At 29.0% G+C, this 115,343-nt stretch carries 92 protein-coding genes and 1 tRNA gene (2 of these 93 only partly in view); 74 read left to right on the top strand and 19 right to left on the bottom strand.

Translation table 4 applies throughout. From position 1 onward, the window contains the following. The 51 genes from ELUMI_RS03500 to aspS form a co-directional block, all read left to right on the top strand. Positions 1–422 carry the final stretch of a BspA family leucine-rich repeat surface protein gene (locus tag ELUMI_RS03500; protein WP_100618546.1) on the top strand. The gene continues 2,797 nt to the left of window position 1, outside the view, so the window shows 422 of its 3,219 coding nt (coding positions 2,798–3,219); its start codon lies beyond the left edge, outside the window; it ends in the stop codon at positions 420–422. Positions 423–618: 196 nt separating this feature from the next. Continuing rightward, the gene (locus ELUMI_RS03495; protein WP_025734786.1) at positions 619–2,763 is read left to right on the top strand and encodes an ATP-dependent Clp protease ATP-binding subunit; all 2,145 of its coding nucleotides are present in this window, start codon (positions 619–621) and stop codon (positions 2,761–2,763) included. A 48-nt stretch (positions 2,764–2,811) separates the two neighbouring features. Then, complete coding sequence (hrcA, locus tag ELUMI_RS03490; RefSeq protein ID WP_025734787.1) at positions 2,812–3,840, top strand: heat-inducible transcriptional repressor HrcA; 1,029 nt, start codon at positions 2,812–2,814, stop codon at positions 3,838–3,840. Continuing rightward, positions 3,833–4,438, top strand: a complete 606-nt coding sequence (locus ELUMI_RS03485) for a nucleotide exchange factor GrpE (protein ID WP_025734788.1) — start codon at positions 3,833–3,835, stop codon at positions 4,436–4,438. Before hrcA ends, ELUMI_RS03485 begins: the two co-directional genes overlap by 8 nt. 19 nt (positions 4,439–4,457) lie before the next feature. Further along, on the top strand, positions 4,458–6,263 hold the full coding sequence (dnaK, locus tag ELUMI_RS03480) for a molecular chaperone DnaK (RefSeq protein WP_025734789.1): 1,806 nt from the start codon (positions 4,458–4,460) through the stop codon (positions 6,261–6,263). A 44-nt stretch (positions 6,264–6,307) separates the two neighbouring features. Continuing rightward, positions 6,308–7,426, top strand: coding sequence for a molecular chaperone DnaJ (gene dnaJ / locus ELUMI_RS03475; RefSeq protein WP_025734790.1), 1,119 nt, complete (start codon positions 6,308–6,310; stop codon positions 7,424–7,426). A 101-nt stretch (positions 7,427–7,527) separates the two neighbouring features. Next, on the top strand, positions 7,528–8,991 hold the full coding sequence (locus tag ELUMI_RS03470; RefSeq protein ID WP_025734791.1) for an NCS2 family permease: 1,464 nt from the start codon (positions 7,528–7,530) through the stop codon (positions 8,989–8,991). A 34-nt stretch (positions 8,992–9,025) separates the two neighbouring features. Beyond that, entirely contained in the window at positions 9,026–10,183 is a 1,158-nt protein-coding gene (mnmA, locus tag ELUMI_RS03465; RefSeq protein ID WP_275667564.1) for a tRNA 2-thiouridine(34) synthase MnmA, read from the top strand. Between the two features lie 39 nt (positions 10,184–10,222). Next, entirely contained in the window at positions 10,223–10,852 is a 630-nt protein-coding gene (locus tag ELUMI_RS03460) for a hypothetical protein (RefSeq protein ID WP_025734793.1), read from the top strand. A gap of 419 nt (positions 10,853–11,271) precedes the next feature. Then, on the top strand, positions 11,272–12,228 hold the full coding sequence (locus ELUMI_RS03455) for a DHH family phosphoesterase (protein ID WP_025734794.1): 957 nt from the start codon (positions 11,272–11,274) through the stop codon (positions 12,226–12,228). After that, positions 12,218–13,657 carry an MFS transporter gene (locus tag ELUMI_RS03450; protein WP_025734795.1) on the top strand — a complete coding sequence of 480 codons (1,440 nt, stop codon included), beginning with the start codon at positions 12,218–12,220 and terminating at the stop codon, positions 13,655–13,657. The genes ELUMI_RS03455 and ELUMI_RS03450 overlap by 11 nt, the downstream gene beginning before the upstream one ends. A 297-nt stretch (positions 13,658–13,954) precedes the next feature. Next, positions 13,955–14,686, top strand: coding sequence for a glycerophosphodiester phosphodiesterase (locus tag ELUMI_RS03445; protein ID WP_035019125.1), 732 nt, complete (start codon positions 13,955–13,957; stop codon positions 14,684–14,686). After that, positions 14,677–16,155 carry an MFS transporter gene (locus tag ELUMI_RS03440; RefSeq protein ID WP_025734797.1) on the top strand — a complete coding sequence of 493 codons (1,479 nt, stop codon included), beginning with the start codon at positions 14,677–14,679 and terminating at the stop codon, positions 16,153–16,155. Before ELUMI_RS03445 ends, ELUMI_RS03440 begins: the two co-directional genes overlap by 10 nt. A 29-nt stretch (positions 16,156–16,184) precedes the next feature. Beyond that, positions 16,185–17,657 (top strand): MFS transporter, encoded by a 1,473-nt coding sequence (locus tag ELUMI_RS03435; protein WP_025734798.1) that lies wholly within the window; start codon positions 16,185–16,187, stop codon positions 17,655–17,657. A 569-nt stretch (positions 17,658–18,226) separates the two neighbouring features. Next, positions 18,227–19,918, top strand: coding sequence for a lipoprotein (locus ELUMI_RS03430; protein WP_025734158.1), 1,692 nt, complete (start codon positions 18,227–18,229; stop codon positions 19,916–19,918). A gap of 33 nt (positions 19,919–19,951) precedes the next feature. Then, a complete protein-coding gene (locus ELUMI_RS03425; protein WP_198514012.1) occupies positions 19,952–21,757 on the top strand; it encodes an ABC-2 transporter permease in 1,806 nt (601 codons plus the stop codon). Between the two features lie 44 nt (positions 21,758–21,801). Next, positions 21,802–24,351, top strand: coding sequence for a lipoprotein (locus ELUMI_RS03420; RefSeq protein WP_025734160.1), 2,550 nt, complete (start codon positions 21,802–21,804; stop codon positions 24,349–24,351). Positions 24,352–24,457: 106 nt separating this feature from the next. Beyond that, a complete protein-coding gene (locus tag ELUMI_RS03415) occupies positions 24,458–26,077 on the top strand; it encodes an ABC transporter ATP-binding protein (RefSeq protein WP_025734161.1) in 1,620 nt (539 codons plus the stop codon). Between the two features lie 99 nt (positions 26,078–26,176). Beyond that, positions 26,177–27,553 (top strand): hypothetical protein, encoded by a 1,377-nt coding sequence (locus ELUMI_RS03410; protein WP_025734162.1) that lies wholly within the window; start codon positions 26,177–26,179, stop codon positions 27,551–27,553. A 173-nt stretch (positions 27,554–27,726) separates the two neighbouring features. After that, entirely contained in the window at positions 27,727–29,760 is a 2,034-nt protein-coding gene (locus ELUMI_RS03405) for a lipoprotein (protein ID WP_025734163.1), read from the top strand. A gap of 23 nt (positions 29,761–29,783) precedes the next feature. Then, positions 29,784–29,969, top strand: a complete 186-nt coding sequence (locus ELUMI_RS03400) for a hypothetical protein (RefSeq protein WP_025734164.1) — start codon at positions 29,784–29,786, stop codon at positions 29,967–29,969. 28 nt (positions 29,970–29,997) lie between these two features. Next, entirely contained in the window at positions 29,998–31,674 is a 1,677-nt protein-coding gene (locus tag ELUMI_RS03395; RefSeq protein WP_025734165.1) for a lipoprotein, read from the top strand. Between the two features lie 512 nt (positions 31,675–32,186). Next, positions 32,187–32,651 carry a hypothetical protein gene (locus tag ELUMI_RS03390; RefSeq protein WP_025734166.1) on the top strand — a complete coding sequence of 155 codons (465 nt, stop codon included), beginning with the start codon at positions 32,187–32,189 and terminating at the stop codon, positions 32,649–32,651. A gap of 86 nt (positions 32,652–32,737) precedes the next feature. Next, entirely contained in the window at positions 32,738–34,858 is a 2,121-nt protein-coding gene (locus ELUMI_RS03385; RefSeq protein ID WP_025734167.1) for a DUF2779 domain-containing protein, read from the top strand. Continuing rightward, the gene (fmt, locus tag ELUMI_RS03380) at positions 34,845–35,846 is read left to right on the top strand and encodes a methionyl-tRNA formyltransferase (protein ID WP_025734168.1); all 1,002 of its coding nucleotides are present in this window, start codon (positions 34,845–34,847) and stop codon (positions 35,844–35,846) included. Before ELUMI_RS03385 ends, fmt begins: the two co-directional genes overlap by 14 nt. Before the next feature lie 190 nt (positions 35,847–36,036). Continuing rightward, positions 36,037–36,696 (top strand): ECF transporter S component family protein, encoded by a 660-nt coding sequence (locus tag ELUMI_RS03375; protein ID WP_051449460.1) that lies wholly within the window; start codon positions 36,037–36,039, stop codon positions 36,694–36,696. Positions 36,697–37,047: 351 nt separating this feature from the next. Then, a complete protein-coding gene (locus ELUMI_RS03370; RefSeq protein WP_025734170.1) occupies positions 37,048–37,692 on the top strand; it encodes an ECF transporter S component family protein in 645 nt (214 codons plus the stop codon). 173 nt (positions 37,693–37,865) lie between these two features. Further along, a complete protein-coding gene (gene efp / locus ELUMI_RS03365) occupies positions 37,866–38,423 on the top strand; it encodes an elongation factor P (RefSeq protein WP_025734171.1) in 558 nt (185 codons plus the stop codon). Positions 38,424–38,431: 8 nt separating this feature from the next. Beyond that, a complete protein-coding gene (locus ELUMI_RS03360) occupies positions 38,432–38,731 on the top strand; it encodes an MMB_0454 family protein (protein WP_025734172.1) in 300 nt (99 codons plus the stop codon). Positions 38,732–38,745: 14 nt separating this feature from the next. Then, entirely contained in the window at positions 38,746–40,032 is a 1,287-nt protein-coding gene (gene tig, locus ELUMI_RS03355) for a trigger factor (protein WP_025734173.1), read from the top strand. An 83-nt stretch (positions 40,033–40,115) separates the two neighbouring features. After that, on the top strand, positions 40,116–42,449 hold the full coding sequence (gene lon, locus ELUMI_RS03350; protein WP_025734174.1) for an endopeptidase La: 2,334 nt from the start codon (positions 40,116–40,118) through the stop codon (positions 42,447–42,449). 51 nt (positions 42,450–42,500) lie between these two features. Further along, complete coding sequence (locus ELUMI_RS03345) at positions 42,501–43,736, top strand: replication-associated recombination protein A (RefSeq protein ID WP_025734175.1); 1,236 nt, start codon at positions 42,501–42,503, stop codon at positions 43,734–43,736. Positions 43,737–43,845: 109 nt separating this feature from the next. After that, positions 43,846–46,611: an MOLPALP family lipoprotein gene (locus ELUMI_RS03340; protein ID WP_025734176.1), complete on the top strand. Its 2,766-nt coding sequence runs from the start codon at positions 43,846–43,848 to the stop codon at positions 46,609–46,611. A 22-nt stretch (positions 46,612–46,633) separates the two neighbouring features. Beyond that, on the top strand, positions 46,634–52,063 hold the full coding sequence (locus ELUMI_RS03335; protein WP_157843910.1) for an ABC transporter permease: 5,430 nt from the start codon (positions 46,634–46,636) through the stop codon (positions 52,061–52,063). A gap of 57 nt (positions 52,064–52,120) precedes the next feature. Then, complete coding sequence (locus tag ELUMI_RS03330; protein WP_025734178.1) at positions 52,121–52,672, top strand: DJ-1 family glyoxalase III; 552 nt, start codon at positions 52,121–52,123, stop codon at positions 52,670–52,672. Positions 52,673–52,700: 28 nt separating this feature from the next. After that, a complete protein-coding gene (locus tag ELUMI_RS03325; protein WP_025734179.1) occupies positions 52,701–54,491 on the top strand; it encodes a cysteine peptidase family C39 domain-containing protein in 1,791 nt (596 codons plus the stop codon). Between the two features lie 35 nt (positions 54,492–54,526). Beyond that, a complete protein-coding gene (ybeY, locus tag ELUMI_RS03320; RefSeq protein ID WP_025734180.1) occupies positions 54,527–55,036 on the top strand; it encodes an rRNA maturation RNase YbeY in 510 nt (169 codons plus the stop codon). After that, positions 55,026–55,931 (top strand): GTPase Era, encoded by a 906-nt coding sequence (gene era / locus ELUMI_RS03315; RefSeq protein WP_025734181.1) that lies wholly within the window; start codon positions 55,026–55,028, stop codon positions 55,929–55,931. The genes ybeY and era overlap by 11 nt, the downstream gene beginning before the upstream one ends. Before the next feature lie 8 nt (positions 55,932–55,939). Next, positions 55,940–56,707 (top strand): DNA repair protein RecO, encoded by a 768-nt coding sequence (gene recO, locus ELUMI_RS03310; protein ID WP_025734182.1) that lies wholly within the window; start codon positions 55,940–55,942, stop codon positions 56,705–56,707. 109 nt (positions 56,708–56,816) lie between these two features. Continuing rightward, entirely contained in the window at positions 56,817–58,181 is a 1,365-nt protein-coding gene (locus tag ELUMI_RS03305; RefSeq protein WP_025734183.1) for a glycine--tRNA ligase, read from the top strand. A gap of 10 nt (positions 58,182–58,191) precedes the next feature. Further along, positions 58,192–60,027, top strand: coding sequence for a DNA primase (dnaG, locus tag ELUMI_RS03300; protein WP_025734184.1), 1,836 nt, complete (start codon positions 58,192–58,194; stop codon positions 60,025–60,027). Positions 60,028–60,029: 2 nt separating this feature from the next. Continuing rightward, positions 60,030–61,475: a sigma-70 family RNA polymerase sigma factor gene (locus tag ELUMI_RS03295; RefSeq protein WP_025734185.1), complete on the top strand. Its 1,446-nt coding sequence runs from the start codon at positions 60,030–60,032 to the stop codon at positions 61,473–61,475. 1 nt (position 61,476) lies between these two features. Further along, positions 61,477–62,148, top strand: a complete 672-nt coding sequence (locus ELUMI_RS03290; RefSeq protein ID WP_025734186.1) for a tRNA (adenine(22)-N(1))-methyltransferase — start codon at positions 61,477–61,479, stop codon at positions 62,146–62,148. After that, positions 62,139–62,924, top strand: coding sequence for a Nif3-like dinuclear metal center hexameric protein (locus ELUMI_RS03285; RefSeq protein WP_025734187.1), 786 nt, complete (start codon positions 62,139–62,141; stop codon positions 62,922–62,924). Before ELUMI_RS03290 ends, ELUMI_RS03285 begins: the two co-directional genes overlap by 10 nt. Positions 62,925–62,933: 9 nt before the next feature. Beyond that, complete coding sequence (locus tag ELUMI_RS03280) at positions 62,934–64,292, top strand: DEAD/DEAH box helicase (RefSeq protein WP_025734188.1); 1,359 nt, start codon at positions 62,934–62,936, stop codon at positions 64,290–64,292. Between the two features lie 20 nt (positions 64,293–64,312). Then, complete coding sequence (locus ELUMI_RS03275) at positions 64,313–65,872, top strand: YitT family ABC transporter (protein WP_025734189.1); 1,560 nt, start codon at positions 64,313–64,315, stop codon at positions 65,870–65,872. A gap of 68 nt (positions 65,873–65,940) precedes the next feature. Continuing rightward, positions 65,941–69,732 carry a protein translocase SecDF, variant type gene (locus ELUMI_RS03270; protein WP_025734190.1) on the top strand — a complete coding sequence of 1,264 codons (3,792 nt, stop codon included), beginning with the start codon at positions 65,941–65,943 and terminating at the stop codon, positions 69,730–69,732. Between the two features lie 8 nt (positions 69,733–69,740). Continuing rightward, positions 69,741–70,256: an adenine phosphoribosyltransferase gene (locus ELUMI_RS03265; protein WP_232695334.1), complete on the top strand. Its 516-nt coding sequence runs from the start codon at positions 69,741–69,743 to the stop codon at positions 70,254–70,256. Positions 70,257–70,323: 67 nt separating this feature from the next. Next, positions 70,324–72,600 (top strand): RelA/SpoT family protein, encoded by a 2,277-nt coding sequence (locus tag ELUMI_RS03260; protein ID WP_051449461.1) that lies wholly within the window; start codon positions 70,324–70,326, stop codon positions 72,598–72,600. A gap of 88 nt (positions 72,601–72,688) precedes the next feature. Next, complete coding sequence (gene hisS, locus ELUMI_RS03255) at positions 72,689–73,948, top strand: histidine--tRNA ligase (protein WP_025734193.1); 1,260 nt, start codon at positions 72,689–72,691, stop codon at positions 73,946–73,948. Then, a complete protein-coding gene (gene aspS / locus ELUMI_RS03250) occupies positions 73,948–75,681 on the top strand; it encodes an aspartate--tRNA ligase (RefSeq protein WP_025734194.1) in 1,734 nt (577 codons plus the stop codon). The genes hisS and aspS overlap by 1 nt, the downstream gene beginning before the upstream one ends. Before the next feature lie 143 nt (positions 75,682–75,824). Here the strand turns inward: aspS and ELUMI_RS03245 are convergent, their stop codons facing one another. Both ELUMI_RS03245 and ELUMI_RS03240 read right to left on the bottom strand, forming a co-directional pair. Then, positions 75,825–76,769 (bottom strand): Pr6Pr family membrane protein, encoded by a 945-nt coding sequence (locus ELUMI_RS03245; protein ID WP_025734195.1) that lies wholly within the window; start codon positions 76,767–76,769, stop codon positions 75,825–75,827. 19 nt (positions 76,770–76,788) lie between these two features. Next, positions 76,789–77,496, bottom strand: coding sequence for a hypothetical protein (locus tag ELUMI_RS03240; RefSeq protein ID WP_025734196.1), 708 nt, complete (start codon positions 77,494–77,496; stop codon positions 76,789–76,791). Between the two features lie 83 nt (positions 77,497–77,579). Between ELUMI_RS03240 and ELUMI_RS03235 the strand changes: the two genes are divergently transcribed. The 9 genes from ELUMI_RS03235 (at position 77,580) to ruvB (ending at position 86,014) form a co-directional block, all read left to right on the top strand. Next, positions 77,580–78,260 (top strand): hypothetical protein, encoded by a 681-nt coding sequence (locus ELUMI_RS03235; RefSeq protein ID WP_025734197.1) that lies wholly within the window; start codon positions 77,580–77,582, stop codon positions 78,258–78,260. A gap of 5 nt (positions 78,261–78,265) precedes the next feature. Then, positions 78,266–78,904, top strand: a complete 639-nt coding sequence (locus tag ELUMI_RS03230) for a hypothetical protein (RefSeq protein WP_025734198.1) — start codon at positions 78,266–78,268, stop codon at positions 78,902–78,904. Then, on the top strand, positions 78,897–79,451 hold the full coding sequence (locus ELUMI_RS03225) for a DUF2721 domain-containing protein (RefSeq protein ID WP_025734199.1): 555 nt from the start codon (positions 78,897–78,899) through the stop codon (positions 79,449–79,451). The genes ELUMI_RS03230 and ELUMI_RS03225 overlap by 8 nt, the downstream gene beginning before the upstream one ends. A 9-nt stretch (positions 79,452–79,460) precedes the next feature. Continuing rightward, a complete protein-coding gene (gene yihA, locus ELUMI_RS03220; protein ID WP_025734200.1) occupies positions 79,461–80,054 on the top strand; it encodes a ribosome biogenesis GTP-binding protein YihA/YsxC in 594 nt (197 codons plus the stop codon). Positions 80,055–80,056: 2 nt separating this feature from the next. Next, a complete protein-coding gene (locus ELUMI_RS03215; RefSeq protein WP_025734201.1) occupies positions 80,057–82,945 on the top strand; it encodes a cation-translocating P-type ATPase in 2,889 nt (962 codons plus the stop codon). A gap of 78 nt (positions 82,946–83,023) precedes the next feature. Then, positions 83,024–84,232: a hypothetical protein gene (locus tag ELUMI_RS03210; RefSeq protein ID WP_025734202.1), complete on the top strand. Its 1,209-nt coding sequence runs from the start codon at positions 83,024–83,026 to the stop codon at positions 84,230–84,232. A 57-nt stretch (positions 84,233–84,289) separates the two neighbouring features. Further along, positions 84,290–84,454 carry a 30S ribosomal protein S21 gene (rpsU, locus tag ELUMI_RS03205; RefSeq protein ID WP_025734203.1) on the top strand — a complete coding sequence of 55 codons (165 nt, stop codon included), beginning with the start codon at positions 84,290–84,292 and terminating at the stop codon, positions 84,452–84,454. A 65-nt stretch (positions 84,455–84,519) separates the two neighbouring features. Then, on the top strand, positions 84,520–85,086 hold the full coding sequence (ruvA, locus tag ELUMI_RS03200; RefSeq protein WP_025734204.1) for a Holliday junction branch migration protein RuvA: 567 nt from the start codon (positions 84,520–84,522) through the stop codon (positions 85,084–85,086). Beyond that, positions 85,073–86,014, top strand: coding sequence for a Holliday junction branch migration DNA helicase RuvB (gene ruvB, locus ELUMI_RS03195; RefSeq protein WP_025734205.1), 942 nt, complete (start codon positions 85,073–85,075; stop codon positions 86,012–86,014). Before ruvA ends, ruvB begins: the two co-directional genes overlap by 14 nt. A gap of 1 nt (position 86,015) precedes the next feature. Here ruvB and ELUMI_RS03190 read toward each other — a convergent pair whose 3' ends face one another. Then, entirely contained in the window at positions 86,016–86,747 is a 732-nt protein-coding gene (locus tag ELUMI_RS03190) for a hypothetical protein (RefSeq protein ID WP_025734206.1), read from the bottom strand. An 82-nt stretch (positions 86,748–86,829) separates the two neighbouring features. On the opposite strand from ELUMI_RS03190, the gene ELUMI_RS03185 reads away from it, so the two are divergent. From ELUMI_RS03185 to ELUMI_RS03165, 5 genes are all read left to right on the top strand, one after another. Further along, positions 86,830–87,744, top strand: coding sequence for a hypothetical protein (locus ELUMI_RS03185; protein ID WP_035018764.1), 915 nt, complete (start codon positions 86,830–86,832; stop codon positions 87,742–87,744). A gap of 10 nt (positions 87,745–87,754) precedes the next feature. Further along, complete coding sequence (locus tag ELUMI_RS03180) at positions 87,755–88,855, top strand: GTPase (RefSeq protein WP_025734207.1); 1,101 nt, start codon at positions 87,755–87,757, stop codon at positions 88,853–88,855. A 231-nt stretch (positions 88,856–89,086) separates the two neighbouring features. Further along, positions 89,087–89,332 (top strand): DUF896 domain-containing protein, encoded by a 246-nt coding sequence (locus tag ELUMI_RS03175; protein WP_084040319.1) that lies wholly within the window; start codon positions 89,087–89,089, stop codon positions 89,330–89,332. Next, positions 89,322–91,307 (top strand): transketolase, encoded by a 1,986-nt coding sequence (gene tkt / locus ELUMI_RS03170; RefSeq protein ID WP_025734209.1) that lies wholly within the window; start codon positions 89,322–89,324, stop codon positions 91,305–91,307. Before ELUMI_RS03175 ends, tkt begins: the two co-directional genes overlap by 11 nt. A gap of 3 nt (positions 91,308–91,310) precedes the next feature. Further along, entirely contained in the window at positions 91,311–91,565 is a 255-nt protein-coding gene (locus tag ELUMI_RS03165) for a YneF family protein (RefSeq protein ID WP_035018765.1), read from the top strand. A 14-nt stretch (positions 91,566–91,579) separates the two neighbouring features. Here the strand turns inward: ELUMI_RS03165 and plsY are convergent, their stop codons facing one another. Next, positions 91,580–92,419, bottom strand: coding sequence for a glycerol-3-phosphate 1-O-acyltransferase PlsY (gene plsY / locus ELUMI_RS03160; RefSeq protein ID WP_345938790.1), 840 nt, complete (start codon positions 92,417–92,419; stop codon positions 91,580–91,582). Between the two features lie 105 nt (positions 92,420–92,524). On the opposite strand from plsY, the gene ELUMI_RS03155 reads away from it, so the two are divergent. After that, positions 92,525–92,794, top strand: coding sequence for a hypothetical protein (locus tag ELUMI_RS03155; protein WP_025734212.1), 270 nt, complete (start codon positions 92,525–92,527; stop codon positions 92,792–92,794). 22 nt (positions 92,795–92,816) lie between these two features. Here ELUMI_RS03155 and ELUMI_RS03150 read toward each other — a convergent pair whose 3' ends face one another. Genes ELUMI_RS03150 through ELUMI_RS03135 form a run of 4 tightly spaced genes read right to left on the bottom strand, consistent with a single transcriptional unit; the run spans position 92,817 to position 97,810 of the window. Continuing rightward, positions 92,817–93,236 carry a PTS mannitol transporter subunit IIA gene (locus ELUMI_RS03150; protein ID WP_025734213.1) on the bottom strand — a complete coding sequence of 140 codons (420 nt, stop codon included), beginning with the start codon at positions 93,234–93,236 and terminating at the stop codon, positions 92,817–92,819. Positions 93,237–93,254: 18 nt separating this feature from the next. Continuing rightward, positions 93,255–94,382, bottom strand: a complete 1,128-nt coding sequence (locus ELUMI_RS03145; RefSeq protein WP_025734214.1) for a mannitol dehydrogenase family protein — start codon at positions 94,380–94,382, stop codon at positions 93,255–93,257. Between the two features lie 25 nt (positions 94,383–94,407). Then, the gene (locus ELUMI_RS03140; protein ID WP_025734215.1) at positions 94,408–96,258 is read right to left on the bottom strand and encodes a PTS sugar transporter subunit IIA; all 1,851 of its coding nucleotides are present in this window, start codon (positions 96,256–96,258) and stop codon (positions 94,408–94,410) included. Next, complete coding sequence (locus tag ELUMI_RS03135; RefSeq protein ID WP_025734216.1) at positions 96,236–97,810, bottom strand: PTS mannitol transporter subunit IIBC; 1,575 nt, start codon at positions 97,808–97,810, stop codon at positions 96,236–96,238. Before ELUMI_RS03135 ends, ELUMI_RS03140 begins: the two co-directional genes overlap by 23 nt. Before the next feature lie 265 nt (positions 97,811–98,075). Here ELUMI_RS03135 and ELUMI_RS03130 point away from each other — a divergent pair. The 7 genes from ELUMI_RS03130 to dinB all read left to right on the top strand — a co-directional run bounded on the left by ELUMI_RS03130 (position 98,076) and on the right by dinB (position 103,086). Beyond that, a tRNA-Lys gene (locus ELUMI_RS03130) sits at positions 98,076–98,151 on the top strand. A 56-nt stretch (positions 98,152–98,207) separates the two neighbouring features. Next, a complete protein-coding gene (locus tag ELUMI_RS03125; RefSeq protein WP_025734217.1) occupies positions 98,208–99,056 on the top strand; it encodes a riboflavin kinase in 849 nt (282 codons plus the stop codon). Continuing rightward, entirely contained in the window at positions 99,056–99,940 is an 885-nt protein-coding gene (locus ELUMI_RS03120) for a deoxyribonuclease IV (protein ID WP_025734218.1), read from the top strand. Before ELUMI_RS03125 ends, ELUMI_RS03120 begins: the two co-directional genes overlap by 1 nt. A gap of 48 nt (positions 99,941–99,988) precedes the next feature. Beyond that, the gene (locus ELUMI_RS03115) at positions 99,989–100,402 is read left to right on the top strand and encodes a transcription antitermination factor NusB (protein WP_025734219.1); all 414 of its coding nucleotides are present in this window, start codon (positions 99,989–99,991) and stop codon (positions 100,400–100,402) included. Positions 100,403–100,406: 4 nt separating this feature from the next. After that, positions 100,407–101,621: an exodeoxyribonuclease VII large subunit gene (gene xseA / locus ELUMI_RS03110; RefSeq protein ID WP_025734220.1), complete on the top strand. Its 1,215-nt coding sequence runs from the start codon at positions 100,407–100,409 to the stop codon at positions 101,619–101,621. Further along, the gene (locus ELUMI_RS03105; RefSeq protein ID WP_051449462.1) at positions 101,621–101,833 is read left to right on the top strand and encodes an exodeoxyribonuclease VII small subunit; all 213 of its coding nucleotides are present in this window, start codon (positions 101,621–101,623) and stop codon (positions 101,831–101,833) included. The genes xseA and ELUMI_RS03105 overlap by 1 nt, the downstream gene beginning before the upstream one ends. 14 nt (positions 101,834–101,847) lie before the next feature. After that, positions 101,848–103,086 carry a DNA polymerase IV gene (gene dinB / locus ELUMI_RS03100; protein ID WP_025734222.1) on the top strand — a complete coding sequence of 413 codons (1,239 nt, stop codon included), beginning with the start codon at positions 101,848–101,850 and terminating at the stop codon, positions 103,084–103,086. Here the strand turns inward: dinB and coaE are convergent. The 4 genes from coaE to holA form a co-directional block, all read right to left on the bottom strand. Then, a complete protein-coding gene (gene coaE, locus ELUMI_RS03095) occupies positions 103,083–103,652 on the bottom strand; it encodes a dephospho-CoA kinase (RefSeq protein WP_025734223.1) in 570 nt (189 codons plus the stop codon). The genes dinB and coaE overlap by 4 nt on opposite strands. Position 103,653: 1 nt before the next feature. Next, complete coding sequence (locus ELUMI_RS03090; protein ID WP_025734224.1) at positions 103,654–103,932, bottom strand: hypothetical protein; 279 nt, start codon at positions 103,930–103,932, stop codon at positions 103,654–103,656. A 78-nt stretch (positions 103,933–104,010) separates the two neighbouring features. After that, positions 104,011–105,510, bottom strand: coding sequence for a hypothetical protein (locus tag ELUMI_RS03085; protein WP_025734225.1), 1,500 nt, complete (start codon positions 105,508–105,510; stop codon positions 104,011–104,013). Then, positions 105,504–106,493: a DNA polymerase III subunit delta gene (gene holA / locus ELUMI_RS03080; protein ID WP_084040323.1), complete on the bottom strand. Its 990-nt coding sequence runs from the start codon at positions 106,491–106,493 to the stop codon at positions 105,504–105,506. The genes ELUMI_RS03085 and holA overlap by 7 nt, the downstream gene beginning before the upstream one ends. A gap of 131 nt (positions 106,494–106,624) precedes the next feature. Here holA and rpsT point away from each other — a divergent pair, with 131 nt between their 5' ends. After that, positions 106,625–106,870 (top strand): 30S ribosomal protein S20, encoded by a 246-nt coding sequence (gene rpsT / locus ELUMI_RS03075; protein WP_025734227.1) that lies wholly within the window; start codon positions 106,625–106,627, stop codon positions 106,868–106,870. Between the two features lie 44 nt (positions 106,871–106,914). Here rpsT and ELUMI_RS03070 read toward each other — a convergent pair whose 3' ends face one another. From ELUMI_RS03070 to recD2, 7 genes are all read right to left on the bottom strand, one after another. Then, complete coding sequence (locus tag ELUMI_RS03070) at positions 106,915–108,759, bottom strand: ComEC/Rec2 family competence protein (RefSeq protein ID WP_156921417.1); 1,845 nt, start codon at positions 108,757–108,759, stop codon at positions 106,915–106,917. 196 nt (positions 108,760–108,955) lie between these two features. Continuing rightward, positions 108,956–109,084 (bottom strand): hypothetical protein, encoded by a 129-nt coding sequence (locus tag ELUMI_RS04630; RefSeq protein ID WP_275667561.1) that lies wholly within the window; start codon positions 109,082–109,084, stop codon positions 108,956–108,958. 39 nt (positions 109,085–109,123) lie between these two features. Further along, positions 109,124–111,760 carry a valine--tRNA ligase gene (locus ELUMI_RS03065; protein ID WP_025734229.1) on the bottom strand — a complete coding sequence of 879 codons (2,637 nt, stop codon included), beginning with the start codon at positions 111,758–111,760 and terminating at the stop codon, positions 109,124–109,126. A gap of 138 nt (positions 111,761–111,898) precedes the next feature. Further along, positions 111,899–112,855: an L-lactate dehydrogenase gene (locus ELUMI_RS03060; protein WP_025734230.1), complete on the bottom strand. Its 957-nt coding sequence runs from the start codon at positions 112,853–112,855 to the stop codon at positions 111,899–111,901. A gap of 82 nt (positions 112,856–112,937) precedes the next feature. After that, a complete protein-coding gene (locus ELUMI_RS03055) occupies positions 112,938–113,567 on the bottom strand; it encodes a hypothetical protein (protein ID WP_025734231.1) in 630 nt (209 codons plus the stop codon). Beyond that, the gene (gene nagA / locus ELUMI_RS03050; RefSeq protein ID WP_025734232.1) at positions 113,557–114,696 is read right to left on the bottom strand and encodes an N-acetylglucosamine-6-phosphate deacetylase; all 1,140 of its coding nucleotides are present in this window, start codon (positions 114,694–114,696) and stop codon (positions 113,557–113,559) included. Before nagA ends, ELUMI_RS03055 begins: the two co-directional genes overlap by 11 nt. A 34-nt stretch (positions 114,697–114,730) precedes the next feature. Continuing rightward, positions 114,731–115,343 carry the 3' portion of an SF1B family DNA helicase RecD2 gene (gene recD2 / locus ELUMI_RS03045; RefSeq protein WP_025734233.1) on the bottom strand. Its footprint extends 1,595 nt past the window's final position, so only the last 613 of its 2,208 coding nucleotides appear in the window; its start codon lies beyond the right edge, outside the window; the stop codon is at positions 114,731–114,733.

The following is a 115,343-nucleotide window of genomic DNA, read 5'->3' as shown; positions in this document are numbered from 1 at the left end:
TTAATGCTGATATTACCAACTGGAACACTTCAAAAGTCACAAATATGTCTAGTATGTTTAAAGGTACAAATTCATTTAATAAAGACATAAATACTGTTGGTGATGTTTGAAACGTTTCAAAAGTAACTGATATGAAAGAAATGTTTAAAGATGCATCAGCATTTGATGGTGATATTTCAAATTGAAACACTTCTAAAGTAACAACAATGGAGGGGATGTTTGAAGCAGCAGCAATATTTAATAGAAATATTTCAGGGTGAGATACTCTAAATGTGAAAAATATGACTAGTATGTTTAGATATGCAAAAGCATTTAATCAAGATTTAAAAAGCTGAAATGTAGATAATGTTTATGATTGTTATAACTTTTCATTTGAATCAGGTTTAACAGAAGAAAATTTACCTAATTTTCCAGAATGATAGTGTGACAAAAAAACCGTTGCTGATTAGTAAGTCACTGGTATTGATCTAATTTTTACTAAAATCCAAAATGGATTTTAGTTTTTTTCTTTTAAATTATAACGGTAATAATTAAATTTATTTTTTAGCACTCACCTATTCACATTGCTAAAACATATGCTATAATTTTTGTAATTATAAATTCAATGTGGAGGTTTATATGGATATTCAAGAAAAAGGTAAAGTCACTGACGCGTTAGCCAAATACACAAGAGATTTAACAAAAGATGCCAAAGATGGCAAAATTGATCCCGTGATTGGGCGTGAAGAAGAAATTATGCGTGTGGTGCGAATTTTAAGTCGTAAAACCAAAAATAATCCTGTTTTAATTGGAGAACCTGGAGTTGGTAAAACCGCGGTTATTGAAGGATTGGCTCAACGAATTGTTAAAGGTGATGTGCCATCTGTTTTACGAAATAAAAGAATTTTAGAACTTGATATGGGAAGTTTAATGGCCGGGGCGATGTATCTTGGTGATTATGAAAGTCGTATTAAAGGAGTTGTGAATGAAATTAAACAATCAAATGGAGAAATTATTTTATTCATTGATGAATTACATTTAATTGTTGGAGCTGGTAAAACTGGTCAATCTGGAGGGATGGATGTTTCTAATTTATTGAAACCTTCACTTGCTCGCGGTGAATTAAAAGCAATTGGAGCCACCACTTTAAATGAATATCGTCAATACATTGAAAAGGATGCAGCTTTAGAAAGACGTTTTCAAAAAGTTTTAGTCGCGGAACCAACTTTAGAACAAACAATTTCGATTTTACGTGGTTTAAAAGAACGTTTTGAAAACTATCATGGAGTAAGAATTCACGACAATGCGCTTGTCGCTGCCGCTGATTTATCAAATCGTTATATTTCTGACCGTTTTTTACCAGATAAAGCGATTGATTTGGTCGATGAAGCAGCTGCTGGAATTAAAACAGAACTGGCTTCCATCCCTGAAGGATTAGACCAAATCAATCGTAAAGTTATGCAATTAGAAATTGAGCGTTCAGCGCTTTCTAAAGAAAAAGATAGTAAATCTCAAGACCGTTTAATTGAAGCTGAAACTGAATTAAAATCCTTGCAAGTTAAACAATCTGCTTTAAACCAACAATGAGAATCAGAAAAAAAGGTTTTAGAAAGAATTAATGGTTTTAAAAACACGATTGAACAATTAAAAAAAGAATTAGAAATCACACAAACTGAAGGTAATTATAAACGTGCTGGAGAGATTCAATATTCATTACTCCCAACACTTGAAAAACAATTATTAGAAACTGAAATGAATTCTAAAGATTCGTTATTAACAGAAGAAGTAACTGAAGAAGAAATTGCAAGTATTGTCGCTCGTTGAACTAACATTCCGGTTGACAAATTGATTGAATCAGAAAAAGCTAAACTCTTAACTTTACCCGAAACTTTAAAAGAACAAGTTAAAGGTCAAGATGAAGCAATTCAAGCAGTTTGTGAAGCGATTATGCGTAGTCGTGCAGGGATTAAAGATCCGAATAAACCAATTGGAAGTTTCTTATTTTTAGGCCCAACTGGGGTTGGAAAAACTGAAGTGGCCAAATCTTTGGCTGAAGCGATGTTTAACTCAGTGAAAAAAATGATTCGCATTGATATGAGTGAATACATGGAAAAACATTCAGTTTCTAAATTGATTGGTTCACCTCCTGGATATGTCGGATATGAAGAGGGTGGAAGATTAACTGAAGCTGTTAGAAGAAATCCATATTCAATTATTTTATTTGATGAAATCGAAAAAGCTCACCCAGATGTTTTCAATGTTTTATTACAAGTTTTAGATGATGGAAGAATCACAGATTCTTTAGGTAAAACAATTGATTTTAAAAATACAATTATAATTATGACTTCAAACATTGCCAGTGAATATATGTTAAACGCTGAAAATCCCAATGAGATTAGTCAACAAATGTTAACTGCTGAATTACAAAAACATTTCCGACCAGAATTTTTAAACAGAATTGACAATATTGTCACATTCAACGCTTTGTCAAAAGATGTCATTGTTGAAATCATTGATAAATTATTGAATGAATTGGCAAAACGTTTAGAAAAAACGCATTCTTGATACATTTCATTTTCAGATAATGCGAAAAAAGACATTTTAGAAAATGGTTATGATCTAAAATTTGGAGCACGACCAATTAAACGTTATATTGAAAAAAATTTAGAAACATTGTTAGCTAAAGAAATTATTAGTGGGCATTTACAAGAAGATAAAAAATACTTAATTGATGTTGAAGAAAAAGGTCATTATGTTCTTAAAAATTCAGCAGCTTTAAATTAGCAATATAATCATTTAAGTGCTAAAATATGAAATGGGAGTCGTGATTTAATGTTAACAGATAGACAAGAATTGATTTTAAAAGTGATTGTTCAAGAATTTATTAAGACTGTTCAACCAGTTGGTTCGAAAACCATTTTAGATCTTTTACACATTAAAATTTCTAGTGCAACAATCAGAAACGAATCAGCATTTTTAGAAGAAAAAGGTTACTTAGAAAAACAACACACATCTTCTGGACGTGTGCCATCAACTCAAGGTTATCGCTATTATGTTGATTTCTTGATGAATAAAACAAGCAACGAAGAACTCAAACACCAATTAGAAAAATTAATTAATTTACGAAACAATAATATCGAAGATGTGCTTGATCAAGCCACAAATATTATTAGTGAAATGACCAAATTAACAGCCATCATTTCAACCAAAGAAACTAAAAATGATGTGTTATTAAAAAAGATTGATTTAATTCCATTATCCGATGAAAATGCTTCAGTGATTTTCGTTTTATCAAATGGAATGGTTCAAAAAAAAGTTTTTAATTTAAGAAATATTTCTTTGTCTGACTTGTCAATTTCCATCGAACTTTTTTCAGATAACTTAGTTAATGAAAAAATTTCTGACATTGATAAAATCACACAAAAATTAAAAAGTGAATTAAAAATTAGCGTTCAAAATTATGAGTTTATTTTTCAATCATTTTTAGGTGCAATTTTACAAGGTGGTCAAGAAACCAAAGAAATGCATGGATTGAAATATATGCTTGAAAATCCAGAATTTAATAATACTGAAAAATTAAAATCTGTGATTCAAATTATGGAAAAAATGTCCCCTTTTGATTGATATAATGTCCATTATGGTTCGAATCAATCAATCCATAAAATTGTGACAAGCATCGGAGAAGATGGTGACAACAATCTTGATGATATAGCGATGCTGGGAGCAGAATTTGAAATGAATGGGAAATCAACAGCCATTACATTAGTTGGTCCTAAACGTATGAATTATGATCAAGCAATGCAATTAGTGGAATGACTAATTCAACTCGTTGATAAAAAACAAAAGGAGAAGTATGAGTAAAGACAAACACGACAAAAAAGAATCAAAATCTGAAAAAGATGAATTTCAAATCACATTAGATTTTTTAGGAACCCAAGATCCTGAAATTCATATTAATTATAAAAAAATTGTTGAAGATAAAGTTCAAATTTTAGAAGCTGAAATCGAAGCGTTAAAAATACAACTAACAACTCAAAAACAAGAAGCAGAAGAAGAAAATTTGAAGAACATTGCTAAAATCCAAACGATGGCCAGACGCCATTCTGAAGAAATTTCATCAATGCGCAAATATGGTGGAACCAAACTGGCAGAAGACATTTTAAGACCAATTGATTTATTTAAAAAAGTTTTAAATTCGCCAGTGTCAAGTGATGAAATTAAAAATTATTTCATTGGTTTTGAAATGGTGATTAAACAAATGGAACATGCTTTAGAAGAAAACGGCATCCAACAAATTCAAGTGAATATTGGTGACCAATTTGATCCATTGATTCACAATGGTAACGAAACAGTTGAATCTGAAGAATTTAAAACAGGGCAAATTGTTGCGGTAATATCAAATGGTTATAAATTATATGAACGCGTGATTATGCACGCATTAGTCAAAGTGGCAAAATAAGAAAAAGAGGTACAAAAATATGGCAAAAGAAAGAATAATAGGAATCGATTTAGGAACAACAAATTCAGTTGTTTCTGTTATGGAAGGTGGACAACCAATCGTGTTGGAAAACCCAGAAGGACAACGCACAACTCCATCAGTTGTTGCTTTCAAAAACAGCGACATCATTGTTGGGGGAGCTGCCAAACGTCAAGCAGTTACTAACCCAAATGTGGTAAGTTCTGTGAAACGTAAAATTGGAACAACTGAAAAATTACACGTGAATAACAAAGATTACACACCAGAACAAATTTCTGCAGAAATTTTAAGATATATGAAAAAATATGCAGAAGATAAATTAGGAGAAACAATTACTAAAGCAGTTATTACTGTTCCGGCATATTTCAATGATGCACAACGTAAAGCAACAAAAGATGCTGGAATTATTGCTGGTTTAAATGTTGAACGTATTATCAATGAACCAACAGCTGCGGCTTTAGCATATGGTTTAGACAAACAAGACAAAGAACATAAAGTTTTAGTTTATGACCTTGGAGGGGGAACATTTGACGTCTCAATTCTAGAATTAGCGGATGGAACTTTTGAAGTACTTTCAACAAGTGGAGATAACCACCTTGGTGGAGACGATTTCGACCATGTGGTAACTGACTGATTAATTGAACAATTGAAAAAAGAGCAAGGTGTTGATTTATCAAAAGATAAAATGGCTTTACAAAGATTAAAAGAAGAATCAGAAAAAATTAAAATTAATTTATCTTCACAATTAGAAACAGAAGTGAATTTACCATTTATTGCAATGAATGAAAATGGACCAGTTTCTTATTCAACAACCCTAACAAGATCAGCTTTTGAAAAAATGACAAGTGGTCTTGTTGAAAGAACTCGCAAACCTGTTGAAGATGCTTTAAAAGCAGCAAAACTTGCCCCAAGTGATATTGAAGAAATTTTACTGGTTGGGGGATCAACACGTATCCCAGCGATCCAAGCCTTAGTTAAAAGCTTATTGAAAAAAGAACCAAACCGTTCAATCAATCCTGATGAAGTAGTAGCCATGGGAGCGGCGATCCAAGCTGGAGTATTAGCTGGAGATGTGACTGATGTTTTATTATTAGATGTGACTCCATTATCACTTGGAATCGAAACAATGGGTGGAGTATTTACCAAATTAATCGAAAGAAATACAACTATCCCAACTGAAAAATCACAAATTTTTTCCACAGCTGCTGATAATCAACCAGCTGTTGATATCAACATCTTACAAGGTGAAAGACCAATGGCTGGTGATAACAAATCATTGGGTCAATTCCAATTAACAGGAATTAAACCAGCCCCAAAAGGACAACCACAAATCGAAGTTACTTTCAAAATTGATGTCAACGGAATTGTGAGTGTCACTGCCAAAGATAAAGACACAAATGAGACTAAATCAATTACAATTTCAAATTCAGGATCATTAACAGATGATGAAATTGAAAGAATGGTGCAAGAAGCAAAAGACAATGCTCAAGCAGATGACGTAAAACGCAAAAATATCGAACTAAAAAATAAAGCTGAAAGTTATATCAATGTTTTAGAAACTAGTTTAAAAGATGCTGGAGATAAAATTAGTCCAGAACAAAAAACTCAATCTGAAACAATGATTAATGAAATTCGTGAATTATTAGCAAAAGAGGATTGAGCAACTCTGGAAACTAAAATGCAAGAATTAGAACAAGCAATGGCAATGGCAGCTGAAATGGCGCAACAACAAAGTGAAGCTAAACCAGCAGAAGAACCAAAAAATGAATCAAATGATTCAAATGATTCAAAAGACGATAAAAAATAAAAAAAGTACTAACGCCTAGTTAGTCTTTTTATAGAAAGGGAGACATGGCTAAAAGAGATTATTATGAAGTTTTAGGTGTTTCAAAAACTGCAACTGATCAAGAAATCAAAAAAGCATATCGGACATTGGCAAAAAAATATCACCCAGATATGAATAAACAAGCCAATGCTGAAGATAAATTTAAAGAAGTCAATGAAGCTGCTGAAATCCTTTTAGATAAGGAAAAACGTCAACGTTATGATCAATTTGGTCATGCCGGAGTTGAAGGTCAAACTGGTGGTTTTGGTGGCTTTGGCAATTTTGATGATTTCTTCTCAAACATGTTTGGTGGGGGTCAAAGTTTTTCTGGATTCAGTTCATTTTTTGGTCAAGATCAACATCAATCAAATCAAAGACAACGTCCAAGACGTGGTGAAGATGTCGTAATTGATGTTGGTTTAAATTACAAAGAATTAATTTTTGGAGTTGATAAAATTGTTAGTTTAAATTTATTAACTCAATGTCAAAAATGTCATGGACATGGAAGTGAAAACCCCAAAGATGTGCACACATGCAAGCGTTGTAAAGGGCAAGGAACTGTTGTGACTTTACAACATATGGGACCTTTATCTTTCCAATCACAACAAGTTTGTCCAGATTGTCATGGAGCTGGGAAAATTATTACTAATAAATGTAAAGAATGTCGTGGGGGTGGTTATTATCACGCCAAAACTGAAGTGCATTTACCAATTCCTAAAGGTTTAAGACCAGGTCAACAATTAAAACTTGAAGGCGAAGGTCATTGATCATCAAATCAAGGACCGCGTGGAAATATTTATGTCAACGTTAAATTAAAAGAATCGCATCAATTCAAAATTTCTGGTGCATCAGATTTAATCATGGAATACAACTTAAGTTATTTAGATGCGATTTTAGGAAATGAAATCATTGTCAAAACCTATGATGGTGAACTTAAAATTAAAGTGCCGAAAGGAATTTCAACTGATGAATATATCACCATTAAAGACAAAGGATTATTTAAAGATCCTTATTCACACAAACGTGGGGATTTAAAATTATGAATCAAAATTGCAGTCCCAACAAGTGTTGATAAATTCACCAAACAAAAGCTTGAAGAGATTGAAAAAGACTCGCACTTCACAGTTAAAAATATTTTAGATTAAAAAAATCAACAAAATAGGTTAAAATATATTGGTCTGTTCAAATATTTGAACTAGATTTTTAAGGAAACTTAAAAATCTTTTTTTTTGGAAGGAAAAAGATTATGCAAAAAAATAACGTTTTAAACGATAAAGATCAATTTCAATGATCACAAAACAAAACAGTTTATCGAATTCAAAAATATTTTCAATTCGATAAATTTAACACAACTTTAAAAAAGGAACTGCTTGGTGGTTTAACAACCTTTTTAGCCCTTGTTTACATCTTGAGTGTGAATAAAGGAATTTTAGAACTTTCCCCATCAATCAATGATTCAGAACAACACATGAATGGTTTTGGTATCTTTTTTGCCACAGCCATTACTTCGATTGTGGCCACCTTATTAATGGGATTATGAGCCAATGTCCCAATTGTCATGTCTCCGGGAATGGGGATGAACACTTTGTTTACATACACTTTGGCCCAACAAGCCAAATTAGGTTTTGAAGGAGCGATGATTGCTGTTTTATTAGCATCAATTTTCTTCTTTTTAGTGACAGTCACTCCGATGCGACAAATGATTTTACAAGGAATTCCTAAATCCCTATCAGTGATTTTTGCTGTGGCGATTGCCTTTTTCATTGCTTACGTTGGACTTGAACAAATGGGTTGATTTGCAATTGAAAAAACTTCTGGTTTACCCGTCGCTTCCCTTTCAACTTTAAAAGAAAATTATTTATTTATTATTTTGGGAATGATAACCTTATGTTTAATGCTGTTCTTTCACTATAAAAAAATTAATGGGGGTGTTGCTTTATCAATTTTAATCGGATTTGTTCTTGCAATCATTTTAGCCAACACCCTTCCAAGTGAACAAATCACTAAAATTAGCTCAGCTAATTTTAGAAATGGTTTTGATTTTACTTATGATTTTGATGGATTTATTTGAAACATCGAATCTGGAATGAAGGCTTTTGCAAATCCCAAAATTTGATCAAATCCCGGATTATATGTTTGTGTTTTAGTTGTCATGCTGATGTCATTTTTTGATGATAGTGCTGCCCTATCAGCTTTATACATGCAACGTAACCAACATATCAAAACCCCAATGGAAGTGAGTCGACCAACAATGTTAATTGATGCTGGTTCTGGAATTTTAAATGGACTTGTCGGAGTTAGTTCGATGTCAATTATGGTTGAATCAAGTGCTGGAATTAGCCAAGGTGCTAAAACTGGAGTTGTTGCTTTAGTCAATGTTGCTTTATTTGGTGTAGCGATTGCGCTCTTCCCAATTTTTGCAACAATTCCAACAGTTGTGACTGGGGCTGCTTGTGTCTTTATTGGAATTTTAATGGTTTTACATATTTCAGAAATCGAATGAGATAAACCAGAATTTGCAGTCCCGGCCTTTCTTGGAATTTTATTTGCCATCACAACATTTACTATTGTAAATGGAGTAGCAGTAACCATTTTAGCTTATGCATTTGTGATGATCATCACAAATAAAGCTAAAAAAGTGCATATTTTAATTTGACCACTATGTTTATGCTTGATTGCTTACTTTGTTGCCTTTGCTTTCATTCAATAAAAATGTTAAAATAGGGATGCTTTAAGCACCCTTTTTACAAGTTAAAAAGAAAGATAAGAGAATGAAAAAAGAAAAAATAATCATTGGTTTAAGCGGTGGGGTGGATTCATCTGTGGCTGCGTTATTATTACAAGAACAAGGCTATGAAGTTGAAGCTTTATTTATGCGCAATTGAGATTCAATGGCCAACAATGATGTGCTTGGTAACGACAAAGAAACTGGAGAAGTTTGTACTCAAGAATTGGATTACAACGACGCTAAACAAGTTGCTGATAAACTGGGAATTAAATTACACCGAGTTGATTTCATCAAAGAATATTGAGAATATGTTTTTCAATATTTTATTGATGAATATCAAAAAGGCAGAACTCCCAATCCAGATATTCTATGCAATAAATATATTAAATTTGATAAATTTTTAAATTACGCTTTAACTAATTTAGGAGCTGACAAAATTGCGATGGGACATTATGCTGGAGTCAGATATAATGAACAAACTCAACAATTTGAAATGATTCGAGCTGTCGATCAAAACAAAGATCAAACATATTTTTTATCGCAATTGAATCAATTTCAATTAAGTAAAACATTATTTCCATTGCAAAATTTAACCAAACCAGAAATTAGAAAATTGGCCAAAACCCATGGTTTAATTACTGCTAATAAAAAAGATTCAACAGGAATTTGTTTTATTGGTGAACGTGAATTTACCAAATTTTTACAAAATTATATTCCCAATCAACCAGGTGATATTGTTGATATTCATACTCAAAAAGTTGTTGGAAAACACATTGGTGTGATGTATTACACCATTGGTCAACGCAAAGGTTTAAATCTTGGTGGAATGGCAGAACCATATTATGTGGCTAAAAAAGATATTGAGGAAAAAATCTTATATGTTGCTTCAGCAACTGATGAAAGTTTATTATTTGCCAAAAAATTAATTGTGAATGAAATTAATTGGATTTTAGATTTAGCAAAATATGTTGATGATCCAAACAATTTTGCATGTACTGCAAAATTTAGGTATCGCCAAACAGATACAAAAGTGAGATTAGTTAAAATTTCAGATAATTGTTATGAAGTTAGCTGCGATCAACCAGTTAAAGCAATAACCGAAGGCCAACAAGCAGTCTTTTACTTAGAAGATTTATGTTTGGGTGGCGGAATTATTGACAAAGTCTTTCAATAACAATTACAATAAGATATAGATGAAAAGAGGTGGTTTACAATGGATACAATGACAATAGTCCTTATGGTCGTTTTGGTTGGGGTAATCGGATTTGTAATTGTAACAACAATTACTGGTCGTAAAGCCTCTAAAAAAGAAAAAGAAAAACGTTATCAAGAAGTTCGTGAAAGAATTAAAAGTTACATTGCCAAAGAAGAAGGTCGTAAAAATTTACGTATTGAATTTGAAAAAGTTTATGCCCGCAAAGGTGCTGAATATAAATATCGTGATGTCTTCGATGTTGTGATTGAAATTATTGAACCTAAAACTAATAAAATTTTAGAAATTAGAGCATATGAAGTTGAAGGTTTAACAACTAAAATTGATAAGAAAAATTATAAAACTGATTGACAAGTTAATGGTGTTTTAGAATTAGAAGATACTAAAAAACGTATTGCAATTTCTGAGAAAAAAATTAAATTAACCAAAGAAGAAAAAAATCAATTAAAACGTGATGAAAAACTTCGTGGTAAAGAATTAAAAGAAAAAGAAAAACTTGAATATAAAAAAGTTAAAGCAGAAACTAAAGAAAACAAAACTAAAGAGCCCAAAACTTTATCAAGTGCAGATCGAATTAATAAACATTTACAAACTCAAAAATTTGTGCCAACACGTAAAAAAGCTGATTAAGATCAACTTACTTTACAGTTAAAGATAATTATTTAAAATTCCATTAAGATGGAATTTTTTGTTTTTTAAATCTATTTTTATAGAAAACTTATATACCAAAAAATTATTAATACTTTGAAAGATTTAATTTAATAAAATTTTCCAAGATATATATGATTAATGATAAAATATTATTGTGAGTTTTTTCTCTTTGTTAATTATAAAAAATAGTTAAAAAAGAGAAAGAATTTATGGAATTAATAATTAACTTTTTAATTCAATAAGAGAACAAAATATCAATAACCAATTTCAGACATAACTTTGAAATGCAAAGCGTTCAGTTTTTAATTTGGCCTAAAAGCATTTTTAATGAAATTAAAAATGCTGCTGTTTTATATTGCCCTTATTGAATAAAAAGAAATTAAGAGAAGAGAAAAAAGATGGAATTAATCAAAGAGATTTTTAATGAAATTAAAAAACATGAAAAAATAATCATTTTAAGACACAAACTACCAGATGGTGATGCATATGGTTTTCAATTTGGCTTAAAAAGAATTATTAATTTAAATTGACCAGATAAAATTGTTAAAATATCTGGTTTACCAAATCCAAGACTTGATTATGTTGGCACTGAATTTGATGAAATCAAGGATTCAGAATTTGCAGAAAGTTTAGTGATTGTTGGTGATACTGCCAATACAGCTAGAATTGATGACGAGCGATGAAGTCTTGGTAAAAAAGTGATCAAAATTGATCATCATCCAAACCGAGAACCGTTTGGGGATTTGATTTATGTGCGAGATGATTTTTGTGCAGCAAGCGAAATTTTAGCAGATATGATTAGAAGTGAAAATCTAAAAATTGATGCGGAAGCTGCTAAAATTATCTTCCATGGAATTGTGACTGATTCAGGAAGATTTTTAGTCCGTTTTCCCAAACCAAGAACCTTTGAATTAGCTGGATGATTATTACAACAAGGCTTTAATTTAGAAGCTCTTTATCATGATTTATATGAACGACCAATTGAAGAAGTAAGATTCACATCTTATGTTTATGACAATTTTAAAACTAGCCCAAATGGTGTTGCTCATATTTACTTGCCTAAAGAAAAATTAAAGGAATTTAACCTTTCAGCATTCAGAGCGGCTTATGATTATTCAACATTATTAGCAGATATTCAAAATGTACCAGTGTGAGTAATTTTTGCCCAACTTGAAGATGGCACTATTCGTGCTGAATTAAGATCATCTGGGGTGACTATTAATCATGTCGCTGAACAAAACGGTGGGGGTGGTCACAAAACATCTTGTGGCATTCAATTTAAAGATTTAACCATGATGGATGTGGTTATCGATCAATTAGATCAAACTTTAGCAAAGGAGAAAAATGGAAACTAAAGAAAAAAAGAAAAAATCCTTTGGCTTGTTTAACTTTTTAAATGTTAAACAAGACAGAGAAGAAATTACCAAAGATAATCTTTACGATTTTATTTTAAAAAAAGAATATAACAAAAACCAAAATATTGTTTTTTGATCTACATTTGTTGGTTATTTAGTTTTCTACTTTACAAGAAAACAATGAACAATGGTGGGAACTGAATTAATAAATAACGGAATTTTAGACAATAATTATTACGCAACAATCGGATTGGTGTTTTCAATATCATATGGGATTGCAAAATTCATATCATCACCATTATCTGATACAAAATCAAATAAATGACTGTTGTCATTAGGATTAATTGGGGCTGGTGTCTTAAACATTGCCTTTGGTTTCTCTTGAACTGGGGCCACAGCCACAAACATTATCACCGCTGTTGTGATGAGTTGTTTAATTCAAGTTGTGATTGGTTTTGTACATAGTTTAGGAGCAACACCTTCAATTCGTTTCTTTTACAATTGATTCAACAACAAACAAAGAAGAAATCGAATTATAACTTGAAATGTTGCGCATAACATTGGGAGTGCGCTATCAACATTTGTGATTTTAGGATCAAATGTCCTATTTTCAGAACTGCTACCTGCAGAACTTAAATATTTATCATTCTTTTTATTACCAAGTATTATTTCAATTGTGATCGGTATTTTCTTGTTATTTTTATTAAAAGATACACCAGAATCTGTGGGATTACCGCCAGTTAAAACTTATTACAATATGGAATTGATTGGAGTCAAAGACCAATCAAAAACCCAAATGGACGAAGAAAAAGGGAAACCATGAAGATACTTTTTTGTCAAATATGTGCTCTTAAATAAATATGTTTGACTGTTATTCTTTGTGAATTTATTTGTTTATACATTAAGAATGGGGCTAAGTGATTGAAGTTTACTTTACTTTAAACAAGAGTATAATTTCGATGTTAAAGCTCAAGGTAAATGAATTTACTCAATGTTCGACTGAGGAGGGTTAATTTTAACTTTAATTGTTGGATTATTAGCAAATAAACATTTAAAACGCTTTGCCCCAATCACCTCGGCAACAATTGGAATTTCAACATTTGCTTTAATTGGAATTTGAACTTTATCAGATGGTCAATCAGGCATATTATCTATTTTTATGTTCTTGGCTGGATTTATTTATATTCCGCAATGTTTCTTACCAATTATGGTTAGTGAATTTTCACATTATCGCGTTGTTTCAACGGCAAGTGGATTATTCGGAATGGCTGGATATATTGGTGATGCAATTATGTCCAAAGTGATCATTGGAATGGGATTGTATAATGCCCAAGCACGTTGAGATGCAATTTTCATCTTCTTAATTGTTTGTGGAAGTTTAGCTGTCTTATTACTGATTCCGATGTTTAACAAACGTCATACTCAATAACAAACTCAAAAAAATCCATTCAAAATGGATTTTTTTTATTTGCAACTTTAATTTAAAAAAATAAAAAAAGGAAGATTTTCCAATAAAAGAAGTAAAAATGATAAAATATTCCCATAAGGTTTAAAGAATTAAATCAAAAAATAAACCTTGTTAAAAACATTAACAAAAATAAAATAATGAATTAAAACAAAATTTTTACAAAACTGCAAAAATAGATTGTGAATATAAAAAATGGAAAACTCATTTTCACAATTTCATTGTTCATAATATCATAAATTTTAAAAGGAGGGACTTATTATGCTTGTAGCGCATAGAGGTTTTAGAAGTCCAAAGGGTGAAAATCGAATGGTTGATTTCATTCAAGCCTTAAAGATTTGTAAAGCTGTCGAATTTGATATTCGACTAACCAAAGATAAAAGAATTATCATTTTTCATGACCATCATTTAAGAAGAATTGGTCATGAAAATACAACAATTAGAAAGATAACTTATCAAGATCTTTGTAATTTGGAATTTTTTCAAAAAAACAAAGATTATCTTCCACCATTATTTATTGAAGATTTTATTGCTAAAATCAGTGATCAATACAAAATGATTAATGTCGAAGTTAAACCAGACCGGTATTCTGTTCAAGAATTCAAACAATTAAAAACGGCTTTAGATATTTTAAGAAGTACGACTAAAGCTGAAATTGTTGTTTCTTCATTTAGTGTCAATGTTTTAAAATGAATCACGACATTAGATGCTAAAAATTTCAAAAAGGGTTATCTTTTTGAAAAACCAAGTGAAATTAACTGGGATCTAATTAAAAAATTTGACTATGTTCATCCGTATGTTGGGACTGTTTTGCAAAAACGCAATCAAGTGCTTTTTGCCAAAATTAATTTACCAATGAATATTTGAACGTTTAAAGAAAATATAACTGTTGATAAAGTTAAAAAACTTTATGATTCAAAAATGATTCATGCTTATATTAGTGACAATCCCAATTTAAAAATTGAAGATAAGGAGTCAAAATCATGAAATTAAAAATTAATAAAATGTCCATCAAAAATATTTTCACAGGGATTAGAAATAATTTTCCATTAATTATTTTGGCGCTGGCTGATGTGGTTGTGATGGCGATTCCATTTTATATGGAAAACTTTATTCCCAATATTTATCAAAATCTTGGACTTAATGCCTCAGATTATTCACAAGCAGGGGCCACATATGGATTTGTAGCGATTCCTTCATATTTATTAGGTTCATATATTGGGGATAAATTCAAAAGCAAAACCTTAATTCTGGTGAGTTTAATTATCTCTTCAATTTTAGGAGTTTGATATGTGAGTTTACCAATTTCAGCTTCATATATTGCCAATGCCACTGTGACTGCTGTTCAATTAAATATTATTTTTGCTGGTTTTGCTTTTTCAACATGTGGTCTATTTTGAGGACCACTGTGAAAAGCTGTGAAAAATCATGGAACTGAACACCTTGAAGGTGAAATTCAAGAAAAACAAGTTGGTAAAAATAATGGTTACCAAGGAATGATGAACGGTTTAATTGGACTAACTCTAGCCTTATTGGGAACCTTGCTGTTACAACTTTCAACAAGTAAAATTATTCCCAATGTGATGATTAATGGAAATGCAATCAACTTAGGATTTTTCATCTTGGTGATCATTTATACATCCTTGATCATTGCATCTTGTGTCTTAGCACTTTTATATTTAAAAAATTCATCGCGTGATGAAGGAGAGGTTAATTTCTCAATTAAATCGATCATCACAGTTTTAAAAAATTGGCAAGTTTGACTTTTAGCCATTTTAGTTTTAGGTGTTTATATGTTACAAATGGGTTTAAGTTCATATGTTAACTATTTGTCAAACGTCTTTTTAATCCCAGCTCTAGCGGTCATGATCATTGGAATTTTCAGAACTTATGTCATGAGATTTATGATTGCTGGGTGATTTGGAAAAAGAGCAGATAAATCGGGAAATTATATTTTATGAATATGTATCGGATTATTTATTGGTGTCTTATTAATCTTATTGGGAGTTGTTTTGCCAGGGTTTAAAAATAATTTTAACCCCAATGATAATCCAATCACAGGCACAATCATTCAAGTTGTTGCTTGTACAAACTTAATTTTAATTGGAGCACTTACTTGAGCATTGGTGACTATTAGATGATCTCCAATTGGGGCTGAACTAAATGTGGAGAACCAAAATTATGCAACAGCTGTTAATATTATTTCAATTATTGCCTTTACCCCTGATGCTTTCTTCAAACAAATTAAATCAGCGATTGAAGCAACCCATCATACAACCCTTCCTGGTTCAACAACTCAAGTTGCTAACCAGTTAGGAAATCAATTAATTTTGACTGTCGCAATTGGGTTTGGTTTAGTTGGATGTATTTCTGGGATAACCCTTTATATTCTCTTGTATCGTAAATCTGATAAGTTTATTTTTAAGAAAAAAAATAAACAAATGCTTACTAAAAACAATTAGTTAAACAAATCCAAAAAGGAGGCAAACAAATGAATAAATTAAAAACAAGAAAAATTAATTTCAAAGATTTCATGGTGAATACAAAGAGTTATTTTCCATTAATCATCTTAGCGTTGGCTGATGTTGTGGTCCATGCTATTCCACTTTATATGGAAAACTTTATTCCAAACATTTATGCGAACCTTGGACTTAATGCATCTGAGTATTCACAAGCGGCTGCAACATATGGTTATGTTGTCATTCCAAGTTACTTACTAGGTTCTTATGTGGGTGACAAATTTAAAAGCAAAACTTTAATGGTGGCCGGTTTATTACTAACTTGCATATTGGGTGGGTGATATTTAAGTTTACCGATTTCATCTGCATATGGGGTCACTACAACAGCAACTGCTATTCAACTTAATGTGATTTTTGGAGGTTTTGCTTTTTCCATCGCTGTCCTATTTTGAGGGCCACTTTGAAAAGCTGTTAAAAACCACGGAACAGACCATTCGGAAGGCAAAGCGAAAGAACAACAAGTTGGTAAAAATAATGGTTATCAAGGAAAAGTTAATGGTCTAATTGGTCTAATTTTGGCTCTATTTGGAACTTTGTTGTTACAACTTTCACAAAATAGCATCTTACCTGATGTTGTGATTAATGGTAAAAATATTAATGCCGGATTCTTTATTTTGGTGGCCATTTATACAACATTAATTGTTGTTTCTTCAATCTTGGCTATTCTTTATATTAAAGAGGCTGAAAGCAAAGATCAGAACACGAGTTTTTCAATTAAATCCATTGTGACAATTTTAAAAAATTGACAAATTTGATTACTTGGAATTTTAGTTTTAGGTGTTTATATGTTACAAATGGGACTGAGTTCATATATTAATTATCTTTCTAACGTCTTTTTAATCCCGGCTCTGGCTGTCATGATTCTTGGAATTTTCCGAACTTATTTTATGAGATTTATGATTTCTGGTTGATTTGGCAAAAGAGCAGATAAATCTGGGAACTATATTTTATGGATTTGTATCGGGTTATTTATTGGTATTTTGTTGGTCTTAATTGGTGTCCTATTACCAGGTTTCAACAACAATTTTAATCCAAAAAATAATCCAACCATGGGGATTATTATTCAAGTTGTTGCCTGTTTAAATCTAATTTTAATGGGTGCAGTAACTTGAGCATTAGTCACAATTAGATGATCTCCAATTGGGGCTGAATTAAATGTTCAAAATGAAAATTATGCAACAGGTGTCAATATTATTTCGATTATTGCCTTTACACCAAACGCCTTTTTCAGACAAATAAAATCAGCAATTGAAGCTAATCATCATATGACTCTTCCTGGTTCAACAACCCAAGTTGCTGATCAATTAGGGAATCAATTAATTCTAACTGTGGCAATTGGATTTGGCTTGGTTGGATGCATTTCTGGGATAATTCTCTACATTCTTCTCTACCGAAAATCAGATAAACTTGTTTTTAGAAAAAAAGTAAAAATGATTAATCAATAATTTTTTTCAGCATTTAAAAATCGACTTTAATAGTCGATTTTTTTGACCAAAAAACAACTTTATTGAGGAATTTATCTAGTTAAAATATGTTAGAAAAATTAAATTTTTAATGATTATGACTAAATTAAATAGGATTGATTTTTTTGCCTTTTTATTGAAAAATAACAAGTTTTTACCCCTTTTTAGACCTTAAATGTTAAAAAAGTAGGTAAAAACTTGTTTTTTTTTTTTTTTGTTTCAATGAGAATAAGAGTTGTATTTCATATCTGGGTTTGGGTCTTATGAAGTGGAAAAATTTTAAAACTTTAAAAATAGTCATATTTTTTCTTTTTTAGTTATATAGATTAGAAAAATATCCAGTTTTTTAAAAAACTAAAACTTTAACTGTTCAAGATCGAAATCAGAAATTTAATCTAATTTATTAAATTGAATGATATTCGAAGATTTGAAAATAAATTCTAAAAAATAAATCAATGTAAGTATTGTTGCTATGAAAACAGACATAGAACAACAGCAAAATTGAATTCATAAAAACATAAATAATTTATTTTTTTATAGGGAAGGAAAAAATGAAAAAATTATTAGCCATTCTTAGTATTGTAGGTTTAACGACCACGATATCAACTAATGTTGTTGCTTGTACACAACCAACAGGGGTTGATATTGCAACTATTAATAAAACATTGTTTGCACTAGCTTCAAAATTTGGTGAGGAAAATAAAGCTTGAGAAAAAGAAAAATTAGAAAAATTAATTGTAGACCAAAAAATTGATATTGAAGGTGGAATTACAGTAGAAATTATAAGTATTCAAGAACCGGGTATAACAACAACGGGTAAACAAACCATCGCATTTAAAGGTAATGCCTCTAATAAGAATAATTTTATTTATTCTGGTAATACAACTATAGAATATGAGTTTGGAAATAACAAACCTCAAGAACCAAGAGAAATCACCCAGGCCAAAATAAAAGAAGCTGTTGATGGAGTAGTAAAACATCTAAAAGACACAGCATATAAAAACAAATCATTAGTAGAAACAAAGTTTGGTATTGGTGAAAATCGTCCTATGCCGGGCGCTGCTGGTGAGGGGCTTGGTTTTGGAAAAATTTCAGAATTCCAATTTCAAGATCAATCAATAATAAAGACTAATAGCAAAGCAGGAGAAAGAGAAGAAATAACTTTTTCTTTTAAGGCAACAATCGGATTGACAAGTGATGCATTTAAGTTTGCAAATGATGTTGATCCAAATAAGATTTATTCCTTTACTGGTGGTCGTGTTTGGAAACCTATCGAACTTACAAAAAACGACATTGATCAATTTAAAGAAGAATTAAAAACACAAAAATTAGAGTTTAATAATGCTGATGAATATCTTCGTGAAATAAAGAAAAGAATTACAAAAACTTCATTAGGACAAAAAGAGGCTATTAAATTTGATGAATTAGGAAATTGAGATCCTGGAGAATCAATTGGTCCATATAATAATTTACCCAATGATTCTAAATATTGAAGTTTGATATCAAAAATAATCATAAAGCCAAATGAATACATAGGTTATTCATTTAATAAAGATGTTAATAAGACTGTGAATTTACCAGTTAATTTACTTCAATTAGATAATTCTGCTGAACAATCACTTGAATGAAACATCTTTGAAAAAAGAATTGGTGATGATATGTTAGTACTTCCTCAATTCTTAAAGTTTGGAGAAAAATTAGATAATTCTAAATTTAAAACTATGCAAGGTCAATATTTACTTGATACAAAATTTACTAGTCCATGAATTATTCGAATACCAGAAGCTCAACCTCCTCTTGGTGAAGAAGATCCATGAGAAGAAGTTGGTGAACCTAAATATGATGAAAAACAACAATTTCAAAAGCAAATAAAGGAATTCATAAAACCTATTGATGACGAAAATTGAAATCCAAATGGATTAATGCGTTCAACAACAAAGTTCGGTTCTAAATGAGTCAATGATTTTAAAACCAACGATAAGGTCTTATTTTTTAAACAAGATAAAGAAGGATTAGCAGCGATTAAAAAGACATTAGAGTTATCAAATAAAACCAATACTCTAAAAGAATTGACCAAAATTAAAGATGTTATTAGTGTAATTAAAAAAGATACTTTTCCAGGTAGTCAACAATTTTATAATGCGATTTTACTTCAGAGACAAACTGATGATAAATATAAAATTTCATCAAAAGTGTTTTCGGTTAAATTAGTTAAGGTTCCACCGATTACAGAAGATGAATAATGATTTTGCACAACATGAAAGGATGTGAAAATAATGAAAAATAAAATTTCTAGAAACTTAATCGAAATGCCCAAGGATATAAATGTTGAAGAGAAATTGATCAAATTTAAACTTATACCATTTTTAAAATTGATCAAATTTAGTTTTAAGAGCATTATTAAAGAACTCTTGTTTTACATCCTTAATATTTCAACATTAATCGTGTCAATCATTATTGGTGTATTATTAGCTTTTACTAAAAGCGGTGCTCAACAAGTTGTGATATTTAACTTTTTTATCTTATTCTTTGTTTGCTGTTTAATGTTTGTCTTTATATTAAGAATGGTTCAATTCTTCTTTAACAAAAATTTTGAAGATAAAACAACTTATATTGTTTTAACTAATCAAGTTAGTCGAGTCAGATTCTTTCTAGCTCAATATATCCTTATTCTGCTTGTCATGATTGTCAATATTGTAGTAAGTTTTCTTGTTATTAATATGTTTTACGCATTTTGCACACTTTTTAAATATGACATGTTTATTTTAAGAATGACGGTTTGTTATTTGATATATTCAATAATTGCAATATTCTTTTTGACTAACTTCATTATGTGTTTAATTTTTATTTTTACTTTACAAACAACAACCATTATTTGCACGCTTTTATTAGCATTAACATTCATCGCAAATATTCCAATGTCGTTTGTTAAATTAAGTGAAAAAAGTTATACAGTCACATTTCAAAATGGTCAAATTCTTAAAGTTAATGATGTTTATGATGCTTATACGCTAAATGATAATATTGCCAAAGGCAATATTAAATATAAACATTTATCTAAATATGTTTATGATTCATTTATCGAATCTAAATTAAATTTAGATGACTTCAGCTCTAAAGATTCGATTGATTCACGAATTAAAATCTGATCAGGTTTAGGATTAATCAATCACAATCCCGTAGTTCTTAAAGAAACTAATGCCAAATTATTTGAAAAACCATTAAGAGATGAAACAGTTCCAAAAAGTTGAAAAAGAAATAACTTATTTAATATTCAATTGACTTTAAACAATACATTTATTTCTGAAAATGAATTGGATGAATTGATAAAAAATAATGAAGACGATAAAACCAAAAACATTTTGCTGGATTTAAGAAATTTCACCAAAGAAATAACCAATTATTTTTCAGATAATGTGCAATATGAAAAATATGATTTATTCAAAGATTTCTTCTTTTTAAAAGCAGGTATGACAAATAGTTATTTAGAAAATATCAAACCTGAAAATGAAAAAGAAAAAAAATATGCCTTAAAAAAAGAGGATGTTGAATCATTTTATAACTACACAATCAGAGGTAATCCGGGAGATGGATTTAAATTTAGTAACATTGATGATTTCATTAAACAAAAAATGAATTTTAAATTAATGTACATTGCCGGTATTTTAGAAAAATACTTTATTAAATATTCTAGCAACTATTTAATAATGTCAACAACTCCAGTCGCACATAATAAAGGTGACTGATCAGAATATGAAAAAGGTCGTAAAACCATGGAATATCTCTCATATTTTAATTTATACAATGGCCTATGAATGTTCTATACAAAAAACCTAGGTTTCTATTATGAAGACATTTGGTTCGCTCCAGCTTCAGATTCGAAAATATATTTAGAAAATCAAAAAAATATGTTTTTAGGATACCCCGAATATAATATCAAACTCGATTCAGAAGGAATAATCGCTAAAGACACAACAAATAATTATATGAAACCTTGATATTATCTTGCGATTTTATTAGGAATTAGTATATTGAGTTTCACAATTGCACTATTCAGATTTAGAAAATATGATTTCAAATAACCAATAAAAAAAATAAAAAAATAAAAAAGAAAAGGAATTTAAAAATGAAAAAATTATTAACATTACTAGGTGCAATTTCATTAGTTGCAGCCACTAGTGCCACAGTTGTTGCTTGTGGTGGTGATAAAGATAAAAAACCACCAGTAGCAGTCCCTGATGCAAAAGAAGAAACCAGAGCCTTGATTGAGAAATTAAAAAATGAAGTAGCATCTAAATGAAATGATGAAATTTCAAGGCCAATGACTTATAAAGCAGGTTTTTTTGCAGAAGAAGCCGTAGCTAACGAGTACTCTTTTTTCACCAAAAGAAATCTAAAAGAAGTTTATGATTTAAGTGCTTTGAATGCAAAAATTGTCGAAGCTAAAGCAATTGTAAAAGGTAACAAAACTCAAGTAGCATTTGATGCGCTACAAACAGCAATTGAAAAGGCCGAAGAACAATTGAGTAATCCAACTGGTGCTGAAGCAAATAAAAAGAAATTAGTGGAAGAAATTCAAAAATTTTATGATTCTCCTGATGAACCAAAAATTGCAACAAATATAGTTTCTGCAAAAGCAATAATTACAACATTTAGTGATCTTTCTAGTGAGCAAATTTCAACAAGATCTTCAAACTTAGAAGAATTAAAAATATCAATTACCACCGCAGAACAAGCTTTAAAAGTTGGTGTAAATAAACCACAAAGTGCTAAAAATATTTTGCAAGCAGCAATTGATAAAGCGATTGCAGTTGCAGAAGAAGCTTCAGCACAAGGAGCAAAAAAAATATTAGATCAAGCAGTAGTTGATTTTAACAATGTAAAAGATGAAGAAAATACATTTAATTTTTTCTCAATTTTAACTGAAGGTAATAATACAGCTTTTCGAAATAACATCGAAAATCTACTAGACCCAATTACAAAAATGAAAACATTAAAAAGTGCAATTAGTATGCAAACTTATCAAATAATACTTGGTAAGTTTCAAAATAATTGAATTGAAGATATTAAATTCGATTACCAAAATGCACAAATCCAATATGTAAATAATCCAACACTTAGAGCTGAAGAAAAATTTATAGCAAATATTACTTTAGATTACTCAAGTAAATATAAATATAATGATGCTGAAGATGCAGTTCAATCAGTAAACTTAAGTGGAAAAATTAGAATTATAATTTCTGATGACCAAGTCTTTATTGAAACTATTAATGATGTTCATAAAACTTTAGCCGGTAACTTAATGAAGAGTGGAAATCCTTTAGTGTGAATTGATCAAAATAGTTTAAAAAGTACCTATCCAGAAATAACAGATGCTGATATTATTGGTGGTAATAACAATAAATATAAAGCTGCATTAGCAAAATATTACAAGGATAAATTAAGTGCTGATCTTCCAAAAAAAATTGTTGAAGATTACTTTAGAAAAAGTGAAAGTCCAATTTTAAAAAATATTGAACCAATCGCCAACTCAATTAAACCAATTGGTGATAAGGACATGTTAGAAAAAAGTCGATTAGGGGCAATGAATTTAAAAACAATCAAAATGACTAAATTCTACAACCAACCAAACGGTCAAAACGGTGTCATTCAAGCTGGAGAACTAGAAAGACAACAAGTATATTTAGGTAATGTTGGTGTATCAACACCAGGACTTGGTGGATGAGCTGAAAAAACCTTAGTTGATGGAACTAAGGCACAAAATAAAACTTTATATAATGATTTAAAAAAGACATTTGAAAACAGTAAAAAATCATATACATCAAAATTTATAACAGAAGATTACAGCAAAGTTGTTAAAGATGCTAGTGGTGATACTAAAGAACCAGCAAATATGTCGGACCTACAAAAAACTATTGTTAAACATGAACAAGTGAAAATTCAAGGTATGAGTTTTATTACACCAAATGGGTATAAACAAGAATTAAATCCAATTTCAATCGACTTAGCTCTTGCAGTTGATAAAACTTCGATGAAAGAAGAAACAGTTGAGGGACATGCATTTGCAGCATACTACAAAGGTATTAAACATAATTTAGATGTATTTCATAGATTTTACGGAATCTCAAAAGCTGAGATTGACAATTTAACCCCTGAAAGACAAAAAGCTTTAGTGTTTAATATGACAGGAAAACCTCTTGATGAAAATGGTAAAGAAATTGAAGCTATAAAAAACTTTAACATTTGAGATTATTGAGCAAAAATCCCTGAAAAACAAAGTTTTTTAAACGGAAAACGTGAACCATTAGGAAAATCAATTTTTAATCAGGCTTTAAATTTACGAGTGAATTCTGCAGTAGAAAACGCTAAACAAATTTGAAACGAATATTTATTTAGCAAATTAATCGGATCTTCTGAATTTGATTTTCAATGAAAACAAACAAATCCACAAGGTTGAGACAATTTAAATACATATAAAATAGATGAAAAACCAAAAGATCTTAAACCTGGGCTTGTGTTAATGCCAGCAGCTGGGCCTCAATATAGACAATCCATTGAATTTACTATTAGAAATGACTTATTTAATATCAAAATTGGAGAAAGATTCAATAAAAATGATTGAGCTACATGCCACAATTCTGGAAATATGACATACACATTAATTGGAAAAAAATAGTTGTGTATTTAGCAAAATTATAAAAATTTAAGTGATAAAATTAGCTCTTTTAGATCAAAAGCCAAATTTTTATCAAAATTCATTTAATAGATAAGGAGGAATTAAAATGATAAGAAAAACAAACATCAAAGAAGTACAAGATTTAAATAAATATGAAATTGTCGTAAGGAATTTTCATAAAAAATTTAAAGACATTAATATTGGTCCTTTTTCATTTGAAATTGAGAAAGGTAAAATTAATGCAATTTTAGGTAGTAGTGGTTCGGGAAAAAGTGTTTTTATCAATTCATTATTAGGTGCTACTTTAAGTTATAAAGGAAATATTTATATTACAGGTAAAGATCGCAAAAAATTTAATTCGATTGAAATTAATTCTAAAATTGGGTTTTATACCCAAATGGATTTCTCCTTGTATCCTATTTCTGCATATGCCTTTTTAAGTAATATTTGCAACGTTATGGGAATTGATCAAAATCTTGCCAAAGATAGAATTGAATATTGATTAAAAAAATTTGATTTATGAACATCCAAAGATAAAGCTTTAAGAGATTTTTCATGAGGAATGAAAAATCGGATGAATCTAATTATATGTTTTATTAAAGAACCTGAAATTATGATTTTAGATGAACCAGGTTCCAACTTAGATTCAAATTGACGTAATAAAACTTATGACATTATGAACGAATTTATTGCCACAACTAATTGCACAATTATTTTAGTTGTTCATAACATTAATGAAGTTTATGACAATATTGACAACTTTATTATTTTAGAAAGAGGACAATTATTATTTGCTGGGACTAAAAAAGAATTAGGATTATACAAAAAAATCAAAGTCTATTTTGAACAAAATGTCGATTTAGAATTAGTTGAAAAAATTTTAAACGAAAATGATATTCTCACTTTTCAACCCAAACCAAATGAAGATAGCATTATTATCGGTTTAAAAAAACATCAAACTTTTAATGATTTAGGAATTTTAAATTCAGTGAATATTAAAGTCAAAACTGTCACTTCTCAACAAATTAATATTGACGAAATTCAAAAAGCCCTCAAAGATAAAGAACAACCACACATTCCTAAATATGCACCAATTTTCAAATTGGAAAACAATGCTGGTCAAGTGTATGTCGAAAATGTTCCATCAATTGATGATGTACAGCTGTCTGATGAATCAAAAGATATTAATTTAGAACAACAAGAAGAAAACCCAAATGAACAAATTCTAAATCAAATTTTTGATCAAGAAAACGATTTAGATTCATTAATAACTTTAGTTACTAATTTAAAAGAAAACGGATATTTTAACGACACTGATGAAGCCGATATTGACTCTATACTTTTACAACAAGAAAAAGAAAGTAATTTAGCAAAATTACAAGCAAAAGCAAAAGCGGAACTTGTACAAAAATTGCAATCTAAACCAAAAACGCAATCCCAACCAAAAACACAATCCAAACCAAAACAAAAATCGCAATCAAAAGTAGTTAATGCAAAAAAAGTTTCCAAAATTGACAAAGTTGTAGATACACCAAAGGTTTTACCAACTTCAAAGGTTCCAAAATTGCCAAAAGTCACAAAAGTTTCAACTGCTCAAAACATTTCTGAAATTAATGAAGCTCAAACTGCAACAATTAAATTAAATTGTAATGAAAATCAAATTCTTCAAAATCGAATTGATGAAATTAGAAATAGATTAAACAAAACTTCAAATAAACATAAATAACAATTTTGAATTGAATTACAAACAACAACAATACACAACTTTAGTTAATAAAAACACTAAAAAGAGTATATAAAACCCAAAATGAACAAGGAGATTCACATGAATTCACCAAAAGAATCAGAAAAAGAACCAAAACCCCAACCAAAAAATACAGACGATTTAAGTAAAATAGCAAATCTTTTTAACGATAAAATCAACAACTTAGAAAAAATGATCACTGAATTAGTTAAAAAACCTGAACATACTGTTCAAACTAATACAGATAATATTTCTAAAACATCATCTCAACCTTCAACTAATCCAAGTAAAGAAAAGTTTAAAGAACAAGTTTGAGAAAAGTTGAAAGAAAAATATTTGTTAGATTCCTCACTTAATTCCTTATCTGATAATGAGAAGGCATTAAAAGAATATCTTGATATCAACTTAAAACAACAACATAGTAATTTGTTAAAGGAACTAGATTTATTCAATTTAAAAGCTAAAGAAGCCAATGATGTATTAACCAAAAAACTTGAAAATGAATTAACAAATAATATCAAAAAAGCTTTTAGCACTTTTAAAGAAAGCTTACAAAAAGACATCGATAAAGAAATTAAAATTCATAACAAGGATATCAAAAAAACGATAGATCTATTAGAATCGCATTATTCTGCAACTCAAGAAAATATTGAAAAATTGAAAAGCGAAATATCTAATTCTATTAAAACTTCAGATTTAGAAGTATTTAAAAAAGAATTCTTAGATTCGATGAATTTAGAAGATCGATTTAAAAACATTAATTCAGAAATACAAGATGTTGAAGATGAAATTTTAAATTTGAATAATGACATTAAAACCTTGACTGAGGAAAATAATTCATTTGTACCAAAAGCAAAATTTAATGAATTTGAAAATGAATTTTCAAATTTACAAAATGAACTCGAAACTTTAAATCAACAAAACAATTCATTTGTCTCAAATACACAATTCGACGAATTTAAAAATGAAATTATTAAATCTACTAAAGAAGGTATCGAAAATCTAAATCAACAAACCGATCTATTTGTTTCAAATACACAATTCGACGAATTTAAAAACACCATTTCAAATTTACAAAATGAACTTAAAACTTTAAATCAACAAAATAATTTATTTGTATCAAATGAAAAATTCGATGAATTTAAAGACGAAATTATCAAATCTACTAAAGAAGATATTGAAACTAGTCGTTGATTATTAAATCAAGAAAAAACTCAAAATGAAGCTAAAATTCAAAAAGAATTAAGTAATTTAAAAGCAGAATTTTTAGAATATTTAGACATTATTTCTGCTTTAGATAAGAAAACTGAAAATTTAGTTTCTGATAAAAAATTAGAGGAAATGAAATCTAAATTAATCAGAGAAGTCAATAAGCGTAATGATCAACGTTATTTAAAAACGAATGATCTAGAAACTGTTTTAGATACTATATTTGATAAAAAAGATGAAATTTTATAATTAAAGAATTAATTATAAATAACCTTTTAATTTACAAAAATTATCAAAACGAATTATATAAATGCATTAAAAAAATAAAAAAGAAAGGAAAATTTAACAACTAAAACACATTAAGAAAAAAGCATTATTTTCTTATTTGTAAAATTTGCTTTAGGTGTTAAAAATTTAAAACAATGAAAAAATTATTAACATTACTAAGTACTGTCTCGTTAATTACAACTATTAGTGCAACGGTTATTTCTTGTGGTAGTGGAATTAAAAACCCAAACACTGGAGAAAAACCTAAACCAGATCAAGGAAAAGATGAAATCAATGCTTTAATTAAAAATTTTGAAAATGAAGTTACAAGTAAATGAATTCAGCAAGTTGCTTCGCCAATGAGTAATAAAGCCAATCTTGTAGATAGTGAAACTAACAACATTGACATTAATTTTTTCAGCCGTGAAAATTTAGAAAGAATTTATAACAAAGCATCACAATCTCCTTCATCAATAATTAATTTAGAACCAAGAAGTGATAACCCAACTAATGGGGGACACAAAACATTTTATGAAAAACATTTAGATGGTGTAGAACAACAAAGATTTGTAAAAAGTGTTGAAACTATTTTAAGCCCAATCAAGATGATGAGTGAAATGAAAAAATCAATTAGGCAACAAATGTATCAAGTATTAATTGGGTCATTGGGTAATGCATGAATTGAAGATATTAAATTTGACTATAAAAATGCCAAATTAAACTTTACAACACTTGATGGTGAAGAAACCAAAAATAAATTCTTAGCAAATATTGAATTAGATTATTCTGCTAAATATAGTTATCTTGATTATGAAAACCAAAAAGTAAATAAAGAATTAAAAACAAGAGTTTCAATCACTATTTCTGATGATGGGGTTATTATTGAAACTATTAAAAAAGTTCAAAAAAGTTTAGCTGCTGATTTAATGAAAGACGGTAGTGATTTAGTATGAATTGATAAAAACTCTTTAAATGGAGCTTCTGCTGAAGATATAGTTGGTGGAAAAACCAAAAAATATGAAACTGCATTAAACTCATACTATACAAAAAATTTAATTCAAAATCTTCAAAAAGAAATTAAAACAAAATATTTTGACAAATCTAATAATTCAATCCTAAAATCCACTCATATATCATTAAAAGATTCAAATGATGTAATTAGAAGTTTGTCAAACACCAGTCAAATAGGTTCATTGAAATTGAAAGATGTAAAACTGACAACTTTACAAGGAAGTGAAGCTGGCATCATTGATGCTAAAGAAATTGAAAGACAAAAACTATATTTAGGTACTACTACAACTATTACTAGCGATCCTTTATATGAGGATTTAAAAACTGCGTTTAAAACGCAAAAGAATGCATATTTGGATAAGTTTGACCAAGAGTATGATGAAGTTATTAAACATGCATCAATTGAAACTGAAAATTCAAATAATTTTCATATCAAACCAACAATTGCAAATCATGAATTAGTTACATTTAAAGGAATTCAATTTCACCTATCTAATGGTTATAGTCAAAACTTGAATGATATTAATATTGACATAGCAGTTTCTGTTGATAAAAAATCAACACATGAAAATGATGTTAATGGTCAAATTTTTAAAGCATATCATAATGGTGCTAAAAAAAGTTTAGATGTTTTCCACCGCTTCTATGGAATTAAACCAACTGATATTGATGAGCTAAATTCAACTTCTATTATGGGTCAAAAAGGATTATTGTTCTATATGACGGGTAAACCACTTGATGAAAAAGGTCAAGAAATTGACAAAAATTTCAACATTTGAAATTACTGAAAAAATTTACCATCAGATAAAACTTTCATTAAAGATAAACCCAATTCTAAACTTATTACAGATGGTTTAAATTTAAACATTGATGATGGTAATGGTACTGTTAAAAAAATGAAAGAAGAACATTTTATAAGTCAATTAGTTGGGACATCAACTTTTAGTTTAGATTATAGTCAAAAATCTTCAAACAATAATGACAATGAGAGATCGTTTTGACTTGCAGAAAGAGATAAACTGGAACCCGGATTACGTGTAAAAAGCAGTCAAGATGTTTCATGAACAACTTTACAATTGGAACTTAAAAATGACTTATTCAAAATCAAATTTGGTGATTTTGAAACAGGTAAATTTGATGATAGCAAGTTTGATTTTACATTGATTGCTAAAAAATAAAAATAAAATTAAGGAGGAAAAAAATGATCAAAAAAAGAATTACAATCGATTTTGATAATGAAAACCAATATAAGGAATTCAAAACAAAAATGAATTATTTAAAAACAATGACATACATCACTAATAACGGCAATGTTATTAAATACTGTATTGATTCGAAATATGATAATGAAAAAGAAGAAAACACACGAAAAATTAATAAAATTTAAAACCATTTTAAAGGAGGTATAAAACATTATGAAAAAATTATTAATATTATTAGGCAGTGTATCAATGCTAGCAGGGAGTGCTACAAGTGTTGTTGCTTGTGGTAATCCAACAAAAAATGAACAATTGCTTTTTCAAAACGCAATTAAAAAAGAACTTGAGCAAGCAAATCAAATAACAACTCAAAAACAAGCTGATCATTACAAAAAGACTTTTGATAATGGTGAAATTAAAATTGAACATGTTGACATTGCATTAAATTACACATCTCCAACTTCAACAAACAAAGGTTTATTCCAAGTGATTTTTACACCAACTGCTAATGAAAAATATAGTGGTGCATGACCAATTGGTTCATCCAATAATGTTATTGAATATGATGTTCAAACAGCATTTGAAGCAGCAATTGCTGAAGAACTTAATTATGCCAATGAAATTAAAACCCGTTCAGCCGCTGACCATTATGAAAAACCAAACATTAAAGATGTTGACATTACCAATGCTTACACAACACCTCTTCCTAATGCTACAAGTACATTTCAAGCTGCTTTCAATCCAACGCCAACTGGAATTTATCGCGAAGCTGCTCCACGCTCTTCAAATTTAAATATCATTAAATTTGAAGATCCTGGAATTCAAGCAGAATTTAATGATAAAATTGCTTTTGAAAAAAAACATGCAAATGAAATCAAAACCCAAAAACAAGCCGAAGATTATATAAATGATTTCAAACCAGACAAAATAACAGATGTCAAAATTGAGATATTTTACATAAAACCAACTCTAGAAACACAAGGTTCATTTTATGTAGTTTTTAGCCCAAAACCTGGTGGAAAATATCAAGGAGCTTTGTCAGACCCTTCAAAGAAAAATACATTTGAATATGACCATCAAATCTTTTTTGAAAAGGCAATTGAAAAAGAACTACGAAGAGCTAATAATATAAAAACAGAAAAAGAAGCTGAAGAATATGTAAAGCAAAACAACAATGGACAAATTAAAATTCAAGATGTAAAAATTAAACCAACATACATAAAAGCTTCTGCTCCAGACAGTCCTGGTTTGTTTTATGTGGATTTTATTCCAGAACCAAATGGCAAATACAAAGAAGCTAATTCAAAACAATCAAGTCAGAATTCAATTAGAGGTGATCTTCAAGCTTTTTTTGAAAAAGCAATTGAGTCAGCATTCAAAAATGCAGAACAAGTGCAAAAGCGTTTAGAAGCCAATAACTATAAAACTCCTATTGTTAACGATGTTCACATTGAAAAAAAATATGAAGAACCAAAACAATGGAGACCTGGTTCATTTCAAGTTACTTTCATTCCAACTGCTAATGGTATATACAAAGGGGCTAAATCAAAACAAACAAACAAAATTGAAATTAAATACGAAGCGATACATATTCAAGAATATTTAGATGCCATAAATCCTATGGTAAAGGAATTCGAATCTATAAAATATTTAAATGATGGACGTAATTTTTGAACTCGTTTTGGACGTGGATTCCATGAGTGGGATCGACTACCTAATGGACACACAATTGTTACTGGAAGTAAAACAGAGATACCAGGTGTTGAAATTAAGTACACCGTCGAGGCTATGACTCCTTATTCAAGACGATTAGAAATGGAACTTAATCCAATAGAAAATCATATTTACAGTGATGTTGGTAAATCCCAATTTTTGAGTAAAACAGTAAACTAGTTGAATCGGAGGCAACATACTGAACATTTAAAATAAGATTTTATTTATTTTTTTATGACACATCATTAAAAAGAATGCATTAACTTAAGGACACCATTTTAAAATTGAACTAAATCTATTTGATTTAATTAAAATAAATATTGGTGTCCCAAGAACGAAACCATGAATAAATATCCAAGTTCTTTATTTACAAAACCTTAACAGGTTTTGTTTTTTATTTGTCTTTTTCGAATATAAGTGTTACAAAAAAAGTGACACTACATAAAATAATTTTTTTCTCTTCACCTCTTTTTAAGATTGAAGAGAAAAAAATCTTTACAATAAAAACAAGAATTATCTGAGACTTTTTTGAAGGAAGACAATTAAATTTATTAAATTTAAAATCATGATTTCAAAAACAAAAAATAAAATAATAAATTGCAAATTGATAAAATTAGAAAATTTAACAATAATTCGTAGAAAGGATAAAAAAATGTTTAAAGTTAACAAAAATCCCAAAAAAGGTTGTTTCAATGAGTAAAGTAGATATTAGTCAAATTACTCTTGAAGAATTTACTGTGGGAGATTCAAAAGCCCTTGTTTTACAAAGAGTGAAAGAAGGTATTGATGCGAAAATTGCAGGAACTAAAGTGGACGTGGATTATGAAGTAATTAGTGAAACAAATTACACTTCTTATGTTTATGTTACAGCATTGCCTGAATCAACAAAAATAACTGGTGAATTTAAAACTAATATCAAAAAATTTGATCTTGGAAATATTGATAATATTTATATGGATACAGATACTCCCATGTATGTAATCTATGATCTGATTAAAACCACAATTAGAAAAAGAGTTCCGACAACACCCAAAGCCCAAGCTTACACAGATTATACAGTTCAAGGTGATTCAAGTGCTGCTGGTTCAATTACTATTAAGGCAAATCCGCAATCATTAATTCTGACTGGTGAATTTGAGATTATAATTCGAGATTAATTTCTTTATTGAAATTTCAGACCCTTTATTGACAAAACCTTTAATTAGGTTTTGTTTTTTATATAATTAAAGAAAGGGAATTGAAGATGGAAAAAATATACAAAACAAATCTAAGTAAAGAGGATTTTAAAACTGCTTTAACTGAATGTGGAAAAAGTGCTTGAATTTGGCACTCTTTAGATAATTTTAAAATTGCAGTTAATTTAAGACGCGATCAAATTTTTGAATATATGAGTAAAGATAAAATTGAAACCGAAGCTGATTTTGAAAGTGATGGCAAAGCCATTAATCTTTTTGAAATTTACGAATTATCACAAAAGAAGAATTTAAATGATGATGAACAAAAGATGGTCAATAGTTTTAATCAAGCTTGAACTGATGATGATGGTTTTGATCTTGCTCAATTTGCAGGTGAGCAAATTGAGGATGGAAATGCGATTGGGGAAGCGGCTCATGATTTATATGCCCAAATTAATGCCAAAGAAAATAAAAATACCAAACTGATTGAAGATTTTTCGATTGATAAATTCCAAACTGCAGAAGCTAAAACCCGAGCATTATTAGAAAATCATTATGATGATTATGCTTATTTATTTGAACCAGCTTTTAGTTATGATCAAGAAAATTTCAAAGTACGTTGTGACGTTTTAAAACTTAAACCAAACAAACATGTTGAAATTATTGAGTTTAAAGCCGTTGGTGAACTTAAAGCTCCCCACTTTTTTGATTTAGTGTATCAAGCTTGAGTTTTAGAAAAACTTGGATTTATTGTTGATAATTTATTTTTAGGACATATTGATCGCACATATATTCGTGGTGTTGAAAATCCTGAAGGATTAATTTTTAAAAAAATGATCAAAGAATGAGAAAGTAAAATTTTACCAATTGCTTTTGATGAAGCAAAAGCAATTGTTGACGAACTTCAACCATTTAAAATTCCGCCAGAGGATAACGAAATTTTAGATAAAAGTGAATATGCAAACTTTTTAATTATTGATGAAGAATATAAAAAAAATGTGACCTTTATGAGCTTGTATAATGATTTTAAAAAGGATGGTAATTTAGATCATTTAATGGTTCAATTAACAAATTTAATGGCCTATGATCAACACCAAATTTCGGCCTATTTTAAACAACCAATTTGTGAAATGTTAATGAAACATTTTCCAAAACAAGGTTTTAATTTCGCAAGTTTTAGTACCACAAATATTGCTTGTAATCATGTGATGCCGTGATTTGATAAAACTCGTGAAACGATTTTTAATTTTACGGGTTCATCAAATTTTACAGCCCATCATAAAGCTTATGCTTATTTAGAAACTGGACAAATTTACTTGGATGAAATTAAATCTTTGAATCACTTAGATTTACAATTAAGAACCGATCCAAATAAACCCTTTTTTCAACCTCAACACTTTATTCATTTTGATGTGTATAAAGAATATGCCAAAGACCCCAAGAATTTTGATTGAAATAATATTATTACCAATCATTTTCAAGTTGGTGAAGAATTAAAAAGCTATGAACAATATCCAGTGATTATGTATGATTTTGAAACAGCTAAATGAGCAATTCCCCGCTTTAATAAAATTAATAGTTATTATCAAACTCCATTTCAATACTCAATGGATGTAATTTTAAATGATCAATTTGATTATCAAAAACCAAGCACAATGGAACATCGAGAATTTTTAGCCAATGTTCAAATCGACCCACGTCCAGAATTTATTTATCGTTTTTTAAAAGATATTTTTAGTTATAATCAAGGCGTTTATGTCGCGTATAACAAAGCATTTGAACAAATGGTGTTAAAACGTTTAGCGTTTTTGTTTCCCCAAGTTGCCAAACCTTTGATGTACATTGTGCAAAACACAATTGATTTAATGAACTTTTTTAAAGGTAAAAAAGGTGAACGTGATTGGTATATTGTTTATCATCCATTGTTCAATGGAAGTTATTCAATCAAAAAAACGCAACCAGCATTAGCAGCAGATTTTACTTATGAAGATTTGACAATTAATAAAGGTGATAAAGCGAGTCAAACATTTAGAGAATATATGGATGGTTTTATTGATACAAAACAATGAAAAGAAAATATTTATCCAGATTTATTAGCATATTGTGGGCGAGATACTTTAGCGATGGTTGTCATTTTACAGAAGGTCAAAGAAATATTTGAAGAGGGTCAAAAACATGAAAAAATATAATGTTGTTTTTTGTGGTACACCAGAAATTGGGGCAACAATTCTGAAACAATTAATCCAAATGCAAGAAGTGAATTTAACGCTTGTAATTTGTCAGCCAGACAAATTAGTCGGGCGCAAAAAAGAATTGTTGCCCCCACCAGTTAAACAAATTGCTTTAGAAAATGATTTAAAAATCATTCAACCACAAAAAATTATTGATGATTTTGAAGTGATCAAACAAGCAAATCCCGACTTTATTATTACTTGTGCTTATGGTCAATTTATTCCTGAAAAAATTTTAAATTTAGCTAAAATTGAACCATTAAATTTACATGGAAGTTTATTACCAAAATATCGTGGTGGAGCTCCAATTCAATATGCAATTTGAAATGGAGAAACCCAAACGGGAATGAGTTTAATGCGAATGGTTAAAAGAATGGATGCAGGTCCTTATTTTGCTCAAAAAAAAGTGAGCATTGAACCAAGTGATGATAGCGGAACTTTATTTAAAAAAATGGGTCAAGCTGGAGCTTTATTAATTCAAGAAACTTTAAGTTTGATTGGTGAAAATAAACTCCCTCCAATTGACCAAGATGAAACACAAGCGACATTTTGTAAAAATATTTCAAGCGAAGAAGAAAGAATTAATTGAGAACAAAGTGCTTTTGAAATTCATAACCAGATTCGAGCATTAGCCCCAATTCCCAATGCGTTTACAAACATCAATGATGTGCGATTTAAAATCCATCAAGCAAGATTATTAACAGATAATGATCTTTTTCCCTTGAATCGCAAAGTGCACTTTCCCGGTGAAATTCTTTATTTTGATAAAGAAGGAATTATTGTCCAAACAGGGAGTGGTCTAATTAAAATATTAGTCATTCAAAAACAAGGCAAAAACCCAAGCAATGCTGGTGTTTTTGCGATGAACAGTCAAGAAATTGAAAATGGTGTTATGTTTGGTGATTACTTAACCAAATTAGCCCAAAAAAATAATCAAAAGGATTAATAAAACAAATCAAAATAAAAAATTTTAAATTTTTAAAACCAAACCTGAATTGAAGCATACAATTATATTGAAGTCGATTAACTGATTCTGGTTTTTAGTTAAATCAAAATCTTAGTCTTAAACTTCAAAAATTAAACAGCATCAAAGTGCCTTTAATGCTGTAAATGAATCTATATAAATGGAGGTTTTAATGATTATTTTAATAATTACATGGTTAAGTTACTTCAAAAAAATTAAATATATTGCCCAAACAGCAGTGATAACTGCTTTGTTGGTGGCTCTTGGTTTGACAACAACATGATTTCATTTTCAAATTAATGGAATTATTTTTCAAATTGCAGATGGATTATTTTTAGGTTTAATTTGTATTATTCCCGGGCCAATGATGTTAGTGGCCGGAATTATTTATCCGATGCTTTTAGATCTGATCAGTGGCGGATTTCTTTTTATTCCCGTTTCAATTCTTGTGCATGTTTTAATCTTTGTTGCTTGTAAAATGTTGGGTAAAGTAATCACTGGATATGGAGCAATTCCAATCTCTGCATTATTGATTTTTATTTATGTTCTATATGCATATTTACTAGGTTTAAATACAGGAACAGGCGATGCAAATGCGATGACTGAACTAGTTGTGGATGCAGTTCAATATGGATTTTCAGTCTTGATTGGGTTAGTGATTTTCTTCGCTTTAAATAGAAAATCATTTAAACGTTTTATTGAAAATCAAATGCCAAATCCGAATTTGGCAAAGAAACCAAATCAAGATGAACCAACTAAAATTGAACCAGAAACACCAACTTTAAAAAACAAAGATCCTGAAAAACCACCAACCGAACCAACACCAAATTAATATTAAAAAATCAAAAATTCTACAAATTCCTAACTTCCTAAAAAGCAGATAATTTGTAGAATTTTTTCCACTTTAATCACTCATTATTGGAAAAAATAAAAATAATTTGACACAAAAACACTTTTGAAAGCTATAATCATCATAGATTGTTACCTTTATTTTTTAAATAATTTTTCTCAAAGCAAAAGCTTTTTTTACGCGGAAATGTTTAAAATATCAATTTTAAGGGTAATAATGCAACAAGAGAGGGGTTGATTAAATTGTTAAAAAATCAAATCAAAAAACAAAATTTAAATAATATCGTGTTGATTATCATGAATCATCAAACAACAAAAAATGAGGTGATGGCAAATGATTAATTGAACAATTAACTGGTTTAGTTATTTTAAAAAAATTAAATATCTTGCTCAAACAGCAGTGATCACCGGATTGTTAGTGGCGTTCGGATTAACAACGATGTTATTTGATATTAGTAGTGCTCGATTTCAGGCATCAGATGGATTGTTTTTAGGATTAGTTTGTATCATTCCTGGACCAATGATGTTTATTGCTGGCATGATTTATCCAATGTTATTAGATATTATTGCTGGGGTTTTTCATTACATTCCAGCTTCAATCGCAATTCATATTTTAATGTATGTGGTTTGTAAAGTACTAAGTAAATTCATCACCCCATATGGGGCAATTCCGATTTCAGCTTCCTTTGTTTTACTTTATGGATTGTATTGATATTTTATGAATATCGGATCTGATGCTGCTTCATCAACTGCGATTTGAAAAACAATTGTCAACTCAATTCAATTAGGTGTGTCAGCTGTAATTGGGGTTGTTGTCTATGTTGGTTTAAATACAAAATCATTTAAAAAATTTATTGAAAGACAAATTCAACATCCTGATTTTTTCAAAAATCAAAATCCAAATGATTTTGATTATCAAATCTTAGACGAAAAAGAAAATTGTCTGCAAAAGATAATGCATGAAAAAGACCAAAAATAAAAAGCCCTAAAAAAATAAATTCGACAAATAATCTCACCAAACAAGAGCATCAATGAGGATGATCAAGATTGGAATTTGTCGAATTTATTTTTTATAATTTGATATTTTCTGATTCCTAAATCAAGAGAGATAGTTTATAATAATTAAAGTGTTAAAAGAAAAAAGGAGGGTTTATGAACGTTAATGATTTAAGACCTGGAACAACATTTTTATATGAAAATAATATTTATGTTGTCATTGACCAATCGTTTTCTAAAACTGGTCGCCAACAAGGCAAAGTAACAGTCAAAGTCAAAAACTTAAGAAGTGGAAGTCGTACTGAAATGACTTTCACAGGTGGAGATAAAGTTGATAAAGCAATGATTGAACGTAAAGAAATGCAATATTTATACAATGATGGTAATGATGCATATTTAATGGATGTTGGAACATACGACCAAGTTCAAATACCAATGAAAAATCTTGATTGAGAAAAAAACTTTTTAACTGATGGATTAATGATTAAAATGACTGAATATGAAGGTGAAATTCTTGGAGTTGCACTTCCAGATAAAGTTGAATTGAAAATTATTGAAGCAGAAGCTGCAGTTAAAGGTGACACAACAAGTGGGGCACAAAAAAAAGCCACTGTTGAAACTGGTTGAGAAATTCAAGTTCCATTATTTGTCACAGAAGGAACTGTTGTGATTGTCAACACAGTTGATGGCAAATATGCCGGACGTGCACAATAGGTGAGTTTATGTATATAGCAATTGAAAAAAATTCTAGGGGATCGTTGGATATGCGATTAGCTGCCTTTAATAAATTATTATTAAATGCAGCTAAAACTTCATTACCAAAAGAAATCGTCAATGTTGAAATTCAAACTGAAATTACACATGATAATTTATTATACATTTTGGTCAAAATTGTTTTGCCAAAAGGGATTTTAACCACGCATGTGAATGAAAAAAAAGTTAATCAAAATATTGAACAAGCAGCCCAACAAACATTAAACCTGAAACCAAAAAATATTGCGATTGCATATAGTAGAAATTAAAATTAGAGGAAATTATGAAATTTAAAGAAGAAAAATTAACAGAAAAAGGGTTAGGTAAATGAACTGTAACCATTGATGGAGCAGAGTGAACAAACACCCTTAAAAAAGCGGAAAACCGTGCTAAAACTGAATTAGAAATTCCTGGTTTTAGAAAAGGTAAAGCCCCAGAATCAGAAGTTAAAAAACATTTAACGCAAGCAAATATTTATAAAACAGCTTATAGAATTGCGATTAAACCAGCTTTTGATTTTGCATGAGAGCAAAAACCAACCATCGAACCAATGTCAAGCCCGGCCCCAAACCCAGTTAAAATTGACACCAAAGAATTAGTCATTGATTTTACTTTTGATTTAAAACCTGAAATTAAAATTGGAAAATATACAAACATTACAACTGTTGAAAAACCAAAAAACGATGTAACAGAAGAAGAAATCAATGATGTTATAACTCGTTACCAAGACCGTTTCGTAATGGAAAAAATTCGTGAAAAAAATGAAAAAATTCAAAAAGGTGATTCAGTTTTATTTGACTTTAAAGGATTTATTGATGATGTAGCATTTAAGGGTGGAGAATTAAAAAACCACAAATTAGTGATTGGATCAAAAGAATTCATTCCTGGTTTTGAAGACTCAATGATTGGACTTGGAATTGGGGAAGCAAAAATTAAAGTAACTTTCCCACAAGGATACAATGAAGAATTACAAGGTAAAGAAGCAATTTTTGAACTAAATGTGCATGAAATTACTCAAAGAATTCTACCAGCTGCAGATGATGAATTAGTTAAAGATTTAAATCTACCAGATATTAAAACGATTGCTGATTTTAAAAAGAAAATCAAAAACGATATTTTAACTCAAAAGCAAACTCAAACTAAACAACAATTTGTTGGAGAAATTATTGATGAAATTATTAAAGATTCAGTCATTGAATTCCCAAAATCAGCAATCGAACATCAAATCAAAGAACTGAAAAAAGACTTTGAAGACCAAGTTATTCGCAAAGGATTGACTTTAAAAGATTACAAAAAAGCAACAGGCTTAACTGATGAAATGATCGAAGCTGAAATTAGTGAAGATGCTAAATTAAATTTACAAACTTACCTAGTGCGCAATGAAATCAAAAATAAAGAAAACATTACCCCAACCCCAGAGCAAATTGACCAAAAATATGTTGAATTAGCTAAAAATTTCGGCGTTGAAGAAGATTATGTTAAACAAATCTTACCAGCTGAACAAGTTTCAAAAGAATTAGAAGCAGAATTGTTAACTAACTTCTTATTTGATAACAACGGAAAAGCCTAAAAAGGCTTTTTTAGCACTTTAAAGCAATAAGTGCTAAAAAATATGATATTATATTTTTGTATCAAAAAGGAGAACAAAAAATTATGAGCCAAAAAAATAAACTTCCTGTCTTAATTACTAGAGGTGTGTTTGCATACCCAGGCACACAACAAACATTAGAAGTCGGAAGAGCACACTCTAAATTTGCTATTGAAGCAGCAATTAAAGAATATAATTCAAAAATTCTTGTTTTAGTTCAAAAGGATTCAACCATTGATGAACCTGAAATTTCAGATACTTATGAAGTTGGTACAATTGCCACAATTGATATTGCTAAAAGATGAAAAGATGGAACATTAACCATTACTTTGAATGCAATTAGTCGTGCAGCCGTTGAAGAGATCGAACCGAACAGTCCAATTAATTTAGTAACTGTTAAAATTCCAGATACTTCTTCATCAATCACAGAAAAAAACAAAGATCAAGCAATTGCTTTAATGACTAAAATTAAACCACATTTAAGTCCGTTGCCAAAGCAAGTTGATGACTTTTTAGCGAACCCAAATATCGCATTATTCAGCACTGTTGTTGATAGTCTTGTGAATATAATTCCAACTTTAAGCAATGAACAAAAAGCAGTTGCTTTAATCGAACATGATCCGTTAAAACGTCTTCAATTTTTAATTGATACTTTTAAAACTCCAGCTGTTAAACTTGAAAATTCAACTGAAGTTGAAAATGATATTTCACGTAAAATCAAAGACCGTATGGATAAACAACAACGTGAATATTATTTACGTGAAAAACTAAGAACTATTAAAGATGAACTTGGAGATGATAGTGATGGCGATGTGATTCAAAAATACCGTAATCGTTTAGAAAATGAACCATTTCCTAAAGCAATCAAAGATAAAATTCTTGCCTCAATCAGTAAAATGGAATCAATGCAAGGGATGAGTGCTGAAGTCAATGTCGAAAGAAACTACATTGATTGAATGATGTCAATTCCATGATGAGAAAAAACTGATGATATTGAAGATTTAAAATTCGCGACTGAAGTGTTGAACAAACACCACTATGGTTTAAAAAAAGTTAAAGATCGTATTATTGAATATCTAGCTGTGAAACAAAAAACCAATGATTTAAAAGGACAAATTATTACTTTAGTTGGTCCTCCGGGAGTTGGTAAAACTTCGCTTGCGAAATCAATTGCTGAAGCCATTGGAAGAAACTTTGTTAAAGTTTCTTTAGGTGGAGTGAGAGATGAAGCTGAAATTCGTGGACACCGTAAAACTTATGTTGGTTCAATGCCGGGACGAATTATTCAAACAATGAAACGTGCCAAAGTTAAAAACCCATTATTTTTATTAGATGAAATCGATAAAATGACTTCAGATCAAAGAGGAGATCCAGCTGCTGCGATGTTAGAGGTTTTAGATCCAGAACAAAACCAAGAATTTAGTGATCACTACATTGAAGAACCTTATGATTTGGGAGATGTAATGTTTATTGCAACTGCTAACTACTTGGAAAACATTCCTGAAGCATTGTATGACCGTATGGAAATTATTAATCTATCAAGTTATACAGAAATCGAAAAAATGCATATTGCCAAAGATTACTTAGTCGAAAAAGTCTTAAAAAATCACTCATTAACCCCTGAAGAATTAGAATTTACAGATGAAGGTTTAGAAGAGTTAATTAAGTTTTACACTCGTGAAGCTGGAGTTCGTCAATTAGAACGTTGTATTCAAGCAATTGCTCGTAAATTCATTGTTAAATTATTAAATCAAGAAGTGACTGCGATTAAAGTTGACAAAGCAATCATTCATGATTACTTAGGAAAACGTTTATTTGAACATACTGATAAAGAAGAAGAAAATGCAGTTGGAGTGGTCACAGGTCTTGCTTACACTCAATTTGGAGGAGATATTCTCCCAATTGAAGTGAACTATTTCCCAGGAAAAGGAACACTAACCTTGACTGGAAAACTTGGAGATGTGATGAAAGAATCAGCATCAATTGCCTTTGACTATGTTCATGCAAACTATGAAAAATTTGGGATTGATAAAGATATTTTTGCCAACAATGATGTTCATATTCACGTTCCAGAAGGGGCTGTGCCTAAAGACGGACCAAGTGCTGGGGTAACAATCGCCACAGCCATTATCTCAGCTTTATCAAATCGTCCAGTTTCAAAAGATATTGGAATGACTGGGGAAATTACTTTAAGAGGAATTGTGTTACCAATTGGTGGATTAAGAGAAAAATCAATTTCTGCTGCTAGAAGTGGATTGAAAAAGATTTTAATCCCAATGAAAAACATGAAAGATCTTGATGATGTTCCAGATGAAGTTAAAGCAGTCTTAGAAATTAAGGGAATTGAAAAGTATGAACAAACATTTCAAGAAGTGTTTGGAAGTCAATTAACAGCTTAATTATAGTAAAATAACTAGGTAAATTACCTAGTTTTTTATTTGGAGGAAATTATGAATAAACCGTTAGCCTTTCTCTTACGACCTAACTCTGTTAAAGACATTGTTGGTCAAGAAAAAATCCTTTCCGAAAATGGGATTATTGCCAAAATGATTGAGAAGCAATTTGCCACTTCATTGATTTTTTATGGTCCTCCAGGAACTGGGAAAACCAGTCTTGCCTTAGCAATTGCCAAAGATTTAAATCTTGATTATGACCTTTTTAATGCCAGTTATGACAAGAAAGAAAAACTGGCCAAAATTATTGACAAAACCAATGATGATCAGCCGTTTATTTTAATCATTGATGAAATTCATCGCATGAACAAAGATAAACAAGATCTATTATTAGAGCATATGGAAAAAGGCAATTTAATTGTCTTTTTCACCACCACTGAAAATCCTTTCTTTGTGATTAACCCAGCGATTCATTCACGTGCGACAATTATTAAAATTGAACCAATTAATAATGCTGAAATGTTTAATTTTTTTCAAAACTTAATTAAAACGAAACGTTTGAAAATTAACATCACTGATGAAGCTTTACAATATCTATGTCAGATGGGGGTCGGAGATTTAAGAAGTGTGATTAATCATTTAGAACTTTTAATTAATTTATACCCTGATCAAGAAATTACTTTAGATTTTATTAGTCAAATGATTCCGTTGGCCAAAATTAAAGGCACTGGATATGGGGATGATTTTCATGATTTAAAATCAGCTTTGCAAAAATCAATTCGGGGCAGTGATGTTGATGCGGCTTTACATTATTTTGCCAGATTAGTAAAGATTGGGGATTTTGAAACTTTAATGCGTCGCATGGTGATTATTGCTTATGAAGACATTGGTTTAGCTAATCCCAATGTTCCAATGCATGTGTTGCAAGCAACCAATGCTTTTCGTCAAATTGGGGCTCCAGAAGGCATTATTCCCTTAGGGTTAGCGATCATTGAAATGAGTTTAAGTGAAAAATCTAACTCTGCCTATCTTGCAACAACAAAAGCAATTAATGATGTGGAAAATGGGATGGTTTATAATATTCCCGACCACTTAAAGGATACTCATTACCAATCAGCTAAGAAATTAGGGCATGGAATTGGGTATAAATATGCCCATAATTATCACAATGATTGGGTCGAACAACAGTACTTACCAAATGAGATTAAAAACGTTAAATATTACAAACCAAAACAAAGTTCAAAATACGAAACAAAACTATGAGAACTTTACGAAAAAATGAAATATAATTAATAAGATTGAGAAAATCAATCATAATCATTGTTATCTTTTAAACATAACATGAGATTTAAATTCAATTGACTTTTTTATTAACTTTTGGCTAAACTAGGAGGAATCACAGATGCTTAAAAAACTACTAATACTTCTTGGTACAACTTCGATTATGGCAGCTTCTGTAACTGTTGTTGGTTTTTCTTTTGCAAATAAAACTTTAGCTTCGATTGAAGCTAAAGTTAGAAACTATATTAATATTTCTTCAACAGTTGCTCGTGGGGCAATTGTGGGTCAAAAAAAAGATGCCAGAGATGGTAATGGGGCAGGAATTGCTTTATCTTATGCTGGTAGTTATATGAATGGTCAAAAACTTGGGGATGTTGTTGATGGTGATTTGGGAAATCTTAAAGATATTAAAGTTTCACAATTATTATCAACAATGTTTAATGAGGTGAATGTTGCTAAAAATCCATACACAGTTGCCAATTGAGGAAGTTTTAATAATCATGTAGATCCAGATGTTGGATTAAACCTTGAAAAAGATGGTGAAAAAATTGATGTTAATAAAGGGATCACTGGTAAAAGTTCATTTGCTGACACTTTTGGATTGATCACTGGAGTTTTATCGATGTTGTTATCAATTGATTTTGATGGTGGTGCTAATGCTCCATTAATTGAATCGTTGTTGTCAACAAGTTTAGTTTCAGGACCTATTAAAGGCATGATGGGTGATGAAACAGTTGGTTCAAGTATTTTAGAAAAACTAGATCCAATTATAAAAGGTGGTTTAACTGGTAAAACATTGTTTCAACAACTTAAAGATGCTATGAGTGAAGATGATTTAACAAATCCTGAAACATTAAAATTCGGAGAAGTTTTTGTAATTAGAACAAAACAATTTTGACAAGGCTTAGCTGAAATTTTATTTAGCGGAACAAAAACATTTGGTCCTGACCAAGAAAAAGCAAAAACAGAGTATGACAATTGAATGACATACGTTGCGAATAAGGGTGCTGAAGCCATATTTGGAACTGAAGATAAAATTAATGTGGCATTTAATTGAATGACAATTGATGGAATTACAAAAATTATTAGATATTTAAGAACTTTATTAGTATATGTTCAAGAATTTCAAAAATTAGCAGATAAATTACCAATTGATAAAATAATAGATCACAATCACTTATTTTCTATAGATATAGATCAAACAAATGGAAAAGTTGCAGCTAATATTTGAAAAGAAGGATTGTATATAAATCCCAGTGATGTTATTAATAACGGTTCTAATCAAATAAAGGCATCAAGTGGATATGTACGATGAACTAAAACAGGAAATACTTATGCTCAAGTTATAAATTTCCAACAGGTAGTTGGACTTTTACAAAATTTACTTTCTTATGATAAAGAAGACTCTAAAGGTTTTGCGATGGAAAGAGTTCTATTTTCAACTTTATTTGGCAATACATTAGATAAATATAAAAAGAAAATTGGAAGTGCTAAAACTCCATTTTGGGATTTAATTGCAAATCCATTATTAACTGAGCTTGTAAAAAGTTTATTGGGAAATTACTCTTGGGCATGACCGATATTAAAAGGTATATTAGATTGAGATAATACATTATATTCAATTCCTATGATGCTGGGATCTAATTTTGGTTTTTACGACAAAGTAAATACATATACATCTACTGGTTCTATAAAAGAATTGATTGATAAATTATTTATCGATATACCATTTGGTATAGGCAAACCGATAGCATTAGTCTTAAATTTAGTATTTAAAGATGATCCGGACAAACAAAAAAAAGCCGAAACACTTATTGAAAATTTTAAAAATGAAGTTGATGAAGATTCAAAAGAAGAACTTGCTAAACAAAAATTTGGCAATATTTTCAAGCAATTATTTGATGGTAACTTAATTGACCAAATTGCCCCAATCATTGAAGGAATAGCTGGTATTACCATACCTAAAGGACTTAATATTAAAAAAATATTGTCAACTCCAATTGATGTTATTTTAAAAAAACTAGGTTTAAACATTTTTGATGATGCTAATTTCTTGTATGGATTAAAAGAAAAGACATTAACAGATCTTATTGATGCTGTCGCTAGCGAATTTGAAGTTGTTCGAAATAGAAGAATGCTAGAAAGTCAAACTTATTTACTAAGTTTGGGAACTGTTAATACACTTCTAGATTCTTTAACAACCAAAGTTAAATTTGATGGATTTAAGACTGATGTAACAAAAAATAAATTTATTATAGACAATCTTAACACCCATGATTGAGACATTATTTCAGGGGCCATGATTGGATTGGCTTATGGAGTTGGAGACGTTTCAAAAGAAGTAACAGTTACACTTAAACCAATCAACGCCGAACCAATCAAATACCAAGGCAAAACAATAGATGGTGCATCAATTCCGACTTGAATTTTAGGTGTCCAAAAAATTGAGGGTAAAGGTATGCTTAATTTCCGAGAAGGATCAATATTAGATGGTCTTCAAAAATTCTATGGACATAACTCAACTGAAAACCAAATCATTAAAAATGGTAATAAAAAATCAATTACTAAAACGGTGTCAGCAATCACATATTTATCTGGATGAATTGCTAACACTTCACTTGTTCAATATGTGGAAAAAAATATTGCTCCCTACTTTAAAAAAGAATTATGAACCACACAATTAATTGATTATGAAGGCATGGATTCACCAACCTTAAAAGGATTGATTGAATATTATCTAAAATATAAAAATCCAGACAATGGTAAAATAACCAAATATAAAGTTACCTTAATCAAGGATGCTTGAGAAAGCCAAGCTTCAATTCAACATAATTGAACAACCAACACACCACATTGAATTATTAGTTCAATCGTTAGAGAAGATTAAAAAAAAGAAAGGAAATCATCATATGAAAAGTAAACCATTCATTTTCTTATTGTTAAAACAAGGATTTAAAGGTGTTTTTAAATTTAAAGCCCAATTTATTATTATTTTGATTTTGACTTTCCTTTCAACTTTAATTTTAGGGGTGTCGATTTCATCAACTCGAAACATGCAAGCTTCATATGATAATGTTGTTGGTAAAGTTGAAAAATTTAATTACCAAGCAAGTACAGAAATCGGGAAAGACGCAGCTTTTCAAAACGTTGATGTTAAAGATTTTAAATCAATGCCTACAATTGATTTTAATAATAATGACTTTTCTTATTTTTGAACAGGACAACCTGGAGATAGTACACTTAAATCAGCATTTAATCTTAAATTGTATGCAAAAGAGGGTGAATCACAAACCTATGTAACAAAAGTTACTCAAAGTCCTGAATTCATCAATGTTTGAAATGAATTTATAAATGATGATGCTAATGGATTTAGAATTATTGCTTCACGTTTATGAACAAACCAATTATTTTGAGACCTTCATAACTATACTACAAATGATAGAGATGAAAAAAAACATTCAGATTTAAGTTATTTAGAAAATACTGCTATTTTAAAAGCTTATTTAAATAGTCCAGATTCATTTAAATTTATTAAAAACTATACCGAAGAATTATATGATAAATCAAAAATTTACAAAAAAGAAACGAATGATAATCAACAAATAATTGTTATGAACTCTGGTTTATTTGATCTTACATTTTTTAATCAACTTTCAGTTAAGGAAAAAGAATTAATAAATTACGCAATAGTGATTAATGCTCAATTAGGACAATGAATACGTTCAACAATTGAAGAATTTCTTTCACCCAAACCAGCTGAAAACTTGATCAAAAAAACATATGACCAAGCAGAAAAATATGCGTTCATTTTTGGTGTTCCATTACGAAACGCCAAAAATGAACTAAATACCAAAGCATGAACTGAGGATAAATATGTGACAAATTTACAAAATATTGGAATTGGTTCAATAATTTCAGCAGATACAAAAGCAACAATTGAAAAAGAAACAATTCAAATTGGAGAAACTGTACAAACTCAAAATGAATTTGATGCCAAAGTTAAAGAACAAATTCTTAAGAAAGGTTTTAAAGGAATGATTATTCCTTTAGTTGTTAAATTTGAAAATGCACTAGTTCAACCAAACTCAGTTGAACCATTAACAACAACTGATCCTGATCAAAAATTTAAAGTGGAAAAGATTCAGTTCGCACCAGGTTTTAATAGTCATATCTTTTCAATGTTAGGAAGCGGTGATACCAAAACACCAATCTTTCAAAGGGTCGAAATTTCAAGTGAATTTTATGATCTAGCAATGCAAGATTACACTTTTTGAAATAACATGGATTACTATAATGGGGTTTTCGAAAGCATTAAAGCTTCAATGTTGCAATATCACATTACCCTTGATGCACTTGCTAGTGGCTTTGCTCCAATTTTCCGAAAAGAAGCAATTATTTTTGACCATAATACTAATAATAAATTTAGAGTTGTGGTCCAAAATTCATTTGATGCCAAAGCAGCTAATTTTACGCTTTTAAATGGAACTGCTCCGAATGCAATTGGTGAAATTACAATTTCTGAGCAATTTGCCAAAGCAAATCATGTTCTGGTTGGCGATTATATTTATGTTGGGCAAGCCTATCTCCAAGTAACTGGTTTTGCAACCGATGCATTTTCATACTTTCCAGCAGCCGATCCATCATTTCCAATGCCTCAACCCAAAACTGAAGCAATCATTTATGCAAGTGCTGACACTGCTACGTTAATTAAATGAGGAGATGGTTCTGGTTCTGTTTCTCAAGATAATACTTCTTATACTTTCAATTACTTTTTAACCCCGCTAAAAAATAATCAAAAAGAAACAATCCCATTAACCCAAAAATTAAATTTATTCAAAGCCTTTCAAACAGATTTTGAAACTGATTTACAAACAAATAAATTTAATATTACAAATTTAGGTAAAGATAAAGTTCGTTCATATTTCAATCCAATTGATTTTGATAGTTCGAATTATAGACTTAACTGAACTTTACTCCCAACTGTTTTGAATATCATCAAAGCAATTACATATTCAGCAAGTGCTATCATTGCAATCATCGCAATGATTGCAATGGTCATTAATATTCGAAAAACAATTAATTTCAATGCCAAAGAAATTGGGATTTTAAAAGCGATGGGAACATCTCCCGAAATGATTTCAAGTCTTTATTTGGCAACCAGTATGATTATGTGTTTGGTTGTGATTCCATTAGCTTGATTACTTGCCATGGGCTTACAATTACCGATGACATATTTAATTGCTGATTATTTTAGTATGCCAACTAATCAAATTTTAGTGGATTGAGTTTCAATTGTTATAGCCCTAGTTGTGATTGGAATTGGTTCAATTATTGTTTCATTTATTACAGCTTTAATGGTGACCAAAAAACCAGTTATTGATATTTTACAATCTCCAGTTAAATGAACCAATTCCAAATGATTAGATAAATTAAAATTTGGTAAATTTTCTAATGCTTCATTTAACTTAAGATTCAGTTTAACTTTAACTAGTTCTGGAAAAAAACCAATCTTCTTATTAGTCTTTGTGGTGGGAATGACTTCGTTTTTAATCTCTGGAGCGCTTGCTATTCCATCAATTGCCAACAATGCGGTGAATGCTTTTTATAAATCAGTGAAATATGCTAACTCTTATGATAATGTTGACCCAATTGCCAATGCACCACTTTCTAAATTAGCAATTAACTACACCACAAACCCAGAAGAATTAGACAAAGATTGAACAAAATCAAATCTAAAATTAGATGCTCAAACAAAACAAGGTTATGGATATTACAAAACAACTGATGCTTATTCACAATCCAATTCTCAAACTTCACCACTTCCACGTTATACTTACTTTGAACCAAAAACACAATTAAAAGCGGATGGTAAAAGTGTTGATCAATATGTGAAATATTCATACGATCACATCTTAAAAAACCCAGGTCAATTCTTGTCCTGGGTGGGAAATATTTTTGGAAATAACTTCTTTACAGTTGTTGGTCAAACATTTAATATTGGTTTGGTTGATCAATTTACTGGTTTGATTTTAAATTCTAAAGAAGCAAAAATTAGAGAATGGTTAGGTACTGAGTACAACCGAGAAGATAGTCTTGATACGAATAAACAAAAAATGGCCTTTCAAATTAGTTCAGCATTAACTAATTCGCTTCCAAGTATTATTAATGCAATTATGGGAAGTATCAACAGTGGTTCAAGTTCAAGTATTACTGGAGCTGATTGAAAAGATAAAGTGATTAATGTGATTATGGCCCAAGTCCCCCCATACATTAAGAGTTATATTAATAAATCTCCATCACGTTTAGAACAATTTGGAGTTTCATATAACGTTGAACAAATAACTCCGAAAAAGGAAACTTTAATCACAACTGTTAAAGCAAAAACAGATAAATATGATGAAATTTCATTGACTGGATTAGATGCTGCCCAAGATGCTTTTGTTTTAAAAGACAAACAAAAGCAAGCTTTATTTTTAGGAAGTGAAGAAATTAATAAAATTGAAAAGATTTTAAAAGGTGACACAAACATTGATTCATTTAAATTTGACGATTTTGAAGTTTGAAATAAAGAAAAAAATGAATTGACCATTCCCATGATTGGGAATGCTCAATCGGTTGCTGCTTACAATTTAAAACAAAACGACACGCTTAAAAATATTTCAACAACAACGCGTCAAATCACTTTCCGTAATAAAGAAAATCAATATAATGTCTTACCAAAACAAGCTTGAGTTTATGATGATTCAGATTTTATGAATTCAAATCTTTATCAAAAACCTTTAGAAACTTTAACAGGAAAACCATCAGACCAAGATAAAAATTATCAAAAAGCTGTTGACAGCAACTTTGCAATTTTAAAAGAACAAACTTCAGTTGACCTTCAAAAACATTATTTAGATATTTATCAATTGGATAATGCTAAGTTTACTTATAACGATCTTTACAATGAAAAAATAAGTGATGTAGGTGTCATGCCACCCAAAACATCTTTAGCTGATTCGGCATATTTGTTTAATGCTTTTGGTTTTGATGATCAACAAATTTCAAGTTCATACTTAAGACCATATTACAAATATGCCAATATTCAATTAATGATTCCAGATACTAAAATTGATGATAAGTTTCTAGATCTTCCTGGAACAAGACCTCAAGATATTCCTCAAAATGATAAATGAGTGAAAAAACATGTTCCTCAAAATCAAATTCCAGAAAGTGTTCAAAACGCTTGAGGAAATCCGAATGAAACTTATACTGTCATTCGACCTTATACACTAGATTATAAAAAAGAACATGGTCAAGGTTTAGATCGTTTGGTGGATGGAACAAATTCTCCATATTGATATCGTTATGCTTTTGACCGAAATGAAACCACTCAAGGTGCATTATGATATGATGAAAATCAAAAAGTTGATTATGCAAATTCAGAGCTTAAAATTAATTTAAAAAATATTAGTACAATTGAATCTTTTGATACGAAACTTTTATTGATTGATCAAGGAGTTGCAAACGCAATTAAAGGTTATTCAAATGGAAGAACTTATGGATACACTAATCATTTTTATCAATCAAGAAAAGGAGAAATTGATGATCAAACTGGTGAAACAAGACCTTGAAAAGATAAATTGATGACTTATGATTTTAAAGAAGCAAAAGATGATGTTTATGTTGAAGGTGAGGCTTTAAACAACATTACTTATATGCCAAATGCCCTTGAAAATACCAAATACGCAGCTCGTCAATGACATACAGGAAAATTATCAAATATTGAAGAACCAGTTGGAATTACAAATGGGGTTTCATTCCAAACAAGACCAAACATTGGCCAATATAGTCTTGGATTATTATCACCAAGTGGATTTAATTTAGGTGTCAGTGTGGCTAATCAAAAATTATTGAGCACGCAAAAAGCTTTAATTAATCAAATTTATGCTTTAGCAATTGTTTTAGGAATCTTGTTAATTGTTGCGATTGTCCTAACAGCTTCCTTGCTAATTATGCTGGTGGGAGATATTTATATTACTCAATATAAAAACTTCATGATTTTAATGCGAGCATTGGGATATTCAAATTTCCAAATTCAAATTTATGCCTTTGGGGTTGTCTCGACTGGATCATTAATGGTTTGAGTGCTCGGAACGGGATTAGCTTGAATCGTGATTAGTTCCTTTGTCTTTGGACTTTCCCGATTTGGTCTAGCCATTCCTTATGGATTTAGTTGGTGACCACCATTGTTGTCATTTGCGATTACGGCAATTTCTTTTGTTGGCGCATTATGAGTTTCATCGAATAAAGTTCGCAATGAACGCGTTTCAGGATTGATGAATAATTCACAAGAATAGCACAAGAAAAACATCAAGTGATGTTTTTCTTTTATAATTATTGTAGAGGTGATGATAATGATTAAATTAGCAATATTACTCCATGATGGATTAGAAGAAACAGAGGCAATTGCCACAATTGATATTTTAAGAAGAGCCAAGATTACTGTTGAGATGGTTGCGGTGCATGATTTGTTGATCAAGGGTTCACACCAAATTAATTTTATGGCTGAAAAAACCCTTGATCAAATCCAAATCGATGATTATGACGGGTTAATTATTCCTGGTGGGGGAGTGGTTGAGCACTTATTAACAAAAGCAAACATCATCGATTTGATTAAAACTTTTTATCAAAAAGATAAAGTTATTGCCGCCATTTGTGCAGCTCCCCAATTGCTGGGAAAAGCTGGAATTGTTGATCATAAAAAGATTACACATTTTCCCACTTGCGACAATTTTTTAGACCATGCCAAAATCGATTTAACCCGACCAGCAATTACGGATGGAAAAATTATTACTGGGCAAAGTATCGGGACAGTAATTCCGTTTGCCTTAGAAATTGTTAAATATTTCCTTGGTGAAACAGCAAAAATGCAACTTGAAAGCGAAATGGTGGTTAATTATTCATAATTTTTCCTAATCTATATAGGGGAAACTTATGAAGTATAAATTTATTAATCAACAAGATTACGAGGATTGTGGTTGAGCTTGTTTGGCGATGATGATTGAACATCATCAACAAAAGCGCTTTTCCTTATACGAATTAAAAAACAAATATAACTCAAACAAAAATGGTTTGAGTTTCTTTGATTTATCAGCAATTGCTCAATATTTTAAATTAGAAGGTAAAGGTTATGAAACTAATCTGGAAATGTTAGAACAAAATAATCACCAAATGCCGTTTATTTTAAATGTGACAAATGATTATGGGGCTAGTCATTTTGTGATTATTAACAAAATCGAAAACGGTCAAGCCTATATTTCTGACCCTTCAAAAACCCATCCCCAAGTTTTGAATATGGAACAACTCAATCAAATTTTTTTATCAAAGGTGTTAATTTTTCGCAAAAAAGGTAAATTCAAATTTCAACTCAATAAAGAAAAAATTTGATTAAGTTTAAAAAATGAAATTTTAAGTTTAATTTTGCTTTCGATTTTGTCAATTGCTTATAACTTTCTTTGGTTATGAACGAGTCGGTTTGTGATGGAATTTTCAACATGAATTACGAATCAAAAAATTGATTATTCAACTTTTGCAACATTTGCTCTCATGGCGCTTGGGTCGATCATTTTAGAATTTATTTATTATTTAATTCAGACTAAAATTTTTAACAATTTTTATTTGAAAATTTTTAAACAAACACTGGCAAATTTGAAATATAAAAATAAAGGAATTGAAGATTTGGTGATCATGGATAGTCTCAAGGAAATGAACGATTATCTTAAAATTAATTTTTTGATGATGGAAACATTGATCAATTTATTTTCCCTTTTCACAATTGGGATTGTTTGTGTGATTTGAATATGAAACATTAATTCTTCACTAGTTTTCTTTTCGTTATTAATGTTGTCGATTTTGTTATTAGTAAAATTTATTTGTAATTTAACAACAGATAAATTTCAAGACAAAAAACAATATCAAGAAAAAAATACAAATCAAAATTTAGGTCAATTCGTCAAAAATTATAAGTTAATTAAAGATAAACGAATTGACCAAAATTTAGGCAGTCAAGTTTTAGATAATGTTTCATTAAATTCCAAAATTAGTAATCAAATCCAAATTGTGACAACCACTGATAATTTATTTCATAAACTGATGAATAAAATTATTTACTTCTTATTGTTTGTCGTTATGTTCACGCTCATGAAAATCGGTTCGTTAAACTTTTTTGACGTCATTTATGTTTCGATTTTAAATTCATTTTTGTTGAATTTAGCAATTCAACATCTAAACCCATTAATGAATTTATTTATCAAAAGAAAGAACTTTCATCTATTTGAGAATTATTTTTTGGACCATAAAAAATCTACTTTTCAGATTACTCAAAATCAAGAAATTAACCTTCCATCAGAAATAGACGAAATATACAACCAAGCAAATAATAGTGATGAAATTTTTATTCTGACAAATAATGATCAATTGATTTTTCCAACAATTCCTGAAAACATTTTTCTGGGTAACAAAGAAATCGATAAAGAAGTATTTAACAAATTAGATTTAATTAATCTTTTAAAAGCAAATGAGATGGAATTGATGATGGACATTAGGGAATTGAACAATAAACAAAAGCAATTAATTAATTTTCTGGCGATCTTTTTTGCCAAAGAAAAATATTTTCTTTTAATTGAACCTTTAAATTTATTTTCTCAAGCAGAACAAAGAAAATATTTGGATTTATTTGAACAATTACGAATTGATTGCAAGTACATTTATTATTCAAATAAATAAGCATGTTATAATTAATAAAAATTAAAGAGGTCTTAATGCTAAAAATTTCATTTCAAAATCAAACTAGTACAGAAATGCAAGAATATCAAAAATTAGCTAAAAAAATAATTGTCTCGGCCGTTAAAATCCTTGAGTTAAAAAATGAAAATTTAAATTTATCGATAAATTTTATCGATGAGCAAGAAGCTCAAAAAATGAATTTGGAATATCGCCATAAAAATTATATTCCAGACGTCATTTCATTCCCAATTGAAATGACCAATCAAGAAGTTGAGGCGTTAGGTTTTCGAGAAATTGGGGATATATTTATTTGCTTTGCTGAAGCACAAAGAAAAAGTATTAAATATCAACATACAGTTGTTGAAGAAATGGGATTTTTATTTGTTCATGGTTTCTTACATCTTTTGGGTTTTGATCACGAAACGAATCTTGATGATGAAAAAGAAATGTTTGACTTGCAAACAAAAATATTATTAAAAAATAAAATAAATTATGAAATCAAATTTATTGAAGAAGATTATGAGGTAAAAGAAAATGAGTTTTAAAAGTGGATTTATATCAATCGTAGGGCGTCCAAATGTTGGTAAATCAACCCTAATTAATAAAATGATTGGTCACAAAATTTCAATTGTAACTAATAAAGCCCAAACAACAAGAAATAACATCCGAGGAATTCTGACCAAAAAAGATGAATACCAAATGATTTTTATTGATACACCAGGTGTGCATACTTCTAAAAAAGAACTTGACCGCTTTATGAATGCTTCAGCATTGAAATCAATGAAAGATGTTGATATTGTTATCTTTTTAGTTCCGGCCGATGAAACAATTGGGACCAATGATAAATTCATTTTGAAACAACTTGAAAAACAAGATGTGATCAAATTTTTAGTGATTACTAAATCTGATTTAGTTTCAAAAAATGAGTTATTTCAAAAAACTCAAGAATGAAACGAAATGGTTAATAATGATTTTGAAGAAATTATTATTATTAGTTCGACAAAAGACGTTAATGTTGACCTTTTAAAAGATTTAATTTTAAAACATTTACCTGAAAATGATTATCAATTTTATGATGAAGACATGGTCACTGACCAACCAAATAGATTTGCAATTAGAGAAATCATTAGAGAAAACATCTTATTTAAAACTGGTCAAGAAATTCCGCATTCAGTTGCAATCTTAATCGATGAATTAGAAGAAGATGAGTCAACAATTAATATTGTGGCCACAATTGTTGTTGAGCGAGAAAGTCAAAAAAGTATTATCATCGGTCAAAAGGGAAGCAAGATCAAAGACATTAAATATAAATCAAGAAAAGAGCTAAAACAGCTTTATGAAAAAAATATTGAATTAGATTTGTTTATTAAAGTCAAAGAAAACTGAAGAAATTCACCAAGTTTAATTAAAATGTTGGGATATGATAAAAATAAATATTAGAGGTTTTTATGTCAACAACATCGTTTAAAGGAATTGTTTTAAATTCAATTGATTATGAAGATAATCACCAAGTGCTTACAATTTTTAGTGATAAATATGGCAAAATTGGAATGGTCGCTTTAGGGGTTAATAAACCGGCCTCTAAAAATAAATATGCTTTGCAAACTTTTAATTTGTCTGAATTTGAAATTTTCAAATCCAGACAAAGACATACACTTTCAAAATTAAAAACAGCAATTCTAATTAAAGACCATTTTGAAATCACTAAAAATTATGATAATTATATGTATGTTTCAGCAATTGGTAAGATAATTGAGCAGGCAACTTTAGACAGACAAAAAAATTTTAGAATTTATACAATTTTGTTAAATTTACTGGAAAAAATCAATTTGAATGAAAACCCATTTTCCAATTTTGTTTTAACATTATTCAAATTGATTCAATTCTTTGGTGGGGATTGAATCTTGAATCAATGTTATAGATGTTATCGTTCATACAAATTTTATCGTGCATTTAATTTTGAAGATTATGGATTGGTGTGTCCAAATTGTGTGAGAGAAGATGATCCAATTCAATCAGCTGAATTTGTGAGTTATATCATGAAATTAAAAACAACAAATGTTGAAACAGAAGAAATCCAAATTGTTCCGATTAAATATCATATTTACCTTGTTAAACATTTGTTTAATTATTATGAGCAAACATTAGGAATTTGAAATCCGATTTTAGAGCAAATTAAAGAGAAAGAATTTGTCAAAAACCTTAAAAACGTATAAACTTATAATAGGTTGACAAAACACCTATAAGGTCTAAAATCACCTTAGTATGTTGGATGCAAAAAAGGTCGTCAAGCGACTTTTCTTGTTTTAAATAAAGGAGAATAATATGGCAAAAACAATGGAAGAATTAGTAAGTCATTTAAAAACTTCTGGGTTTGTATTCCAAGGTTCTGAAATTTATGGGGGATTAGCAAATAGTTGAGATTATGGACCTCTAGGAGTTGAAGTTAAAAATAAATTAAAACAATTATGATGGGATACTTTTGTGAAAAGAAATCCTTTCAATATTGGACTGGATTCTTCAATTATTTTGAATTCAAATGTTTGAAAAGCTTCTGGGCATATTGATGGATTTAATGATCCATTAATTGATTGCAAAAAATGTCATAGTCGTTTTAGAGCTGATAAATTAATTTTAGATTTTGATCCAAATAAAATTATTGGTTCAATGTCAAATCAAGATTTAGAAAATTATATTTTGGAAAGCGGAATTATTTGTCCAAAATGTGAAGCAAAAGATTTTACTAACATAAGACAATTTGGATTAATGTTTAAAACCAGCCAAGGTGTAATTGAAGATGAAAATTCAGTTGTGTATTTAAGACCAGAAACTGCTCAAGGAATTTTCATCAATTTTAAAAATGCTCAAAGAACATTAAGAAAAAAACTACCATTCGGAATTGGCCAAATTGGTAAGTCATTTAGAAATGAAATTACCCCAGGTAATTTCATCTTTAGAACTAGAGAATTTGAACAAATGGAATTAGAATTCTTTTATGATGAGAAAGAGGATCAAAATTGATTCGAATATTGAGTCAATGAAGTTGAAAAATTTTTACAAAAAATTGAACTTGCAAAAGATTCATACCGTTTAAATGATATTGATCAAGAAGATTTAGCACATTATTCAAAACGCACAATTGATATTGAATATAATTTTCCATTTGGATGAGGAGAACTTTGAGGGATAGCGCATCGTGGAACTTTTGATTTAAATGCTCATCAAACGTTAAGTAAACAGGATTTAACATATTTAGACACGATAACAAATTCTAAAATTTTAGCATCTGTTATTGAACCAAGTGTTGGTGTGGAAAGATTGATGCTAGCAATTTTTTGACAAGCATTTTGTGAAGAAGATTTAGGTGATAACAATTCAAGAATTGTGATGAAATTACCGTATAATTTAGTGCCTTATCAAGTCGCTGTTATGCCATTACAAAAACAACAAAATGAACAAGCTAAACAAATCTATTTAGATTTGTTAAATGATTTTGATGCAACGTTTGATGAAACAGGAAATGTTGGTAAACGTTATAGACGTCAAGATGCAATTGGGACTCCTTTTGTGGTTACATATGATTTTGATTCTGACAATGATCAAAAAGTTACTGTCAGAAATAGAGATACTATGCAACAAGAAAGAGTGGAAATTTCTATTTTAAAAACATACTTAAAATCAAAATTCTAAAAGGAGGATTATGACGAATATCTCAAAAGAAAAAATTGACGAAATTTTAAATAAAGCAGATATTGTTTCGATAATTTCTGTATATGTATCAACTCATAAAAAAGGTCGTAATTTTTGAGCGGTCTGTCCTTTTCACAATGATAGTGAACCATCGATGTCAATATCTCCAGAAAAGAAAATTTATAAATGTTTTTCATGTGGAGCTAGTGGTAATGCAATTGATTTTGTTAAAAATTTTAAACGTGTGGATTTTATTACATCATTAATTGAAGTCGCTAAAAATGCTGGTATCAATCTTGACGAAATTAAAAATAGTGAACAAAGAAGTAAACATACATCTCAACAAGAAAAGATTTTTGAAATTAATGAACAAGCAATGAATTTATTTAAAACCATCATTTATTCGATTGAAGGTGTGAAAGCCATGGAATATTTGCAAAAAAGAAACATTTCGAAAAGCGAAATTGAATATTGAGATATTGGATTTGCTGCTAAAAATATTAAACTTTATGATAAGTTGATTGAAAAAGGTTATGAACAAAAGCAATTATTAGCAGCGGAATTAATTACGCTTAAAGATGGCAAGGTTTATGATTATTTCTTTGATCGAATTATTTTTCCAATCAAAAATGAAGATGACAAAATTATTGGATTTTCAGCCAGAACCATGGAAGAAATCACTCCAAAATATGTTAATAGTCGTGAAACAATAGTCTTCAAAAAGTCAGAACTTGCATACAATATCAACAATGTTTTGAAAATTATCAACATGAAAAAAGAACTTATTGTTTTAGAAGGTTTTATGGATGTGATTGCATTAAAAAGAATTGGAATCGAAAACTCCATTGCTTTAATGGGGACTAGTTTGAGTGAGTTTCATCTTAAATTATTTAAGAAATTAAAATCTAAAATTATTTTATTTTTGGATGGAGATGGTCCTGGGGTTCAAGCAACATTAAAAATTGCAAAAAAATTATTACAACAAAATATCAAAGTCACAATTGTCAATAATGATACTAAATACGATCCAGACGAATTAATTAATCAAGGCAAACAAGAAATCTTAAAAATAATGATTGAAAAATCGATTCATCCAATCAAATTTGTGATTGAAAAACTTTATCAGGAAAATGATGTATCAAATCCAGACTGATTAAAAAAATATTTAAATGAGACATTTGAATTTATTCAAATGAGTAACGATTTAATTGTGAATGAAACATTTCTAAATGAACTTGCCAAAATAACCAATATGAATATCGATGTTATTAAAAAATATTATGATGCATTCACCAATAACCATCATTTTAATACTGGGTATCAAAATGATGAAGTGAGTAAACAAGTGGTGATTTCAACACCAACCAAAAAAGATAATTTGAAACCAAAATCTAAAAATGGTGAAGCAATTGCTGAAAATAAAATTTTAGTTAATTTACTTAACACAAATGAATTTTTAGAAACTATTTCAAACAAAATAGATTTAATTGGCAACGTTGATATGCGTTTGGTCATTGAAGAAGTGATCAAAAAATATAAGAATCACCAATACGCAGGACACGATTTAAAAAAGATTTTAAAGCTGATTGAAGAATCTAATTTAGATTCTTCAATTGCACTGATGGACATTGTGACGACACCATTAAACAATATAGAATTTACCCAAAAAAGTTTGGATGATTCATTCTTAACCTTAGAAATTTTTAAGAAAATTAAAGAAAGAGATGAATTGGATATTAGATTAAAAGAAGCAAAAGATTTTCAAATCAAAAAGTCATATGCAAAAATGAAAGATGCCTTAACCAAGGAAATTATGAAATTAGAAAAAATTAGAGGAAATAAATAAACATGGCTAAAAAAAATAAATTAAAAGGGGCAGAACTTAAAAAGATTGCAACAGTAGATGAATTCGTTGATTATGTCATCAATTTTGTCAAAAAAAATGGAACATTAGAAATGGACGAAATTCAAGAAGCGCTTGTTAAGAATCTTTCATTTTTTACAGATGAAGAACATGATGTGATCTTTGAAAGTTTAGAAAAAAATGGAACTGTTTTCACTAACCATGAAGATATTGTTTTAGAAGATGAAGAAGAAATAATCGAAGATTTAGATCATGTTGCATTAGCTTTAGAAGAAGAACATGAAGATGAGGATGAGGACTTTAGTAAAGAATTCAAAGAACACCGATTGGCAGCTGAAAAAGCCAAAAAAGATGCAAAAGAATCACAAGCAATTAAATATAGAGTTGGATCAATTAGTAACGAAACTAAAATTCAAGACATTATTAAAGCTTATTTCAACAAAATTGGTTCATCAAAAGTTTTAACTAAAGCAGAAGAAATTATTTATGCGCAAATGTTGGAATCAGAAGATCCTGAAGAAGTTGAAGAAGGAAAGTTTAAATTAATTGAATCTAACTTAAAACTTGTTATTTCAGTTGCTCGTAAACATTTAAATCGTGGATTGGATTTTTCAGATTTAATCGAAGAAGGAAACATTGGTTTGATGAAGGCTGTTGATAAATTTGATTACTCAAAAGGATTTAAATTTTCAACTTATGCAACTTGATGAATTCGTCAAGCAATTACTCGTGCAATTGCTGACCAAGCTAGAACTATTAGAATTCCAGTTCATATGGTCGAAACAATTAATAAATTAGCCAGAATTGAAAGACAATTAACCCAAGAATTAGGGCGTGAACCGACAAATGCTGAAATTGCTGAAGGCATTGGTGGGGGAATTACTCCTGAAAAAGTTGTTGAAATCAAAAAAATTAGTGTTGAACCAGTTTCATTAGAAAAACCATTTGGAGATGAAGACGATACTCACTTTGGAGATTTTGTTGAAGACAAAGATATGTTATCTCCAAATGAATTTGCTGAAAAAGAAGTTCTAAAAGAAGTTATTGACCAAGTTTTCGCTGAAATGAGTCCACGTGAAGAAAAAGTGATTCGTATGCGTTATGGAATTGTTCCAACTAAATTAAGAACTTTAATCAGGTTAGCTGAAGAGTGCAACGATCCACTTGCATCTGACTTGAAAGATTCAGCCAAATCATTGGAAATTCATATTGATACATCAATTCAAAAAGTAAGAACTTTTAAAAATCCAATTATTTTAGAACAATTAACCAAATATGATTCACCAAAAACATTAGAAGAAGTTGGAAAAGAATTGAATTTAACTCGTGAACGTATTCGTCAAATTGAAGCGAAAACAGTACGCAAATTAAAAGCACCGAATAATGCCAACAAACTTGGTAAATTGTTGAAAGAATTTTATAAAGGTTAAAATGCTTTCAAAAAGATTGCAAACACTTGTAAATTTAATTCCACCTGGTGATTTTGTTGCAGCAGATATCGGAACTGATCATGGTCTTTTACCAATCAATTTAATTAAAAATAAAATTGTTAAAAAAGTTTATGCCGTTGATATTAATGCAAAACCTTTAAAAATTGCTGAAAAAAATATTCAAAAGCACAATTTTCAAAAAGAAATCCCAACCATTTTAAGTGATGGATTGGCATTCACCACTCAAATTAGTGATGAAATAGAATATTGTTTTTTAGCAGGTTTAGGTAGTGGAACAATTCTCGAAATTCTTAACAAGGATAATGATAAAATTAAAAATTATTTGATTTGTTCAAACACCGAAATTGAACAAATCAGAAAATTTACAATTGCTAAAAATTATTTTATTCAATATGAAAGTTTCTTCATTGACCAAAAACATCGTTATTGATTAATTTGAATTAATAAACAAAAACCAGCAAAAAAACTAGAAAATATTTTTCTAGGAGACTTTAAATGGTTTGAGCAAAATTTGGAGTATAAAATATATTTAGAAAACCAAATTCAATTTTTAGAAAAAATATTTTTAAAAATTGAAAATGATGAAGATGCCAAATTAAAGCTTTTCAATAAAATAAAACAAATGAAGGAATATGTTCAATTATGGAATTAATCAAAATTTTAAAATATTTAGATAAGAAATTCCCGATTTCTTTAGCAGCTGATTGAGACAAGGTTGGTTTACAAATCATTAACCCAAAAAAAGATTTTGATATTAACAAAGATGTTCAAAAAATATTGACATGTTTAGATATCAATAACCAAGTTGTTGAAATGGCGATTCAAGAAAAAGTGGATTTAATTATTTCGCGTCACCCTTTTGTTTTTGCAGAATTAAGTGATGAAAAAAAGAACCAAGCTAAAAAAATAATGATTAAAAAATTAAATAGTCACAATATTGACGTTTATTCAATTCATACAAATTTTGATAATTCTCCAAACAATCCGATTTTAAATATCTTCGATGAACATTTTCATGTTAAAAAGATTAGTGCCTTTGGAAAATTTAAAGAAGGAACAGAAATTAAATTAAGATCTCCTATTGCTTTAAAAGTTTTAAGAGAAAAAATGAAGCAAATATTTGCTTCAAATGATGATTTGGTAAATTTAAATTGAAATGACAATACATTGATTCAAAATTTTGTTTTAGTTCCCGGAAGTGCTAGTGAATCAATGGTTGTAAATCAATTACAAAATGCAACTTTTGTAACTGGTGAAGTTAAGTGGCATCATTGAATTTATGCAAATGATAACCAAATAAATTTATTAAATTTAGGACATTATATGGAAAATCATTTTGTAATTGATTTACAAAAAATATTAACAAATGCGTTTAACAAAGAAGTTATTGTTTTAGGATATGATATCCAAAGACAATATAAAAAATAGGAGAAAAATATGAACTTTAAAAATTTTAGTTTCAAAAAATATGTAAATGATACTTTGGATGATCTGCATTTTACTAACCCCACATCAATCCAAGAAAAGGTCATTCCATTGATCAAAAAACATAAGAATGTGATTGCTTTAGCACATACTGGAACAGGTAAAACACATTCTTTTTTGTTGCCTATTTTAAATAATATTGATTTTGAACAACCTAATAAAGTTCAAGCTTTAATTATTGTTCCAACACGAGAATTAGCCAAACAAATATTTGAAAATGTTAAACCATTTATAAAACATGAACCAAGAATTTCGGTTGGACTTTATATTGGGGGAGAAGATATCAAAAAAGACCAAGAAGCACTGAATAAAAAACAACCAACAATCGCAATTGGAACTCCAACTAGATTGAATGAATTATATTCAATGGACGCTTTAAAATTAACAAGTGCAAACTATGTTGTTGTTGATGAATGCGACATGATTTTCGATTTAGGTTTCATTGAAGAAGTTGATTTTATTCTCCATAAAATGAAAAAAGATTTAGTTTTATCTTTTTTCTCAGCCACAATCAACAGTCCGTTACAACATTATTTAAAAAAATATATTAAAAATAGTTATTTTGTTGATGATTCACAATCAAAACCTTCAACTAGTAATGTTAAACACATTTTGATTGACACAAAAAACAAAGAATTAGAATTGACTTTGGCAAATATTGTTAAATCAATTAATCCATTTTTAGTTTTAATTTTTGTTAACAATAAAAATGATGTTTCTAAAATTGTTCATATTTTAAGAAAACAAGGAGTTGATCATGTTGGAGAAATGCATGCAGATCTTCAACCAAGAACTAGAACTTCAATGTTAAAAAGAATTAAGAATAATGAATTCAAATACGTTGTCGCAACTGATGTTGCTGCACGTGGGGTTGATATTGAAGGTGTGACACATGTGATTTCAATTAATTTACCAAGAGATTTAAGTTATTATATCCATCGTTCTGGACGAACTGGAAGAAATAAATTGCATGGAATTAGTTATATTTTAGATAACATTGAAAATAAAGCACAAATTCAACAACTTGAACAATTGGGGATTAATTTTGCGATTGCAAAATTTAATGATGGTCAATTAACAGAAATTACTCCCAAAACCAAGAAGAAAAAACCAGTTGATGTTGACAATGAATCACAACAAGTTTTGAATAAATATAAAAATGTTAAAATTAAACCAGGTTATAAGAAAAAACGTAAAGCTGAACTTGATCAAATCAAAAAGAAGAAAAGAAGAAAACATATTCAAGAATCTATTGATAAAATTAAAAAAGATAAGTACAAAAAACGCCGCGAAGTGTTGTTTGACGAATAATCAATAACGGGAAGAATATTATGAGAAGAATTATTATTTTTGATGAACAAACCAAGAAAAAAAAGACCTTAACTTTAACTAATGAGCATGAAGCGAAAATTAAGGCATTGCCTAATTTTCAAAAAAACAAAGATCAATTAATGCTTAAAGCGCAAAAATTTTTAGAAAAAAAAATGTATTTGCGCCAAGCATTTTGAAAAGACGTGATGATGGTTGCTTTTGGTGCTTTAATGACCACAATTGCATTAAACTACTTTATTTCGACAACTGGAAAAACAGGATTATTTCCTGGAGGGTTAGGTTCTATAACCCGTTTTTTAGCAATTATAAGTACACATAATGTTGAAAACCAATCGAGTTTATATTTCGTCTACTATGCTGCTTTAAATATTCCATTAGTAATTTTTGGATTTTGAAAATTAGGTTTTAGATTTACATTAACAACTTTGTTGTATATCCTGTTTTCAACAGCATTTGACTGAATAATTAGATTTATTCCAGTGATTAATCCAACTGAATGACATATGATCATTAATTACCAATTGATTTCTAAAATTCCCAATGAATGAAACTCAGCAATTTGATTATTTGTTTTTGCAGTAATTGGAGGTCTGGTTTTAGGGGCTAGTTATGCATTGGTTTATAAAATCGGTTCTTCGTCTGGAGGAAGTGATTTTCTTACCATGTATTTTTCAACCCGCAAAAACAAAAATATTGGTTCAATTAATCGTAATTTAAATTTTGTTATTTTAACACTTGTGGTTATTATGAATACGTTTTTGTTAAAAACCGCAGATATTAATGAACCAATTAAATTAGATGTTTTAAATAATTTAACCAATGATCAATGATATCAAATGGTTGATGGTATTAAAAGTTGAGCTGCACCAGGCAATCATTCTCCATTTGTGCCAAGTAAAATTATTGAGTTAGCAGAAAAATTTAATGGCACTCGTGAATCCGGAATGCAAATAGCTGGTTATCTAGCAGCTGACTCAATGTTTGAAGGTTATTCAAATGGAAGTACACTTTTAATGCAATTTAAATTTATTTTAGGTCCTTCATGATTTGCTTCAGTGATTTTGATTATTGTTCAATCATTGGTAATCACTGCAATTTATCCTAAATATAAATTCCGTACCATTTTCATCTCTACAACCAAACCAGAAGATGTTAAAAGATTTTTATTCAATTCAGGATATCGAAATGAAGTTTTTGAATGAGAATCAAAAATGCAAAGTCCACACACCATTGCCAATAAGCACACATTAGTAATTACAATTACTGTTATTAACTGAAAAGCTTTAGAAAAAGGAGTGGCAGCTCTAGACCCTGACATGAACTTTAACGTTTTAAGAACAAGAGGAGTTAAAGGTAGGGAAAATATTGAATTAAAGACTGGAAAAAAAGATGAATTCATTTTACATAAAATTCAAAATAACAAAGAATGATCCAAAAAAATTGAAGATGAAGCCATTTTAAAAACAATTAAAGAACAAAATGAACAAATTCGTAAAGAATATAAATTACAAACAAAAACTGATTTGAAAGCGAATAAAGCAAAAAACCAAGAAAATTAGGAATAAAAAACAAACTTACTAAAAATCAAAATAAAAAAATAGTTTATAATTAAAAAAGAATGAAATTAATGAAAAATAAAAAAATCGAAACCAAAAAAATTATTCATATGTTAATACTAGCTTTCATTTTTTTGGCTCTTCTTTTTGGTTTGATTTTTTCTGCTATCCAAGCATCAAACGGAATGAAGTTAGGATATCAATATCATGGGAATTTTAAAGCCATTGTTAATGTCTCTAAATCAGAGAGAAGTGGTAAGGATGATGAATGAAGTTTAAAACCAGGAGATTCTAAAGAAGGAGCGGAAGCTTTACAATCTAAATTATCACCTTTTTCAGATGGAAATATTCAAGTTGATATTGCTGGTAAATCACGTGCAATTGTTTATGCTCCAAAAGAACTTTATTCTAATAACCAAGAATTATTTAAAAATGCTATTCAATCAACTGGTGGGTTGTTTATTTTAAACAACAATGAAGATGTAATGCTAAATTCTGAATTGATGACAAAACTTGGTTTTAAAACTGATTTAGTCGAAAAAGAAGCAGTTAGCAAAATTATTGGTGCTTCTTCTGCTGTTTCTAAACATATTGGACAAAATAACTACCCTTTTATTCAATTCGATTTACAAAATGATAATTTAAAAAAAATGATCACAGCAACCACAGAACAAAAAGCATCAACACCAGCTTTAACTTTTCTTGTCGATGCTTCTAATGCATTGGATACTTTTAGAAATTATTTAAGTTTTGCCACAACCGATAAAGATAGAGAAAAATTTATTGCAGCATTGTTTGAAGCAATTAGTGGAATCAAAGGCAATATTGAAAAAATTGAAAAGCAAGAAGAAAAAACAACTGTCAAAAATGTATTTAATGATTTTTTTACAGGTAAAAAATGAAAAAAAACAACATCTGGAAGTTGAGAAATTGATAAGAAAGCTAATTTATTCAATGAAGAAAATTCAAGTACAGCAGAACAACTAAAAACAGCATTCTTTGCTGATGGTGATTCAAACCATAGATTTGCATTCAATAATGATATTAATAAATACATTTACGATTCAAACTCAATTGGCCAAGATTTTGATTCAAAAAAATCTGGAAGATATTCAAAAGAGATTGAATATAATGGCCAAAAAATGAATGTTACCAAAGCATTTAATATTTTAACCAAATACATAGTTCCTGTAATTTATGATGAAACTAAAAAAGAAATTAGAACAAGTTTTAAAGAAGACTTATTTAAAAACAACTTTATTTTTTCAGGAACCATTAAAGAAGAAACTCAACAACCAAGCACAGGTGGTGCTTCAATTTTAAGCAACAACTTCTTTATTCCAACTAAAAACTATACAACTGCTAAACAAGTAACAGCCAAAATTGCTCAAACAACTAAAAATTTAATTTTTACAGTGATGTCAATTGAAGATGCACAATCAATCATTAGCACTACAATGTTTATTGTTTCATTAACAATTTTAATTCTTATTGCCATCGCGATTGCAATCTTTATTCTTTTCTTTTATCGCCTATTGGGGCTATTTGCAATTATCATTGCAGCAATTATTGGCTCTTTAACCATTTTAATGAGTGTGATATTTTCAATCTCATTTGGTCCAGAATTTATTGCCATCTTATTTATTGTTGTTGGTTTATCCTTTGATATTAGTATTGTGCTCTTTGAAAGTTTTAAAACCAATATTTACATTGAAAAAAGACCTTTAACAACATCATTTAATATTTCACATAAAGAAACATTAGGAATTGGGGTTGATGTCTTATTAGCCACAATCTTGCCATCAATCATCTTATTTTGAATTGGATCAGGGTTCTTAAAAAACTTTGCAACAATTACAGCATTAGGATTATTCTTTGTTTTCATTTTCAGTATCATAGTTTTAAGAGTTTTAATTTACTTTACAACTAAAACGCAAATTTTAAATAAAGTTTCATGATTATTACCAATCGACACAAGTGTCGATTATCAAGGAAGTTTTATTTGCCACAGTTTAATTGAATATAAAGAAAAGAAAATTGAAGCTTATTCATTTAAAAAACAATTGAGTTCTAACGAGTTAATTAAAATTAAGAAAATTCAAGATCAGATTGATAAATTAAAAGCAAAAAATGCCAAAATTTATCAAGCTAAATTAGCGAAATATGAAAAACAACAACAAAAGCAATTTGAAAAATGAACTAAAAAAATCAAACATTCAGAACTTAAATTAGCAAAAATTTCGAACCAAGATAAAAAACAAAATTTCTTTCAACAACAATTCCACAAACACTTGTTAAAGAAAGTTCAATTTTTATCACACTTAACAAGTGAATGAGACCAAACTCCAGTCAACGATATTAATAAAATTAAAGAAAACAAAATTGTTAAATTGGAAAGTAATTCTAAAAAAATTGGAATCATCACATTAATTATTACTGGTGTCTTACTATTTATTTCAAGTTTAGTAACTGGTTTAGCAGGACTAAATTACTCACCAAATTTTGGAAGTGGAACAACCACTTACATTCAAGGTAATTATGTATCTGAATTCCAAGGTCAAGTTAAAAATGGAATTATTGATTTTAAATTTGATGAAAACACTAATAAAGAAATAACTGATAAATTGCGTGCCATTGACAAAGAAGTGGAAAATGAATTAAAAAATTCACTTAAAGAAGGTGAAAAAATTAATCCAGAAAAATACTCATCTTTATCAGTCGAAAGAATGTATCGCTATATTTTCGCGAATAATTTATTAGATAATTTATCTGGTAACAACAATATCGTTCGTATGAAAAACTTGAAAATTTCATCTGGTCCTGATTATTCAGCAATTGATCTATCTTGAAATACTGAGAAAAAGAGACCTTGAGTTTCTTTTGAAACAACATCAGATATTATTAATAAATCTACAGAATTTAGAAATGTAATTTATAGATTAGCTGGTAAAAGTGGTAACTATACACCTGACACTGTTCCTACTCAAAATGCAGAAGGTCAGATCTTGGTACTTGCTATTTCACCATTAACAACTTTCACTCAAATTAAAGAAATTTTAATTACAATTGCAATTGTTTTATTAGCCTTATTTGTTTATATGTTAATTAGATTTAAATGAACTTATTATGTGGCTTTAGCTTTAGGAATAATTATCGCCTTAGCACTTGTAGTTACAATTGTATTAGTTTTAAGAATTCCTTTCTCAATCGAAATTTTAGCAGGAGCAATGGCTGTCATTAGTTTTGCCTTTGCAACTGGAATCTTATTTTTAGGCAAAGGAAAATCAATCATTAAATCTAAAAACGAAGAAGAAATTAATGAAAGTTTTGAAACTGAAATTGATTTACAAATTAAAATCAAACACATCAGAAAAGATCTAAGAAAAGCGATTCGTGAACATAAGAATAAATTTGAAGAACACACTGAAGATCTGAAAGATAAAAAACTTTATAAAGAATTAAAACAAGCATTTATTCAAGAGAAAAAAGCATTGATTGAAAAAAGCCGTGTGGCAATTTATGAATTAAAACAAGAAATAAAAATTGAATCTAACAAGAATAAATTTTTATCAGAAGTTTTTGACAAAGTCTTTAAATTTGGACTTTACAGAGCTGTTGTGATTTCAATTCTTTATATGTTAGTTGGATTAGTTGCAGCAGTAACTTTACCCCCAATTGCAATTATGGGTGTAACTATGCTAGTTGGAGTGCCTGTGACAATTATTGTGATGTTATGTATTGTTTTACCAATCTGGGTAAAATTAGAAAGACAACGCATTAGAATGAAATATGCGTACAAAAAATTTGTGACAAAAATGAAAGTTTCAGCTGAAGAACAAATTATTGCTGGAATTAATGATTAGGAGAGAAAATGATCGATATTAAAAAATATATTTTAGATGTTCAACATTTTCCGCTTCCAGGTATCGACTTTAAAGATGTAACCCCAATTTTGACTAACCCTGAGGTTTTTCAACAAGTTGTTGATCAAATGTCAGAATTTGTTTTAGATTGCCAAGCAGATGCAATTGTTGCCCCCGAAGCACGCGGTTTCATTTTCGCCAGTGCCGTTGCATATAAAACTAAAAAGAAATTAGTTTTAATTCGCAAACCAGGCAAATTACCAAGACCAGTTTTTGATGTGAGTTATGATTTAGAATATGGGTCAAACCATTTACAAGTTCATCAAGATGATTTAAAAAATGGTGACAAAGTTGTGATTGTTGATGATATTCTTGCAACCGGAGGCACAATTAAGGCAATCAGAGAACTTGTCAAAATGCAAGATGCTAAAATTGTTGGTCTAAGTGTTGTTGGTGATTTAACAAAATTACATCCAAATATTAATTTTGATGATATCCGCTTTCAAGCATTAGTTGAATATTAAGATAAAATGGCTTTGGCCATTTTATTTTTATTGTAAAATATATGATATAGAAACAAAGGTGATTACGATGGCATTAATTTCAATCAATCGAACTAAATGAACCAGAAAAAAACTAGACATTGTTCAAATTGAACAATTTGAACAATTGAATCGAATTTTACAAACTTATATTAGTTCTAAAAAGGATTTAAAAGCAATTAAAGACGCTTATATTTTTGCTGAACTGAATCACAAAGGCCAAAAACGCAAAAATAATGATCCATATATTTTTCACCCGTTGTCAACTGCTTATTATTTAGCCCAATTCAAAATGGGACCAAAAACAATTATTGCCGGACTATTGCACGATATTTTAGAAGACACTCCGATCACTGCTCCGATGTTGGCAAATAAATTCGGTGAAGAAGTTGCCGGTTTAGTTGAAGCAATTACTAAAGTTAGTTATTTTGCCAAGGAAAACCGTGAGCAACAAAAAGGTGAATATTTAAGAAAAATTTATTTATCAATGGCTAAAGATATTCGGGTGATTATTATTAAATTTGCCGACCGTTTACACAACATGTTAACGATTGAAAATCTTTCCAAAGAAAAACAACAAATTATTGCCAAGGAAACTTTAGAAACTTATTCATCAATTGCTCATCGAATTGGAATGAAGCAAGTTAAAACTGCCTTAGAAGATATGTCGTTTCAAATTTTGAATCCAGAAGAATATAACAAAATTCAAGAATTAATGAAAACCAATGAGGTTCAACGTTACGAAACCATTAATCACTTAATGATTGAAATTGAATCATATTTAAGAAAAGAAAAACATATTAAAATTGTTGATATTTTTGGTCGCCCGAAAACTATCTATTCTGTTTATCGTAAGATGCATCAATTTAATCATTCATTTGAAGATTTAAAAGACCTTTTAGCAATTAGAATCATTGCTAAAAGCAATGATGATTGTTATAAAATTTTAGGTTTTTTACACAATAAATACACCCCACTTGCGGGAAGGTTTAAAGACTATATTGCGACACCAAAAAATGGTGTTTATCAATCTTTACATACAACACTTTCAGACCATTTTGGAAATATTTTTGAAGTTCAAATTAGAACAGAGGGAATGGATGATATTGCTGAAACTGGAGCCGCCGCCCATTGAGCTTACAAAACTGATGAGAAAATTGATATCAATAAAAAACAAAAAGAAATTGATGAAAAAATCGATATTTTTAAAAGAATTATTGATTTAGATCAATCATCTGGAAATGATAATCAAGAAGAAAATATTGAAAAAGTCTTAAAGCAAGACTTTTTCACAGAAATGATTTATATTTTAACCCCAGACAAAAAAATTATTTCACTGCCATTTGGTTCAACAGTTTTGGATTTTGCTTATCGTATTCATACAGAAGTTGGTCAACACGCGATGGGTGCTAAAATTGATGGAATTTTTTACCCAATTAACACTATTTTAAATTCTGGTCAACTTGTTGAAATTAAAACTTCTTCCAAACAACACCCAACTCATGAATGATTAAAAATGGTTCAAACGAGTAATGCTCGAAATCGGATTAAAAAATATTTAATTAGCGAAATGAAAGAAGCTAATATCAAAGATAAAAAAGATGAAAACAAAATTATCGCTGATCGAATTGAAAATAATATTATTTCATATATCAATCAACATGAATTGAAACGTAAAAAAGATAATCCAAATATTATTTTAGAAAAAATCAAAAAATTAGGTTATTCAAGTATGGAAGATTTTTTCCTTGGTATTCATCGAGGTGAATACACAATTGCCAATGCTGTTGATCAAGTTTTTATTGATCACAGCATTTCCAAAGATGCGATTGCGCTGGAATCAATGAATAGTGCTAAAAAAACAGTTAATAATGATTACAAAAATGATATTTTAGTGAGTGGAATTGATAATTTGAAAGTCCAAATCGCATCTTGTTGTTTACCAATTCCAACAGAAAACATTATTGGTTATGTTTCAAAAGGGCATGGGATTAAAGTTCATCTTGTTCAATGTCCAAATGTTGTGGAAAACGAAAGAACAATTGATGTTAGTTGAAACCCAAACATGTTTCAAAAAAATTTCTACATTACCAAAATTAAATTTTTTGCCAATGATCAACCAAATTTAATTTATGATATTTCCAAAGCATTAACTAGTACTAAAACAGCGATTAATTCGATCAAAATTTCAAATGATGAAAAGAAACTTTTAGCAACAGGAACAATCAAAGTTAAAGTCCAAAATTCTGATCAATTATCGATGATTATGAGTACTTTAAAATCACTTTCAGCCATCCAAACTGTTGAACGTGAAATGGAATCTTAAATTTTAAAGTGATTTACATCACTTTTTTTATTTTCACTTAGTTAATGTATAATTTATATGTTAAAAACATAGTGATTAAGGTGATAAAATGATTCAAAAACCAAGAGGAACCCAAGATATTTTCGAAATAAAATCAAAACAATATAATGATTTAGAAAACACAATTATAAACGTTCTGAAAACATATAATTTAAATGAAATAAGAACACCAATTTTTGAAGCAAAGGAATTGTTTGTCCGTTCTGTCGGAGAAACAAGTGATGTTGTATCCAAAGAAATGTATGAATTTTTCGATAAAAAAGGTCGTGAATTTGTTTTACGTCCCGAAGGCACAGCCCCAATTGTGAGGAGTTTGATTGAAAACAAATTATACGCCCCAGAATTTCTTCCATTAAAGCTTTATTATGTTGGTCCAATGTTTAGATATGAAAGACCTCAAACTGGACGCTATCGCCAATTTGAACAAATTGGCGTAGAAATTCTTGGTGTTGATAGTGTTTATCAAGATATTGAAATTCTTGCAATGTTAGATTCAATCACAAAAGCAATTAAAATCGATACTAAAGTAGAATTAGATCTTAATTATTTGGTGACTGGCAAACAACGTGAAATTTACATTAAAGAATTAACAAAATTTTTAGTTGATTTTGATGATTTATGTGATGATTGCGAAGTTAGAATTCATAAAAATCCTTTAAGAACTTTGGATTGCAAAATTGATTTCAATAAATTTAAAACTGCTCCTAAAATGACCAGTTTTTTATCAAAAGAAGATGAAGCAAGATTCCAACAGATTTTAGAAGCTGGTAAAAAAATTGGCTTGAAAATTAACATTAATCAACGTTTAGTGCGAGGTCTTGATTATTACACAGGTTTAATTTTTGAATTAAAATATTTAGAATCAAGTTTAGGTTCTCAATCAACAATTATTGCTGGAGGTAGATATAACAATTTGGTCAAAGATTTAGATGGTCCTGATTTACCAGCCATTGGTTTTGCAATGGGAGTGGAACGATTAATTTTGATTTTAGAAGAAAATCAAATTAATTTAAATCATGATCATGGAATTGATCTTTATACAATTGCTTTAAGCCCAGAAGCAATGATTTTAAATCTAGAAATCATTAGAGATTTAAGAAATAACAACATTAAAGTTGAAACAGATTATTTAAACCGAAGTTTAAAATCAAATTTTAAACAAGCAGAAAAATTACAAGCAAAAAATGTGATTGTGATTGGTGATAATGAAATCGAAACCCAAAAAATTGTGATTAAAAATCAAATTAATAAAACCCAAACTGAAGTTAAAATTTCAGATTTAGTAGAAGAAATGAAAGCAGGTAAATAATGAAAAGAACACATAATTGTGGTCAATTAACAATCCAAAACGTTGACCAAAATGTCATTTTGCAAGGATGAGTTAAAAAAATTCGTAAAATGGGTGGAATGACTTTTGTTGACATCAGAGATCGTTATGGCATCACCCAACTTATTTTAGACGAGTCACAAGCAAAAGAAATCAAAGTTGAATTTGTCATTGAAATTGAGGGAATCGTTCTTGAACGCAAAGCTAAAAATCATGATTTATCAACTGGAGAGATTGAAGTTAAAGTTGATGAAATCAAAATTATTAATAAAGCTGAATTAACTCCATTTCAAATCGAAGATCAGATTGAATCTTTAGAAGACACCAGACTAACTTACCGATATTTAGATTTACGTCGTCCAAACATGCAACAGAATTTAATTACAAGAGCTAAATTAAATTCTGTAATTCGAAAAAATTTAGAAAATCTAAATTTTTTAGAAGTTGAAACCCCAATTTTTGGAAAAGCAACCCCAGAAGGGGCAAGAGATTTCTTAGTCCCATCAAGATTAAATGAAAATAAATTTTATGCCCTTCCACAATCGCCACAATTATATAAACAGTTGTTAATGATTTCTGGAATTGATCGCTATTATCAAATTGTAAAATGTTTTAGAGATGAAGATTTAAGAATTGATCGTCAACCCGAATTCACTCAATTGGATATGGAAATGAGTTTTGCCACTGGTGAAGACATCATTTTCATTATTGAAAATTTAATGAAAGAAATTCTTTGAGAAATCAAAGGTGTTAAATTATCAACCCCGTTTAAAAGACTCCAATATAAAGACGCGATTGAACTTTATGGAGTTGATAAACCTGATTTAAGATATGATTTAAAAATTCATGATTTAACAAACATTTTTGCTGAAAACCAAATCAAGTTATTCCAAATAAATTCTGATCAAAACGCAAAAATTAAAGGTGTTATGATTGATGAATTATTAAACAAAACTCAAATAGCAGAACTTGAACAAGTGGCTAAACAAAACCATTTAAATAATTTGGGATTTGTTAAATATGAAAATGGCAATTGAACAGGTTCAATTGCTGGTCAATTGTCTGAACAAGAAAAAGCAGCAATCTTAAAAGAATTTAACATTCAAAATAAAGGAACATTGTTAGTTAATAAGGAAAAATATGAAATCATTTCTCAAGCAATGGGGGCAATTCGCACAACTTTAGCTAAACAATTTAATTTAGCTGATCCGAATAAATATGAAATTCTTTGAGTTGTAGATTTCCCATTATTTGAATTTAGTGAAGAAGAAAACAGGTATGTGGCTGCTCACCATCCATTTACAATGCCTAAAAAAGAATCGTTACAAGATTTTGATTTAAACAAAAAACAAGCACTTGCCAATGCTTATGATATCGTTTTAAATGGATTTGAAATTGGGGGCGGAAGTCAACGAATTACTGACCCAAGCATTCAAGATCGTATGTTTAAAGCAATTGAAATGCCTCCAGAAACAATTGAATCTAATTTTGGTTGATTTATCAATGCTTATAAATATGGGGCACCATATCATGCCGGAATTGCTCTTGGTTTAGACCGTATTGCAATGTTATTAAGTCACGCTGAATCAATTCGTGATGTCATTGCTTTCCCTAAAAATTCATCAGGAATTGATCCGATGAGCAATGCCCCTGATTATGTCAGCTCAGCACAATTAGAAGAATTAAATATTGCTCTGACAGCTAAAAAGAAATAATTAATTTTCATGCATCAGTTAGCACAATGTTCAAACATTGTGCTTTTTTATTTCTAATTTTCCAAACAAAAAAACTCTTTTGATACTTGATAATTTTGAGATTATCGCTCGTATAAAAGAGTTTTTTTGTTTTTAAAGTAAACCTAATTTACTTGGTTAATGTTTTTGCTGTTTCTTTTTGTCAAAATAATGTGATAAATCATTGAGAAACCTAAACAAATAGCAATTACGAAGATCATTGCAATAATCAATCATGCTCATCCCGGCATTCCCATCATATTATCAGCATGAATATCCATGAAAAAGTAAGGGTATTGTGTACTTTTTGGTTTTTCACCTTGGTATCGCATTTCTCCTCGAACCATAATGTAAACTGCATAAATTGCTAAAACTAAAAGTTGTTTTCATCATTCTTTTTTCATAAATTGTTTTTTTGTATAACAAACTTCTGATTTGAAGAAGAAACAAATGTAAAGAATAAATGCAAGTGGCATCACCATATGTTCAACAACACTTTCTAATCAACCAACGGGGGTTAAGTTTCGACCAGACGCTAGCATTTGTGGTAATAACATTCCGTTATAAATCAACATTGTAATTGTGATATAAGTTGTTACAACCAAAGTCATGCCATAACTTAAGAAACCTTTTTTACCTTCATTTTGAGGTTTGAATGCTGCTAACAGCAATCAAACTCCAACTGCAATATTACTTAAAGTTGTAAAGTATGAGAATGTTTGAATTGTTGAATCACCAAAATTAGCACCAATCATAAAGCCTTTTAAGACTTTATCTAAACTTCCACTTTCATTCACAAAGTTCATATTTAAAGAAATTCATGTCATTTTGTCATAAAGTTCAGTCCCTTTTAAAGTATTTAAATATGCAATAACTTCAGATTGTTTGTAACCGTCCATATTTTTTAAATTTTCGATTAATTTATTTTTCAATGCTCCGATTTCAACTAAACCTTTAATATACATTGCGATAATTAAACATAATAAGAATGAACCAGCTAACGCTTTGAATCAAAATTTTCAGTCCATCAAATATTGTTGTTTAAATTCTTGTTTTAAATTAAATTTCATTTTGCCTCCATGCACTAGATTATATTATTCTTTTAATTAAATTTGTTGAAAAGTAAACATAAGCGTGAATAAAGTTGGCAACAATAATTGTGTGATATAAAACTTTCAAAAAGACATTATCATCTAATTTTTTTTGCAGATTTAAATTAGTAATAAATTTGACAATCGTTTTAAAAATTAATTGGTAATCAATATAAATGTTTTTTTCGGTTTTGAATTCAACCATTTCAAATTTATAAATTTGTGCTAATTCATCATCATGATGCAAGATTTTTTTAATCTCTCTTTTATAACGATCATAAACATCATCTAATCTTTTTTTTGATAACTCAATTGCAAATGCTTTTTTATCTTCTACTTCATTATTTTCAAGGTGGTTAAAATATTGCATCATGAAATAAATCCCTGATGCAAACCCTAAAGTGTTTGCATAAGTTGCGATTCATTTTTCAAATTTTTTAAATGCTTTTTTACTGGTTAAAATGTGACTAATTTTCTGATTATAAAAATTTAAATAATTATTAATTGATCTAAACATTAATTCATAATCATCCACTTCAAAACGCTCTTGTTTTCAAAAATCTAACGGGTTAGTTTTGAAGTTCAACATGATTTTTTGCAACTTCTTAATTTGCTTATTAATCATTTTATTTCACCATGGTGAAATGTGTCTTAAATTGTTGATATCTTGTGGTTTTATCTCTGCTAATTTTAAAAATTCGATCATAAACTCTCCTTTGCTCTATATTAGATTATATATAAAAGTAATATGAGATATAATTTAAATGAAAGAATAATAAGAGGTGGCCTATGAGTATAAATAAAAAAGAATTAGAGTTAAATTTTTTTGAACCAGCTTTAGGTTTAATAATTGCAAATTTAGAATTTTTAGAAGAAGAGTTAAGACAAGAACAAGTCGATACTAGTCGCTTGAACATATTAATTGATAATTTTAATGATCTAGAAAAATTAGAAGATTTTGAATGCACGGCTGAAACTTTGGTGAATTTAGCCAAGGATTTCGAAAAAACAATTGCTTCAAAAGCCAATTTAGACCAATTTAAGGTTATGTCATATTTATATTTAGCAACTAATTTAGCAAAAATTTTAGAAAATGATGGTCAATTAAACGAAATAATTTCTAATATTGACAATGATGAAAACGAGACTGAAGAACAAATTATTGAGTTTAGCAAAGCTCAAGTTATTGAATTGATCAAAGAAAAATATTTATCAATTAAAAATGAAATTAATCAAGGTTTAAAAGTTGATGATGCTTTTAATAAGGTTTTAAATATTTTGATCAAAGAAGAAGATTTCAACGAATTTAATGAAGGTAATTCGATTTTAATCGAATTACTAATGAATCAATTCAAAATCAAAGAAAGTAACATTGCCCAAATTTTTAATTGATTAATTTTTAATGAATCAATTATTTTATTGATAAACTTTTGAGAACAAAGCTTGTCAGAAATGGATGAAGAAAATTAAGACAAATGATAGATGTTAAAATTCTAGCGTTAATTATTATAGGTGGAATCTGGTTAGCAACATTAATTTTTGTTGGTTTTTTAGCATTTTTTTATTCCAAAAAACACACCCCACTAATTGCTGAAAGAAAAAAATATTTTCAAGACTTTGAAAATATGAAATTAGAGTTTGATTTTAAACAAATCAAACCAATTAAGATAAATTGACAATTACCAAAAGGCGAGAAAATTTTATTTTTAGAATCTGATATTGAAATGAATATTTCAACTAAAAAAAATAAGCAATTTAAAAATATGGAAAAATACGATTATCAAGCTGATTTTCTCGATGATTATTATGACAATGAAAGTTTTTTACCTTTAAAATCAGCTTATAAATTGTTTTTAAAATCAAGTGCAAATCAATCCAAAGGAAACATTTTTGTGTCAAATAAAAGAATTATTATTCAAAGAGAGGGTCAAGCAAATTTAGAAATCAATTTAAACGATGTGCTTAAAGCTTATATTTCGATGATTCCTAATCGAAAAACTTTATTCAAAGGAGTTATATTGCATACAAAAAAAAGTGTTTATGATTTTTTGTTAATTGATCCAATCATTGTTTTAATTATTAATAATCTAATCAAAGGAGAAAAAAATGAATAGTATCGCAATTTCAACATTTGTTCTGACAATTGTAATTTTTATAATTACTGCATTTTTTCTTTACAAAACAACAAATGATATTTTTCAACTTAAAAAATTTCAACAACAGGAAGTAGTTTTTTGAGAAAATCGTAAAATGTGATTAATACATTGAATCATCATTTGTTGTTTTGTAAGTTTTTTTCTCGTTATTACTATCATTTTTGTTGTTCATGTTGCCAATACATTCAAATTAACAGCTTTTAATTGAATCATTGGTTCATTTTCAATTGGAATGATTACGTTTTCAATTTTTATTATCTTATTTGAAAGAAAATTGATGTCTGGAATCATTTTTATTTTCAAAAACAATAATTTAGTTTTTTTAGATTCAATGATTCCAGTTCAAGAACTGATGAGTATTGAAAATGATTTGAAAAGAAAATGAATTGTGATTATGTGAAAAGACCAAGAGGTTATTGGCAACATTGAAAAAGCTAAAATAAGGTATAATTACAAGATAAAAGATTTGATTAAGGAATTAAATATTCCTAATAAATTTGATTAAGGAGAAAAAATGATTAAAACTGCAACATTTATTAAATCAGCTGCTGATAAAAGTGGATGAATAGACGATGGGGTTGATGAAATTTGCTTTGTTGGAAGGTCTAATGTTGGTAAATCTACTTTTATCAATGCGATCACTAATCAAAATAAATTAGCCAAAACTAGTTCTGCTCCCGGGAAAACAAGATTATTAAATTTCTTTAATATTAATAATGGTCAATTTAGAATTGTTGATGCTCCAGGATATGGTTATGCCAAGGTTAATCTTGCTCAAAAAATGGCGTTTGGTGAAATGATGGATGACTATTTAACTAATCGAAATAATCTTGTTGGAGTTTGTATGTTAGTTGACATGCGACACGATCCAACAGCTGATGATTTACAAATGTACAACTTCTTAAAAGAAGTTGATTTAAAAGTTTTGATGATTGGAACAAAATTAGATAAATTGAAAAAAAATGACATTCAAAAAAATGAAAAAAGTATCAAAAAAATTCTTAATTTTGATGAAAATGATACCTTTTTAAAAGTATCTAACACGAATAAAACCAACATTAATTTGGTTTATAATGTACTTGTAGAATTATTAGATGGAAGAGAGTAATAATGAATAATTTTGAAAATAACAATTTAAAAGAAACAGAATCGAGTTTAAAAACTGATTATAAAAATGGTTTAAATGAAACAGAAGTTAATCAACGTTTAAAAATTAATGGTCGCAACGTTTTACCAATTAAAAAACAAAGACCTTGATACATTATTTTTGGATTGAGTTTAATTGAACCAATTCAAATTCTTTTGATGACAGCTGCAATCATTTCGGTTCTTGCCCCAAGGTTTGGGCGTTGAAGTGAAGCGATGACATGAGAAGATTTTATTGAATTTATTGTTATTATTTTAATTGTTGTACTTGATGCGATTTTGCAAACAGTCCAAACGATGAAAGCGCGGAAATCTGTTGATGCTTTAAAATCCTTATCTAAACCACGAGCTGTTGTGATTCGTGATGGACAACAAAAAGAAATTGATGCTGAAAATTTAGTGGTTGGAGATATTGTTATTTTAGAAGCTGGAAAATACATTCCAGCAGAATTAAGAATTATTGAAGCTTCAGATTTAATGGTTGATGAATCTGTTTTAACTGGTGAATCATTACCAGTTGAAAAATCAAATCAACAACAAAATTCAACACCAATTCTAGCTGAATTAAAAAACGTTGTTTTTATGTCAACTTTTACCACGACTGGTCGTGGAATTGGGGTTGTGACCAAAACTGGAATTAATACTGAAATTGGTAAAATTTCACAAACAATTAATGAAAACTCAGATAAAGAAACACCACTAGCCAAAAAAATCAAAAAATTTAGTTACTGAATTAGTTTGGTTGCTGTAACCATTGGAGTGCTTTTTTTCACAATCATGATGGTGATTGGTGAAAAAGATGGTTGATCTAGTTTTTTAATTATTGCAATAACTTTGGCAATTGGGGTGATTCCCGAATCTTTAAGCGCGATTGTTTCAATCACACTTTCCTTTTCAACTAAAAGAATGGTTAAAGAAAATGTAATCGTTAAAAAATTATCTTCAGTTGAAACTTTGGGAAGTGTTAATGTGATTTGTACTGATAAAACCGGAACGCTAACCCAAAATAAAATGACTGTTAAAAGAATGATTTGAAATAACAAAATTTTAACTGATCAAGAATTTATTGATACTAATTTAGATGAACACAAAGATCTGATGTTAAAAGGTTTAGTTTTACCAAATGACTCTGTCACTGAAGGTGAAGAAAGAATTGGAGATCCAACTGAATTAGCATTAGTGGATTTTGCTGAAATAATGGGCGTTCATGAAACTGTCGCTCGAAAAAAATGACAACGAATTGATGAAATGCCTTTTGATAGTGAAAGAAAATTGATGAGTACAGTCAACAAAGTCAATGGTGAAAATATTATTTTCACCAAAGGTGCAATCGATCAGTTGTTGCACGTCACAACTAGAATTTTGATTGATAACAAAATCATGAAATTTACGCCAAAATTAAAAAAAGAAATTCTAAATCATGCTAAAAAACTATCTGATCAAGCATTGCGTGTTTTAGCATTTGCTTATAATGATGGCTATGATGATTTAGACAATCAAGATGATTTGGAGCAAAACTTAATTTTTATTGGAGCTGTTGGAATGATCGACCCTGTCCGTCCTGAAGCAGTTCAAGCAGTTGCAGAAGCTCACAACTCTGGAATCAGAGTTGTGATGATTACAGGTGATCACGCAATTACTGCACTGGCAATTGCTCGAGATTTAAATTTAGCATATACCGAATATGAAGTGATGAGCTCGGATGTTTTAGAAGCAATGAGTGATGTTGACCTTTTAAGAATCATTGATAATATTAAAGTTTTTGCGCGGGTTAATCCGGAACACAAAGTGCGAATTGTGAATTTACTTCAAGAAAAAGGCAATATCGTTTCGATGACTGGAGATGGAGTAAATGATGCTCCTTCCCTTGCCAAAGCTGAAATTGGAGTGGCAATGGGAATTACTGGAACTGATGTTGCTAAACAAGCCGCTGATGTAATTTTAACCGATGATAATTTCAGTACCATTATGAAAGGTGTTAACGAAGGGAGAAACGTTTTTCAAAAAATTAGACGTTCAATTGTTTTGTTGATGGGATATAATTTTGCGAACGTTTTAACAATCTTGATTTTATCAATAATCAATAACACCGCTCCACTGAACGCTGTTGATATTTTGTATGTCAACTTAGTTGTGGAATCATGTTTAGCCATTGCCATTGGGATGGGGCCATTAGATTCAACATTGATGAATTTACCACCCAAAACCGGAAGTAACGGTTTACTCAACGGTTTACTAATTCCAATTTTGAAAATTGTGATCGTCATGACCATTGTTTCTGTGGGAGCATTTTATTTAGGAATGGCCTTTACCCCAGAAGCTTTAATTTTGGAAATTTCAAAGGGTCAAACTTCATGATGATGAGAAGTTATTCATAGTGCTAATTTCTCAGTTGCCCAACAAGAAAATGCAATTATTTTTGGACGCACAGCGTTATTTATTTCAATCACTTTTGCTCCCTTAATTTTTGCCCACTTGATCAAATTATCGAATTGAAAAGCGACCAATAAAATTAGTTTTTCAATTTCAAAACCATTAGTGTATGCTTCTTTAATTGCTTTATTATTGAATATAATTTTTATCTTCACTCCTGTTTTAAATGATCATGTATTTAAATTAATCAGTTTTGGTGAACATGGGTGAAATCAAAATACAATTGCCATGTTCTTTGCTGCAATTGGATTAGCACTCGTTCCATCAATTGGAATTTTGCTTTGAGATTTCATTACTTTTTATGCCTATCATTGAAGTCGTGAAGCATGACAAAGAAATCGTCATATCGTTTCTAAAATGGTTGAAGAAGATGAAAAAATCGCTTTGGCAAAAACCAAAAGAAAAAGTAAAAAATTGTAATTTTGAAGTAAGGTTAACCTTACTTTTTTAGTTTTTATTATTTTGTAAGTTATAATTAAAAAGATAAGAAGGTACAAAATGAAAAAAGTATTGATTGATGAATATTTAACCCAAAAAATAAGAAACAAAATTGATGAATTAGTCGATTTAAATTTAGGCGAGGATGCTATTTTTAGTTTACTCTCGAATGAACTTTATGGCTATGATGATTATATGATTTTAGAAATTAGACGCTATATCATGTACGTGATTTGATTGAACGATAAAAACAAAGACAAAAGTAATGCTTTTGAAAAATATAAAAAACGCATTGAACAAATTGCATCAAACCCAGAAGAAAATATTCAACCAACAAATTTACAAGATGAAAAAAATCACTTAGACCGTGATAATAATAATGAAGCACTAGTTGCACAAAGAAGAAAAGAACAAGCCAGAATTGAAGAATTGTCAAAAATGATGCGTGATTCTTATGAAGAATCACAGCCGATTATTCCGCAAAAAATTGATGCTAATAAAATTATGGATCAAGTTATTGATAGTATGTCAGATGAAGAGTTACAAGAAACTTTAACTATCATGCTTGATAAAGATCCGACAATCAATAAAGATTTTGGTGATATTTTTTCTGATTATGATAAAGATGAATCTTTGAACGATTTCACCCTTTCGTTTGAAGAAAAACAAAAAATCTTTAATTCAAATCATCCATCAGAGTCAAGTGATTTAGAACTAAATCAAACCTTGTATGAAATTGAAACTGACGATAAAACAACAACGATTATATTGGAATCAAAAACTGAAGAAATAACTTTTAAAGATATTGTGGATGAACAATCTGCTAGTTTTGAACCCACATATTCAATTAATCCAGAAATTTTTGATTCAACTTTAGAAGAAGATAATGGAACTCAAAATTTAGATGATACAGCATTTTTTAATCATGAGTTAGAAGAATTTGACACAAATTTTGAAACAAATGATGAAGATGATCAAAACGTTGAAACCCAACAAGCTTTTGATTTTTTAAAGGATATGGAAGCCAAATACGGGACCGATACGATTCTTACTTTGAACGAAAAGGAATATGGTTTTCCAACCACATCAAACGTTATTAATCATAATGGTGATTTAAAAATTGGTAATACTTTAAATTATAAAAATAAAGATTATGTTATTTATGATATTAAGGACCAAAATGATTTTTTTGGAAATCTGCAAACAATTATTTATTTAAGAAACGAAAATAATGAAGAGATTAAATTAAATAGCAAAAAAATTAAGTAGTTTTTCCTCTGATTTTTGTGTAGAATAATATAAGAGAATTGGCAGGTGAATTTAAAAATGGCATCAATTACAGTCCACGAAGGTGAACCAATTGAAAAAGCGTTAAAACGTTTCCAAAAAGTAGCATCTGCTAATAAGGCAGAAGCTCGTAAACGAGAATACCACTTAAGTAAAAAAGAAAAACGTATTTACAAGCAAAAACAAAACCGTAAATACAAATAGTTTAAAAAAATAACCGAAAAAAGGGTTATTTTTTTTATTTTTTCCTAATCTATTAAGGGGATTAAATGGATTATTTAATTGGAAAAGTAATAAAAATACAAAATGAAGAAATTATTTTAGAAAATAACAACCAAGGTTTTAAATTTATTTTCATCAATCTGAAAAATGAGAAAATTATTGTTGGTGAAAATATTAAATTATATGTTGTTGATTTTGAAACGGAATTTCAAAAATATAGTTATGGGTTTCTTGATGAAAAATTGAGAGATGCTTTTAATGATTTAGTACAAATCAGAACTGTGGGGCCGAAAACGGCTGTCAATATATTGGAAAAATTCGAATTGGATGTTTGAATGCAAATTATCGAAAAACAAGATTTTGAAAAAATCTTGTCAATCAGAGGGATTGGAACTTTTACTGCAAAAAATATTTTGTTTGAATTAAACAAAAAATATTTTAATTATGAATTTAACAACAAACAATTGGATGTTTACAATGCTTTAGAAAAAATGGGTTATAAAAAGAAAGAGATTTTTTCAGTGATTAAGTTAATTGATCCTAAACTAAGTTTAGATGAATTATTAAAAAATAGCTTGAAAAAATTATCACAGTTAAATTATGAACAACTTTAGACCAGAAACATGGGCTGAATATTTTGGCCAAAAAAAAATTATTCAAAATTTAAAAGTTTTTGTTAACTCCGCGATTAAACAAAAAAAAGTTTTGGATCATATAGTTATATCTGGTTCAAGTGGGATGGGTAAAACCTCATTAGCCTTTTTATTAGCCAAAATTTTAAAAGTTAAAATGCATTATTTAAACGGACCAAGTTTGCAAAAACAAAGTGATTTGGTTTCTGTCTTATCTTTTATTAAAGAAAATGACATTTTATTTATTGACGAAGTTCATGCTCTATCTAAAGAATTATTAGAAGTGCTATATCCGATTTTAGAAGATGGAAAATTGAATGTAATCATTGGAAAAGAATACAATTCAAAAATCATTAATTTAAAAATACCTGATTTTACTTTAATTGTTGCAACAACAGAAATTAGCAGATTGGCCGATCCATTTTTGAATCGATTTCCAATTAAATTTGAATTGGACAATTATAATTTAAATGAAATTGAAGATTTAATCATGATTAATGCACAAAAACTAAATTTAAATTTTGCACCATCATGTTCAAAAATTTTGGCTAATCATTCAAGAAGCACACCAAGAATTGCAATTAATTTATTGAAACGAATTCATGATTTTGTTATTAACGATGATAAAGATTTAGTTGATGAAAAATATTTACATGACATTTTACATAGAATGGAAATATATCCCAAAGGTTTAATTTTGAATGATATTAAATATTTAAATTATTTAAATTCGCATAAAATTTTAGGTTTAAATAACATGTCTCAATATTTAAATTTAAATCAAGATCATATTTTACATTTTATTGAACCTTTGTTAATTAGGAATTCATTCATAATTAGAACACCAAAAGGAAGAGTTATAACCGAGCAAGGAATTGAATACATAAAAAATATAAGTTATTTGAAATAACTTATATTTTTGCTTTTATAATCTTGAACAGCTTAATAAATAACTCAATTTCACCAGTGATATTTACAACATTTTGAAAGGCAAGAATTTCTTTTTGCATTTCATCAGTTCCACCAATCATCATATTTTCCATAACATGATTTGGTTTTAATTTTAAATAATATCTTTGGATCATTTCATTTTTTTGCATTATAAAATCCAAGTCAGTGCTGTTTACCATTTGTTCATATTCAGAATAAACATTTTCACAATCGTTTTGATCAGAGCTAATTAAATCTTTTAATTTTTCGTGAATTTTTTTCAATTCTACAAAACATAAATATTCAATATCTTTTGGATCAATTTGATCAAAGGGCTCTTCTAATCCAATTTTTTCATCAAGAACAGTTCTGATGTTTAAAACAGAATTAACACCTTTATTAAAAGAGTTAAACATGTTAGAAAACATATTTTCCATTAATTTAGACATATCTCCTAACATCATAGTTTCTAAACTCATTTCTGGTTTTGAAACTAGGAATTTGATGTCAGCAACTGTTTGAATTGCTCCAAATTGAGTTTCGGTTTTGCGCAGTTCTCCATCAAAATCTATTGATTTTTCAAACAATGGCAAATTGGATTTAATAACTTGTAAATTTTCCCTAACTTTGTTCAACTCTTGATTTGAAGTCAATTTAAATCATTCGATTATAGAATTGTCGATCACTTCTTTTAGTAATTTTTTTTCATTCATATTTGTACCTCTAGTTTAATTATATAAATTTAAATACTTTAAAAAAATAAAAATGTAAAATATATATTATGATAGAGGAAAAATGAAGCTAAAAAAAATTGAAAAAGTAACCGAAAATGAATTTAAAATCAATGATCATCAAGGTTTCTTCTTAGATAAAGAAGAATTAGTTAAAAATCTTAATAGTATTAAATTGCCAATCATTATCTTAGATACTGAGTTTTTTAATCGTTCTCATGATAAAACTGACATGAAAAATCCATTGTATAATAAAAAAAATAAATCGTTGGTTTACATCATTCAGTATTCCTTTGCAAAAAATTTCAAAGAAATAAGTCTCAGAAATAATCATCAAGCAATTAAATCGATGACTATAAAACGCAAACACAATGATAAAAAATATGATTTTTATACTCAATATAATCATATGGTTAAAAGTTTTTTGAATATGTTAATTGCCAAAAAAATCAAAACGATTGTTTTGGCTGGTTCAAGCAATGATAAAGAAATTTTCAATTCTTGAATCAATGAAAATAAAGCTCTATTAAAAAATAAAAAAAGTTCATTATTTATTAAAGATCCAATTACAGGCCTATATTCTGTAAATACATTGGATGTTTATGATATTTTAGGTAAATCTATGTCATTTGTTAATAAAAAAGAAAATGGAGAAGAATTCTATGATCCAGCAAAATTAAAAAAAGGTTCACTTGGAATGGAAACAATTCAAATTCCGAGTTTGAAGAAATTTTTTGAATATTTTGTTGAAGTTTTTAATTCTTCTAAATTAGAAGATCATGATGACATTTATGGTTTATCAATGAGTGCTTTAAAATTTTTAAGTTTGCCAGAACCTAATCAATTAGATTTTTTACAATGAAATAAAGATGTAAAAAAAGCCAAAGTGCATTGCTATAATGATGTTTTAAAAATGTTATATTTATTAGATTTTTGATATGAATTTGGTTATAGCAAAAATAATAAATATTTAAAGTAGGAGAATAGAAATGAAAACATGTGTTGGCTGTGGAGTTGAATTACAAATTCAAGATTCAAAAAAAATAGGTTTTGCAATAAAAATGGAAAATGACTATTGTTTAAGATGTTTTAAAATGAAAAATTATGGTGAATATAATTCTTATGAAATTGAAACTCAACCATTTTTTGAAAATATCAAAAAAATTGTTTCAAGAAAAGATTCTAAAATAATTTTTTATGTCATTGATGTTTTAGACATCAAAAATTCAAGAGATATTAAATTAGAAGCCTTGATCCAAAATGAAAGAGTTATTGTTTTGGTGAATAAAATTGATTTAATGCCCAAATCAATTAAACAAACTAAAATTTTAAATTATGTTAAAGAAGCATTTTCAGATTCAGAAATTAAAGATTTAAAATTCACAACTGTTTCAAGTTTTAATCAAGACTCAATTAAACATTTGTTAGGGTTTGTTAAAAAAGAAAAAGGTAATAAATACTTTATTGGTTTTTCCAATGCTGGGAAATCAAGTTTGATAACAGCTTTATTAAGAGAAGCTAACTTAACATCTAAAACAGTCATTTCACCGTTTTTTAATACAACTTTAAATGAAATAAAAATTGCTTTAGATGATGAAATTAGTTTTTTTGACACTCCTGGAATTAATAAAAAAAATAGTCTTTCTAATTTAGCAAGTGTTGATCAAATGAAATATTTCTATTTCAAAAAAGAAATGAAACAATACACATATCAATTAGAGAGTGGTCAAAGTATTGTTGTTGGTGGTTTTTTCTCAATTAACTTTGATTTTAAAAATAACAAAACTAATGATATTCATTTTTATAGTTCATCTCAAATTGATATTCACAGAACTAAAACCGAAAATGTTGTTCGATATTGAGAAAAGAATTTGAATCTATTAAAGCCCCAATTAATCGATTCAACAATCAATCCATATCTTTGAAAATTAAAAAATATCAAAGATAAAGAAATTGATATTGTTATTTCAGGATTAGGGTGAGTATCGTTGAAAAATTTTGAAAAGATGGAATTTTCCATCACCATTCTGAATGAAAAATATAAAAATGATTTTGAAAAAATGATTTATTTGAGAAAAGCATTAATCTAAAATGCGGTTTTGGGTTTATAATTTAAAAGATTATAAAAGAAGGGAAGAATAAGAAAATTAACAAAATGTTAGGCATTTGTTCATTTTCTTGAATTAATATTGTTTTATAAGCAAATATAAATCATTTTGACTGAAAATATTTCAGTCAAAATGATTATTATCTTTGAAATAAATAAATTATTAAGGACAACAAATTTTGTAATGAATCCAAATTGTAATTAAAATAAAAGTATGAAGAAAAATGAAAAAGTAGAAGCAATGCAAATGGATGAATTGATTGTTAAAATCAATGAATTTGCCCAACTTGCAAAAACTCGAGAATTAAACGATGAAGAAAAAGAACTTCGTGAACTCTTGAGAAATAAATATATTAGTATATTTCGCCAAGGAGTTAAACAACAATTAGAAAATATTAAAATTGTTGATGAACAAGGCAACGAAATAACAAAAAAGAAAGATGGTAAAAATGAAAAATAACAAAGGAAATGATAACTTAAACGCAATCAGAATGCTTGGTATTCAAGCTGTAAATAAAGCCAATTCTGGACATCCTGGAATTGTCTTAGGAGCAGCACCAATTATTTACTCTCTTTTTACAGAGAATATGAACCTTTATCCAAAAGAAGCTAAATGATTTAATCGTGATCGTTTTGTGTTGAGTGCAGGACATGGATCAGCATTGCTTTATGCAATGCTGCACCTTGCTGGTTTTAAAGTTTCAATTAACGATTTAAAAAACTTTAGACAATGAGGTTCAAACACTCCAGGTCACCCTGAATTAGGGTTAACTGATGGAGTTGAAGTTACAACTGGTCCTTTAGGACAAGGGGTTACAATGGGAGTTGGAATGGCAATGGCTGAAGCTTTTTTGGCCGCTAAATTCAATAAAGCAAGATTAGACATTATTGATCACCATACTTTTGTTTTAGTTGGTGACGGAGATTTACAAGAAGGAATTAGTCAAGAAGCGATTTCTTTTGCTGGATTCCAAACTTTAAATAAATTAATTGTGATTCATGATTCAAATGATATTCAACTAGATTCTGAAGTTAGCAAAGCTAACAAAGAAGATATGCACAAAAGATTTAAAGCAGCTGGATGAAACACCATTTTGGTCAAAGATGGCGAAGATGTTGTTGCGATTTCCAAAGCAATTGAAAAAGCAAAGAAATCAAATTTACCAACATATATTGAAATCAAAACAGTGATTGGATTAGGTGCAACAAAACAAGGAACTAGTGCTGTGCATGGAGCTCCTTTAGGAAAAGATTTAGCACACACAGAAGAATTTTTTGGATGAAAATACAAAGATTTTGAAGTGCCAGAATCAACATATGAGTTTTATGAAAAAATTGTGATGGAACGTGGAAAACAAACTTTCAAAAATTGAGAATTATTATTAAATTCATATCAAACTTCATACCCAAACGAATATGAAGAATTAATGAATGCAATTGATGGTAAATGAAACTTCCCGCAACAAGAAGTAGAAACTGCCAATCCTCAAAAAACTCAAGCAACAAGAATTAGTTCTGGGTCAATTTTTGAAAATGTTATGCGCGCTAACCCAACAATGTTGGGTGGAAGTGCTGATTTATCATCATCAACTAAAATCAAAGGTTTAGATGGAGATTTTACTCCTAAAAATCGCGTTGGAAGAAACGTGATGTATGGTGTGCGAGAATTTGGAATGACTGCGATTAATAACGGAATGGCAGCACATGGAGGAATTCTTCCAGTTGCTTCAACTTTCTTTGTTTTTACAGATTACATGAAACCAGCTTTACGTTTAGCATCATTAATGAAATTACAACAACTATTTGTTTTAACTCATGATTCTGTGGCTGTTGGTGAAGATGGTCCAACACATGAACCAATTGAACAATTGGCAATGTTAAGAACAATTCCTAATCACAATGTCATTCGTCCAGCTGATTATGCTGAAACAATGGCTGCTTACAAAATTGGTTTAGAATCAAAGCAAACACCAACAAGTATTGTTTTAACTAGACAAGATTTAACTGAGCAAAAACATCAAGATGTTTTTGCAGAAGTTAGCAAAGGTGCTTATGTTTTACAAGCAAAAGCAAATGCTAAAGTAACTTTGATCGCCACTGGTAGTGAAGTTGATTTAGCTGTTAAAGTTGCTGATGCTTTAAACAAGAAAAAAATTGCAACTAGTGTTGTTTCAATGCCATCAATGTTTTTATTTGAAAAACAAGATGCCAATTATAAAGCCCAAATTTTAAATGCAAAATCATTACGTGTTTCAATCGAAATGGGAACAACTTATGGTTGAGCTAAATACGTTGGTGAAAATGGTTTATCATTTGGAATTGATCGTTTTGGTGAATCAGCACCTGGAGATGTGGTCATGGATAAATTCGGCTTCAATGTTGAAAATATCTCTGAACAAATTATTAAAACACTTAAAACAAGAAAGGACGCATAATTAATGAATTTAACAATATTGGCAAGCCTAGAAGGCGGAGCTTTAGCAGGGACACTTGTTGGAGTGATTATTGGAGGAATTATTGTTGGGGCAATCATTGGTTTCTTTGTAACCAGGTTGATTGTTAAAAAACAATTGAAAGACAACCCCCCAATTACTGAAGGTCAAATTCGTGCCATGTATATGAGCATGGGTCGTAAACCTAGTGAAGGTGACATTAAAAAAACCATCAACGCCATGAAAAAAGCAAAAAAATAATTCGGAAATCCGAATTATTTTTTTTGTTTTTTAGAACGATCTTTAATATGTTTTTTGTATTCTAACTTTTGTTCTGGAGTTAGAGTGGGAAAAGTTTTTGGTTCTTTATGATTTTTAATGCGAATAATATTTGGGAAGTGACGATATGCTAGCATTGTCATTCCCATTAAAATCATTGTATTAATTGCTAAAATATTTTCAGCAAATTGGTGATGACTAATTGGTGCGGTTAGTTGATGTAAATAATTAATTCAACTAAATCTTAACCACGGATTTGATCATACACCTTGTCATTGCTCTCAACTATTTCAACCACCACTAAAACTATTAATCCCATTAATTCAAGGTAACCAGATGAAGATTAAACAAGTGGCAAGTGCAGCTACAATACTTGCGATGCTCACTTTTCTTGTTTTTCAAACAACAACAAATCAAACCAGTAGAAAGAATCCAAAATAAAATGGGTTAGCAACAAATAAAAACCCCATAAATGAAGCAACTGCTTTACCACCTTTAAATTTATAATAAATTGGATAACAATGCCCAATCAAAACAAACAACATGGGAATAAAGTAACTTGTTTCTTTAAATAAATCATTGGGAATCATTGAAAACAGCATTGCAATTAAAGCAGTTACAACTGATTTACATCCATCTAAAAGGGCAACAATAAAACCTCAATATTTTCCTAATTCTCTTGTGGTGTTGGTAGCACCAGCATTCTTTGAGCCAACAGCTCTGATGTCAATCCCTTTAACATATTTAACAACAATAATTGATCATGATATCGATCCGATAAAATAACCGATGATTGATGCTAATATAATTCCTAAATAATACATTTGTCCTCTTAACTATTCAACAAAAAGATTATATAATTAAATGTAATAAAAGGAAATTATGCGACCGATTTTAATATTTTTTTAATTAGTTAAATTACTTTTAAATTAAGGATTACAATGAACAACAATGAAAAATTAGCAGATTTATATCGCCAACAAAAAGAATTAAATGCATTAATCAAAGAATTGGATAGTAAACTTAAAGGCCATTTACGATGATGGTGATTATTTCCGTTGTTTGGTTTTATTGTTTATATTTATTTATTAGAAAAAAAACGTCAGAATTCAAGCATCAGTGAATCGATCACTAAGGTCAAGGTTGAACTTTTTAGAGTTGAAATCAAAATTGCTCAAATTGAAAAACAAAATAACTCAACTTCAAACTAAAATGGTTTGAAGTTGAGTTATTTTATTCATTTGAACTTGTTAATTGTTCAATTTTTTCAAGAGTTGGAAAATTGATTAAATCTTCAAAAAATTCTTCGTCCATTGAATTAACTGCAATATTTTGCAGAACTTCCATTTGATGTTCGGGTTTGATTGCTAAAGCAATCACAATTTTAACGATTTCTCCATCTCAAATAACCTCATTTTTCAAATGGTAAAACAGAATTAAAGATTCTTTTAGGCTTTGCATTCCTTCATAAGTTCCATGAGGAATCGAAATTTTATTTCCAATATAAAAGGAAGCTAATTTTTCCCGCTCTAAAATTGAATCAATATAAACGGGATCGACCTTTTCTTTTTTAAATTTTAAAAAAATATCATTTAAAATTTCTGCTTTGGAATTAAATTTTTGATTTAAAAATATGTGTTCTTTTTTTAACATGTTCTCTGTCTCCTGATTTTAATTATTTATATTTAAAATAAACTCTATTTGTTCATCTGTAATGTCTTTGATAATTGTTTTCAACATCATTGCCTTGGTTTGATGGTTGGCATGCATTTGGGCAATAATTTTGCCATCGTTATCATTTTCGTTGGTGTAATCAAGGGCGTTTAAAATACTTTGTTGAATATTTTTTGTTTCTAATCCTAATTTTTGTCCAAGTAAGAATGGTTTTAAAATTCTTTCTTCTAGTTGTAATTTTAAGATTAAATTTCTGCCAACTCTTTCTAAATGATCCTGAATGTAAATGTTTTCAAAACGCTCAATCGTTTGATTAATAAATTTTTTAACTTCATCCAAATCATAATTAAATTGTTTTGAAAAAATTTGACCAACTTCATTTAAATAGGCGACTAGAAATTTTTTCAAAGTCTCAATTTTTAAACTTGCGTTTGTAAATGGGGGATTAAATTGATTTAATTTGTAAGCAGCTCAACATAAACTAGCATGACCTCCATTTAATAATCAAATTTTTTTGGCAATTTCAGCATCCATATTTTTTGAATATTTCAATGAAGAAATGCGCGGGATTGTTGTTGGTCATTGTGTTTCATCAACAATTCATGAATAATATTGTTCAACTTCGATATCAATAATATTAGTTTTTTTCTGGTCTGGGACAATTCTATCGACCATTACATCAACAAAAGCGATTAAATTTTCATCAAAATTATAAAGTTTTTGAATTTGTTGTTTGAACATCGAAGAAACTTTATCCCCGTTTTCACAACACATAATAATTAATTTTTCGTTGTTATTTTCTTTATTTTTGATAATTTTAACAACAATATCTTCAATGTATTTTAAGGCTAATGCTCCAATTGATGTTGTTAAAATATCAATTTTATAATCATTGTTTAAAAATAAATCTTCATTGGAAACACCACTTATTTTATTATCAATTTTGATAATATTTTTGGTTTCTCCTAATTCAATGACATGAAATTCTTTGACTTCATTAATGTGACTAATCATATTTTTGTTAATATCTGTAAATTTGATATGTTCAATATTTTGATCTTTTAATAGAATTGGGGCAATAAAACCTCGACCGATATTTCCTGCTCCAAAATGTAATACTTTCATAATAATTTCGACTCCTTTATTTAAATTATAATTCAAATTCCTTAAATATTCTTTCTCTTGAAGGGTGCTTCAATAACTCTTCAACAAAATCAATTTCTAACAGTTTGATGCTCATTTTTTCAAAAAAATCATTGTATTGACTATTTTTAGCAGACAACCCAACTAAAAAATGTGTTGGTTGATCTTCAAACATAATTGGTTTTTCAAAGTGAATGATCACAATTCCATTGTCCAAAACCCCACGTCCATCCATGCCATGACAAATCGCAATTCAGTTTCCGATATAAGTTGAAAAATGACGTTCTCTTTCAAGCATTGAATCAATATATTCATCGGTGATATAACCCAATTCTTTCAGTAAATTTCCGCATTTTAGAATCGCTTCTTCTTTTGTTTTGGCATTTTGATTAATTAGCACGTTTTCAGGACTAAAGATTTTTTTAATTTTGTTGTGACCAATTAATTTTTCATAAATTTTTAAATTTATGAAAAAACTCAATTGTTCTCGTTGGCTTAAAATTGAGGCAATGGGAAATTGAATTAAATTTGCATTTTTATAATTTCCAATATCAATGGTTGAAATGACCAAATCATATTCTGGCAATTTCTTTTTGTTGATTAGGGAAAGAGAAGATGTCTCAATTTCAGATTTTGGATATAAAGATTTTAAAAAACTTTTAAGCATAAAACTTTGACCCATTCCCCCAACACAAACCGCTAAAATTTTAGCTTCAACATTTGCCAATAAGGTATTTAAATAAATTATGATGTGTATAAATAATTCATATGTTAAGGCAAGATTTAAATCTTGATTTGCAAAGTTTTTTTCGATTGCCAAAGCAATAATTGTGAAAATTTCAAAATAGTTATTCTTATATTTATAAAGATTTTGTTTGTATTCTTCAATGATTAAATCATCAACTTTATCATTGAAAATGTTTGCGATTAAATGCTGAGTTAATCTTTCTTCGATATATTCATCTAGCAATAATTTGTGGTGAAATAATTTTTCAATTTCATTTTCAATTTCTTGAACACAAGATAAGATATTGGTTTTGTAATCTTCTTTAAGTCAGATGCTGTTTAAAATATTTTGATCATGCGGAGAAAGATATAAATTATTTAAATCTTTTTTAAAATTAATAGAATCTAATAAATTTAAATTTTTATTTTTGGAATGATTTAAATAGAAGGTAATTTTCATCGCCATAATTGCAATATTAATTTCACTTAAATTTTGTTGGTCAATAATCAAATTAACTAAGTGATTATAAATAATTTTAAAATTGTCAATTTTAAAATAGCGAACTAACTTTTTATAAATATATTCTGAAAATAATTGGCTTAAATCACCATATTGTAATAAGGTTGAATTCTTTTTTAAAAAGATGATATCAACAGCATTATTGGAAATAATCGGAATTAATTTTTCAATGCTAAGATCAGGAATTGTAATCCCTTTTTTCTCTCACAATAATTCAAGATCATATTTTTCTAAAATGATTTTTAGTTTTTGTAAATCTTCAACTAGAATATTTTTACTAATTTGTAAATCTTCAAGTAAGCGAGCTTGCTGAACATGTTCATTTTTTAAAATTTCTAAGATTATAAAAATCAAGCGTTCACTAATCATTAAAAATTCATCATTTAATTTAGTAAAGTTCAGAATTAAGTGTGTTTGAGCATTCATCAAGATATAGTTATCATCAATTTTACTAATATACGTTTTAATGGGTTTTAAAAAATCATTCAAATCGTTTATATCTCTATCCAGAGTCTTAAAACTTATATCTAAATGATTTTTTAATGTATATTTATTGATTGTTTTATAACTTAAAAAGATGTACAAAATTTTATTTTGTCTTTCCTTCTTCATTACTTTTATCCATTTCTAGTTTAATCTCATCTATAATTTTGTCATAGAATTCTTTATTTAAGAAATTGTTTATACTTTTGTGTACTGCATTTGGTGCTTTATTTTTCGCCAATTCAGTTAATTTTTCTTGGGTAATGACATATTCAGCATCAGTTGGCAATTCTTTAACTGCGTAATTCAATACTTTCATCGGAATCCCAGCTTCTTTAAATTTCTTTTTCAAAATTGAAGCACCCATTGCACTAGAACCCATTCCAGCTTCACATGCAAAGATAATTGTTTTTGGAATTGAATCTAATTTTACAACTTCAACATTTGCTTTTTTAACATCAGTTTTAATGTATTTTGATTCTTTACCTTTTAATTGAACAACTTTTTGTCCTGAAGCTTGTAATTCTTCTTGACCCATTTTTTTGTATTTCTTGCGATTAATCAAAAAGATCAATGAAGCAATACCTAAACTAGCTGCCGCAGCCCCGATAATTCCAACCGAAACACCAGCATAATTTAGAGCTTCGGACTTAGTCATGGCATAAACCGCGATAATAGAACCTGGACTTGCTGGCCCAATTAAACCTGCACCAAAGCTTTGGAATATTGCATCTCCAACTAATCCTCCACCTAGTAGTGAAATTATTAATGCTGGACGCATTAATGCGAATGGGAAGTAAACTTCATGAATACCTCCAAAGAAATGAATAACACTTGCTCCTGCTGCTTGTCCTCTTGATTTTTTATCAAAAATGATTGTTGCAACTAACATACCTAATCCAGGACCTGGATTAGCTTCAAGTAAGAATAAAATACTTTTACCTGTTTCTCTAGCCATATCTAGACCAAGTGGGGTTAACACACCATGATTAATTGCATTATTTAAGAATAGTAATTTCGCTGGTTCAATAATTAAGGCTGCCAAGAAAATTAATTTTGCATTAATGGCTGCTTTAACAATGATACCTAGAACATGTGAAATACCATTAATTACATAAGGCATACCATAAAAGGCTCCCAAACACATTGCTGCTCCAAGGATGGCTAGTGAAAAGTTGTTGACCAACATTTCAAATCCTTCTTTAATTTTTCCTTCGATTAATTTATCAAAACCTTTTAAAACTCCAGCCCCAATTGGACCACAGATCATTGCACCCAAAAATTGTGGGGTTGGTTTAGAATCTGCTGCAAATCCAGGATTGAATTGATTTCCAACAATTACTCCAAAAACCACAAAGGCGGCAATAGTCCCTCCACGGTTACCATGAACAAGCTTACCGGCTTGATATCCAATTAAAATTGGAATTAAATAAGTCATTAAATTTCCTGTTACATGGTCACTAATTGCTTTAACGGGTGTTCATCCATCAGGAATAAAGAATGCTGATAGTAATCCTCAACCAATAATCACACCAATGACTGGCATAATCATCGCACTTAATCATCCACCAAATTTTTGGACTCTTCGCATCACAATAATTTTGTTAAAATTGTTTTTCAAGAAAAGCTTGGTTGGATTCGATTCGTTTTTAGAATTTATCTCTTTTATAACTTCTTCCATTTTTTTAAATCTCCTTTCAATTTCTATATTAAAGAAAAAAAATCGAAAAATTTCTAAACACAAGATTGTGGATAGCTTTTTTTGACTTTTAAAAAGACAAAAAAATCTTTACTAAACTTTTCATGGTTTTAAATTTCAAAAAACAACAAAAATAGCTAAAAATTTTAGCTATTTTTGTTGTTAGATCAGGATATGTTAAAGATCAATTTTTGTTCGTGTTTAAAAATTGTCAAAAATGTAAAGTAGTGCTAAACTAATTTTAGATGTCTGATTAGCGCAATTGGTAGAGCAACTGACTCTTAATCAGTGGGTTGTGGGTTCGATCCCCGCATCAGGCACCATTAGAATTTAAGCACCAATTGGTGTTTTTCTTTTATAATATTATAAGAGGTCTGAAATGAACAAAATAATTTATAACCCCATGACAATGATCATGTTACATTTAGAACCAAGTATTGGTTTAGTCGGAAATTGGTCTGAATGAAGTAATGTTGAAGATGAAATTATTAAATTAGGAATCGATAGTCAAGAAAAACTTACCTTGATTAACATTGTCGTGGATGATCGTTTAAAAGTGATCAGTGAAAATGCAATTATCTCTCAAATGGAGAAATACGGAATTCATGATTTTCTAACTTTTATTGTTCCTAATTTCAAAAATCCTGATTTTTGAAATTTTGAATCATTTAAATCAATGTTACATTTTAAAAAGATTATCATTAATGTAGATCACCCATTTTTTGATGCAATCCAACAAACAATGACGAAGACAAAAATGCTACCAGTTACGCTTTTGAAAACAGCAGATTCACTTTTTTCAAAAGCACAAACTTTATTAAAAAATGGCGAAATAAAAGGTTATCAAAGCTTGACTGGGGCAAATTATAATTTTTCTGGATTTGTGGTTAAAGGCCAACAACTAGGAAGAACAATTAATTTTCCCACCGCTAATATTCAAAAAGGGGAAATGCCATTTAAACAAGGGGTTTATTTAACAAAAGTTAAATTACCAAATGATGAAAACACATATTGAGGAATGGCTGATTATTGATGCCATCCAAGTAAAGGTTTGACTTTTGAAGTGCATATTTTAGATTTTGACAAAGATATTTATGGGTGAAATATTCAAATTGAATTAATTGATTTTGAACGCGAAAACATCAAAGTTGAAAATTTAGAACAATTAAAAGCACTACTCATTTCTGATAAACAAAAAATGATTGCAAAAATAAAGAAGGAGCAATAATGAAAAAATACCCGATAATTGGATCACATGTTTCGATGAATGCTTTAGAAAAATATTTGATTGGATCGGTCAAAACAGCGATCAATGATGGAGCAAATACTTTCATGATTTACACAGGACCGCCCCAAAATTCCAATCGAAAACCAACAAGTGAATTAAACATTGAACAAATGCACGAAATTTTAAAAGAGCATCATCTTGATCCAAAAGATTTGGTTGTGCATGCTCCGTATATCATTAATATTTCGAATCCAGTTTCTCAAAGTACTTGAGATTTTAGTGTTGAATTTTTGAAAAAAGAAATGCAAAGATGTGATGATATTGGGATCGAAATTTTAGTTTTACATCCTGGAGCTTTTACAAAAGGTGATCCTAATCAAGCTTTGAACAAATTAATTCAAGGATTAAATGAAGTTTTTAAAGAGAATTATAAAACTAAAATTGCTTTAGAAACGATGAGTGGTAAAGGAACTGAAGTTGGAATTAATTTTGATCAATTGAGTTTTGTGTTAAATCAAGTTGAAGAAAAAGAACGCTTAGGAATTTGTTTGGACACATGTCATATGAATGATGCTGGTTATGATTTGAATAATTGAGAAGCAATTAAACAAGAAATAGATCAAAAAATTGGTCGAGAAAAAGTTTTGGTTTTCCATTTAAACGATTCAAAAAATCCTTTAAATTCGCACAAGGATCGCCATGAAAACATTGGTTATGGAACAATTGGTTTTGATAATTTACTCAAGATTTTGTGAGATGAAGATTTCAAAGAAATTCCCAAAATTTTAGAAACCCCATTTGTCAATGAACAATCACCTTATAAAGCTGAAATCCAAGATTTATTAAACAAACAATGAAGTGACCCTTTTAAAAACAGCAAATAACTTGCTGTTTTTATTTGGTATAATTTTACATAGAAATAGGAGCACATGATGAAAGAAAAAAAAGAGACCAGTTTAATTACTAAAACAAATATATTAGCCCACTTTTTTTATCGTGCTTTTCTATTAAGACTTTCAAATTCTAAAATGAGACAAGAAATTTTAGACGAAGTTCAAATTTCAAAACATAATGAACAAATTATTGATGATATCGAAGAAATAATTGCTAATATGGGAGAATTAAAAACAATTATTTTTGAAGTTTTTACCAAAGATTGAACATGAGAAAGAATTCCTGCTTTGATTCAAGCATTATTAATTGTTGGTGCTTACCAAATCACCATGACAGATGAACCCAAAGCATTAATCATTAACGAAATCGTGAATTTAACAAAATCTTTAGAACCAGATTTTGAATTTGGTTTTGTCAATGCTGTTTTAGATAAAATCAACAAAGAAGACTAATAATATGGAACAAAAAATTTACTCGGTCACTGAGATTAATGCTTTTTTAAAAGAATATATTGAAGCTCCTGAATTTTTAAATAACCTCTATATTACTGGGGAAATATCAAATTTAACTTTTAATAAATCAGGTCATATTTATTTCTCAATCAAAGATGAAGGTGCAACTATCAAAGCTGTTGTTTGAAAAAGTAATGCTGATAATATGAAACGTTGAAATCCAGAAAACGGAATGAAAATCACTGTTAAAGGGAGATTTAGTTTTTACATTGTTGGTGGAACCATCACTTTTGAAGTACGTGACGTGCAATTAGAAGGTAAAGGCGAATTACAAAAATTATATGATGAAAGATATGCCTGATTAGAGATTAATGGTTGATTCGATCAATCAATCAAAAAACCTATTCCAATCTTTCCAACAAATATTGGAATTATCACAGCTGCTAGTGGGGCTGCCATTCATGACCTAATTACAACGATTCAAAGAAGATACCCAATTGCCAATATTTATTTATTTCCAGCTCAAGTCCAAGGTGAACAAGCAAGATTTGATATTGCTAAAAAAATAGATGCTGCCAACAACTTTTCGATTCCACTTGACACTTTAATTATTGGTCGAGGTGGGGGAAGTTATGAGGATTTATGAGCTTTTAATGAAATTGAAGTTTTAAAAGCAATTAGAAATTCTTTGATTCCCACAGTTTCGGCTGTTGGCCATCAACCAGATTACACTTTAAGTGATTATGTTGCTGATCTTAGAGCACCAACCCCAACTAGTGCTGGAGAAATGACAACTCCAAACATTGCTGAATTAAAAAGAAATTTACAAAATTATTATGTTGATTATCAAGCGATAATCAACAGTAAAATTCAAGAATCAGAACTATTTTTAAACAGAATTATTGGACGAAACTCTTTGATTACCAAAAATATTGTCAATCAAAAAGAGATTGAATTAAAGAATATTTATCAAATAAATAATCGGCACATGCAACAAATTTTGATGCATAAAACACAGGAATTAATGAATTTAAATCAGCAACAAATAATTCTTGATCCCTTAATTCCTTTACAACGTGGTTTTGCACTAGTAACTGAAATGAGTGGAAAAATCATCTCAACAAATTCGAATATTAAAATCGGTGATCAGTTAGGGATAAAAACTAAAGATAGTCACATCGAGGCTGTTGTCACAAAAATCAAAAAGGAGCATAAATAATGAATACAGAAAAAACATACAATCAATTAATTGAAGAAATCAAAATTGATTTAAATAAATTGTCCAATTCAGAAATTAATATGGATGAAGCAATTTTATTATTTGAAACTAACTTACAAAAAATTAATGCTGCAAAAAAAGCATTAGAAGAATACAAAGGCAAAGTTCAAAAAGTTTTAGAAGATCATCAAATTGAAGAATTTGAAATTTAATTTAGGTAAATTTAATGAGTAAAACACAAAAAGTAATCTTTCTAATTGATATGGATGCTTTTTTTGCTTCTGCTTCAAAATTACAACACCCAGAATTACGCAATAAAGCGGTTGTTGTTGCCCATGATCATCCAAAGTCAATAATTAGTGCAGCTGATTATCAAGCACGTGCATATGGGGTCAAAGCGGCAATGCCATTGAATAAAGCAAAACAATTATGTAAGGATTTAGTCGTTTTAAATCCTGATTTTGAATTATATCAAACAATCTCTGCTCAAATTTGAAATGTGATTAAAACCCAATTTACATCTATGGTTGAAGTTGTTTCGATTGATGAAGCATATGTTGATGTTTCAAACATTTGAAAAAAATATGGAACTGTTCGAAAACTAGCTTTAAAAATGCAAAACGCGATCAAACAACAAATTGGTTTAACTTGTTCGATTGGGGTCAGTTACAATAAATTTTTGGCTAAAATGGGTAGTGATATGAACAAACCTAATGGAATTACAATTATCAAAAAAGACGAGATTCCGAATAAAATTTGAAACCTAAACATTAATAAAATGTACGGGGTGGGAATTGCTACTGAAGAAATTTTAAAAGATCTTTTTCATGTTGTTAAAATTGGGGATTTAACCAAAATTAATCCATCAGAATTAGAACATAAATTAGGTAAACATGGATTAATTTTAGTTAATCATGCATTAGGATATGGAAATGATGAAATTGATTTATCACGCAATATTTCAAAATCGATTTCCAATGAAAGAACTTTAGTTCAACCAATCAGCAATTTAGAAGAAATTGAAATCGTGATTCATTCATTAACTAAAACGATTGTTGAAAAAATGCTAACCGAAAGATTGCAAGCCAAGACTATGGGAATCATTTTAAGATATCATTGAAGCAATCCTGAAAGATCAACTTTTGATAAAAGAAAACATTTAAAACATAAGCGCAAACAAACCACATTGGTTGAACCAACTATTAATTTTGAAACAATTTATTCAAATATTTTAGAGTGTTTGAATGATCTTTATGAAGTCGGAAAACGTGTTGCCTTAATTGGAGTTTTTGTTGCTAATTTAAAACCATTTCAGAATTATTCGCAATTAAATCTTGATGATTTAGACAAAGAATTCCACCCTCTTCATCATCCGAAAGTGGATGAATTAATCGAAGACATTAATTTTAAATTAAAGAAAAACAAACTTTTTTATGCCACAGAATTAAAAAAAATTAAAGATTAATCTTTAATTTTTTTCATAATTATTTCTATTTGTTGATAAAGCTTTTCAATACTTGAATTATTATGGATTTCAAAATCCTTAACACTTTCGTATAGTAGTTCACCTTGATATTTTAATAGTTCATAGGTTGTATTTTCGTTTGCATTATCCCGCACTTTGATTCGATGCAATAAATCTTGTTGGTCTGCTGAAACATAAATATATTTGTCAATCGGAATATTTAATTTTGGAAGAATCGCTCCATCAATAATGATATTTTCTTTCGATGAAGTAATTGTTTGAATCACATGTTCTTTGATTTTAGGTCACATATATTGAGACAACTTTTGATTTTCAATTGGTGAATTGAAAATAATTTCTCTTAATATTTTACGATCAACTTTTTGAGTTTGCATATTATAAGCTTGCGGAAAAGTCATTTTGACAAAGTTTTGACTCTCTTCTAAATCCATGATTTCACGACTAATCACGTCTAAATCAATTGCTTTAAAATTGTATTTTTCAGTAATATACTTAGTGACAGTGGTTTTACCAGAACCGGTAAAACCAAAAATTCCTAAAATCATTTTACCAACCACCCATCAATTCTAATTGTTTTTCAACAGATACTTTTGTACAAGTAACAATTAAATTTGATTCTTTGTTAATGACAAAATACAGCTGACTATTTCCAGCTGAAATATAAAGATCATATCTTGTTTCGAATTGACTGTTTGATAATTTTATCAGTCTCATGACTTCGTCTTTAACTTTAAAATCTTCAACACCTTTCATGTTGAGTCTTTCTTTCACTCTTTGCATCCCATGATAAGAAAAACTGTAATTATGTTTGTAATAATAACTCATTTGTTCTCCTTGTTTAATTTTAAACCATTTGCATGAAAAAACTCAAGAATATTCTTGAGTTAAGATAAACGATAAAGATTATTTTTTGTCTGAATCTTTCTTTTTTTTGAAAGTTTTGTTTCATCAAATTGAAAACTTAGATGGATTTTTAATAATCACTTCATCTGGATTATCATAAAGTGATTGGTCCATTTGATAGCTTTGTCCTTGAGACATATACATCATTGCTTTTTGAAATTCAGCATTTGCTCTCATTTGTTTTTGACGATCTAATTTTGGGTTTAAAACCAAAATTGTAATTGCAGCAACTAATGAAAGAGAAATGAAAACAAGACTCATAATTGAAAAGATAGATACAGTTGAGAATTTGTGACCATAATCATTTGATAATAAATTTCACAATCCATCAAAATTAAGTTTTGTACCAGTTGCAAATAAAGTTTGACCATCTGCTCCAGCTCTTAAGAAAGGATTATTTTTAAATAGATCCTTAATGTTTCCTTCAGTCAGAACACTGATGACTGGAAATAGTGACATTCCTAAAAAAATTACTACAAACATAACTGGGAAAAAATTCATTCGGTATTTTTCTTTTATTGATCTCGGTTTTCTAAATGCATCAAAAGAAATATAAATTGCTGGTAAAATTCCAAGTATAAAATTAAAAACACTTTTAAATCCAATACCTTGTAAATCAAAAGGTATATTAACAACTTTTCCTGCTCCTAAATCAGTTATCAATTTCAAATTTAACACACTTTTTCAAAATGCTTCATCATTAAAATTGGGTGGAATCTTATTAAATAAAAATTCTCTTCAATAAGCTTCTGGAAATGTGATTTTTATTGTCATCATATAAATATTGTTTATCAATAGGATTATTGATGCAATCACAACAATTATTGCGATTACTTTTTTTGTTATTGGCATTCATTGTGGTTTTGCATTATATGGATAAAATCTCGGATCTCTAGATGGAGGTATCGGCATTTCACCAATCCCTTGACCTTGATATTGTGGTCCACCAAATCCACCAAAGAAACCTTGACCTTGACCTTGATTGGTGTTTTGATTGTTCTTCTTAGGTTCTTCTTGTTGTTTTTTAGCAGCCTCTTCAGCTTGTTTGTTTTTTTCTTCTTCAGCTTTTTGAGTTTTTTCTAAATCTTTGTATTTAGATTTAATTGCTTCATTCATGATGGCTGAATATAAAATATCTTCTTCAGTTATTTTAAGTGTTTCATTAACTAATTCGTTTCTGCCAACTTCAAATTGTTTGATTGTTTCTGATAAAAATGATGAATATTCTGCATAAATTTCATCAATTGTTTTTTCATTTTTTTCAAATCTTTGTTTTGATTCAGTAATCTTGACAATTGCCTTAGCAAAAGTTTGAGCTAATTGAACATCATCCATATTAACATCAAAATCTTTTTCCAAAGTTAACATGTTGTTAATTTGAGCAACAAAATCATTGCGAAAATTAGCTTTATCAAAAATTTCAAAACGTAGTTTTTCATTTTTGATAATGTTTAGTGAAAGATAAACTAGACTTTTATAAACTTTTTTAGCGTCTATCATTGGACCTCCCCTGATCTCATAATCTTAATCAACTCATATTCTGGAATAATCAGTGTATCTGCTTGTCCAGTAACAATTCGTTTAATAAGATTGTACAACATTTTTATTTTATCATTTAATTGATTGATTGAGTTTTTCTTTATCATTAATAACATTTTTAATCGATATGGATTAATTTCAAGTTTTCCAGCAATTTCAGCATTGGAATAACCTTTTTGGTCAAGGATCAAAGCGTCTCTTAAAATACTTAAATTATTTCCCATTAACGCGAATAGCCCAATGTTATCAGCGTTAAAAAGTTTATAGTTTTGATATTGGACAATGAAGTTATTGATATTGCTTGATAAAAAATCATTTACCAATTGAAAAATATCATGTTCATAATAATTCGTCGTGTTTTTTTGAGCATCTTCAAGTGTCAGATTTGTGGTTGATAATTTTAAGAGCTTGGTAATTTCTGAATTAATGATTTGCATTTCATTTGGTAATAATTCAACTAAAAAGTCAATTGCCTGATTTTCAATCGTTTTGTTTTTTCTAACAAAACTTTGATTGATGTAATTTTTGATTTGTTGTTCATTTAATTTTGCAACATATTCAACATTAGCATTTTTTGTCAGCCAATTTGTAATTGCTGATTTATTAGAAATTTTATTACTTTCAACTGTAAAAATTAAGATGTTATTTTCATTAAATCCTTGAGCCAAAACTTCTAAAAAAGTTTTGGCTAAAAAAGTTTTGTGAAGGGGTTTTTTGGCATCAGTTGTAAACCAAGCATCTTCTAAAATAATGATTTTTTGCTCAGTAAAAAAAGAGTATGAACGAAGCGCATTGATAATTTCTTCCATCGAATTTTCTACAAAAGAGTAAGATTCAATTTCAACATTTTCAACAGTTATTGTTTTAATGATTTTTTGCGTTTGTTTTTTTAATAAAAAGTTATCATCTGAATAAATAAAATACATTTTTTGCCCTCTTTTCATATCTATTTTAACAAATAAGTCGCAATGAATTAAGAATTAGCAAAACTTGTTAATTTTTCTTATTTACTTATGTGTTTTTTTGATATAATCTATTTTGTGTTAGCAATCATAACATTAAAATAAGGAGAAATATGGCAAATATTAAATCGCAAGAAAAAAGAATTAAGACTAATGAAAAATCACGTTTAGCTAATAAATCTTTAAGATCTGAAGTAAAAACAGCAATTAAAAAAGCTATGATTGCAAAATCTGAAAATGCTGCAAACAAAGATGAATTAATTAAAGATGCAGTTTCATTAATTGACAAAGGTTATTCAAAAGGAATCTTTAAAACTAATAAAGCGGCTCGTGAAAAATCACGCTTAATGAGTGTTTAATTTAAATTAAAACAATAAGAAATCTACAAGAAATTGTAGATTTTTTATTGTCAATTATAGAAAGTATCTTTGCTTAAATTGAAAGTTCAATTATTATTTTTACCAGTTATTTTGTAAGGTAATTTAAACTCATTTAATTTATCAATTGTTACTTGATCTGGGAAATGATGATTATTTTTTAACCCAGCACTAATTCAAGTCATTCGAGGATTAACTAGTAATAAAAATTCTTCACTGCTACTAGTTTTGCTTCCGTGATGTCCCAGTTGGAAAAGGTCAATAAACGTGTTTTGAATTAAATATGTAAATGTTGGATTTTTCAACATTTCGCCTTCTCCTTTTTTTGTCAAATCACCAACAAACAAAAAGTTTTTTTCAATTGCTTTAACTAAAATAACTAATGAATTATCATTTTCATCTTCCATTTTATTTAAATGCCATAACCAAATTTTTACCCCTTTAATCTCAATGTAGTTTTGCTCAGTATTGTTTTTGATCACTTCATGAACATTTAAATTGGATTGAATAGCTTCTAAACTATTGTAATGATCATCGTGATTATGCGAGATAAATGCAATGTCAACATGATTAATTCCGATTTTCATCAAATAATCACTCATACTACTTTTATTAAACCCAGGACCTGTTCCAGCATCAAAAATTAAAACCAGATTTTTTCATTTATTGATATAAACAAAACTAGATCCATTACCAATATTCAACATTGTCAAAGTTTCATTTGACAAAAATATTTTCGTCCAAAATAAAAATAGTAAAGTTACAACGATTCAAATAAATCAACAAGTTTTCATTTTCATGTGTTTTGACCATAAATAAAATGCCAGATAATATGCCACAAGCATCAAGAATGGGGGTTGACCAAAATTTCAAATTAAATTTATTTTGCTCAATAATTCAACCAGCGAATTAAACGAATTCGTCAAAAATGTAAAAACAACTTCGATATTGGGAATTCATCAAAAAAGAAATGAGAACAAATACAAAAACGAGATAACTGGTTGAATTATTATGGTTTGGATTGGGGCTGTAAAATTTCAACGCCAATCCATAAAAATTTGAATTGGAATAAAGATCAATAATGGTTTGATGATTTGAATGATTGTTTTTCTTCAACCAATATGATTTTGAATTGGGTTCAAAAATAACATTACCACAACCAAAAAAGGCAAAGCATTTGAACTAAAAAAATTAGGTTGTACAAGCACTAAAGACAATAATGTTAGAACATTTCGTGCTGTTTTATGTGGACTGATTTTTGTAATGACAAAAAGATTTAAAATAATATAACCAAAAATAATTCTTGTTGTGACTAATGGAAAATCAATCATTCATAAGTACAAGATTAAGCAAAGGTGAATTGGAATTTTAAACTGTGGATTAATTTTAAACTTGAAAAATATGCGATTGATCACAAATGAAAAAACATACATGTTGATCCCACTAAAATTCAACAAATAAGCTAAACTCATTTTTTGTAATTCACCTTTTGCTTCATGGAGTTCTGTGTTTTTTTGAAAAACCAACTTTAAAATTAATTCATTATGAATATTGTTATAAATGAATTTATTGATTAAATATTTTAAATTATTATCTTCAATACTTACAATATTTTTGATTTTAATTGCTTTAAAAACATTTTGGTTTTGAAGATATTTATTAAAATCAAAATCATAACTATTATTTGTTGGTTTTAATTCTTGAACCACCCCATCAATGCGAAGAGTTTGACCAACAATATATTTATGATCCATCATCGGGATATAAAATTTGTTGAAATTATATTCACCAATCACATAATTTTGCGAGGTTTTAACAACCTGAAAATTTGTTTGATGAAACTCATAGTCTAAATTAAATTTACTTTTCAAAATAAAAAAATAAAGTAAATAAACGATTATAACAATGACAAAAACTACCCCTAAAAACCATCTTTGTCGCACTTTGAGACTGACATAAAATAGTTGCAAACTTAAACAGACACCAAAAAAGATATATAAATTATTCGCAAAAAAATACAAAGTGGCGACACTTGAAATAAATAAAATCACAAATGGATCAATCGCTCTAATCCTTTGCGGTATTTTTAATTGTTGTAACTTGATTTTGATGTTCACTTTTATTTTTCAATGAAAAAGCGAGTGCACCAGCAAGTAAACCGATAAATATAATAAAAATAACAACTGCCTTTTTCATAATCCTCCTATATAGGATTAGAAAAAAAGTTGTTAAATGTTACATATTTTTTAATTTATTTTTAATTGAGGCTAATTGTTCTTGATAATTTGCATACTTTGCTTTTTCAGCATCAACTTTTTCAACACTTGCTTTGGCAATGAAATTTTGATTATTTAACATTGCTTCACTACGTTTGATTTCTTGCTGTAATTCTTGCATTTTGTCTTTTAAACCTTGAATTAAATCATCTTGATTGATAAATTGTTTGGTTTGAATTTCTAAAAAGTATTCTTCAATTGAAATTGAACTAATGTTTGAATCATTAATCTTTTCGAGATGAATTTGAGCATTGACAAAAACTTTTAATGATTGATTCATCACGTTTAAATATTGTTCAAAAAGTTTTTGATGTTCTTGATTTAAATTGTTTAAATAGAAATTCAAAGGAATGGCATTTTTGATATTATTGGTATTTCTAAATTCGCGAATCACAGTAATCAGATTAATCATGACATTAATATAATCTGTATTGTAATCAAAACTTTGAATTATTCATTCTTCGTTCATGATTGAATCTTTTAAATTTAAATATTGATAAATTTCTTCAGTGATAAATGGTGCATACGGATGCAACATGATCAAAATATTTTTTAAAACATAAAACAAAACTTGTTTTGTTTGGTCAACAATTTCAGGATTTGATGCATTCAAATTAACTTTGGCAAATTCGATATATCAACTACAATATTTTGACCAAACAAAATCATAAATTTCTTTTCCAGCCAATCCAAATTCATATTTATCGATTAATGTTTTGACATTATTCATGGTTTTAGTTAATTCGGTTAAAATTCAAAGATCAATTGTATTTTCATGATGCTTTGAAAAAATTAATTGGTCATTAACTTTGAAATGCTCATCAAGATTAATCAAAACATAACGACTAGCATTTCAAAGTTTGTTCATAAAATTTCAAGCATGACGAATTTTTTCTTCACTATATTTAATGTCAAAACCAGGAGTGGAATTAGTTAATAAGAAAAATCTTAATGAATCAACTCCATATTGTTCAATCACATCCATTGGATCGATTCCATTTCCCAATGATTTGGACATTTTATTGCCGAATTCATCGCGCACTAACCCATGAATTAAAACATCATTAAATGGTTTTTGCTTTGTAAAATGTTGGCCTTGAAATATCATTCTGGCAACTCAAAAGAAAATAATATCATATCCTGTTACCAAAACATTTGTTGGATAGTATCTCTCGAATCACTCACCTGGAGTTTCTTTTGTTCATAATAAAGTTGCAAAAGGTCATAATCCAGAACTAAATCATGTATCTAAAACATCTTCATCTTGGCTTCAATTTTCAGCATCAACCGGAGCATTCATTCCGACATGAATCTTGCTTGGATCATTTTTATTGTATCAAGCAGGAATTTGATGCCCTCATCATAATTGTCGCGAAATAGTTCAATCAAAACTGTTTTCCATTCACTGTTTTAATGTTTGATTAAAACGTGAAGGGAAAAAATTAATTGCCTCATCACTATTTTGTAAAGCTAAAACTTGTTGAGAAAAATAATCCATTTTAACAAATCATTGATTTGATAAATATGGCTCAACAATTGCATTTGTGCGTTCAGAATAACCGACTTGATGAGTGATTTCTTCGATTTTAATTAAAGTATTTGCTTTGATTGCATTTTGAATAATCAATTCTCGAGCATCGAAACGGTCTAAACCTTGATAAATTTCTCCACCCATCGCATTAACTGTTCCATCTTCATTTAAACATATTGGTTTGGCTAAATTATGGCGCACACCGATTTCAAAATCATTTAAATCATGAGCTGGAGTACATTTCATGACTCCAGTTCCAAAATCCATCTCCACATAGTCATCAGCAATGACCGGGATTTGATGTTGATTGACCGGATTAATCACCGTTTTACCGATGTATTTTGTATAACGTTCATCTTTTGGGTTCACAACCACACATTGGTCAGCAAACATCGTTTCTGGTCTAGTTGTGGCGATTTCTAAAACTTCGTCACTACCAACAAGTTGGTATTTAAAATGATACATTTTACCAACAGTTTCACGATAAATTACTTCGATATTTGAAATCGCTGATTTTTGCACAGGATCTCAATTGACAATTCTTTTTCCTCGATAAATTAATCCTTTTTCGTACATTTCCACAAAGACAAATTTAACTAATTCATTAACTTGCGGATTTAGAGTAAAGTTTTCCATTGAATAATCTAAACTTAACCCCATTTTGGCTCATTGTTCGTGAATAGTTTGCGAATATTTTTCTTTTCATTTTCAAACTTCTTTTAAAAATGCTTCTCTTCCAAAATCAAAACGATTTTTCCCAGTTGCTTCTTTCAACATTGCTTCAACTTTGGTTTGAGTCGCAATTCCAGCATGATCAGTTCCAGGAATGAATAAAGTATCAAAACCATTTAATTTTTTAAAACGAATAATTGCATCTTGTAAACTACCATCTCAAGCATGACCCAAATGTAACTTACCAGTGACATTTGGGGGTGGAAGCACAATACAAAAAGGTGGTTTTTTAGAGCTGACATCAGCTCTAAATAAACCTTTTTTGTTTCAATTTTCATATTTATCAGCTTCCACTGGAAGATGATTATATTTGGTTTCTAATTCTTTTTTCATTATTGTCCTTTCAAAAAATGTTTATCCTTATAAAGTCTTTTATAAGGATAAGTCAACTTGTGATTTTTGTCTCTTTTTATTATAAAACATCTCAGCAAATATCACCAATAAAAATGGAGCCCAAGCTCCATAAATTAATTATTTAATTGCTTCTCGAGCTTTAATTAAAGTTGCTTTTAAAGTCGCGACTGAGGCATCAAATTGTTTTTGTTCAACTTGAGTTAATTCTCATTCAATAATTTGTTCAATTCCATTGGCCCCAATGATTGCGGGAACTCCAGTATAAACATCATTGTTGTGATATTCACCATTCAATTTAGCCCCAACCATCAATGCTTCTTTTTCATCTCTTAAAATCACGCGACACATTCTTGTCAGCACGGCTCCGATTCCATAAAATGTGGCACGTTTTAATTCAATGATTTTTGATGCCATATGAACTGCTTGATCACGAATTTCATCCAATTCTTTTTGAGTGATTTTCCCATCTTTGATATATTTCGAAATTGGTTGACCCATAACCACAGCATGTGATCAAACAGCAACTGCTGAATCTCCATGTTCACCTGCTAAATATGCATCAACAGATTGAGCACCAACATTTAATTTATCAGCAATCAATCTTTTTAAACGCGCTGAGTCTAAAGTTGTTCCTGATCCAATCACTTTATTTTGGTCAAATCCAGTTACTTCTTGATAAACTGATGTTAAAACATCAACTGGATTTGAAGCGATGATTGTAATTCCATCAAATCCAGATTTGACAATTTCTTCAGCAATTGTTTTCATGATCACAGCATTTCCAGCAACCATGTCTAATCTAGTTTCTCCTGGTTTTTGTGGTCTCCCAGCTGTGATCACAATGATGTCAGCATCTTTGCAATCTGCATAATCCCCAGCTTTAATTGTAGTGGCTGGAAATGGTAAAACTGACATTGTGTCAGATAAGTCAATTGCATTTCCTTCAGCTGCTTGTGGGAATGCATCGATTAAAACATAATCACTTGCTAGTCCTTGATTTATTGCAGCATACAGAAATGAAGTTCCAACCGCTCCTGCTCCGATTAAAACTACTTTGTTTGGTGTTTTCTTCATATAATATTCTCTTTTCGATAATTATTATAACTCTTGTTTTCACCAATAATTACGAAAATCTTTTTTAAATTTAAAAAAATATCTATTCGCCTTCTTTACGATTATTTTCATCTGTAAATGGATTTTTATTATTTTTTTTCAAGAAGATTTCAGCTTCTTTTGTGCGATGATTATAAGTTTCATTTGATAAATTTTCGTTGGAAATGATGTCTTTTTTCTTGCGTTTTTTTTGTTCTTGAAGCATTTGATATTCTTGTTGATTAAAAAAACTATGTTCATTAATGCGGGACATCATTTCCAAAATTGAGGCTAAAACAAAAAAGATAATCATGATAATTCCCATCACAATTAAAATAATTTTTAGGTTTAAAATTGAAATTTTATCATGCGCTAAAATGACCATCAAATTGATGATTGCAAATAGTCAACCAAGTGAATAACTAATCATTGCCAAAGATCATTTTAGCAAATCTTTTTTAGTATGTTCGTATTGACTTTGATGCATGAATTTAAAACGTAAGTAAAAATAAAGAGCCAAACTAATTAAGGTGATAAATGCAAATGCACTTCCAATGGCAATTAAAACTATTCAACTAAGACTATTTTTAAAAACACCAATAATCAGTAAAACAAATCAAATGCTTAAAAGCGTTGATGAAATGGTTGCTAAATATTTTAGTCTTGTATAAAACTTAGGATTATTATTTTTCATAAACTATTTTCCCTTCTGCGATTGTCATTTCCACATTCAAATCATGATCTAAGACAACAAGATCTGCTAATTTATTTGGTGCCAATGATCCTGTTTGATCAAAAATATTTAATTGTTTTGCAATATTGATTGATGTCATTTTGATCAATTCATTCATTGAAGCATTGGTGTATTTTTTCATCGTTCTGACATTGTGATCATAAGTGGCTCCCGCTCCAGCCAAAACTCCATTGGATTTTAAACATACTTTCATTCCAGTTTTAATAACTGGTAATTGACCTAAGAAATATTCACCATCAGCCAAGCCTTTAGCATTCATTGCATCAGTGATAATGCAAATATTTTCAGCACCCTTAACTTGATAAATAAATCTTAAAATTTCGGGTTGTAAATGAATGCCGTCACTGATCACTTCGACCAAAACATCTCTGTGATTGATTGCTCCAACAACCAATCCAGGTCTTTGATGTTCAATCCCACTCATTCCATTAAATAAATGTGTGACATGTTTGGCACCTAATAAATAATCTTTTTCAAATTCTGATGCAAGCATATTGGTGTGACCAATTGAAGGTTCAATTTTGTTTTCGATTAAAAATTTGGTAAAACTTCCATCTTGTAAATCTCCAGCATATGTCATCATTTTCAAATGATGATTTGATCACTCGATCACTTGATTGGTTAATTCAATATTTGGTTTGATGAGTAATTTTTCATCATGAGCACCTTTTTTTTCAACTGCAATAAAAGGTCCTTCCATATGTGCTCCAAGACAAATTGAACCTTCGCGTTTGGTGTTCATATAAACACCAAACGCTTTAAAATTTTTCTCCATTGTCACAACATCAGTTGTGACACTAGCTTGTAAATATTTAGTAATTCCTTCTTGTCCAACAGCTTTGGCAAAAGTTTGAAAACGATCTTGATCACCGGTTTCGAAATCAACTCCATATCCACCATGAACATGACAATCAATAAAACCAGGTAAGATTCATTTACCTTTTAAATCAATTCCATCTTCAACTACACTTCCTTGACCAATCGCTTTGATTTTGTTATCGTGAATAATTAAATAACCATTTTCCAGAATTTCATCTTCAAGCACTATTTTTGCATTTTTTAAAATCATATGTTTGTCTTCTTTTCTAAATTAATTTTATACCTTAAATTATTTGTTGTTTCAATTTATCGATGATTGTGGTTTTTCGACTTCTGGCTTGAGTTTTAATTGCTTGAATTAAAGTGTTGAAATTACCAACAATCATAATTTTTTCTTTTGCCCGAGTAATCGCTGTATAAATTAATTTTTGATTCAAAAACATTGAACTAGCATGACCTGGTTCAATCACAAGGACCACTCGATTATATTCACTTCCTTGGGTTTTGTGCACACTTGCAGCATAAGCCAGAGAAACATCGTTAAAATTTTCTGGTTTAAGTGTGATAATTTTACCATTGTCAAATTTAACATCAGCATGAATAAATTTTTTATGCTCCATTTTTAAATTTTGAATAATTCCAATTTCACCATTTGTTAAATCCATTGTTGATTCATTTTTCAAATACATAATTTTATCGTTTTTGGCAAAACGATAACGATTACGATCATACACCTCTTTTGATTGAGTAATGTTTTTATTAAAGCTTGCTTGAATAAAAGTGTTTAAATTTTCAATTCCCATATTTCCACCATACATCGGGGCAATAACTTGATAATCAAAAGGTGAATGCTTAATATTTTCTAATTGATATTGATAATCAACTTGAATATTTTTT

This window comes from Williamsoniiplasma luminosum, from assembly GCF_002803985.1.
GTDB lineage: Bacteria > Bacillota_I > Bacilli_A > Mycoplasmatales > Mycoplasmataceae > Williamsoniiplasma > Williamsoniiplasma luminosum.
Note: the sequence above shows the minus strand (reverse complement) of the source record. Positions and strands in the feature narration are given on the sequence as shown.